The 115,343-nt window shown below is 68.3% G+C and carries 101 protein-coding genes, 1 tRNA gene and 5 pseudogenes (2 of these 107 cut by a window edge); 58 read left to right on the top strand and 49 right to left on the bottom strand.

The window, feature by feature from the left end; genetic code table 11:
• From W7U_RS10845 to W7U_RS10825, 5 genes and pseudogenes are all read left to right on the top strand, one after another.
• On the top strand, positions 1 to 457 hold the 3' portion of the coding sequence (locus tag W7U_RS10845; protein WP_008257844.1) for a lysophospholipid acyltransferase. Its footprint begins 1,448 nt before the window's first position; only the last 457 of its 1,905 coding nucleotides appear in the window; the start codon falls outside the window, past its left edge; its stop codon occupies positions 455 to 457.
• Positions 458 to 544: 87 nt separating this feature from the next.
• On the top strand, positions 545 to 1,330 hold the full coding sequence (locus tag W7U_RS10840; RefSeq protein WP_008257843.1) for a DUF6065 family protein: 786 nt from the start codon (positions 545 to 547) through the stop codon (positions 1,328 to 1,330).
• 614 nt (positions 1,331 to 1,944) lie between these two features.
• Positions 1,945 to 2,382 (top strand): annotated as a pseudogene (locus W7U_RS10835) (nitroreductase family deazaflavin-dependent oxidoreductase).
• A 38-nt stretch (positions 2,383 to 2,420) separates the two neighbouring features.
• The gene (gene ilvA / locus W7U_RS10830; protein ID WP_008257839.1) at positions 2,421 to 3,704 is read left to right on the top strand and encodes a threonine ammonia-lyase; all 1,284 of its coding nucleotides are present in this window, start codon (positions 2,421 to 2,423) and stop codon (positions 3,702 to 3,704) included.
• 17 nt (positions 3,705 to 3,721) lie between these two features.
• Complete coding sequence (locus tag W7U_RS10825; protein WP_043955017.1) at positions 3,722 to 4,627, top strand: phosphatase PAP2 family protein; 906 nt, start codon at positions 3,722 to 3,724, stop codon at positions 4,625 to 4,627.
• Between the two features lie 2 nt (positions 4,628 to 4,629).
• Here W7U_RS10825 and W7U_RS10820 read toward each other — a convergent pair whose 3' ends face one another.
• Entirely contained in the window at positions 4,630 to 5,313 is a 684-nt protein-coding gene (locus tag W7U_RS10820) for a pyridoxamine 5'-phosphate oxidase family protein (RefSeq protein WP_008257835.1), read from the bottom strand.
• Between the two features lie 28 nt (positions 5,314 to 5,341).
• Here W7U_RS10820 and W7U_RS10815 point away from each other — a divergent pair, with 28 nt between their 5' ends.
• Positions 5,342 to 6,670, top strand: a complete 1,329-nt coding sequence (locus W7U_RS10815; protein WP_008257834.1) for an aminotransferase class I/II-fold pyridoxal phosphate-dependent enzyme — start codon at positions 5,342 to 5,344, stop codon at positions 6,668 to 6,670.
• A 7-nt stretch (positions 6,671 to 6,677) separates the two neighbouring features.
• Here the strand turns inward: W7U_RS10815 and W7U_RS26455 are convergent, their stop codons facing one another.
• From W7U_RS26455 to W7U_RS10785, 7 genes and pseudogenes are all read right to left on the bottom strand, one after another.
• Complete coding sequence (locus tag W7U_RS26455) at positions 6,678 to 6,842, bottom strand: hypothetical protein (protein WP_008257832.1); 165 nt, start codon at positions 6,840 to 6,842, stop codon at positions 6,678 to 6,680.
• A gap of 37 nt (positions 6,843 to 6,879) precedes the next feature.
• Positions 6,880 to 8,622 carry a malto-oligosyltrehalose trehalohydrolase gene (gene treZ, locus W7U_RS10810; RefSeq protein WP_008257829.1) on the bottom strand — a complete coding sequence of 581 codons (1,743 nt, stop codon included), beginning with the start codon at positions 8,620 to 8,622 and terminating at the stop codon, positions 6,880 to 6,882.
• The gene (gene treY / locus W7U_RS10805; RefSeq protein ID WP_008257828.1) at positions 8,615 to 10,924 is read right to left on the bottom strand and encodes a malto-oligosyltrehalose synthase; all 2,310 of its coding nucleotides are present in this window, start codon (positions 10,922 to 10,924) and stop codon (positions 8,615 to 8,617) included. Before treY ends, treZ begins: the two co-directional genes overlap by 8 nt.
• Positions 10,925 to 10,927: 3 nt before the next feature.
• Positions 10,928 to 13,138 (bottom strand): glycogen debranching protein GlgX, encoded by a 2,211-nt coding sequence (gene glgX, locus W7U_RS10800; RefSeq protein WP_008257826.1) that lies wholly within the window; start codon positions 13,136 to 13,138, stop codon positions 10,928 to 10,930.
• A 59-nt stretch (positions 13,139 to 13,197) separates the two neighbouring features.
• Complete coding sequence (locus W7U_RS10795) at positions 13,198 to 15,384, bottom strand: acyltransferase family protein (protein WP_008257824.1); 2,187 nt, start codon at positions 15,382 to 15,384, stop codon at positions 13,198 to 13,200.
• Positions 15,385 to 15,707: 323 nt separating this feature from the next.
• Positions 15,708 to 16,367: pseudogene (ripD, locus tag W7U_RS10790) on the bottom strand (NlpC/P60 family peptidoglycan-binding protein RipD); the annotation flags it as partial.
• 332 nt (positions 16,368 to 16,699) lie between these two features.
• The gene (locus W7U_RS10785) at positions 16,700 to 17,137 is read right to left on the bottom strand and encodes a hypothetical protein (RefSeq protein ID WP_008257820.1); all 438 of its coding nucleotides are present in this window, start codon (positions 17,135 to 17,137) and stop codon (positions 16,700 to 16,702) included.
• A gap of 62 nt (positions 17,138 to 17,199) precedes the next feature.
• Here W7U_RS10785 and W7U_RS10780 point away from each other — a divergent pair, with 62 nt between their 5' ends.
• The 5 genes from W7U_RS10780 to W7U_RS10760 all read left to right on the top strand — a co-directional run bounded on the left by W7U_RS10780 (position 17,200) and on the right by W7U_RS10760 (position 21,786).
• Positions 17,200 to 18,504 carry an adenosylmethionine--8-amino-7-oxononanoate transaminase gene (locus W7U_RS10780; protein ID WP_008257819.1) on the top strand — a complete coding sequence of 435 codons (1,305 nt, stop codon included), beginning with the start codon at positions 17,200 to 17,202 and terminating at the stop codon, positions 18,502 to 18,504.
• Between the two features lie 144 nt (positions 18,505 to 18,648).
• Positions 18,649 to 19,806, top strand: a complete 1,158-nt coding sequence (locus tag W7U_RS10775) for an 8-amino-7-oxononanoate synthase (protein ID WP_008257817.1) — start codon at positions 18,649 to 18,651, stop codon at positions 19,804 to 19,806.
• Positions 19,807 to 19,815: 9 nt separating this feature from the next.
• The gene (gene bioD, locus W7U_RS10770) at positions 19,816 to 20,496 is read left to right on the top strand and encodes a dethiobiotin synthase (protein WP_008257815.1); all 681 of its coding nucleotides are present in this window, start codon (positions 19,816 to 19,818) and stop codon (positions 20,494 to 20,496) included.
• Complete coding sequence (locus W7U_RS10765) at positions 20,496 to 21,005, top strand: 2'-5' RNA ligase family protein (RefSeq protein WP_008257812.1); 510 nt, start codon at positions 20,496 to 20,498, stop codon at positions 21,003 to 21,005. The genes bioD and W7U_RS10765 overlap by 1 nt, the downstream gene beginning before the upstream one ends.
• A gap of 271 nt (positions 21,006 to 21,276) precedes the next feature.
• Positions 21,277 to 21,786 carry an isoprenylcysteine carboxylmethyltransferase family protein gene (locus tag W7U_RS10760; RefSeq protein ID WP_008257809.1) on the top strand — a complete coding sequence of 170 codons (510 nt, stop codon included), beginning with the start codon at positions 21,277 to 21,279 and terminating at the stop codon, positions 21,784 to 21,786.
• Between the two features lie 66 nt (positions 21,787 to 21,852).
• Here the strand turns inward: W7U_RS10760 and W7U_RS10755 are convergent, their stop codons facing one another.
• The 6 genes from W7U_RS10755 to W7U_RS10730 form a co-directional block, all read right to left on the bottom strand.
• On the bottom strand, positions 21,853 to 23,268 hold the full coding sequence (locus W7U_RS10755; RefSeq protein ID WP_008257807.1) for a mechanosensitive ion channel family protein: 1,416 nt from the start codon (positions 23,266 to 23,268) through the stop codon (positions 21,853 to 21,855).
• 10 nt (positions 23,269 to 23,278) lie between these two features.
• Positions 23,279 to 25,462, bottom strand: coding sequence for an adenylate/guanylate cyclase domain-containing protein (locus tag W7U_RS10750; protein ID WP_008257805.1), 2,184 nt, complete (start codon positions 25,460 to 25,462; stop codon positions 23,279 to 23,281).
• A gap of 51 nt (positions 25,463 to 25,513) precedes the next feature.
• Positions 25,514 to 26,878 carry a hypothetical protein gene (locus W7U_RS10745; RefSeq protein ID WP_008257803.1) on the bottom strand — a complete coding sequence of 455 codons (1,365 nt, stop codon included), beginning with the start codon at positions 26,876 to 26,878 and terminating at the stop codon, positions 25,514 to 25,516.
• Positions 26,875 to 27,237 carry a hypothetical protein gene (locus W7U_RS10740; RefSeq protein ID WP_008257802.1) on the bottom strand — a complete coding sequence of 121 codons (363 nt, stop codon included), beginning with the start codon at positions 27,235 to 27,237 and terminating at the stop codon, positions 26,875 to 26,877. The genes W7U_RS10745 and W7U_RS10740 overlap by 4 nt, the downstream gene beginning before the upstream one ends.
• A 4-nt stretch (positions 27,238 to 27,241) precedes the next feature.
• Positions 27,242 to 29,074, bottom strand: coding sequence for a hypothetical protein (locus W7U_RS10735; RefSeq protein WP_014382779.1), 1,833 nt, complete (start codon positions 29,072 to 29,074; stop codon positions 27,242 to 27,244).
• 113 nt (positions 29,075 to 29,187) lie between these two features.
• On the bottom strand, positions 29,188 to 29,388 hold the full coding sequence (locus tag W7U_RS10730) for a hypothetical protein (protein WP_008257797.1): 201 nt from the start codon (positions 29,386 to 29,388) through the stop codon (positions 29,188 to 29,190).
• A gap of 134 nt (positions 29,389 to 29,522) precedes the next feature.
• Between W7U_RS10730 and bioB the strand changes: the two genes are divergently transcribed.
• Genes bioB through W7U_RS10715 form a run of 3 tightly spaced genes read left to right on the top strand, consistent with a single transcriptional unit; the run spans position 29,523 to position 31,480 of the window.
• Complete coding sequence (gene bioB, locus W7U_RS10725; RefSeq protein WP_008257795.1) at positions 29,523 to 30,560, top strand: biotin synthase BioB; 1,038 nt, start codon at positions 29,523 to 29,525, stop codon at positions 30,558 to 30,560.
• 30 nt (positions 30,561 to 30,590) lie between these two features.
• Positions 30,591 to 30,818: a hypothetical protein gene (locus W7U_RS10720; protein ID WP_008257787.1), complete on the top strand. Its 228-nt coding sequence runs from the start codon at positions 30,591 to 30,593 to the stop codon at positions 30,816 to 30,818.
• A complete protein-coding gene (locus W7U_RS10715; RefSeq protein WP_008257786.1) occupies positions 30,815 to 31,480 on the top strand; it encodes a DUF2567 domain-containing protein in 666 nt (221 codons plus the stop codon). The genes W7U_RS10720 and W7U_RS10715 overlap by 4 nt, the downstream gene beginning before the upstream one ends.
• Here the strand turns inward: W7U_RS10715 and W7U_RS10710 are convergent.
• On the bottom strand, positions 31,475 to 32,815 hold the full coding sequence (locus W7U_RS10710) for a lipase family protein (protein ID WP_008257785.1): 1,341 nt from the start codon (positions 32,813 to 32,815) through the stop codon (positions 31,475 to 31,477). The two genes, W7U_RS10715 and W7U_RS10710, sit on opposite strands and share 6 nt — an antisense overlap.
• 163 nt (positions 32,816 to 32,978) lie before the next feature.
• Positions 32,979 to 33,704, bottom strand: a complete 726-nt coding sequence (locus W7U_RS10705; protein ID WP_008257784.1) for an NUDIX domain-containing protein — start codon at positions 33,702 to 33,704, stop codon at positions 32,979 to 32,981.
• Between the two features lie 45 nt (positions 33,705 to 33,749).
• Here W7U_RS10705 and nadA point away from each other — a divergent pair, with 45 nt between their 5' ends.
• From nadA to nadC, 3 genes are read left to right on the top strand one after another with little or no spacing between them, the layout of a single operon-like run.
• Entirely contained in the window at positions 33,750 to 34,799 is a 1,050-nt protein-coding gene (gene nadA, locus W7U_RS10700) for a quinolinate synthase NadA (RefSeq protein WP_008257783.1), read from the top strand.
• On the top strand, positions 34,796 to 36,385 hold the full coding sequence (locus W7U_RS10695; RefSeq protein WP_008257782.1) for an L-aspartate oxidase: 1,590 nt from the start codon (positions 34,796 to 34,798) through the stop codon (positions 36,383 to 36,385). Before nadA ends, W7U_RS10695 begins: the two co-directional genes overlap by 4 nt.
• A complete protein-coding gene (gene nadC / locus W7U_RS10690; protein ID WP_008257781.1) occupies positions 36,382 to 37,242 on the top strand; it encodes a carboxylating nicotinate-nucleotide diphosphorylase in 861 nt (286 codons plus the stop codon). The genes W7U_RS10695 and nadC overlap by 4 nt, the downstream gene beginning before the upstream one ends.
• Positions 37,243 to 37,369: 127 nt before the next feature.
• Here the strand turns inward: nadC and W7U_RS10685 are convergent, their stop codons facing one another.
• Entirely contained in the window at positions 37,370 to 37,792 is a 423-nt protein-coding gene (locus tag W7U_RS10685) for a nitroreductase family deazaflavin-dependent oxidoreductase (protein ID WP_008257780.1), read from the bottom strand.
• 108 nt (positions 37,793 to 37,900) lie between these two features.
• On the opposite strand from W7U_RS10685, the gene hisD reads away from it, so the two are divergent.
• The 9 genes from hisD (at position 37,901) to W7U_RS10640 (ending at position 45,616) form a co-directional block, all read left to right on the top strand.
• On the top strand, positions 37,901 to 39,304 hold the full coding sequence (hisD, locus tag W7U_RS10680; RefSeq protein ID WP_008257770.1) for a histidinol dehydrogenase: 1,404 nt from the start codon (positions 37,901 to 37,903) through the stop codon (positions 39,302 to 39,304).
• Entirely contained in the window at positions 39,301 to 40,434 is a 1,134-nt protein-coding gene (locus W7U_RS10675) for a histidinol-phosphate transaminase (RefSeq protein WP_008257769.1), read from the top strand. The genes hisD and W7U_RS10675 overlap by 4 nt, the downstream gene beginning before the upstream one ends.
• Positions 40,431 to 41,063 (top strand): imidazoleglycerol-phosphate dehydratase HisB, encoded by a 633-nt coding sequence (gene hisB, locus W7U_RS10670; RefSeq protein WP_008257768.1) that lies wholly within the window; start codon positions 40,431 to 40,433, stop codon positions 41,061 to 41,063. The genes W7U_RS10675 and hisB overlap by 4 nt, the downstream gene beginning before the upstream one ends.
• The gene (gene hisH, locus W7U_RS10665) at positions 41,060 to 41,680 is read left to right on the top strand and encodes an imidazole glycerol phosphate synthase subunit HisH (RefSeq protein ID WP_008257767.1); all 621 of its coding nucleotides are present in this window, start codon (positions 41,060 to 41,062) and stop codon (positions 41,678 to 41,680) included. Before hisB ends, hisH begins: the two co-directional genes overlap by 4 nt.
• A gap of 82 nt (positions 41,681 to 41,762) precedes the next feature.
• Complete coding sequence (priA, locus tag W7U_RS10660) at positions 41,763 to 42,506, top strand: bifunctional 1-(5-phosphoribosyl)-5-((5-phosphoribosylamino)methylideneamino)imidazole-4-carboxamide isomerase/phosphoribosylanthranilate isomerase PriA (protein WP_008257766.1); 744 nt, start codon at positions 41,763 to 41,765, stop codon at positions 42,504 to 42,506.
• 7 nt (positions 42,507 to 42,513) lie between these two features.
• On the top strand, positions 42,514 to 43,314 hold the full coding sequence (locus tag W7U_RS10655) for an inositol monophosphatase family protein (RefSeq protein ID WP_008257765.1): 801 nt from the start codon (positions 42,514 to 42,516) through the stop codon (positions 43,312 to 43,314).
• A 1-nt stretch (position 43,315) separates the two neighbouring features.
• Positions 43,316 to 44,104: an imidazole glycerol phosphate synthase subunit HisF gene (gene hisF / locus W7U_RS10650; protein WP_008257764.1), complete on the top strand. Its 789-nt coding sequence runs from the start codon at positions 43,316 to 43,318 to the stop codon at positions 44,102 to 44,104.
• Positions 44,101 to 44,448, top strand: a complete 348-nt coding sequence (hisI, locus tag W7U_RS10645) for a phosphoribosyl-AMP cyclohydrolase (RefSeq protein WP_008257763.1) — start codon at positions 44,101 to 44,103, stop codon at positions 44,446 to 44,448. The genes hisF and hisI overlap by 4 nt, the downstream gene beginning before the upstream one ends.
• Positions 44,449 to 44,509: 61 nt before the next feature.
• Entirely contained in the window at positions 44,510 to 45,616 is a 1,107-nt protein-coding gene (locus W7U_RS10640) for a calcium:proton antiporter (RefSeq protein ID WP_008257762.1), read from the top strand.
• 9 nt (positions 45,617 to 45,625) lie between these two features.
• Here W7U_RS10640 and W7U_RS10635 read toward each other — a convergent pair whose 3' ends face one another.
• Positions 45,626 to 46,084: a peroxiredoxin gene (locus tag W7U_RS10635; protein ID WP_008257761.1), complete on the bottom strand. Its 459-nt coding sequence runs from the start codon at positions 46,082 to 46,084 to the stop codon at positions 45,626 to 45,628.
• 53 nt (positions 46,085 to 46,137) lie between these two features.
• Here W7U_RS10635 and W7U_RS10630 point away from each other — a divergent pair, with 53 nt between their 5' ends.
• The 11 genes and pseudogenes from W7U_RS10630 (at position 46,138) to usfY (ending at position 57,934) form a co-directional block, all read left to right on the top strand.
• Complete coding sequence (locus W7U_RS10630; protein WP_008257760.1) at positions 46,138 to 47,676, top strand: anthranilate synthase component I; 1,539 nt, start codon at positions 46,138 to 46,140, stop codon at positions 47,674 to 47,676.
• Positions 47,669 to 48,349, top strand: a complete 681-nt coding sequence (locus W7U_RS10625; protein WP_008257759.1) for a TIGR02234 family membrane protein — start codon at positions 47,669 to 47,671, stop codon at positions 48,347 to 48,349. Before W7U_RS10630 ends, W7U_RS10625 begins: the two co-directional genes overlap by 8 nt.
• 113 nt (positions 48,350 to 48,462) lie before the next feature.
• Positions 48,463 to 49,281 (top strand): indole-3-glycerol phosphate synthase TrpC, encoded by an 819-nt coding sequence (trpC, locus tag W7U_RS10620; protein ID WP_008257758.1) that lies wholly within the window; start codon positions 48,463 to 48,465, stop codon positions 49,279 to 49,281.
• A gap of 70 nt (positions 49,282 to 49,351) precedes the next feature.
• A complete protein-coding gene (gene trpB / locus W7U_RS10615; protein ID WP_176476830.1) occupies positions 49,352 to 50,614 on the top strand; it encodes a tryptophan synthase subunit beta in 1,263 nt (420 codons plus the stop codon).
• A complete protein-coding gene (gene trpA, locus W7U_RS10610) occupies positions 50,611 to 51,426 on the top strand; it encodes a tryptophan synthase subunit alpha (RefSeq protein WP_008257755.1) in 816 nt (271 codons plus the stop codon). Before trpB ends, trpA begins: the two co-directional genes overlap by 4 nt.
• A complete protein-coding gene (locus W7U_RS10605; protein ID WP_008257752.1) occupies positions 51,423 to 53,054 on the top strand; it encodes a prolipoprotein diacylglyceryl transferase in 1,632 nt (543 codons plus the stop codon). The genes trpA and W7U_RS10605 overlap by 4 nt, the downstream gene beginning before the upstream one ends.
• 51 nt (positions 53,055 to 53,105) lie before the next feature.
• Positions 53,106 to 53,549, top strand: coding sequence for a DUF2752 domain-containing protein (locus tag W7U_RS10600; protein ID WP_008257750.1), 444 nt, complete (start codon positions 53,106 to 53,108; stop codon positions 53,547 to 53,549).
• A 66-nt stretch (positions 53,550 to 53,615) separates the two neighbouring features.
• A complete protein-coding gene (gene pyk, locus W7U_RS10595) occupies positions 53,616 to 55,034 on the top strand; it encodes a pyruvate kinase (protein ID WP_008257742.1) in 1,419 nt (472 codons plus the stop codon).
• 26 nt (positions 55,035 to 55,060) lie between these two features.
• Positions 55,061 to 55,936 carry an acyl-CoA thioesterase II gene (locus W7U_RS10590; protein ID WP_080587934.1) on the top strand — a complete coding sequence of 292 codons (876 nt, stop codon included), beginning with the start codon at positions 55,061 to 55,063 and terminating at the stop codon, positions 55,934 to 55,936.
• A gap of 143 nt (positions 55,937 to 56,079) precedes the next feature.
• Positions 56,080 to 57,477 (top strand): phosphatidylglycerol lysyltransferase domain-containing protein, encoded by a 1,398-nt coding sequence (locus W7U_RS10585; protein WP_014385115.1) that lies wholly within the window; start codon positions 56,080 to 56,082, stop codon positions 57,475 to 57,477.
• A gap of 144 nt (positions 57,478 to 57,621) precedes the next feature.
• A pseudogene (gene usfY, locus W7U_RS10580) lies at positions 57,622 to 57,934 on the top strand (protein UsfY).
• 26 nt (positions 57,935 to 57,960) lie between these two features.
• On the opposite strand, the gene cydC reads toward usfY, so the two are convergent.
• The 6 genes from cydC to W7U_RS10550 form a co-directional block, all read right to left on the bottom strand.
• The gene (cydC, locus tag W7U_RS10575; RefSeq protein WP_051070684.1) at positions 57,961 to 59,634 is read right to left on the bottom strand and encodes a thiol reductant ABC exporter subunit CydC; all 1,674 of its coding nucleotides are present in this window, start codon (positions 59,632 to 59,634) and stop codon (positions 57,961 to 57,963) included.
• Positions 59,621 to 61,234: a thiol reductant ABC exporter subunit CydD gene (cydD, locus tag W7U_RS10570; RefSeq protein WP_044059241.1), complete on the bottom strand. Its 1,614-nt coding sequence runs from the start codon at positions 61,232 to 61,234 to the stop codon at positions 59,621 to 59,623. Before cydD ends, cydC begins: the two co-directional genes overlap by 14 nt.
• Before the next feature lie 62 nt (positions 61,235 to 61,296).
• On the bottom strand, positions 61,297 to 62,337 hold the full coding sequence (cydB, locus tag W7U_RS10565) for a cytochrome d ubiquinol oxidase subunit II (protein ID WP_008257723.1): 1,041 nt from the start codon (positions 62,335 to 62,337) through the stop codon (positions 61,297 to 61,299).
• A gap of 42 nt (positions 62,338 to 62,379) precedes the next feature.
• Positions 62,380 to 63,852, bottom strand: coding sequence for a cytochrome ubiquinol oxidase subunit I (locus W7U_RS10560; protein WP_008257715.1), 1,473 nt, complete (start codon positions 63,850 to 63,852; stop codon positions 62,380 to 62,382).
• A gap of 86 nt (positions 63,853 to 63,938) precedes the next feature.
• Positions 63,939 to 64,526, bottom strand: a complete 588-nt coding sequence (locus tag W7U_RS10555) for an HdeD family acid-resistance protein (RefSeq protein WP_085976449.1) — start codon at positions 64,524 to 64,526, stop codon at positions 63,939 to 63,941.
• Positions 64,527 to 64,582: 56 nt separating this feature from the next.
• Positions 64,583 to 65,914, bottom strand: coding sequence for an adenylate/guanylate cyclase domain-containing protein (locus W7U_RS10550; RefSeq protein ID WP_008257712.1), 1,332 nt, complete (start codon positions 65,912 to 65,914; stop codon positions 64,583 to 64,585).
• Positions 65,915 to 66,831: 917 nt separating this feature from the next.
• Here W7U_RS10550 and W7U_RS10545 point away from each other — a divergent pair.
• The 3 genes from W7U_RS10545 (at position 66,832) to W7U_RS10535 (ending at position 68,225) form a co-directional block, all read left to right on the top strand.
• Positions 66,832 to 67,161, top strand: a complete 330-nt coding sequence (locus W7U_RS10545) for a hypothetical protein (protein ID WP_008257710.1) — start codon at positions 66,832 to 66,834, stop codon at positions 67,159 to 67,161.
• Positions 67,158 to 67,346 (top strand): hypothetical protein, encoded by a 189-nt coding sequence (locus W7U_RS10540; RefSeq protein WP_008257709.1) that lies wholly within the window; start codon positions 67,158 to 67,160, stop codon positions 67,344 to 67,346. The genes W7U_RS10545 and W7U_RS10540 overlap by 4 nt, the downstream gene beginning before the upstream one ends.
• Before the next feature lie 672 nt (positions 67,347 to 68,018).
• Positions 68,019 to 68,225, top strand: a complete 207-nt coding sequence (locus W7U_RS10535) for a hypothetical protein (protein WP_008257708.1) — start codon at positions 68,019 to 68,021, stop codon at positions 68,223 to 68,225.
• A 55-nt stretch (positions 68,226 to 68,280) separates the two neighbouring features.
• Here W7U_RS10535 and W7U_RS10530 read toward each other — a convergent pair whose 3' ends face one another.
• From W7U_RS10530 to W7U_RS10490, 9 genes are all read right to left on the bottom strand, one after another.
• On the bottom strand, positions 68,281 to 68,781 hold the full coding sequence (locus tag W7U_RS10530) for a hypothetical protein (protein WP_136244562.1): 501 nt from the start codon (positions 68,779 to 68,781) through the stop codon (positions 68,281 to 68,283).
• A gap of 1,272 nt (positions 68,782 to 70,053) precedes the next feature.
• Entirely contained in the window at positions 70,054 to 70,899 is an 846-nt protein-coding gene (locus tag W7U_RS10525) for a phage major capsid protein (RefSeq protein ID WP_008257706.1), read from the bottom strand.
• Between the two features lie 161 nt (positions 70,900 to 71,060).
• Positions 71,061 to 71,573: a hypothetical protein gene (locus W7U_RS10520; protein WP_008257705.1), complete on the bottom strand. Its 513-nt coding sequence runs from the start codon at positions 71,571 to 71,573 to the stop codon at positions 71,061 to 71,063.
• Positions 71,570 to 71,914: a hypothetical protein gene (locus tag W7U_RS10515; RefSeq protein WP_008257704.1), complete on the bottom strand. Its 345-nt coding sequence runs from the start codon at positions 71,912 to 71,914 to the stop codon at positions 71,570 to 71,572. Before W7U_RS10515 ends, W7U_RS10520 begins: the two co-directional genes overlap by 4 nt.
• Positions 71,907 to 72,218 carry a hypothetical protein gene (locus tag W7U_RS10510; protein ID WP_008257703.1) on the bottom strand — a complete coding sequence of 104 codons (312 nt, stop codon included), beginning with the start codon at positions 72,216 to 72,218 and terminating at the stop codon, positions 71,907 to 71,909. The genes W7U_RS10515 and W7U_RS10510 overlap by 8 nt, the downstream gene beginning before the upstream one ends.
• A 33-nt stretch (positions 72,219 to 72,251) precedes the next feature.
• Positions 72,252 to 72,434, bottom strand: coding sequence for an HNH endonuclease (locus W7U_RS10505; protein WP_008257702.1), 183 nt, complete (start codon positions 72,432 to 72,434; stop codon positions 72,252 to 72,254).
• Positions 72,431 to 72,718: a hypothetical protein gene (locus tag W7U_RS10500; RefSeq protein WP_008257701.1), complete on the bottom strand. Its 288-nt coding sequence runs from the start codon at positions 72,716 to 72,718 to the stop codon at positions 72,431 to 72,433. Before W7U_RS10500 ends, W7U_RS10505 begins: the two co-directional genes overlap by 4 nt.
• A gap of 197 nt (positions 72,719 to 72,915) precedes the next feature.
• Positions 72,916 to 74,016 (bottom strand): AAA family ATPase, encoded by a 1,101-nt coding sequence (locus W7U_RS10495; RefSeq protein ID WP_008257694.1) that lies wholly within the window; start codon positions 74,014 to 74,016, stop codon positions 72,916 to 72,918.
• A 314-nt stretch (positions 74,017 to 74,330) separates the two neighbouring features.
• Positions 74,331 to 74,549: a hypothetical protein gene (locus W7U_RS10490; RefSeq protein ID WP_008257692.1), complete on the bottom strand. Its 219-nt coding sequence runs from the start codon at positions 74,547 to 74,549 to the stop codon at positions 74,331 to 74,333.
• Positions 74,550 to 74,668: 119 nt separating this feature from the next.
• Between W7U_RS10490 and W7U_RS10485 the strand changes: the two genes are divergently transcribed.
• The gene (locus W7U_RS10485) at positions 74,669 to 75,382 is read left to right on the top strand and encodes a helix-turn-helix domain-containing protein (RefSeq protein WP_136244561.1); all 714 of its coding nucleotides are present in this window, start codon (positions 74,669 to 74,671) and stop codon (positions 75,380 to 75,382) included.
• Positions 75,369 to 76,490 carry a tyrosine-type recombinase/integrase gene (locus W7U_RS10480; protein ID WP_036428965.1) on the top strand — a complete coding sequence of 374 codons (1,122 nt, stop codon included), beginning with the start codon at positions 75,369 to 75,371 and terminating at the stop codon, positions 76,488 to 76,490. Before W7U_RS10485 ends, W7U_RS10480 begins: the two co-directional genes overlap by 14 nt.
• A 48-nt stretch (positions 76,491 to 76,538) precedes the next feature.
• On the opposite strand, the gene W7U_RS10475 is transcribed toward W7U_RS10480, so the two are convergent.
• Positions 76,539 to 76,612: transfer RNA gene (locus tag W7U_RS10475), tRNA-Leu, on the bottom strand.
• A 113-nt stretch (positions 76,613 to 76,725) separates the two neighbouring features.
• On the opposite strand from W7U_RS10475, the gene W7U_RS10470 reads away from it, so the two are divergent.
• The gene (locus W7U_RS10470) at positions 76,726 to 77,340 is read left to right on the top strand and encodes an ANTAR domain-containing response regulator (RefSeq protein WP_008257686.1); all 615 of its coding nucleotides are present in this window, start codon (positions 76,726 to 76,728) and stop codon (positions 77,338 to 77,340) included.
• Between the two features lie 171 nt (positions 77,341 to 77,511).
• On the opposite strand, the gene W7U_RS10465 is transcribed toward W7U_RS10470, so the two are convergent.
• Together W7U_RS10465 and W7U_RS10460 are read right to left on the bottom strand one after the other, a co-directional pair.
• Entirely contained in the window at positions 77,512 to 78,714 is a 1,203-nt protein-coding gene (locus W7U_RS10465; RefSeq protein WP_008257683.1) for a lipid-transfer protein, read from the bottom strand.
• Positions 78,715 to 78,719: 5 nt separating this feature from the next.
• Entirely contained in the window at positions 78,720 to 79,202 is a 483-nt protein-coding gene (locus W7U_RS10460) for a Zn-ribbon domain-containing OB-fold protein (RefSeq protein WP_008257680.1), read from the bottom strand.
• Between the two features lie 164 nt (positions 79,203 to 79,366).
• Between W7U_RS10460 and polA the strand changes: the two genes are divergently transcribed.
• From polA to coaE, 5 genes and pseudogenes are all read left to right on the top strand, one after another.
• On the top strand, positions 79,367 to 82,027 hold the full coding sequence (polA, locus tag W7U_RS10455) for a DNA polymerase I (protein ID WP_008257678.1): 2,661 nt from the start codon (positions 79,367 to 79,369) through the stop codon (positions 82,025 to 82,027).
• Positions 82,028 to 82,040: 13 nt separating this feature from the next.
• On the top strand, positions 82,041 to 82,670 hold the full coding sequence (locus tag W7U_RS10450; protein ID WP_029384787.1) for a TetR family transcriptional regulator: 630 nt from the start codon (positions 82,041 to 82,043) through the stop codon (positions 82,668 to 82,670).
• A gap of 17 nt (positions 82,671 to 82,687) precedes the next feature.
• A pseudogene (locus tag W7U_RS10445) lies at positions 82,688 to 84,223 on the top strand (carotenoid oxygenase family protein).
• Positions 84,224 to 84,326: 103 nt separating this feature from the next.
• A complete protein-coding gene (gene rpsA / locus W7U_RS10440) occupies positions 84,327 to 85,769 on the top strand; it encodes a 30S ribosomal protein S1 (RefSeq protein WP_008257673.1) in 1,443 nt (480 codons plus the stop codon).
• A gap of 18 nt (positions 85,770 to 85,787) precedes the next feature.
• A complete protein-coding gene (gene coaE, locus W7U_RS10435; RefSeq protein WP_008257672.1) occupies positions 85,788 to 87,002 on the top strand; it encodes a dephospho-CoA kinase in 1,215 nt (404 codons plus the stop codon).
• Between the two features lie 12 nt (positions 87,003 to 87,014).
• Here the strand turns inward: coaE and W7U_RS10430 are convergent, their stop codons facing one another.
• Genes W7U_RS10430 through W7U_RS10410 form a run of 5 tightly spaced genes read right to left on the bottom strand, consistent with a single transcriptional unit; the run spans position 87,015 to position 90,789 of the window.
• Positions 87,015 to 87,428 carry a hypothetical protein gene (locus W7U_RS10430; RefSeq protein WP_008257671.1) on the bottom strand — a complete coding sequence of 138 codons (414 nt, stop codon included), beginning with the start codon at positions 87,426 to 87,428 and terminating at the stop codon, positions 87,015 to 87,017.
• 47 nt (positions 87,429 to 87,475) lie between these two features.
• On the bottom strand, positions 87,476 to 88,261 hold the full coding sequence (locus W7U_RS10425) for a DNA-formamidopyrimidine glycosylase family protein (protein WP_008257669.1): 786 nt from the start codon (positions 88,259 to 88,261) through the stop codon (positions 87,476 to 87,478).
• A complete protein-coding gene (gene ligD / locus W7U_RS10420) occupies positions 88,254 to 89,144 on the bottom strand; it encodes a non-homologous end-joining DNA ligase (RefSeq protein ID WP_008257668.1) in 891 nt (296 codons plus the stop codon). The genes W7U_RS10425 and ligD (W7U_RS10420) overlap by 8 nt, the downstream gene beginning before the upstream one ends.
• Entirely contained in the window at positions 89,144 to 90,142 is a 999-nt protein-coding gene (gene ligD / locus W7U_RS10415) for a non-homologous end-joining DNA ligase (protein ID WP_008257667.1), read from the bottom strand. Before ligD (W7U_RS10415) ends, ligD (W7U_RS10420) begins: the two co-directional genes overlap by 1 nt.
• A gap of 5 nt (positions 90,143 to 90,147) precedes the next feature.
• Positions 90,148 to 90,789 carry a chemotaxis protein CheB gene (locus W7U_RS10410; RefSeq protein ID WP_008257666.1) on the bottom strand — a complete coding sequence of 214 codons (642 nt, stop codon included), beginning with the start codon at positions 90,787 to 90,789 and terminating at the stop codon, positions 90,148 to 90,150.
• A gap of 86 nt (positions 90,790 to 90,875) precedes the next feature.
• Between W7U_RS10410 and W7U_RS26450 the strand changes: the two genes are divergently transcribed.
• Positions 90,876 to 91,037: a hypothetical protein gene (locus W7U_RS26450; protein ID WP_008257665.1), complete on the top strand. Its 162-nt coding sequence runs from the start codon at positions 90,876 to 90,878 to the stop codon at positions 91,035 to 91,037.
• 11 nt (positions 91,038 to 91,048) lie between these two features.
• Here W7U_RS26450 and W7U_RS10405 read toward each other — a convergent pair whose 3' ends face one another.
• Together W7U_RS10405 and W7U_RS10400 are read right to left on the bottom strand one after the other, a co-directional pair.
• Positions 91,049 to 91,489: a DUF402 domain-containing protein gene (locus W7U_RS10405; protein WP_008257664.1), complete on the bottom strand. Its 441-nt coding sequence runs from the start codon at positions 91,487 to 91,489 to the stop codon at positions 91,049 to 91,051.
• A 94-nt stretch (positions 91,490 to 91,583) separates the two neighbouring features.
• Positions 91,584 to 94,178, bottom strand: coding sequence for an FHA domain-containing protein (locus W7U_RS10400; protein ID WP_231504782.1), 2,595 nt, complete (start codon positions 94,176 to 94,178; stop codon positions 91,584 to 91,586).
• 157 nt (positions 94,179 to 94,335) lie between these two features.
• Here W7U_RS10400 and W7U_RS10395 point away from each other — a divergent pair, with 157 nt between their 5' ends.
• From W7U_RS10395 to W7U_RS10385, 4 genes and pseudogenes are all read left to right on the top strand, one after another.
• Positions 94,336 to 96,375 (top strand): serine/threonine-protein kinase, encoded by a 2,040-nt coding sequence (locus W7U_RS10395; protein ID WP_008257662.1) that lies wholly within the window; start codon positions 94,336 to 94,338, stop codon positions 96,373 to 96,375.
• Positions 96,372 to 97,196 (top strand): annotated as a pseudogene (locus W7U_RS25540) (hypothetical protein); the annotation flags it as partial. The gene W7U_RS10395 and the pseudogene W7U_RS25540, both read left to right, overlap by 4 nt.
• 557 nt (positions 97,197 to 97,753) lie before the next feature.
• The gene (uvrB, locus tag W7U_RS10390) at positions 97,754 to 99,925 is read left to right on the top strand and encodes an excinuclease ABC subunit UvrB (RefSeq protein ID WP_008257660.1); all 2,172 of its coding nucleotides are present in this window, start codon (positions 97,754 to 97,756) and stop codon (positions 99,923 to 99,925) included.
• A 57-nt stretch (positions 99,926 to 99,982) separates the two neighbouring features.
• Complete coding sequence (locus tag W7U_RS10385) at positions 99,983 to 101,401, top strand: MFS transporter (RefSeq protein WP_008257658.1); 1,419 nt, start codon at positions 99,983 to 99,985, stop codon at positions 101,399 to 101,401.
• Between the two features lie 11 nt (positions 101,402 to 101,412).
• Here W7U_RS10385 and W7U_RS10380 read toward each other — a convergent pair whose 3' ends face one another.
• A complete protein-coding gene (locus W7U_RS10380; protein WP_008257656.1) occupies positions 101,413 to 102,996 on the bottom strand; it encodes a glycosyltransferase family 39 protein in 1,584 nt (527 codons plus the stop codon).
• A 297-nt stretch (positions 102,997 to 103,293) separates the two neighbouring features.
• Here W7U_RS10380 and W7U_RS10375 point away from each other — a divergent pair, with 297 nt between their 5' ends.
• Positions 103,294 to 103,737 (top strand): universal stress protein, encoded by a 444-nt coding sequence (locus tag W7U_RS10375; RefSeq protein WP_008257654.1) that lies wholly within the window; start codon positions 103,294 to 103,296, stop codon positions 103,735 to 103,737.
• A gap of 22 nt (positions 103,738 to 103,759) precedes the next feature.
• On the opposite strand, the gene W7U_RS10370 is transcribed toward W7U_RS10375, so the two are convergent.
• Entirely contained in the window at positions 103,760 to 104,458 is a 699-nt protein-coding gene (locus tag W7U_RS10370) for an MBL fold metallo-hydrolase (protein WP_008257650.1), read from the bottom strand.
• Between the two features lie 133 nt (positions 104,459 to 104,591).
• On the opposite strand from W7U_RS10370, the gene uvrA reads away from it, so the two are divergent.
• On the top strand, positions 104,592 to 107,510 hold the full coding sequence (gene uvrA / locus W7U_RS10365) for an excinuclease ABC subunit UvrA (protein ID WP_008257649.1): 2,919 nt from the start codon (positions 104,592 to 104,594) through the stop codon (positions 107,508 to 107,510).
• 82 nt (positions 107,511 to 107,592) lie between these two features.
• Here uvrA and W7U_RS10360 read toward each other — a convergent pair whose 3' ends face one another.
• Positions 107,593 to 107,838, bottom strand: coding sequence for a hypothetical protein (locus W7U_RS10360; protein WP_008257648.1), 246 nt, complete (start codon positions 107,836 to 107,838; stop codon positions 107,593 to 107,595).
• A 336-nt stretch (positions 107,839 to 108,174) separates the two neighbouring features.
• Here W7U_RS10360 and W7U_RS10355 point away from each other — a divergent pair, with 336 nt between their 5' ends.
• Entirely contained in the window at positions 108,175 to 108,909 is a 735-nt protein-coding gene (locus W7U_RS10355; protein WP_020822787.1) for a hypothetical protein, read from the top strand.
• 84 nt (positions 108,910 to 108,993) lie between these two features.
• Entirely contained in the window at positions 108,994 to 109,596 is a 603-nt protein-coding gene (locus tag W7U_RS10350) for a class I SAM-dependent methyltransferase (protein WP_008257646.1), read from the top strand.
• A 38-nt stretch (positions 109,597 to 109,634) separates the two neighbouring features.
• On the opposite strand, the gene W7U_RS10345 is transcribed toward W7U_RS10350, so the two are convergent.
• Entirely contained in the window at positions 109,635 to 111,500 is a 1,866-nt protein-coding gene (locus tag W7U_RS10345) for an EAL domain-containing protein (protein WP_008257645.1), read from the bottom strand.
• 139 nt (positions 111,501 to 111,639) lie between these two features.
• A complete protein-coding gene (locus W7U_RS10340; RefSeq protein ID WP_008257643.1) occupies positions 111,640 to 113,010 on the bottom strand; it encodes a cytochrome P450 in 1,371 nt (456 codons plus the stop codon).
• A gap of 272 nt (positions 113,011 to 113,282) precedes the next feature.
• On the opposite strand from W7U_RS10340, the gene W7U_RS10335 reads away from it, so the two are divergent.
• Positions 113,283 to 114,125 (top strand): class I SAM-dependent methyltransferase, encoded by an 843-nt coding sequence (locus W7U_RS10335; protein WP_231504781.1) that lies wholly within the window; start codon positions 113,283 to 113,285, stop codon positions 114,123 to 114,125.
• 40 nt (positions 114,126 to 114,165) lie between these two features.
• Here W7U_RS10335 and W7U_RS10330 read toward each other — a convergent pair whose 3' ends face one another.
• Positions 114,166 to 115,343, bottom strand: the 3' portion of a protein-coding gene (locus tag W7U_RS10330; RefSeq protein ID WP_008257641.1) for an Rv1355c family protein. 955 nt of this gene lie beyond the right edge of the window; the window shows 1,178 of its 2,133 coding nt (coding positions 956–2,133); its start codon lies off the right edge, out of view — the gene reads right to left on this strand; the stop codon is at positions 114,166 to 114,168.

Here is a 115,343-nt window from a genome sequence, read left to right as displayed (position 1 = left end):
GGCGCGCGCGCAGTTCGAGAAGGAGCTCGCCGACGAGGTGCGCCTGATCGGACGGGTGGACGACACCCGCAAGGCCGCCCACGCTGCCGACGTACGCGGCCTGCTGGAAAAGGCCGACGTGCTGCTGGCGCACCTGGTGCTGCGCCCGTTCCTCGACGCCTACCACATCGTGGCCGACCGGCTCGCCGCCTACGACGACGAATCGTTCGACGAGGACGCGTTTCTCACCGAGTGCCTCGAGGTGGGCAAGCAATGGGAGTTGCAGCGCAGGATCGCCAGCGCCGAGTCGCGGTCGATGGAGTTGTTCAAGACGGCGCTGCGACTGGCCCGGCATCGCGAGTTGGTCGACGGCGTCGACGGGCCGGACATCGCCCGACGCCGGCGCGAGTTCGCCGACGAGATCGCCACCGCGGTCCGGCGGGTCAACGCCATCGCGGAGCTGGCCAGGACCTGCTGATCACTCGTCCACCGGGCGCGTGGGTTCACGGACCATTAACGTTTGGTCGCGATAGTGCGTTGGCCCTATCGGTGAAGCGAGGATCTGATGAGTGACGAGTCGACCGGGCAGGCCCGCCCGCTGATCGGGTACATCACCCATGAGATCGCGCCGCAGATCACCCCCGCGCCGATCGGTCGCACGTGGATGTCGGAGATGCGTCAGGGCTGGCCCCACCGGTGCCTGCCGATGCTGATCGCCAATCAGAGCGGCTGGGAGGTGCGCAACCGCAACGCGTTCACGGCGACGTGGATGGGCGGGGACGACCGCACCAGCCTGATGATCGCGCCCGACACCCGCGAGAGTGGCCAGTTCCTGCCCTCCAGCCACTTCGGCTACGGCATCTTGACCTGGCATCTGCCGATGCTGTTTCGCACCCCGCCGGGCTACAACCTGTTGGTGCGGGGTCCGGCGAACCATCCCAAGGACGCCATCTCCGCGTTGGAAGGCGTCGTCGAAACCGATTGGTCCAGTTCGAGTTTCAGCATGAACTGGAAATTCACCCGCGAGTTCATGCCGGTGCGCTTCGAGGTCGACGAGCCGATCTGCATGATCGTGCCGCAGCGCCGCGCCGAACTGGAGGAGTTCGCCCCCGAACTTCGGCCCATCGAGTCCGACGAGGAACTGCATCGCAAGCACGAGTTCTTCCTGGGCTCACGCGGCGCGCTGGGACGCGAGCAGGAGACGGCCGACGGCGCCCCCGGCGAGCGGGTGCCGTGGCAGGGCGACTACACCCGGGGCCGCCACGCCGACGGCGAGTCCGGGGCCGACGACCACCAGACGAAGCGCCGCCTGCGTCCCTTCGCCGCGCACGAACCCGAGCACCGGGACTAGCGCGATTGCCCGCCTTCCAGCGACAGCGGTGTGGACGAGCCGTAACCAACCTGGGGGTCCTGGCCGGACCTACACTTTCTAGTTATGAACAAGGTTACGAGGGTCTTGTTTGCGCTGTTGCTCGCGTTCGCGGTCTCAACTACCTCGGTGAGCTGCGTACCTCCCTACTGCCCCCTCACCGGCGGCCCGGCCGTCATCTGCTAGTCACCCGCGGACGCTGAGGGGTGAAACCGCTCGCCGCACGGATAAGCCAACCGCGTGGCTGGCCTTCGGCAGCGCAGCCGTTGGAATCGTATTGGCGAATCAGGCTGGGCGGTCATAGATCTGGGACCTCGAGCGCGAAGCCCATGTTTTGAGTGTGGCTGGGCGCGCCGCGGTTCACAGCCTCGATGGTTTGCGTATTGGTGTGCTTGACCGCGTCGCGTGACGGCCGCAGCGCCACGAGGGGGAGCAAGGTAGAGATCGCCATGTGCCACGAACAATGAGAACCGGCCGTTGTCGCTCGGAGGTGGGCATTAGCACTATGTCCGTCGAGCCGTGACCCGTGGGGCCGGTGCGGCCCCTGTGGCGAACTCAGTCACCGCAGACCGGGCGCCGCGCTTAAAGTTGGTGGCATGCCGCTTTCTGGAGAGTACGAGCCGTCGCCCTGGGACTGGTCTCGCGAGCAAGCCGAAAAGTACGCCGCGTAGGGGGGCGCCGAGGCCGCCGACATGAAGGGCAAGCCGATCATCCTGCTGACCACGGTCGGCGCCAAGACCGGCAAACTCCGCAAGACGCCGCTGATGCGGGTCGAGCACGACGGCCAGTACGCCGTCGTCGCCTCGCTCGGCGGGGCGCCGAAAAACCCGGTCTGGTACCACAACATCAAGAAGAACCCCCGGGTGGAGTTGCAGGACGGCTCCGTCACCCGCGACTACGACGCCCGCGAGGTGTTCGGCGACGAGAAGGCCAGCTGGTGGGAGCGGGCCGTCGAGGCCTGGCCGGAGTACGCCGAGTATCAGACCAAGACCGACCGCCAGATCCCGGTGTTCGTGCTGACCCCGGTCGGCTGAATTCCGGAGTTGGCCAGCTGGCATGGCACCATTAATCAGTGTCCGCTGAATTGAGCCGTCCTCCGAGCGTCGCGCCGCTGACCGCGGCGGACATCGACACCGCGGCCAAGCGGATCGCGGCCGTCGTGACGCCGACCCCGTTGCAGTTCAGCGACCGGTTGTCGGCCATCACCGGCGCGCGGGTCTACCTCAAGCGCGAGGACCTGCAGATCGTGCGCTCCTACAAACTGCGGGGCGCCTACAACCTGCTGGTTCAGCTCTCCGAGACGGAGCTGGCCGCGGGCGTGGTGTGCTCGTCGGCGGGCAACCACGCCCAGGGCTTCGCCTACGCGTGCCGGATGTTGCAGGTGCACGGCCGCGTCTACGTGCCCGCCAAGACGCCCATGCAAAAGCGTGACCGCATCCGCTACCACGGCGGGGACTTCATCGAGCTGATCGTCGGTGGAACGACCTACGACCTTGCCGCCGAGGCCGCGCTGGCCGACGTGGAAAGCACCGGCGCCACCCTGGTCCCGCCCTACGACGACCCGCGCACCATGGCGGGCCAGGGCACCATCGCCGTCGAACTGCTCGACCAACTGGAGACCGAGCCGGACCTGGTGGTGGTCCCGGTGGGCGGCGGCGGCTGCATCGCCGGCATCACCAGCTACCTCGCCGAGCGGACCGAGAACACGTCGGTCCTCGGCGTCGAACCGGCCGGCGCCGCGGCGATGATGGCCGCCCTGTCCGCCGGCGAGCCGGTGACCCTGGATCACGTCGACCAGTTCGTCGACGGCGCCGCGGTGCGCCGCGCCGGCGACCTGACCTACGCCGCGCTGGCGGCCGCCGGCGACATGGTGTCGATCACCGCGGTCGACGAGGGAGCGGTGTGCACCACGATGCTCGACCTCTACCAGAACGAGGGCATCATCGCCGAACCCGCGGGCGCCCTGTCGGTGACGGGATTGCTGGATGCCGATATCGAGCCCGGCTCGACGGTGGTGTGCCTGATCTCGGGCGGCAACAACGACGTCTCGCGCTACGGCGAAGTGCTGGAGCGTTCGCTGGTCCACCTCGGCCTCAAGCACTACTTCCTGGTCGACTTCCCGCAGGAGCCCGGCGCCCTGCGCCGGTTCCTCGACGAGGTGCTCGGACCCAACGACGACATCACGCTCTTCGAGTACGTCAAGCGCAACAACCGGGAGACCGGCGAGGCGCTCGTGGGCATCCAGTTGGGATCCTCGGCCGACCTCGACGGCCTGCTGTCGAGGATGCGCGCGACGGAGCTGCACGTCGAAACCCTGAAACCCGGGTCGCCCGCCTACCGCTACCTGCTGCTCTAGTCGTCGGGCCGCATTACATGCACGAGCCGTATGGACCCGGGACTCCCGGTTTCGGGGTGGTCAGCGCCGCCACCATCGCCTTGCTCGTGCTGCTCGCGTGGGCGGCCATCTGGGTCGCCCGGCGCGGGCGCCTGCTGCGGGGCCTGCGGGAGAGGGTGTCGGGCGTCGCCGTGATCGGCGAGACGCTGGCGTGGGCGCGCGAGCGGATCAGCGACCGCTGGCGGGCGCTGGCCGGCCGGCTGCCGATCAGCGAGGTCGCCGCCGTGGCGCTGCTGCTCGGGCTGGCCGTGGTCGTGACGCTGGCGGTCGGCTTCACCGAAGTGCTCGACGACGTGCTCGAGGGCGACGGCATCGCCGTGATCGACCACCCGGTGACCCGGTGGCTTGCGACCCATCGTGACCTGTGGCTGACCACCGTCCTGCGGACGATCACCGTCGCGGGCGGCCCCCTGTTCCTGGCCGCGTTCGCCCTGCCGATTGCCATGGTGGCCGGTTGGCGGTGCGGGTCGTGGCGCCCGGTGGTGCTCGCCCTGGCGTGCGGCGCCGGGGTCCCGTTGATGCTCTTCACCGCCAAGGCCTTGGTGGGGCGGAATCGCCCGGCCCTGCCGTTCGCCCTCGTCGACGCGGACGGGTACTCGTTTCCCTCCGGACACGCCACCGGCACGGCGGCGATCATGGTCATCTCCGCGTGGATATTGACCCGCTGGCTGATCCGGGGGTGGACCGGGCGCGTGACGGTGTGGGCCGTCACGATCGGCGCGGGGTTCCTGATCGGGTTCTCGCGCGTCTACCTGGGCGTCCATTACCTCAGCGACGTGCTCGCGGGCTGGCTGCTGGGCATGGCCTGGGCGGGCGCGGTCATGGTCGTCGGAACCTGGTGGGACAACACCCGACGGGCCCGCGACCGGCAACCGGGGGCGTGAGCTCAGCCCCGGCGCCGGCCGAGGTATGGCGGCGCGGGAATGGCGGGATCGAGGTCGTCGGCCGGCACCGGCGTCCCGGCCGTCAGGGTCAGCGGCACCACGCCGGCCCAGTGGGGCAGCGGAAGGTCCTGCGGGTCGTCGGCCGGGGGACCGCCGCGCACCTTGGCCGACACCTCGACGAGGTCGAGCGCGAGCACCCCGGTCGCGGCGAGCTCGCGGGCGTCGGGGGCCCGGCAGTCGGCGGCGCGCCCGGGCGCGATGTGGTCGAGCAGGCAGCCCAGCGCCCGCGACTTCTCTCCCGGGTCGTCGACCACGCGCGCCTCACCCACCGCGACCACCGAGCGGAAGTTCACCGAGTGGTGCATCGCCGAGCGCGCCAGCACCAGCCCGTCGACCAGGGTGACGGTGACGCACACCGGCAGGCCCGAACCCGCTGCCTCGGCCGCCCGCGCCGCCAGGAGCGGGCCGCTGCCGGTCGAACCGTGCAAATAGAGCGTCTCGTCCAGCCGGGCGTGCGTGGTCGGCAGGACCACCGGGCGGCCGGCGCTCAGGTATCCCAGATGGCAGACCAGCGCCTCGTCGAGGATGTCGTGGACGGTGCGACGGTCGTAGCGGGCGCGTTCCCGGTAGCGGGTCGGGGTGGTGCGTGAGGTCGGCGGGTATGCGGTGTCCGCGGAATTGCCCATTGATTTGTCCTAGTACATAATGTAATGCGTGCCAGTACAAAACAGCATAACCGGAACCGGCGCGGATTCCATAGCCGCGAGCATCGAAGCGGCGATCTCGGCCGGCTCCCTGACCCCCGGCGACGCGCTGCCGCCCGTCCGCGAGCTGGCCACGCAGCTCGGCGTGAACGCCAACACCGCCGCCGCGGCCTACCGCCTGCTGCGCGATCGCGGCGCCGTCGAGACCGCCGGCCGCCGGGGCACCCGGGTGCGGCACCGGCCGGCGACCAGCCCGCGTTCGCTGCTCGGGCTCGAGGTGCCCGCGGGCGTGCGCGACCTGTCGACCGGCAACCCGAACCCGCACCTGCTGCCCATCGCGGGCACCGCCCCGCCCGCCCCGGCGCCCGCCGCGCCCGTGCTCTACGGTGGGCCGGCGATCTCGCCGGCGCTGGAGGAGTTCGCCCGCCACGCGCTGATCGCAGACGGGGTGCCCGCCGAACACCTGGCGGTGACCAGCGGCGCGCTGGACGGCATCGAGCGCGCGCTCACCGCGCATCTGCGCCCCGGCGATCGGGTCGCCATCGAGGATCCGGGGTGGGCGAACCTGCTCGATCTTCTTGCCGCCCTGGGGCTTTCGGCCGAGCCGGTGCGCGTGGACGACGACGGGCCGTTGACCGCCGACCTGGCCCGGGCCCTCGGGCGCGGGGTACGCGCGCTGGTCCTGACCAACCGCGCGCAGAACCCGACGGGTGCCGCGCTATCGGCGCAACGCGCCGAGGGCCTGCGTGAGGTGTTGGCCCGCCGCGCCGAGGACCTGCTGGTGGTCGAGGACGATCACTGCGCGGGCATCGCCGGCGTACCGCTGCGCACCCTGGCCGGCTGCACCGCCCACTGGGCGTTCGTCCGCTCGGCGTCCAAGGCCTACGGCCCGGACCTGCGCGTGGCCGTGCTGGCCGGTGACCACCGGACCGTCGAGCGCGTGCATGGCCGCCTGCGGCTCGGGCCGGGCTGGGTCAGCCACCTGTTGCAACGGCTGGCCGTCGGCCTGTGGTCCGACAGCGCGGCAGAAGAGCTGGTCGCCGACGCCGAGCGGCACTACGCCGACCGCCGGTCGCGGCTGTGCGACGCCCTGGCCGGCCGCGGTCTCGACGCGCACGGACGGTCCGGGCTCAACGTGTGGGTGCCGGTTCCCGACGAGGCGGTCGCGATCTCACGGCTGCTCGGCGCGGGCTGGGCGGCGGCGCCGGGCGCCCGATTCCGCATGCGGACTCCGGCGGGGATCCGGCTGACGATCTCGGACCTGGCGCCTGAGGAGATCGATCCACTCGCCGACGCGGTCGCCCAGGCGGTGCGCCCCGACGGCCGGCCCATCGTGTAGCCGCAGGTCAGGCGGTCTCGTCGTCACCCGGGCCGGGGCCGGTCCATAACAGCTCGATGGTGGGGCTGGGTGGCGCGTCGCGGCGCACGGTGCGCCGGGTGTTCAGGCCGCGGCGGGTCGGATTGTGCGAGCAGATCCGCCGCAGTTTGTGACCGAATTCAGAATGATTCATGGCCGCATCATCGGGGTCGATGCCCCGCGGCCGCCACTCAGTTATCCACAGCCCGCGCGGGTGCGGCGAGGATGGCGAACGAATGGCCTTGCAGCACAGCGCCGTCGGCGTCGACGGCCGGCTCCTCCCAGGCCAGCACGACCTCGCCGCCGACCGGCACCCGCACGGGCTCGGCGCCCAGGTTGCACACGATGCGCAGCCGCCCGCGCGACACGGCGATCCAGCCCTGGTCCTCGTCGTAGTCGACCGCGAGGTGCTCGAGCCAGGGGTCCGCGAGGTCGGGGTCGGTGCGCCGCAACGCGATCAGGTCGCGATACAGCCGGCGCAGGCGGGCGTGTTCGCCGGTGTCGACCTCGTCCCAGTTCAGCTTGGAGCGCGCGAACGTCTCGGGGTCCTGCGGGTCGGGGATCTCGTCGGCGTCCCAGCCGTGCTCGGCGAACTCGGCCTTGCGTCCCTCGGCGGTGGCCCTGGCCAGCTCCGGTTCGGGATGGGAGCTGAAGAACTGGAACGGCGTGGACGCCGCGTATTCCTCGCCCATGAAAAGCATTGCGGTGTAGGGGGATCCGAGCGCCAGGGCCGCCTTGATGGCCAGCTGGCCGCCGGTCAGGTTCTGTGAGGGGCGATCCCCCAGGGCGCGGTTGCCGACCTGATCGTGGGTGCAGGTGTAGGCGACCAGGCGGGTCGCCGGAATGGCTCCAGTGTCCAGCGGGCGGCCGTGGCGGCGACGCCGGAACGATGAATAGGTCGCGGCGTGAAAGAAGCCCTGGCGCAACGTGTGCGCGAGGGTGGCCACGCTGCCGAAGTCGCCGTAGTAGCCCTGGCGCTCGCCGGACACCGCGGTGTGGATGGCGTGATGAACGTCGTCGGCCCATTGCGCGGTCAGACCGTAGCCGCCGCGGTCGCGCGGGGTGATCAGCCGCGGGTCGTTCAGGTCGCTCTCGGCGATCAGCGACAGCGGGCGCCCCAACTGCTGTGCCAGCCAGTCGGTTTCGATGGCAAGTTCTTCGAGGATATGGATGGCGGTGGTGTCCACTAGCGCGTGGACGGCGTCCAGCCGCAGGCCGTCGGCATGAAAATCGCGCATCCAGCGCAACGCGCAGCCGATGATGTAGCGGCGGACCTCGTCGGAGTCGGCGTCGGCGATGTTGATGCCCTCGCCCCACGGGTTGCTCGCCGAGGACAGGTAGGGGCCGAACCGCGGCAGGTAGTTGCCCGACGGGCCCAGGTGGTTGAACACCGCGTCGATCAGCACGCCCAGACCCTTTGCGTGGCAGGTGTCGACGAAGCGCACCAGCGCGTCGGGGCCGCCATAGGGTTCGTGCACGCTGTACCACAACACCCCGTCGTATCCCCAACCGTGGCTGCCGGCAAAGGAATTCAGCGGCATCAGCTCGACGAAGTCCACGCCGAGATCCACCAGATAGTCCAGCTTGTCGATGGCGGCGTCGAGGGTCCCGGCGCTCGTGAACGTGCCCAGGTGCAGCTCGTAGATCACCGCCCCTTCGACCGACCGGCCGGCCCACCCGGTGTCGGTCCACGTCACGCCGGCCGGGTCCCACAGCTGCGAGCGGGCGTGCACGCCCTCGGGCTGGCGCGCGGAGCGCGGGTCGGGCAGCACGGTGGGATCGTCGTCGAGCAGGTACCCGTAGCGGGCGTCCGGCGCGGTGTCCACGCTCGCATGCCACCAGCCGTCCCGCGAGCGCGTCATGGGGTGCACCTCGCCCTCCACGTCGAGCCGGACCAGCTCGGGTTTGGGCGCCCACACCCGGAAGTCAGTCATGGTGGCGCTCCAGCAGCACGACCGGCAGGTCGGCGAACAATTGGGCCGCCGAGGTGGGTCCGTCCGCGACGGCCCCGGTGAGCGCGTCTTTCCAGGTGCCGTCGGGCAGCGGCAACACGGTGTTGCCCCAGCCGGTTTCGGCCAGCCGCACCGTCCAGCGGGTCACCGCGACCACGATGTCGCCGCCATTTGAGCCCCGGCGGAAGGCCACCACGTGGTCGGCCGCGTCGCCGTCGGCCAGCACCGGGACGTATTCCCCCCTCAGGAAGGTGTCCGGGTGGGCGCGGCGCACCCGCAGCGCGGTGGTGACCACCCGGATCTTCGGGTGCTGCAACTCGTGCAGGGCGGCGCGCCGGGCCGCGTAATCGACCGGGCGGCGATTGTCCGGATCGACCAGGCTGTCGTCCCACAGCTCGGTGCCCTGATAGACGTCCGGAATCCCAGGCACGGTCAGCGCCAGCAGCTTCTGCCCCAGCGCGTCACTGGCGGCGTGCGGATTGAGTTGCGCGACAAGCTCGGTCAGCTGCCCGGCCACCGGGCCGTCGAGCACCGTGTCCAGCCAGCGGTGGATCGCGTCCTCGAAGTCGGCGTCGGGGTCGTTCCACGAGGTGTGCCAGGCCGCTTCCCGGATGGCCTTCTCCGCGTAGCCGTGCAGGCGGTCGCGCAGCTCGCGGGTGACCTGCCCGTTGACCGGCCAGACGCCGAAGATGTTCTGCCACAGGAACTGTCCGGTCGCCGGGTCGGGGGAGGGGGCGCGGGTCTCCCAGCGGGCGACGAACTCGGCCCACAGCGACGGCACCTGCGACAGCACCCCGATCCGGGCGCGCACGTCCTCTCCGCGTTTGGTGTCGTGGGTGGTCAGCGTCGTCATGGTCTGCGGCCACAACCGGGCGCGGCTGGCGGCGCTGTGATGGAACTCGGCCGCGCCGACCCCGAAGCGGTGCGGCTCGCCGCCGACCTCGTTCAGCGATACCAACCGGGCGTCGCGATAGAACAGGCAGTCCTCGACGGACTTGGCGGTGACGGCCCCGCACAGCTGCTGTAGCCGGGTGGCCGGCTCGCAGTCGCGGGCCAGCGCCGCGGCCAGCACCTGCAGCGCCGGGCCCAATTCCGGTGCGGCCGCCTCGGTTTCGGCCAGTGCGGTGGGCAGCAGCGCGACCAGGCCGGGGTAGTCGCTGCGGTAGACCCCGAGGTGGGTGAGCAACGCCGCCACCGCCTCGGGCAGCTGCGGGTGGTCGGCGCCGGCGGCGGCCGCGATGCTGCGGCGCAGCCGGGACAGCTCGCTGCCCAACGTGTCGGTGGCCGAACGGATCTTGAGGTCGGCCAGCATGTCCGGCAACGCCCGGTAGTCCACGCCGGAAGACTCCACCAGCGCGGTCAGCGCCGGGGCGCCCTGCGGATCCACGAAGACGCCGCCGACCTCACGCAGCACGTCGTAACCGGTGGTGCCGCCGACCGGCAGGGTGGGCTCGAGGGCCTCGTCGACCGCCAGGATCTTCTCGATCACGATCCAGGCCGAGGGGCCGACCAATTCGCACAACCACGCCAGGTAGCCGCACGGATCGGACAGGCCGTCGGGATGATCGATGCGCACACCGTCGACGAGCCCCTCGGCGAACCACCGCCCGACTTCGGCGTGCGTGGCGTCGAAGACCGCGCGGTCTTCCTGGCGCAGCCCCGCCAGCGAGGTGATCGAGAAGAACCGGCGGTAGCCGCACACGCCGTTGCGCCAGCCCACCAGGCGGTAGTGCTGGCGATCGTGCACCTCGGGACCGGTGCCGCCGGCGGTGCCGGGCGCGATCGGCAGCGCCAGATCGCCCAGGCGCAGCACGTCCCCGTCGACGGTCAGGTCGGCGGCGTCCTCGTCGGAGCCCAGCACCGGCAGCACGATGCGGCCATCCTTGTCGAGGTCCCAGTCGATGTCGAAAAACGTTGCGTAGGGCGAAGAACGGCCGTTCCGCAGGACGTCCCACCACCAGGGGTTCTGCCGGGGCTGGTCGATGCCGACGTGGTTGGGCACGATGTCGACGACCAGGCCCAGGCCGCGCGCCCGGGCCGCTGCCGACAGCCGCGCCAGGCCGTCACGGCCGCCGAGCTCGGGGGACACCGTCGTGGGGTCGGTGACGTCGTAGCCGTGGCTCGACCCGGTGGTCGCGGTCATGATCGGGGACAGGTACAGGTGCGTCACCCCGAGCTCGTCCAGGTAGTCCAGCAGGTCTTCCGCGTCGGCGAAGGTGAACGCGGATCCGCTCGATTCACCACGCAGCTGCAGCCGATAGGTGGACAGGATGGGTAAATCCATGCGTCACAGAGTCTTACGCAAGATGAGCAACGATCGTGAGGGCAGCGACACCTTCTCCTCGGCGGTCACCACCTGGTCGGGGCCCTCTTTGCTGCCCGTCGGTTCGTTGGTGTCCAGTTCCACCGTCCACTCCTGCGCATAGTCGTCGGGCGGCATCGAGAACTCCACCGGATCGTCGCCGGCGTTGAAGCACAACAGGAATGAGTCGTCGACCACCTGCTCCCCGCGGGCGTTCGGCGCGGTGATGGCGTCACCGTTGAGGAAGACGGCCACGCACTTGTGAAAGCTCTCGCCCCAATCCTCGTGCGTCATCTCGCGGCTGCTCGGATTCAGCCAGGCGATGTCACGCACCTCGTCGCCGCTGCGGATCGGCTCGCCCTCGAAGAACCGGCGCCGGCGAAACACCGGGTGCTGCTTGCGCAGGGCGGTCACCTTGCGCGCGAATGCCAGCAGGTCGGAGTTCTTGTCGACCAAAGACCAGTCCATCCAAGACAATTCGGAGTCCTGGCAGTAAACGTTGTTGTTGCCGTTCTGGGTGCGCCCGAGCTCGTCACCGTGGGCGATCATCGGCGTGCCCTGGCTGACCATCAGCGTCGCCCAGAAGTTGCGCATCTGTCGGTAGCGCAGCTCGGTGATGTCGGGGTCGTCGGTGGGGCCCTCGACGCCACAGTTCCACGAGCGGTTGTGGCTTTCGCCGTCCCGGTTGTCCTCGCCGTTGGCCATGTTGTGCTTTTCGTTGTAGGACACCAGGTCATTGAGCGTGAAGCCGTCGTGCGCGGTGACGAAGTTGATGCTGGCGCTGGGGCGCCGGCCGGTCGCCTCGTACAGGTCCGACGACCCGGTCAGCCGGGAGGCGAACTCACCCAGGGTTGCGGGCTCACCCCGCCAGTAATCGCGCACAGTATCGCGATACTTCCCGTTCCACTCGGTCCACAAACCCGGGAAGTTTCCGACTTGATAGCCGCCCTCGCCGACGTCCCACGGCTCGGCGATCAGTTTGACCTGGCTGACGATCGGATCCTGCTGCACCAGATCGAAGAACGCGCTCAACCGGTCGACGTCGTGCAGTTCGCGGGCCAGCGTGGCGGCCAGGTCGAAGCGGAATCCGTCGACGTGCATCTCGGTCACCCAGTAGCGCAGCGAGTCCATGATCAGCTGCAGCACGTGCGGGTGGCGCGGGTTGAGGCTGTTACCGGTGCCGGTGTAGTCCTTGTACAACCGCAGGTCGCCGTCGACGAGCCGGTAGTACGCGGCGTTGTCGATGCCGCGGAAATTGATGGTCGGCCCCAGGTGATTGCCCTCGGCGGTGTGGTTGTAGACCACGTCGAGGATCACCTCGATGCCCGCCTCGTGGAAGCTGCGCACCATGGACTTGAACTCGGCGACGCTGGAGTTGCGGTTGGCGGCGTATTGGTTGTGCGGGGCGAAGAACCCGAACGTGTTGTAGCCCCAGTAGTTTCGCAATCCCAGGTCGAGCAGTCGCGAGTCGTGCATGAACTGGTGCACCGGCATCAGCTCGATGGCGGTGACGTTGAGCGACTTGAGATGGTCGATGATCGCCGGGTGGGCCAGGCCGGCGTAGGTGCCCCGCAGCTCCTCCGGGACACTGGGGTGGTTCTGGGTCATGCCCTTGACATGCGCCTCGTAGATGACGGTTTCGTGGTACGGGGTCAGCGGGGCTCGGTCGGATCCCCAGTCGAAGAACGGGTTGCTCACCACGCTGGTCATGGTGTGGCCCAGCGAGTCGACCAAGGGGGGAGTTCCCGGGTCGGCGCCGTCGGCGTTGGGTCCGTCGGGGTCCCTTTCCCGGTAGGCCTTCAGGTCGTAGGAGAACAGCGCCTGGCCGAACGTGAAATCGCCGTGAAAAGCCTTGCCGTACGGGTCGAGCAACAGCTTGCTGGGGTCGCACCGGTGACCCGCCGCCGGGTCGAACGGTCCGTAGACGCGAAACCCGTAGCGCTGGCCCGGGTTGATGTTGGGCAGATAGGCGTGCCAGACGTATCCGTCCACCTCCTCCAGGGGAATCCGCGATTCGCCGCCTCGGTGGTCGATCAGGCACAGCTCGACCTTTTCGGCGATTTCGGAGAACAGGGAGAAGTTGGTCCCGGCGCCGTCGTAGGACGCCCCGAGCGGATATGGGTTTCCCGGCCAGACGGTGGCGAGTTTGGGTTGTTGGTGACCGCCTGGTTCTGAAGCGGAATTGTTGGTGGACACCTTTCGACCTTATCCGCGGCGCGGGGTCCTCACGAACGTACGGCGGTCCGCGAGGCGGTTCACCACCAGCCGGTGTTCTCGGCGATCTGGCGGCCCAGTTCCGGCGCCATGGTCCGCATGTAGGTGGGGGACAGGTGGTGGGCGCCGTGGTAGACCAGGATGTTGCCCTCGACCGGGCGGCAGACGTCGGTGCGGCAGATCGCGTCGGACATGTCGAGCACCTTGAGCTGCGGGAATTGGCTGACGAAGTCGAGGGTCTGGTTGCGCTCGGAGAGCAGGTCGGACCGCTTGATCGCGCACGACTGCGCGGTCGCGCCCCGTTTGGCCAGGCAGTCCGCCGGGTCGAACGGCTGGCCGTTCTTCACCAGCCACGGGGTGTCTCGCATTCCGAGGATGGGAATGTTGTTGTCGGACAACGTTTGCCAAATCCCGATGTAGGTGGCGGGCATCACGTCGCCGGACTTGATGTTCCACGGCCGGGTGGTCGTGGTGAAGACGTAGTCGGGCCGGTCGGTGACCAGTTTGGTCATCGTCTGTTGCACCCACTCGCGGCACTGCGGGTAGGGGGCGTTGTTGCCCATGATCAGCGGGACCTGCTCGGTCGACAGCGGGCAGCCCATCTTGAGATACGTCACGACCTTGAAGTGATGCAGCTTGCCCAGGATGTCCAGCGCGGGCAGCCAGTGCTCGGCGTGCGACCCGCCCGCCAACGCGATCGTGCGCTCGGCGGCGGCATCGCCGTAGGTGCAGTTGACCACCGCGGGGTTGACGAAGTCGCTGATGCACCCGTCCTTGGTCGAGGCGGGCAGGTCCTGTTTCACCTCCAAGACCGTGGGCCGCATCGGCAGTTTCGGCACGCGCACGTGTTCGGTCAGGGCCCGTGCGCCGGGGTAGTCCTGCGGGTTGAGGACGCTGAGCTCCTTGCCGGCCGACCGCAAGACCGTGACGTGTTGACGCCACGTGAACGACGTCGCCGTCAGCGTCACGCCCAGCAGCACGACCGCCGATCCCAGTACCAGCGTCGGCCGCCGGAGGCGGGCCAGCCACCGGGTGGTCGGCGCGGCCGGCCGGGGTGCCGGCTTCGAGGCCGCCCGGTAGCGCAGCGGGTCCTCGACGAGCCGGTTGGTCAGGTACGCCAGCACACCCGACACCACCAGCAACACCGCGCCTTCGAGGAACGTGGCGTGTTTGTGACCGGTATAGGACAGCCAGAAGATGAGCAGCGGCCAATGCCAGAGGTAGAGCGAATACGCCATGGCGCCCAGCTCGACCAGCGGACGCGTCGCCAGCAGCCGATTGGGCAGCGGCAGCCGGCCCTCGGCGCCGCGCTGGTCCGTTGAGCCGGCTCCGACGAGGATCAGCAACATGGCGGCGCCGACGGGCACCAGGGCCCACGGGCCGGGGAACTCGCGCACGCCGTCGATGAGTGCCCCGCACGACAGCACCGCGCCCAGCGCGACCGTCGCCAGCGCGGTGCGCAACCACATGGGCCAGCGGATGCGGGTCACCACGGCTCCGACCAGCGCCCCCAGCAGCAACTCCCAGCCGCGGGCGAAGCTGTCGTAATAGGCGGCCGTCTGGTTGTCCTGGTGCGCGATGATCGCGTAGACGAACGAGGCCAGCGTGAGCGCGCTCAGCACCACCAGGAACACCGTCTTCAGCCGGGCGCCCGGCCGACGCCCGCACAGGTACGCCAGGCCGGCGATCAAGACGAGGAAGCTGACGTAGAACTGGCCCTGCACCGACATCGACCAGATGTGTTGCAGGGGGCTGACGGCCTCGCCGGCGCGCAGGTAGTCGGAGGCGGTGTTGGCCAACTCCCAGTTCTGGTAGTAGCCGAGGCTGGCGAGGCTTTGGTCGGCGAAGGCCTCCCAGCGTGTTTCCGGCTGAACCAGGATGGTGAGCACCGCGCATCCGGCCAGCACGACGACGAGGGCCGGAACGAGGCGACGGACGAGCCGGATCACCTCGGCCACCGGCGACAGCGTGACCGCCGGGTTCAACGCGGCGCGAATGATCTTGCCGCCGAAGAAGAATCCGGACAGCGCGAGGAAGACGTCGACGCCACCGGAGACGCGGCCGAACCAGATGTGGAACACGGCGACGAGCGCGATCGCGATGCCGCGCAAGCCGTCGAGGTCGTCGCGATAGAACCCCTGCGATCCCCAGGATTCCGCGGTGGGCGCCCCCGAGTCCCCCGGATCGGCGGCGGCGATCGGTGCGGAAGAACGTGTCGGGGTCTGCATGATCGACCGCTAATTTACCCAAAACCCGCCACCCGTTCCCGACCGCGCGCGGCGGGGGAGCGAGTGGCGGGCGTCGGAAGGCAGCGGACGACCCGTGGGACTTACCGGGTGAGACCGGCGCCCGCCGGCTGCAACGGGGCCTGCTGGGTGGGCAGCTGCTGCACGGGTGCCTGCTGTAACGGCGACTGTTGCGTCGGTGCCAGCTGCAACGGCGCACGCTGGGTCGGCACCTGCTGCGCCGGCGCCTGTTGCGTGGGGACCTGCTGCAGCGGCGCCTGTTGGGTCGGCACCTGCTGCAGCGGCGCCTGCTGGGTGGGCAGTTGCTGCTGCGGCGCTTGCGTGAACGGCGACTGTTGCACCGGCGCCTGCTGCAACGGTGCCTGTTGTGTCGGCGCCTGCTGAGCCGGTGCCTGCTGCAATGGCGCCTGCTGGGCCGGTGCCTGCTGCAGCGGCGCCTGCTGAGCCGGGGCCTGGGGCGTCGGCGCGGAAGCGCCGAGGATGCGGACCATGTAGGGCGTCATGCCGTTGGCGCGCACCGGCGAGACCTGCACGACGTCACCGACCTCGAGCATCTGGTTGTTGCCCAGGTACATCGCGACGCTCTGCGTGCCCTCGGGACCGTAGAAGATCAGGTCACCCTTGCGGGCCTGCTGCGGCAGGATCTTCTGGCCGACCCGGTAGATCGCTCCGGAGGAACGCGGCAGCTTCACGCCGGCACCGGCGTACGCGTACTGCATCAGCCCCGAAGCGTCGAAACCGACGGTGTTGGCGCCGGTACCGGTGCCGCGGGTGGGGCCGTTGATGCCGCCCCCGGCCCAGGAGAACGGCACGCCGCGCTGCGACAGACCGCGGGCGATCACCACGTCGGTGGCCTGCTGATAGTCCATCGACCTGGCGCCCGGGTCGGCGGTCGCGACGGTGGGAACCACCATCGGCGCCCCGAGCAGGGCCAAACCGATCGCGAGGGCGTAGATGCGTTTCATGTTTCTGGCCTCTCAGGCGCTCGTGGGGCCTCGACGCGGTGACCTCGCGCGTCCGCCCCCGGTTCATGGATCGGGTGACGGCCCCCACGCTGGGGCCGCGCCGTCCATGGCACTTGCGTAGTGAACCGGCCGGTCAGACGGCCGTATTCACATCAGTCACAACCGCCACTTTGACAACAGATGGTGTTAGCCGCCAGGGCCCCGGGGGATTATTTGTCGTACCGTGACCGGACGGTGACTGGCGCGGCCCAATCCCGTATCCGCAGTTGTGATTTCGGTCTCAGCCGGCTACGACGTCGCCATCCCGTCACGGGGCGGAGACGCCGGCCCGATCAGAGCCAATAGCGTTCGCTGAACAGGGTCAGCATCGTTCCCGCCGCGGAGCTCACCATGACCAGCGCCAGAGCCAGAACCGGCCAGAAGGACATGTACCAGCCCTTCAGGATGGACACCACCGGGCCGATGACGGCGGCGGTGAGGGCCGCCCCGATCCCGCCCCACACCACCGGGTGGATGTACAGATCCAGCCCGAAGGGAACCGGCCCGCAGGTCTCGTCCGCGCAGACATGCGCCAGGAAGCCGAAAAGCCGCGAGGGCCAGGTCGTCGCCGTGGCCAGCACGGCGAGCAGGACCAGCAGGGTGACGGTGCAGACGACGTCCCACACCGCCAGCCGCACCCGGATCACCCGCGGCGCCCCGGGGGCCTCGGCGTCGTAATCCACCAGGTCGGGTGCGGGCCCTGCGCTGTCGGGCTGCTGCGGCGTGGCCATGATGTCCCATGCTTCCCGACGGCCCGGGTTTGCGCGAATCGGCTGCTTTACCCTCGATCACTATGCCCGCGGCGAAGGCCGGGCTGACGCCCGAGCAGATCAGCGCGATCGACGCCGCGCACCTGTGGCATCCGTACAGCACGATCGGCGCCGAATCCATCGCACCCGTCGTCGCGGTCGCGGCGCACGGCGCCCGGTTGACCCTGATCCGCGGCGGCGAACCCGTCGAGGCGCTCGACGCCATGAGCTCCTGGTGGACCGCGATCCACGGGCACGGCCACCCGGTCCTGGACGCCGCCCTGTCCGCCCAGCTCGGCGCGATGAACCACGTCATGTTCGGCGGACTGACCCACGAGCCCGCGGCCCGGCTGGCCCAGCTGCTGGTCGAGATCACCCCGGCCGGCCTGGAGACGGTGTTCTTCAGCGACTCCGGATCCGTGTCGGTGGAGGTGGCGGTGAAGATGGCGCTGCAGTACTGGCGCAGCCTCGACCGGCCCGGCAAGCACCGGCTGATGACCTGGCGCGGCGGCTACCACGGCGACACCTTCACCCCGATGAGCGTCTGCGACCCCGACGGCGGCATGCATTCGCTGTGGACCGACATCCTCGCCCGGCAGGTCTTCGCCCCGCAGGTGCCGCGGGACTACGACGCCGCCTACAGCGCGGCGTTCGAGGCGCAACTGGCCCGGCATGCCGACGAACTGGCCGCGGTCATCGTCGAGCCCGTCGTGCAGGGCGCCGGCGGCATGCGCTTCCACGACCCGCGGTACCTGCGCGACCTGCGCGAGATCTGCCGCCGACACGACGTGCTGCTGATCTTCGACGAGATCGCCACCGGCTTCGGCCGCACCGGCGAGCTCTTCGCCGCCGACCACGCCGGCGTCAGCCCCGACATCATGTGCGTCGGCAAGGCGCTGACCGGCGGCTACCTGAGCCTGGCCGCCACCCTGTGCACCACCGAGATCGCCCACACCATCAGCGGCGGCGAGGCCGGCGCGCTGATGCACGGGCCCACGTTCATGGCCAACGCGCTGGCCTGCGCGGTCTCGGTGGCCAGCGTCGAGCTGCTGCTCGGGCAGGACTGGCGGTCGCGGGTCACCGAGATCGGCGCCGGGCTGGCGGCCGGGCTCGAACCCGCCCGCGCGTTGCCCGGCGTGACCGACGTCCGGGTGCGCGGGGCCATCGGCGTCATCGAATGCGCGCGCCCCGTCGACCTCGCCGTCGCCACGCCGGCCGCGCTGGACCACGGCGTCTGGCTGCGCCCGTTTCGCAACCTGGTCTACGCGATGCCGCCCTACATCTGCACGCCCGACGAGATCTCCCGGATCGCCTCGGCGATGGTGCAGGTCGCCCGCCTCGTCGGCTAGCAGTGGCGACCCGCTGCGCCCGGCGTGGACTATGCGGCGACCCGCTACGCCCGGCGTGGACTATGCGGCGACCCGCTGCGCCCGACTACGCCGCGCTGGCGGTCGCCGCGGCCGGGCTGGCGGTCGCCACTAGGCTGAGCCCCTATGAACGCCTCCCCGCGGGCACCGATCGACGTCTCCCCGCTGGCCTGGCTGGAGGCGGTGGAACGGCAGCGCCGCGAGGCCGGGCTGCGCCGCTCGCTGCGGCCGCGCCCCGCCGTGGCCACCGAGCTGGACCTGGCATCCAACGACTACCTGGGGTTGTCCCAACACCCCGACGTGATCGACGGTGGGGTCGCCGCGCTGCGCATGTGGGGCGCCGGGGCGACCGGGTCCCGCCTGGTCACCGGCGACACCGAGCTGCACGAGGAATTCGAGACCGAGCTCGCCGACTACGCCGGGGCGGCCGCGGGGTTGCTGTTCTCCTCGGGCTACGCGGCCAACCTGGGCGCCGTCGTCGGGCTGTCCGGCCGGGGTTCGCTGGTGGTGTCCGACGAGCTTTCGCACGCCTCGCTCGTCGACGCCTGCCGGCTGTCGCGGGCCCGGGTGGCGGTGACGCCGCATCGCGACGTCGGCGCCGTGGAGGCGGCGCTGCGGGCGCGCGACGAGGAACGCGCGGTCGTCCTCACTGAATCGGTGTTTTCCACCGACGGCGCCCTGGCGCCGCTTCGCGAACTGCACGACGTGTGCCGTCGGCATCGCGCCCTGCTCATCGTCGACGAGGCGCACGGCCTCGGGGTGCGCGGCGGCGGGCGCGGGCTGCTGCACGAGGTCGGGCTGGCCGGTGCGCCGGACGTGGTCATGACCACCACGCTGTCCAAGGCGCTGGGCAGCCAGGGCGGCGCGGTGCTCGGGCCGGCGTCGGTGCGCGCCCATCTGATCGATTCGGCGCGCACGTTCATCTTCGACACCGGCCTGGCCCCGGCGGCGGTGGGTGCCGCGCGCGCCGCGCTGCGGGTGCTGCGGGCCGAACCGTGGCGCCCGGACGCCGTGCTGCGCCATGCCGGCATCCTCGCGGAGGCCTGCGGGGTACGCGAGCTACCGCAGTCGGCGGTGGTGTCGGTGATCCTCGGCGACCCCGACGTGGCGGTGACCGCCGCGAGCGCCTGCCTGGACGCCGGTGTGCGGGTCGGATGCTTCCGGCCGCCGACCGTGCCCGCCGGCACCTCGCGGCTGCGGCTGACCGCGCGCGCGTCGCTGGACGACGCCGAGCTGGACCTCGCACGCCGGGTGCTCACCGACGTGCTCGCCGGGCTTGGCTAGGGCACCCCGGTGACGGTCCTGGTTGTTACCGGCACCGACACGGGGGTCGGCAAGACGGTCGTCACCGCGGCGCTGGCCTGCCACGCCCGCCGGGCCGGGATCGATGTGGCGGTGTGCAAACCGGTCCAGACCGGCACCGATGACGGTGACGACGACCTCGCGGAGGTGGGCCGGCTGTCCGGGGTGACCGAACTGGCCGGCTTCGCCCGGTATCCGCAGCCGCTGGCGCCGGTGGCCGCGGCCGAGCAGGCCGGGATGCCGCTGCCCACCCGCGAGCAGCTGCTGGGGCTCATCGGGGAGTTGGACCGGCCGGGGCGGCTGACGCTGGTCGAGGGCGCCGGGGGCCTACTGGTCGAACTCGGCGAAAACGGTGTCACCGCACGCGATCTCGCCGTCGCGCTCGCCGCCCCGGCGCTGGTGGTGGTCAGCCCGTCGCTGGGCACCCTCAACCACACCGCGCTCACGCTGGAATCACTTGCCGCGCACAATGTTTCGTGCGCCGGGCTGGTGATCGGGGCCTGGCCCCGGTGCCCCGGGGTGGTGGAGGCGTCCAACCGGTCCGCGCTGGCCCGGTTGGCCGCGGTGCGCGCCGCGCTGCCGGCGGGGGCGGCGTCGCTGGACGCGGCCGACTTCGCGGCGCTGTGCGCAGGCGCATTCGACCGCGACTGGGTCGCCACGCTGGCCGGCTGATGGTCCACTCCATCGAGCTGGTCTTCGACCGCGACACCGAGGCCGCGATCCGAAACATCTGGGAAGCGTTGGCGGCGGCGGGAATTCCCAGCCAAGCGCCGGCCAGCCGGCCGCACGTGACGCTGGCGGTGGCCGAGGGCATCGCCGCCGACGTCGACCCGTTGCTGGCCCCGCTGCGCAACCGGCTGCCGCTGGGCTGCCTCGTCGGCGCGCCGGTGTTGTTCGGCCGCAGCAGCGCAGTTTTCGCGCGGCTCGTGGTGCCGACCGGCGAGCTGCTGGCCCTGCACGCCCGGGTGCACGAGCTGTGCGCCCCGCATCTGGTGCCCGGCCCGATGCCCAACAGCCTGCCCGGTCAATGGACCGCGCATGTCACGATCGCCCGCCGGGTCGGCGGCGCCCAACTCGGCCGCGCGTTGCGCATCGCGGGCCGGCCCGCCCAGATCGACGGCAGCTTCGCGGGTTTGCGCCGCTGGGACGGCGACAAGAAGGTCGAGCACCTGATCGGTTAGTCGCGACCGCAAACGGCGGTGTGGCGGGGGGCGGGGGCCACCCGTCGGTGCATCGCACAGAAATTCTACGGTCGTTGACTTATCTCCGTCGATGTCGTTAGCTTGAGTGCGGAGAAACTCCGCAGTTGGGGAGTTATGCGGTGCCAGGTTTCACGACGGGTCGCGCGCCGGGGCATCAAGGCGCCCGACTTCCTGCGGCGGGACGCCGTCGCCGTATCTGGCGTGAAAACCATTGGGAACGTGCGAGTTACAGGCTCTGAGCGAAGGGAGCATGATGCGTACAACGACTGCGGCGCTAGGCAGCGCGGCGTTTTTTCTCGTCGCCCCGGGGACCGTCGCCGGACTGATCCCCTGGCTGATCACCGGCTGGCATTGCCGTCAACCGCTACCACACTGGGTGATTGCCCAGATCGTCGGGGTGCTGCTGATCTGTGTGGGCCTGGTGCCGGTGGTGTCGGCGTTTGCGGAGTTCGCCAAGGCGGGCGGCACCCCAGCACCAGTCGCGGCGCCCCGACGACTCGTCGTCAGTGCATTCAACCGGTATGTCCGCAATCCGATGTACGTCGGCCTGCTGGTGGTCATCGTCGGCCAGGCCCTGCTGTTCGGCAGCCTCGGCACGGCCGTCTACGCCGCGGTGATGTGGGCGGTGACGGCCTCGTTCGTGCGCTGGTACGAAGAACCCACCTTGCAGCGCCAATTCGGGACCGACTACGAGGCCTATCGGCAGGCGGTGCCCGCGTGGTTCCCGCGACTGCGCCCATGGACGCCCGGCCCGACATGACATCGCCCGCCGGGCGCGGCGCCCCGGCCGCACATCAGCGTTCGTCGCGCTGCGGCGCCGCGCGGCTCACGGGGTGGCCGACAGTGCGTACTCCTGCCCCATGGCCTCGTGCACCCTGGCGCGTCGCTCGTCGATGGCGCGGCCCAGGTCTTGCAGCAGCAGCGGCTTACTGGTCACCAATTCGACAAGATGATCGCGATCGATCTCCAGCGCGGTGATTTCGTCGACCGCCTGCGCGTCGGACAGGTTGGGCTGCCGGGTCAGCGCGGTCACCCCCAGGAACGAGCCCTCGTCCAGCCCGCCGACCGCAACCGCAGTTCCATCCCTGGCGGTGGCGGTCAACCGCACGCCGCCCGCGAGCAGAAACGTCATCTTGTCGGGAACCCGGCCGGCGTGCTCGACGATCTCGTTCGCCCCGTAGCGAACGATTTTGGCTTGCGATACCAGGGCCTGCTGGTCCGGTGGACTCAGGCGCAACGCGGGAGCCACCACGGTCCTGATGGCCCTCTCGATGCGCTCGGTCGTCGAGATGTCGTCCTCGGCGCCGTCGAGGCGCAGGCCTTCGCGCCGCGCGGCGTACCAGAGCCAACGCAGGAACGTCGCCTGCGCGGCGGAATCGTCGGCGGGCGACCGCAATCCGACGGTGAGGTGATACTCGGCGCCGCCTGCGGGCGTCGCGGCGGCCATTGCGTTGGGCCTGCGCTGCGGCAGCGCGTTGGCCACCCGTTCCAGCAGCGCGCAGACCCGGTCGGGTGGGTCGACCTCGGAAAACGTTGTGGTAAGTGCCAATTGGTGGCCGCCGGGCGGGCGGCTGAGGTTGGTGAACGAGGTCGTGGCCAGCACCGAGTTCGGGGTGATCTGTAGCCCGCGGCCGGTCTGGATGTGGACGGAGCGCCAGTTCGCCTCCACGATCCGTCCCCGGGCCGCGGGGGTGTCCAGCCAGTCGCCGATCCGGAATGGCTGTTCGAACAACATGAACAGCCCCGACACGATCTGGCCGACGGAATTCTGCAGCATCAGCCCGATCACCACCGAGGTGACACCCAGCGCGGTGAAAAGGCCGCCGACGCGCACGCCCCACACGTAGGAGAAGATGACCGCCAGCCCGATCCCGATAAGCACGAAGCGGGTCACGTCGAGGAAGATGCCCGGAATCCGTTGGCGCCACGTCCCTTGCGGTGCGCCCTCGAACATGGTCGCGTTGAGTCCGGACAGCAGCAGCACCAACACCACGAAGCCGAACACCGTCGCGAGAACCCGCACCGACGTGAACTGCGCCGGCATCCGCGCCACGTTGACCAGCAGCACCAACAGGGCGCCCAGGGGGATCACGTAGGTGCGCAACAGGAACGCGGGCCGGGCCAGCGGGCTGTTCTTGCGGGCCAGGCTCTGATGCCATTCGGTGAGGGCGATCAGCAGCAGCGGCAGGCCGACGACCACACCGGCGGCCCAGTACAGCGATGGCGAATCCAAGGATGTCACGGCCCTGCCCTTATCCTTCCGACAACTTCCAGATCTGTTGCTCGACGCCGGCGACGGTCACTGTGCCCGCCGGCGTGAATTGGCGGATGTCGCGCAGCGCCTCGTACACCGTGGAGGTGACAAAGATCCCCGTTTGCGTTGTGCTGCTGCGTGTTTGATGAGCAAGGTTGACCGCCGCGCCCCACATGTCGTAGACGATGCTGGATCGTCCGACCAGTCCGCTGATCACGTTTCCGGTGTTGATGCCGGCCCGCAGGTCCAGGTGGTAGCCCGTCCTGCCGTTGAAGCGCGCGATGATGTCCTTCATCTCGACGGCGAACTCGACGGTGCGGTGGACGCTGTCCAGGCGGGGGAAGTTCAGGCCGCAGCTGGCGAGGTAGCCGTTGTGCAGTGTGCGAATCGGCTCGATGCCAAGGGATTCGGCCGCCGAGTCGAGTTCCCGCACCAGCTCGTCGACGATGCCCACCAGTTCGCGTCCGGAAAGCTTGCCCGAGATCTCGTCGAGGCCCACGAGGTCGGCGAAGAGGACGGTGACGTCCTGGTGCTCTTCGGCGATCGTCTGTTCACCCTCGCGGTAACGCCTTGCGACCGGCTCGGGCATCAACGACCCGAGCAGCCGGTCGTTTTCCTTGCGTTGCTCGCCCAGCAGCTCTTCCTTGATCCGCAGGTTTCGGCTCATCTCGTTGAAAGCGGCCGTGAGTTCCCCGATTTCGTCGCGGGACGTGACCGGGATCGCGACGTCGTAATTGCCGGCGCCGATCTCCTGGGCGCCGGCCTGCAACCTGCGGATGGGTCGCACGAAGATCTGCGCGACCAGCAGCGCCGCCACACAGATCACGAAAACCATTGCGGTGGTGGTGATCACGAGGGTCTGGGTGAGCGACATGATCCGGGCGTTGGCCTCGGCGGTTTCCCTGGTCGCGACGATCGACCAGTGCAGGTCGGAATTGGGCACGGACAGCGGGGCGTAGGCGGCGAGTTCGCGCCGGCCCAGATAGCTGGTGTCGGTGAGGGTTCCCGTCTCTCCGCGGTCGGCGGCACGCACCGCCGCGGTGGCCACGGGCTGAACCAGCGTGGTGCCGCCCCACCTGATCGCCGTGTCGACGGCGGCCGGCCGGGTTCCGGCCGCGACCGCATCCCGTTTGTATCGCTGGGGGTCCTCGAGGAACAGCCGCGAATCCGAGCGCATCAGGTGGTCCGGACCGGCGAGATACGTTTCGGCGGTGTCGCCCATGCCCGCGGCCTTCCACTGCTTGTCGGCGGTCATGATCCGATTCACCTTGGCGATCGGCAGGGGCAGCGCCAGCACCCCGGCCGCGTTGCCGGGTGGACCGATCGGTGCCGTCAACCACGCGATGGGCTGACCGAGTTGAGCCTGATAGGGCGCGAAGTCGGTGATCCACACGAAATCCACCGAGTTGGCGGCCATCGCCTTCTCGTAGGCGTCGCGCAGGTTGGATTGGCGATACGGGCCGGTGCGGACGTTGGTACCCAGCGACGCGGATTTCTTCACGCTGTAGACGACGTTGCCGCGGGTGTCGAGCAGCAGCGCGTCCCGGTATTCGAATCGGGTTGCGATCTCGCGAAAGTAGTCGTTGAAGCGCGCGTTGGCGGCCGACCAGGCGCTGCCGTCGCCGGCGTCGTCGGGCGTGGGTGCCGACTTATCCGAGGACCGATTCGCCGCCACGGTGTAGTGCGCCTGCAGGTACTTCTGTGCGTTGTTGCTCGGCAGCACGGCGTCGAGTGCCAGCTTCTTGCCGGTGTCGCGCTCGATCGGTTCGATCAGCTTTTTGGTGTAGAAGTCCACCAGCGCGCGTTGCTGCCCGGGGTCGACGGGAGCGTTGGCCAGTTGGTCGAAGCCGGCGGTGAACTCGCGCACCGCGTCCAACGCGGTGGTTCCGTGGCTGTAGACGACCAGCGAATCCGACAGATCCGAGAACAGGGTCTCGATGGCCCGTTTCTGCGCCGCGCGCATCTGGGTCATCCGCTCGGAGGCCGCGGGCAACAGCGCGTTGCGCGCCGCGACGTATTCGACTGTTCCGATCACTCCCAGCGACGCCAGGCTGGCCACCAGCAGCATCAGCATCACCTTGGACTGAATGCTGAATCGGGACAGCGCTCGTAGGCGACGCCACGTCGTCCGGGCCGGGTTCTGCTCGTCCGGGGGGACCGGCTCGGTCGAGCGCCCCGCCATCAATCGAGTTCGGTCAGGGTTCGCGTTACGGAGGAGCGCACGCCGCAACGCCTACCCACCGAAGAGCAGATACAAACCGGTGAAGGTGTAGCCGACCATCAACAGCATCATGGTCAGCTGTCCGGTGAGCTGATGCCCGGCGGGCAGCAGTCGCAGGGCTTTGTCGTGGGCGGCGATCACCGCGACGATGTGCCCGGTGACCACGCAAATCACCTTGATCGCCGCCAGCAGCGGCGGATGCATGGACAACACGTAGGCCACGTGTAAGTGCGCCAGGCCGAACAGGTTCCAGCCGCGGCCGAACGGGTCGGCCAGCGCGAACACCGCCTGCTGTCCGCGCTCCACCAGATACGACAGGTAGTGCGCGAAGATGTAGCCCACCACGATCGGGATCAGCGAATGCGCCATCTGGCCGGGCAGCGCGCGGCGCCGCTCGCGGTCCACGCCGCCGGTGGCCCGCGCGGCCAACGAAAACGTCACCGCCACAACGGAAATGAAGACGATCAGCCCGGCGGTGCGTAGCGCCGACGACGCTAAAGTGGGGGACACGCCGACGTCTCGCGTGAGCCGATCGGCGAAGCCGCGCCAGGTCGGCGACGACGAGAAGCTGTCGAAGGCGGTGGACCCGAGCAGCACCGCCAGCAGCACGACGACGCCCGGACGCACCGGCAGCGACGGCAGATGGTCGAGCGGGTTGCCGACGACGATCCGCCCGGTCTCCCGATTGCGGCGAAACGGTGAGAGCCGGGAGACGGCCATGCTGTACACGCCGAACGGGTCGGCGCGCGCCAGCCAGCGCTGCCCGCACAGCCAGGCCCCGGCGAGCATCAGCACGGCGTAGGCGGCGATCCACGTCCTGATCCAGGGCAGCGACGCCGAGTTCGGGCTGGCCAGTTCCATCCAGACGAACGCGAACAGGCCGACCGCGGCGGGACGGTAGCCCCAGCCTTCCGGGTAGGACCGCCGCGGCCGGCCGATCCGCCGCGGCGTGACGCGGCGCAGCAGCAGGTACACCGTGCGCATGGGCGAAATCACCCGCCACACCGGCCCGAAGGCCAGCGACAGGGCCACCAGCCCGACCCACAGCAGCACGTAGAACGCGCCGAGCAGCGCGTTGGTCTCCGACTGGGGGCCCCAGATCCCGGCCGACACCGCCCACAGCGCGAACACCAGCGCCAGCGCCGCGGCCGCCCAGCGGCTCGCCCGGGCGTCGACGAAGACCGTCAGCGCCGCCGGCAAGGGCCTGCCCGGCTTCAGCGGATCGAACCGCGGTTGTCGCCAGGCGAAAGCGACCAGGGCGAAGGTGAACGTCAGCGCCCATGCCGCCCCGACCATCGCGTAGGCGTACGGCACCGGAAGGTCGCCCGACCCGCCGAGCCCATGCGCGAGCACCACCGCCGCGTGGGCGGAGGTCACGGCTGCACTTGGATGGTGGCGATGGTCCGGTCGAGGTGGTGCAGTTCCACCGCGACGTTGCCGGGCACCTCGACGGCGAAGTCAAACGTCTGGTGGGGCGCCGCCGCGACCTGGAACTTGTGATCGGGCGTCGAGTGCACGTGCAGCTCGTCGGTGGCGTCGCTGGTCACGTGCAGGGTGATCTGCTGGCGCACCTTGGCCTGCAGTGTGGCGTTGGTCGGGGTCACCTGATCGTGGGCGATGGTCACGTCGATCACCAGGGGAGCCGCCGGCGACTTGTCGGTGGAACCGCCGCAGGCGACCAGCCCGCAGACCAGCGCCGTCACCCACGCCGCGAGGAGAGTGCCGCGAATCGTCATCGCCCTACGCCGCCCGGGGAGCGGGCTGCTTGTCCTCGACGGGCTCCGGCTCGGTGACGGCGTTGCCGAGCCGCCCCGCACCCCACGTCAGGCCGGCGATGACCATCAGCGTCATGAAGAGCACCACGATCGAGCCGGCGGTGAACAGCCACACCGGCGCGTTCTGGTCGCGTTCGCGCTGCAGGATCGTGATCTCCTGCACGAACGGGCGGTTCATCGCCGGCAACGCCGGAACCTCGGGCGCCGGGATCGCCTCGTCGGCCGGTTCGTAGATCGGCACCGCGGTCATCGTGTAGCCGTCCTGAACCCGCAACAGCGTCTTCCACGTGCCCCACACCGGAAGCGGGCGCGTCGACCGGTAGTGCCCGGGACCCACCTGCTCGAGCTCGTCGATCTGTAGACCGCGATTGTTCTCCATCCGGCCTTGCCAGGACAGGATCGTCACCCACTCCGGATGCCGGCCGACCATGTCGGACGGTTGCAGTTGGACGTCGGCCGAGACCATGCGCTGCCCGGGCGCCGCGGGCAGATCGGTCAGCGTGATGGCGGCGTTGTTCTGGCGCGGCACGACGATGTGCAGGCCGTTGGCCACCGCGCCGCCGATCACCAGCACCGTGACCACCACCACCGAGATGCCGGCGGCGCGGCCGGGGAGCCGCTGGCCGGTGAGCACCATGCCGAACAGCGCGCCGCACATGCCCATCAGCACCGCGACCGGCACCGCCATGGCCAGCGCCTCGCCCCACATGCCGACCGGCCACGGGTAGTGGTAGACCGCCGCGATCCACAGCGACTCCAGCCACAGCCCGACGGTCCCCACACCGAGGCCCGCGACGGCGCCAAATGCGATGGGGCGCTTGATCAGCGGAGTCAGCGCGATCAACTCGACCGCGAGCGCGGGGCCGAGATACAGGGGGAACCAGTTGATCGGGGCCCCCAGGATCGGCCCGACCAGTAATGCCACACCACCGCGCAGCGCGATGGCGAAGACGGCCGCGATCAGGGCCGCACCCCGTCCCATGGTGATGCGGGCGGCCACCGCCGCCAGCGCCGCCGCGGCGGCGATCATCATGGGCTGCAGGACGAGGCGGAATTGCTCGACGCCGAAGTCGTATTCGATCTGATAGACCGACAAGCCGATGAACATGCCGCCGAACGACAGGTAGCGCAGGAACGTGATGAACGCGCCGTGCAGGACGTCGGCGCCCAGTTGGGCCTCACCCTCGCGCTCGAGCATCAGCACCGCGAACAGCGAGAAGCAGGCGCCGCCGATCATCATCAAATGCGTTGGGCCCCAAAGTGTTACGTCCTGGCCGAAGATGCGGTGCCAGATGTCGTCGAGCGGGAACCCGATCAGTGCGTACAGGCCGCAGCCGGCCATCAGCACACCGCCGACGGGGGCCTGCCAGTTCCGGGTGATGCGCACCGCCGCCGGGCCGGGCTGCTCGAAAGGCAGCACGACCGCCGTCATCCCGCCGAGGAAGATGCCGAACAGCCCGATGATGATGAAGTAGTGCGCCGGGTTGGCCAGCGGGCCGGGGTCGCGGCCGTTGCCGATATGCCAGCTGACGTCCCAGATGAAGCCGAACAGCGCGCAGATGATCGATGTGGTGAACACCAGCACCGGCAGGGCGACCCAGCTCGGTCGGTGGAATTTTTCGCCCACCTTGTCCGCGAGGCGGGCCAACCAGGTGATGCGGTGCGTGCGGTGGGCGTGGCCCACCCACAGCATCAGCAACGTGATCACCACCGCGGCGATCGAGAGCCCGATCACCTGGTCCAACCCCGCACCGCGCGCCGGTGCCTCAGCAACAATCGTCAGTTCATTCGGCCGCATCGTCGTGCCTCCCACTCGCGCCGGGCTGCCCCGGAAGATCCGATTGAAGTCAACCGCTTATTACTGTCAAGTAGGTTCGTGATTGTTTGTTTAATGCCCAGATCCGGCGCCCGTCAATCACGCTCTTGATCGGGCGTGTCGGGTTTCGACGCGTCGGAGGTGGCCTTGGTGGCGCTCGTGACGTTGCGGCCTTCGCGGCGGTCGCGCAGCGCGATGTACAGGATGACGGCGACGACGATCACCGCAGGCAGGAATGCCGGCGCCGCCAACAGCAGGTAGTGGTGCGCCAGGTATTCGACGTGCGGGGTCACCATGGTCGTATACCCAGGGATAGGCGGAGTTCTTCGGCCGTTACCCTACTTTGAACACCTTTTCATTCCGGCTGCCGCCACCACGGGGCAGATGTGTCCCCACGCGCGGACACGAGAAAGAGGCAAGGGAGTACCTGGTGACCCAAGCGGCAACCCGACCGACGGCCGAAACCGGCAACGGCGAGGACATCCTGGCGGTGGCCCGGCAGCAGGTGCTGGAGGACGGCCAGGGCCTGAGCCGCGACCAGGTCCTGCAGGTGTTGCGGCTGCCCGACGACCGGCTCGACGAACTGCTGGCGCTGGCCCACGAGGTGCGGATGCGCTGGTGTGGCCCCGAGGTCGAGGTCGAGGGCATCATCAGCCTCAAGACCGGCGGCTGCCCCGAAGACTGTCACTTCTGCGCGCAGTCCGGCCTGTTCGAATCGCCGGTGCGCAGCGCCCGGCTCGACATCCCCAGCCTGGTCGAGGCGGCCAAGCAGACCGCGAAGTCCGGCGCCACCGAGTTCTGCATCGTGGCCGCGGTTCGCGGTCCCGACGAGCGGTTGATGGCCCAGGTCGCGGCGGGCATCGAGGCGATCCGCAACGAGGTCGAGATCAACATCGCCTGCTCGCTGGGCATGCTGACCGCCGAGCAGGTGGAGCAGCTGGCGGCCATGGGTGTGCACCGCTACAACCACAACCTCGAGACCGCGCGCTCGTACTTCACCAACGTCGTGACCACCCACCTCTGGGAGGAGCGCTGGGAGACGCTGTCGATGGTGCGCGACGCCGGCATGGAGGTGTGCTGCGGCGGGATCCTGGGCATGGGCGAATCCCTTGAGCAGCGCGCCGAATTCGCCGCCGAACTCGCCGAACTCGGCCCCGACGAGGTCCCGCTGAACTTCTTCAACCCCCGGCCGGGCACGCCGTTCGGCGACCTGGAGGTGCTGCCGGCCAGCGAGGCGTTGAAGTCCGTCGGCGCGTTCCGGCTGGCGCTGCCGCGCGTCATGCTGCGCTTCGCCGGCGGCCGCGAGATCACCCTGGGCGACCTCGGCGCCAAGAAGGGCATGCTGGGCGGCATCAACGCCGTGATCGTCGGCAACTACCTGACCACGCTGGGCCGCCCGGCCGAATCCGACCTGGAATTGCTCGGCGACCTGCAGATGCCCCTCAAGGGGCTCAACGCCAGTTTGTAAGCGACTCGCCGCGGCTAGGGTTGGACACTTGTGGTTGGCGATCTGGGTGCTGCGGTCAGCGCCGGCGTCTACAACGTCTACACCGGCGAGTTAGGGGGCACCGCCGTGCCGACAGCGGCTCAGCTGGGCCTCGAGCCGCCCCGGTTCTGCGCGGCGTGCGGGCGCCGGATGGTGGTGCAGGTCCGCCCCGACGGGTGGCGGGCGCGCTGCTCGCGCCACGGTGAGGTCGACTCCGCCGACCTGGAGGCGCAACGGTGAGCGAGCAGGCCACCCCGGACGTCCCGGCCCCGCCCGTCGCCGTAACCCGCCGGGCGCGGGTGCGCGCGCTCGTGCTCGTCGCGGCTGGCTCGGCGGTGACCGGTCTGCTGATCGGCGCGCTGTGGGCGTGGATCGCGCCGCCGATCCGCGCCGTGGTGGCGCTCACCCGCTCCGGCGAGCGGGTGCATGACTATCTGGGCAACGAGTCCGAGCATTTCTTCGTCGCCCCCGCCCTGATGCTGGGCCTGTTGACCGTGCTGGCGGTGGTCGCGTCCGTGTGGGCGTGGCAATGGCAACAGCACCGCGGCCCGGGAATGGTCGTCGCCCTGTCGGTCGGCATGCTGACCGCCGCCGCCGCGGCCGCCGCGGTCGGGGCGGGGCTGGTGCGGGTCGCCTACGGCGCCTTGGACTTCGACGCGGTGCCGCTGAGCAAGAGCCCGTCCGTCGCCTACGTCACCCAGGCGCCGCCGGTGTTCTTCTCCGACCGTCCCCTGCAGATCGCGGTCAGCCTGATGTGGCCGGTGGGCGTCGCCGCGCTGGTGTACGCCGTGCGGGTGGCTGCGGACGCCCGTGACGACCTGGGGGCGCTGCCCCCGGAGCGCCGGGCCTCCGCCGCGCTGCCCGTGGGACGGGGCGGCGCGGCGGAAGCGGCCGTGTCATAGCGGACGGCGGCGAATCCTGCGGCCCGTGACCACCTTGGCCGCGATTTTGAACAGCCGGGCCATGCCGATGTAGGTCATCGGGTTGAACATCGTCGGCCAGGTGGTTCGCACCAGGTGCTCGGTCAGCGGGCGACCCTCGAAGCGGTCCGTCAGCCAGCGCAAGGTCATCGGCGCCGACAGCGGGTGCAGCATCATGTGTTCGTTGAACGCGTCGCGGTGGTAGGTGACCCGCGCACCGCCCGCCGAATAGGCGTCGGCCAGCACGTCGATGTCGTGGACGTCGATCAGGTAGTCGTGCACGGCCTGCACGATCAGCACCGGTGGCGTCGGGACCGCGGCGCCCAGCTTGATGTGGTCGAAGACGTACGAGACTTCCGGGGTGGACAGGATCTTCTCGAGCGGCTCGTCGAGATAGTCGCCCATGTTCTTGCCGGCCATGCGGACGACGGCCCCGACGGTCGTCATCTTCTCCAGCGAGTCGAGCAGGGCGCGCCCCTCCTCGTTGGCGTGCTCCTTGATCACCCGGTCCAGATCGGGATAGATGTGCGCGAGCGCGGCCACCACCAGCGCGGGCAAGCCCGACAGGAAGCTGCCGTTGAGCCGCCGGAAGGTGTTGCCCAGGTCCCCGACGGGCGAGCCGAGCACCGCGCCCACGATGTCGAGTTCCGGCGCGTATTCGGCGCACACCTCGGCGGCCCATGCGCTGGCCAGGCCGCCCCCGGAGTACCCCCACAGCCCGATCGGGGCCGACTTGGACAGCCCGAGCCGCTCGGAGCCCAGCGCGGCCCGGATGCCGTCCAGGACCCGGTAGCCGGGCTCATACGGCGCCCCCCACAAGCCGCGCAGGCCTTCGTGGTCGGGCACGGAGACGGCCCAGCCCTCGGCGACGGCGGCGGCGATCAGGAAGAGCTCGAACTGGCCGATCGCCCCGAACGCCTTCGCCCGGCGGCGCAGCGCATAGGACGGGAAGCAGCGCGACGACACGGCGTCGATCGCGCACTGGTACGACAGCACCGGGCAGGGACGCCCCGGGGCGAGGTCGGTCGGGACGATCACCGTCGTCGCGGTCGCCTCCGGCTGGCCGTGCATGTCCATGGTCCGGTAGAGCAGCTGGACGGCCTTGATGGGCTGCGGGATCAGGCCGAGGAATGCCAACTCGACGTCGCGCGAGCGCAGCACCGTCCCGGGCTCGGCGTGCTGGAATCCCAGCGGCGGCTGGTAGAACGGGTCGTCCGAGGGCAGCAGCGGACGCACCTTGGGCTGCAGTTCCTCGTGGGGCGGCCGGGCGATCCATTCCGCGCCATGCGTGCCTGCCAGGTTGCCGAGCTCAGCCATTGAGGCTCCCTTCGTGGCCACCCGGCATTCTCGCGTACGAACGGCAGGTAACCAAAACGTCATCGCCGCGCTGTGAGCGACTTCTCGTCACCTGCGGGCGGGCCAGACACGTCACGGGTGCCGACCGGATGGCGCGTCGCTGCAACGACGCGTTCGGGTAAGCCTAGCCGGGGACCCCGGGCGGCCTGAGCGCGGCGAATTCGTCGGTGACCCGCAACGCGGCGTCGGTGAACCGGTACAGCGCGGCCGGGCGCCCGCCGCTGCGGCCGGATTGCGCGATGGTGCCGGTCGCGGTGATGACGCCGCGCCGCGCCAGCACCCGCTGCAGGTTCGTCGCGTCGACCTGATACCCCAGCGCCGCTCCGTAGATGTCGCGCAGCGTGGAGAGCGCGAATTCCCTTGGCGCCAAAGCGAACCCGATGTTGGTGTAGGACAGTTTGGCGTTCAGCCGGGTGCGGGCGTGATCCACCATCGGGGCGTGGTCGAAGGCCATCGGTGGCAGGCGGTTCACCGGGTGCCAGCGGGTGTCCGGCGGGAGCTCGGGGCTGGCGGGGGAGGGCACCAGGCCCAGGAAGGTGGACGCGATCACCCGGGCGCCCGGCACCCGGTGCGGGTCGGAGAACACCGCGAGCTGTTCCAGATGGGCCAGCTCCTTGAGGTCGACCTTCTCGGCGAGCTGGCGGCGCACCGAGGTGATCATGTCCTCGTCGTTGCGGACCTGCCCGCCCGGCAGCGACCACGCGCCGCGTTGCGGGTCCTTGGCGCGCTGCCATAACAGCACGTTCAGCTGCGGTTTCGCCGTCGGTCGCCCCTTGGCAACCTCGTCGGTGACTTCGCGAACCTGGAACACGACCGCGAGCACTTCGTGGGCGGTGCTACGATGGGCCATGTTTTCGATTATAAGTCGAAAACCTCCTGGCTGAAAGGAGCCCCCATGACGGTGATCAATCGCATGGACACGCTCGCCGAAGACATGGTTGCCGACATCACGAATTCGCCCACCGGCTACGCCGGCGTGGTCGCCGATGCGCAGTGGGCCGCCGAGATTCGCCGACTGGCGAAGTTGCGCGGCGCCACCGTGCTCGCGCACAACTACCAGCTGCCCGAGATCCAGGACGTCGCCGACCACGTGGGCGACTCGCTGGCGCTGTCGCGGATCGCCGCCGAGGCGGCCGAGGACACCATCGTGTTCTGCGGCGTGCACTTCATGGCCGAGACGGCCAAGATGCTCAGCCCCGACAAGACGGTGCTCATCCCGGATCAGCGCGCCGGCTGCTCGCTGGCCGATTCGATCACCGCCGACGAGTTACGCGCGTGGAAGGACGAGCACCCCGGCGCGGTCGTCGTCTCCTACGTCAACACGACGGCGGCGGTCAAGGCGCTCACCGACATCTGCTGCACGTCGTCCAACGCGGTCGACGTCGTCGAGTCCATCGACCCGGACCGCGAGGTGCTGTTCTGCCCGGATCAGTTCCTCGGCGCCCACGTGCGCCGGGTCACCGGCCGCAAGAATTTGCACGTGTGGGCCGGCGAATGCCACGTGCACGCGGGGATCAACGGCGACGAACTGGGCGACCAGGCCCGCGCGAATCCCGACGCCGAGCTGTTCGTGCACCCCGAATGTGGTTGCGCCACATCGGCCCTCTACCTCGCCGGCGAAGGCGCGTTCCCCCCGGACCGGGTGAAGATCTTGTCCACCGGCGGCATGCTCGACGCCGCGACCCAGACCAACGCGCGAAAAGTGTTGGTGGCCACCGAGGTCGGCATGCTCTATCAGCTGCGGCGGGCCGCGCCGCAGGTCGACTTCCGCGCCGTCAACGACCGCGCCTCCTGCAAGTTCATGAAGATGATCACCCCGGCGGCCCTGCTGCGCTGCCTCGTCGAGGGGGCCGACGAAGTCGACGTCGACCCCGACATCGCGGCCGCCGGCCGGCGCAGCGTGCAGCGCATGATCGAGATCGGCCAGCCGGGCGGTGGCGAATGACCGCCCGTCCCCAGTGGACTGACAGCGCCGACGTCGTCGTGATCGGCACCGGTGTCGCGGGATTGGCCGCCGCGCTGGCCGCCCACCGGGCCGGGCGCCGCGTCGTCGTGCTGAGCAAGGCCGATCAGGCGCGCGGCGCGACGGCGACCCACTACGCGCAGGGCGGCATCGCAGTCGTCCTGCCCGACAACGACGACTCGGTCGAGGCGCACGTCGCCGACACCGTGGTCGCCGGGGCGGGCCTGTGCGATCCGCAGGCGGTCTACTCGATCGTCGCCGACGGGTACGCGGCCGTGACCGAATTGGTCGGCGACGGAGCACGATTCGACGAATCCGCGCCCGGCCAGTGGGCGCTGACGCGCGAAGGCGGTCACTCGCGGCGGCGCATCGTGCACGCCGGGGGTGACGCCACCGGCGCCGAGGTGCAGCGCGCACTCGACCACGCCGCGCGCACGCTGGACATCCGCACCGGGCACGTGGCCCTGCGCGTGCTGCACGACGGCGCGGCCGTGACCGGCGTCCTGGTGGGCAACCCGCAGGGATACGGAATCATCGGCGCGCCCTCGGTGATCATTGCCAGCGGGGGGCTCGGGCACCTGTACGGCGCGACCACCAACCCGGAGGGATCCACCGGCGACGGAATCGCGTTGGGCCTGTGGGCCGGCGTCGCGGTCAGCGATCTCGAGTTCATCCAGTTCCACCCCACGATGCTCTTCGCGCCCGGGGCCGCCGGCGGGCGGCGCCCGCTGGTCACCGAGGCCATCCGCGGAGAGGGCGCCAGACTGATTGACCGGCAAGGGGATTCGGTAACCGCCGGTGTTCATCCGATGGGCGACCTGGCCCCCCGCGATGTCGTCGCCGCGGCCATCGACGCGCGGATGAAGGCCACCGGTGACCCGTGCGTCTTCCTCGACGCCCGCCACATCGGGGACTTCGCCAACCGGTTCCCGACGGTGACGGCCGCCTGCCGGGCCGCTGGCGTCGACCCCGTCCGTCAACCCATTCCCGTTGTGCCCGGGGCGCATTACAGCTGCGGGGGCATCGTCACCGACGTGTGCGGCCAAACCGAGCTGCCCGGGTTGTTCGCCGCCGGTGAGGTCGCCCGTACCGGCCTGCACGGCGCCAACCGGTTGGCGTCCAACAGCCTGTTGGAAGGTTTGGTGGTCGGTGGCCGCGCCGGCAGGGCGGCGGCCGCGCACGCCGCGGCGGCCGGGCCCGCCCGGGCGGTCGCACCCGAGCCCGCTGAGCCGCTTGCGCACACCGCGCCCGAGCGCACCGAGCTGCAGCGCGCGATGAGCCGCGACGCGTCGGTGGTGCGCGACGCCGCCGGGCTGACCCGGCTGTCCACCACGCTGTCGCGGGCCAAGGCGCGCGCCGTGGCGGGTCGTCGCGACTTCGAGGACGTCGCGCTGGCCGTCGCCGCCCGCGCGGTGACGGCCGCGGCCCTGGCCCGCACCGAAAGCCGGGGCTGCCACCACCGCGAGGAACACCCGCAGACCGTGGCCGAACAGGCGCGCAGCAACGTGCTGCGACTGGCCGACGACCAGAACTCGGTGCTGGTGGAGGCCTTGGCGGCGGTCGTATGACCTCGATGTCCGACTGCGAACTCACCGCCGCGCGCGAAACCATCCGGCGCGGCCTGGTCGAGGACCTGCGCTACGGCCCCGACGTCACCACGCTGGCGACGGTGCCCGCCGACGCGGTGGCCACCGCGTCCATGGTGCCCCGGCAGCCCGGCGTGATCGCCGGCATCGACATCGCGCTGCTGGTGCTCGACGAGGTGCTCGGCGCGCGCGGCTACCAGGTCATCGACCGCGTCGAGGACGGCGCCCGGCTGCAGGCGGGGCAGCCCGTGCTGACGGTGCGGGCCGAAACCCGCGGCCTGCTGACCGCCGAGCGGACCATGCTGAACCTCATCTGCCACCTGTCGGGGATCGCCACCACCACCGCGCACTGGGCGGCCGCCGTGGACGGCACCAAGGCCAAGGTGCGCGACACCCGCAAAACCCTGCCGGGCCTGCGGGTGTTGCAGAAATATGCGGTGCGCGTCGGCGGGGGCGTCAACCACCGCCTCGGGCTCGGCGATGCCGCGCTGATCAAAGACAACCACGTGGTGGCGGCGGGCTCGGTGGTCGAGGCGTTGCGCGCGGTCCGCGACGCGGCGCCGGACCTGCCGTGTGAGGTGGAAGTGGATTCACTCGAGCAGCTCGACGAGGTGCTGCCCGAAAAGCCCGAGCTGATCTTGCTGGACAACTTCCCGGTGTGGCAGACGCAGATGGCGGTGCAACGCCGGGATGCGCGCGCGCCGGCCGTCCTGCTCGAGTCCTCCGGCGGCCTCAGCCTGGAAAACGCCGCCGCCTACGCCGCGACCGGGGTGGACTACCTGGCCGTCGGCGCGCTGACACATTCGGTGGGGGTGCTCGACATCGGCCTGGATATGTAGCGCGGCCGCATCGGGTGTGAAACCTGGGCGTTGAGTGTGAATCGTCGGCGCGATTCTTCGGCGTGTCGCCGCCGTGGCCGCACACTGAAAGCCACTGGCGCACACTCAAACTCGGCGCGCCCCGGTCTCAGGCGATGTCGGCGACGAAAACCCCGATCCGGCGCAGCTGCATGCGCGCCAACGCCGGCAGCCCTTGGACGTCGGGGCCGTCGGAGCCGGCGGGCAGGATCCGCGGGTTGATGAGGTGGAGCACGCGGTTGCGGCTCAACTCCACGTCCGCCTCGCCCGCGGCCAGCACGTTCTTCACCCAGTTCGTCTTGCCGTGGCCCAGCGCGATCGCCAGGGTGTTGCCCTTGCGGTACGTGGTCACGATGGTCTCGTAGGGCTTGCCGGAGGTACGGCCACGGTGCTTGATCGTCGCGGTGCCGGGCAGGTAGCGCACGATCGGCTTGACCGCCGGGTTGAAGTACTTGATCTGGAAGCGCTCGAACCAGGGCGGGAAGACCATCGGGACGCCGGGGGCGTTGTTGGGGTGATCCTTGGCGGACATGGCGGCTCCCTGGGTCGGCTCTATCGTCTCAGCGTCATTTCAGCGCGGGGCATGGCCTCTTCACCGGCACACTACCGGTCGGATATCGATTTGAGTTCCTCTGGGACAATGGACACCGTGAGCACCATCCGACCGTCGCCGATGGCCCGTATCGACCTGCGGGGCGCGGAATTGACGGCTGCCCGTTTGCGGGCGGCGCTGCCGCGTGGCGGTGCCGACGTGGAGGCGGTGCTGCCCAAGGTGCGCCCGATCGTGCAGGCCGTCGCGGAGCGCGGCGCCGAGGCCGCCCTCGAATTCGGGGAGTCCTTCGACGGGGTGCGGCCCCCGGCCGTCCGGGTGCCCGCGGAGGCGCTCGAGAAGGCCCTGGCCGAACTGGACGCGGCGGTCGCCGAGGCCCTGCGCGTGATGATCGAGCGCACCCGCGCGGTGCACGCCGACCAGCGCCGCACCGACGTGACGACGACGCTCGGCCCGGGCGCGACGGTCACCGAGCGGTGGGTACCGGTCGAGCGGGTGGGCCTCTACGTGCCCGGCGGCAACGCCGTCTACCCGTCCAGCGTCGTGATGAACGTGGTGCCGGCGCAGGCCGCCGGCGTCGCCTCGCTGGTGGTGGCCAGCCCGCCGCAGGCCCAGTTCGGCGGCCTGCCGCACCCGACCATCCTGGCAGCGGCCCGGCTGCTGGGCGTCGACGAGGTGTGGGCCGTCGGCGGCGCGCAGGCGGTGGCGCTGCTGGCCTACGGCGGCACCGATACCGGGGCCGAATGGCCCGGCTTCTCCTCGGATCGCGCACGATCCGCATCGTCGCCGGGGGCAGACGCCGAGTTGGCGCCTGTCGACATGATCACCGGGCCGGGCAACATCTACGTCACCGCCGCCAAGCGGCTGTGCCGTTCGCGGGTCGGCATCGACGCCGAGGCCGGGCCGACGGAGATCGCGATCCTGGCCGATAACACCGCCGACCCCGCACACGTGGCCGCCGACATGATTAGCCAGGCCGAACACGACGAGATGGCCGGCAGCGTGCTGGTGACCCCCAGCGAAGACCTGGCCGCGGCCACCGACAAGGAACTGGCCGCCCAGTTGCGGACGACCGTGCACCGCGAGCGGGTGACCGCCGCCCTGGGCGGGCGTCAGTCGGCGATCATCCTGGTCGACGACGTGGACGCCGGCGTCAAGGTCGTCAACGCCTACGCCGCCGAACACCTGGAGATCCAGACCGCCGACGCGGCGAGCGTGGCCGGGCGAATACGCGCGGCGGGAGCCATTTTCGTCGGCCCGTATGCGCCGGTGAGCCTCGGGGACTACTGCGCCGGATCCAATCACGTCCTGCCGACCGCCGGCTGCGCGCGGCATTCCAGCGGCCTGTCCGTGCAGACCTTCCTGCGCGGCATCCACGTCGTCGACTACACCGAGGCGGCGCTCAAAGACGTGTCCGGGCACGTGATCACGCTCGCCGAGGCCGAGGACCTGCCGGCGCACGGCGAGGCGGTACGGCGGAGGTTCGAGCGATGACCGGGCCGCGGCAACCGACACTGGACGACCTGCCGCTGCGCGACGACCTGCGTGGCAAGTCGCCCTATGGCGCACCGCAATTGGCGGTCCCGGTGCGGCTGAACACCAACGAGAACCCGCACCCGCCCAGCAAGGCGCTGGTGGACGACGTGGTGCGCTCGGTCGCCGACGCCGCCGCCGACCTGCACCGCTACCCCGACCGCGACGCGGTCGCCCTGCGGACCGATCTGGCCGAATACCTCAGCGCCCAGACCGGCGTTGCACTCGGGGTCGAAAACCTCTGGGCGGCAAACGGTTCCAACGAGATCCTGCAGCAACTGCTGCAGGCGTTCGGCGGCCCGGGGCGCACGGCGATCGGGTTCGTTCCCTCCTACTCGATGCACCCGATCATCTCCGACGGCACCCGCACCGAATGGTTGCAGGCCGCCCGGGCCGACGACTTCAGCCTGGACGTCGAGGCCGCCGTCGCCGCCATCACCGACCGCCAACCCGACGTGGTGTTCGTCGCCAGCCCGAACAACCCGTCCGGGCAGAGTGTTTCGCTGCCGGATCTGCGGCGGCTGCTCGACGTGGTGCCCGGCATCCTGATCGTCGACGAGGCCTACGGCGAATTCTCGTCGGAGCCCAGCGCGGTGGCGCTGGTGGGGGAGTATCCGACCAAGCTCATCGTCTCGCGCACCATGAGCAAGGCGTTCGCCTTCGCCGGGGGACGGCTCGGCTATCTGATCGCCACGCCGGCGGTGATCGACGCGATGCTGCTGGTGCGGCTGCCGTATCACCTGTCGTCGGTCACCCAAGCCGCCGCGCGCGCCGCGCTGCGGCACGCCGACGACACGCTGGGCAGCGTCGCGGCGCTCATCGCCGAGCGCGAACGCGTGGGGGCGGCGTTGACCCGCCTGGGTTTTCGGGTGATCCCCAGCGACGCCAACTTCGTGCTGTTCGGGGAGTTCGCCGACGCGCCGGCCACCTGGCAGCGCTATCTGGATGCCGGCGTCCTGATCCGCGATGTCGGAATCCCCGGCTATCTACGGGTCACCACCGGCCTGGTCGAGGAGAACGACGCCTTCCTGCGGGCCAGCGCCCAGATCGCCGCCACCGAGCCGGCCCCCGTCAACGTAGGAGCGCCATGACCGCCGTCAACACCGACAAAGCCGCCCGCCGTGCGCGCGTCGAGCGCCGCACCAAGGAATCCGACATCGTCATCGACCTCGACCTCGACGGCACCGGCCAGGTCGACGTCGACACCGGGGTGCCGTTCTACGACCACATGCTTACCGCGCTGGGCAGTCACGCCAGCTTCGACCTGACGGTGCGCACCAAGGGTGACGTCGAGATCGAGGGCCATCACACCATCGAGGACACCGCCATCGCGCTGGGGCAGGCGCTCGGCCAGGCCCTGGGCGACAAGCGGGGCATCCGCCGGTTCGGGGACGCCTTCATCCCGATGGACGAGACGCTGGCCCACGCGGCGGTCGACGTGTCCGGCCGGCCCTACTGTGTGCACAGCGGGGAGCCGGATCACCTGCAGCACACCACGATCGCCGGCAATTCGGTGCCCTATCACACCGTCATCAACCGGCACGTGTTCGAGTCGCTCGCCATGAACGCGCGCATCGCGCTGCACGTCCGCGTTCTGTATGGGCGCGACCCGCACCACATCACCGAGGCCGAGTACAAGGCCGTGGCCCGCGCGCTGCGCCAGGCGGTGGAGCCCGACCCCCGGGTGTCGGGCGTGCCGTCCACCAAAGGTGTTCTGTGACAAAGAAATCGGTTGTTGTCCTCGATTACGGCTCGGGCAACCTGCGGTCGGCTCAGCGCGCCCTCGAGCGGGTCGGTGCGTCGGTCGAGGTGACCGCCGACGCCGGAGCCGCGGCCGCGGCCGACGGCCTGGTGGTGCCCGGCGTCGGCGCGTACGAGGCCTGCATGACGGGGCTGCGCACGATCAACGGGGACCGCATCATCGCCGATCGGGTCGCGGCCGGGCGTCCGGTGCTGGGCGTGTGCGTCGGGATGCAGATCCTGTTCGCCCGCGGCGTCGAGTTCAGCGTGGAGACCGAAGGGTGCGGGCAGTGGCCGGGATACGTGACGCGGCTGCAGGCGCCGGTGATCCCGCACATGGGTTGGAACGTCGTCGATTCCGGGCCCGGCAGCGTCCTGTTCAAGGGGCTCGACGCGGACACCCGGTTCTACTTCGTGCACTCCTACGCCGCCCAGCAGTGGGAGGGATCGCCCGATGCGGTGCTGACCTGGGCCACCCACGAGGGGCCTTTCCTGGCCGCGGTCGAGGAAGGGCCGTTGTCGGCCACCCAGTTTCACCCGGAGAAAAGCGGAGATGCCGGCGCGGCCGTCTTGAGCAATTGGGTCCAGGCACTGTGATGGCTTCCGCGAAACTGTATTCCACGACACAAACGCCGAGGGGACCCGCAGCCAGTTGCAGTCTCGGCGTGAAGGAGAAAGCGTGTTGATCTTGTTGCCCGCGGTCGACGTGGTCGACGGCCGCGCCGTGCGTCTGGTGCAGGGCAAGGCGGGCAGTGAAACCGAATACGGCTCGGCGCTCGACGCCGCTCTGACTTGGCAACGCGACGGCGCCGAATGGATCCATCTGGTCGATCTGGACGCGGCGTTCGGGCGCGGCTCCAACCGTGAACTGCTCGCCGAGGTGGTCGGCAAGCTCGACGTGCAGGTGGAGCTCTCCGGGGGGATCCGCGACGACGACTCGCTGGCGGCGGCGTTGGCCACCGGCTGCGCCCGGGTCAACCTGGGCACGGCGGCGCTGGAGAACCCGCAGTGGTGCGCGCGGGCGATCGGCGAGCACGGGGACAAGGTCGCCGTGGGGCTCGACGTCCAGATCGACAAAACCCATCCGGGCGGCACCCACCGGCTGCGGGGACGCGGCTGGGAGACCGATGGCGGTGACCTGTGGGAGGTGCTGGAACGCCTTGACCGCGAAGGGTGTTCGCGGTTCGTGGTCACCGACGTCACCAAGGACGGCACGCTGGGCGGCCCCAACCTGGAGCTGCTGGCGGCCGTCGCCGACCGCACCGACGTCCCGGTGATCGCGTCGGGCGGGGTGTCCAGCCTGGACGACCTGCGCGCCATCGCCACCCTGACCGGCCGCGGCGTCGAGGGCGCCATCGTCGGCAAGGCCCTCTACGCCGGGCGATTCACGCTGCCGCAGGCGCTGGCCGCGGTCGGAGAGTAACAGCGGCATGGACTTGGACGCGTTGGTCGAGACGGCATCGGCAATCCTCGACGACGCCACCGAACCCTTCCTCGCCGGTCACCGAGCCGACTCCGCGGTGCGCAAGAAGGGCAACGACTTCGCCACCGACGTGGACCTCGCGATCGAGCGTCAGGTGGTCGCCGCGCTGACCGAAGCGACCGGAATCGGCGTCCACGGCGAGGAATTCGGCGGCTCGGCCGTCGATTCACCCTGGGTATGGGTGCTCGACCCCGTCGACGGCACCTTCAACTATGCGGCCGGGTCACCGATGGCCGGGATCCTGCTCGGGCTGCTGCACCACGGCGACCCGGTGGCCGGGCTGACCTGGTTGCCGTTCATGGACCAGCGCTACACCGCGGTGTCGGGTGGACCGTTGCGCAAGAACGGGATCCCGCAGCCGCCACTGGCGGCCATCGACCTGTCCGACGCCCTCGTCGGCGCGGGATCGTTCAGCGCGGACGCCCGGGGCCGGTTCCCGGGCCGCTACCGGATCGCGGTGCTGGAGAATCTCAGCCGGGTCTCGTCGCGGTTGCGCATGCACGGTTCCACCGGCCTCGACCTCGCCTACGTTGCCGACGGAATCCTGGGCGCGGCAATCAGTTTCGGCGGCCACGTGTGGGACCACGCCGCCGGGGTCGCGTTGGTGCGGGCCGCCGGCGGTGTCGTCACCGACCTGGCCGGCGAGCCCTGGAGCCCCGCGTCGGATTCCGCGCTGGCGGCGGGCCCCGCCGCGCACGCCGAGATCCTCGACCTTTTGCGCAGCACCGGCCGACCGGAGGACTACTGACATGCACGCCAACCACAGCGGCCTCGCGGTCCGGGTGATCCCGTGCCTGGACGTCGACGGCGGGCGCGTGGTCAAGGGGGTCAACTTCGAAAACCTCCGGGACGCAGGCGATCCCGTGGAACTCGCGGCCGCCTATGACGCCGAGGGCGCCGACGAGCTCACCTTTCTCGACGTGACCGCGTCGTCGTCGGGACGAACCACGATGCTGGACGTGGTACGGCGCACGGCCGAGCAGGTCTTCATCCCGCTGACCGTCGGCGGCGGGGTGCGCACCGTGGCCGACGTCGACGTGTTGTTGCGCGCCGGGGCGGACAAGGTCTCGATCAACACCGCCGCGATCGCCCGGCCCGAGCTGCTGGCCGAGATGGCGCGGCAGTTCGGATCCCAATGCATCGTGCTCTCCGTCGATGCGCGCACGGTGCCGCCGGGCTCGGTGCCCACCCCGTCGGGCTGGGAGGTCACCACCCACGGCGGGCGCCGCGGTACCGGGCTCGACGCCGTCGAATGGGCTTCCCGCGGAGCCGATTTGGGGGTGGGGGAGATCCTGCTGAACTCGATGGACGCCGACGGCACCAAGGCGGGGTTCGACCTCGAGATGCTGCAGGCGGTGCGCTCGGCGGTCACCGTGCCCGTCATCGCCAGCGGCGGAGCCGGGGCGGCCGAGCACTTCGCACCCGCGATCGCGGCCGGCGCCGATGCGGTGTTGGCGGCCAGCGTGTTCCACTTCCGGGAGCTGACCATCGGGCAGGTGAAGGCGGCCATGGCCAAAGAGGGGATCACCGTTCGATGACGCTCGACCCGCGGATCGCCGCGCGCCTGAAGCGCAACGCCGACGGCCTGATCGCCGCCGTCGTGCAGGAGCGCGGGAGCGGCGACGTGCTGATGGTCGCGTGGATGGACGACGCGGCCCTGGCCCGCACCCTGGAAACCCGTGAGGCGACGTACTATTCGCGGTCGCGGCGCGAACAGTGGGTGAAGGGCGCGACCTCCGGCCACACCCAATACGTCCACTCGGTGCGATTGGACTGCGACGGGGACACCGTGCTGCTGACCGTCGACCAGGTCGGCGGCGCCTGCCACACCGGCGATCACAGCTGCTTCGACGCCGACGCGCTGCTGCAACCGGAGCGCTAGCGCGTGGCCCGCGTCACTTTCGGCGGGCGCGGGCGCGTGACTTCGACAAGAATGGCGGGCAATGTCGAAATGGGTGTCCCGGGACGTCTTGTCCTGGAACGTGGTGGTTCCGGTGCTTGCCGTCGTCGTGCTGGCAGTGATCTGGGGCGAGAAGCTGGGACCGGTGCTGGTCGCGGTGGCCGCGCTGTTTCTCGTCGGTGCCGTGGTCGCCGCGGTGCATCACGCGGAGGTGGTCGCGCACCGGGTCGGCGAGCCGTTCGGGTCGCTGATCCTCGCGGCCGCGGTCACCATCATCGAAGTGGCCCTCATCGTCGCCCTGATGACCTCCGGCGGCAACGAGGCCGCGACGCTGGCCAGGGACACCGCGTTCGCCGCGCTGATGATCACCACCAACGGGATCGCCGGTTTGTCGCTGCTGCTCGGGTCGCGGCGCTACGGCGTGACGCTGTTCAACGCCGAGGGCGCCGGGGCCGCGCTGGCCACAGTCACCACGGTGGCCACGCTGAGCCTGGTCCTGCCGGCCTTCACCACCGGGCATCCGGGCAAGGAGTTCACCTCGAGCCAGCTCGCCTTCGCCGCGATCGCCACGCTCTTGGTGTACCTGCTGTTCGTGTTCACCCAGACCGTGCGGCACCGCGACTTCTTCCTGCCGATCGCGCAGCGGGGCCAAAAGCGCGTGTTCGAGGACGAGAGCCACGCGGATCCGCCCAGCAGGCGGCAGGCGCTGAGCAGCCTGGTGCTGCTGCTCTGCGCCCTGGTGGCGGTGGTCGGCCTGGCCGAGGAGGAGTCGCCGGCCGTGGAACACGCTGTCATGGTGGCGGGTCTGCCGCAGTCGTTCGTGGGTGTGATCATCGCGGCGCTGGTGCTGCTGCCCGAGACGCTCGCGGCCGCCCGGTCGGCGCGAAAGGGCCGCATCCAGATCAGCCTGAACCTGGCGTACGGCTCGGCGATGGCCAGCATCGGGCTCACCATCCCGACGATCGCGCTGGCGTCGATCTGGCTCAAAGGGCCGCTGGTGCTCGGCCTCGGCCCCATCCAGCTGGTGCTGCTCGCGCTGACCGTGGTGATCAGCATGCTGACCGTGGTACCCGGGCGGGCCACCCGGCTGCAGGGCGAGGTGCATCTGGTGCTGCTGGCCGCCTACGTCTTCCTGGCGATCAGCCCCTGAGGGCCGCCGCTAGGACCGGGCGCGCAGCGTCGCCAGCGCCTTGTCGGCGTGGGTGTCCATGTTGAACTCGCTGGAGATCACGTCGAGCACCGTGCGGTCGGTGTCGATGACGAACGTGGTGCGCTTGACCGGCATCAGCTTGCCCAGCAGGCCGCGCTTGACGCCGAATTGGGCGGCGACGGTGCCGTCGGTGTCCGACAGCAGCGGGTAGTCGAACTTCCGCAGGTCGGCGAACTTGGCCTGCTTGTCCACCGGGTCGGCGCTGATCCCCACCCGGTTGGCCCCGACCGCGGCGAATTCGGCGGCCAGGTCGCGGAAATGGCACGCTTCCTTGGTGCAGCCGGGCGTCATCGCCGCGGGGTAGAAGAACAGCACGACGGGCCCGCTGGACAGCAATTCGCTGAGCTTGCGCGGCGTGCCCGTCTGGTCGGGCAGTTCGAAGTCGGCGACGGTCTCACCAGGTTTCATGGCGGACACGCTACGCGCGCGAGCCGTCCGCCCGCGTCTGGGAGGATGGGTCGGTGCACGCCCACCTCGCCGCGACGACCTCACGAGAGGATTTCCGCCAGCTGGCCGCCGAGCACCGCGTGGTCCCGGTGACCCGCAAGGTGTTGGCCGACAGCGAGACGCCGCTGTCGGCCTACCGCAAACTCGCCGCCAACCGCCCGGGCACCTTTCTGCTGGAGTCGGCCGAGCACGGCCGCTCCTGGTCGCGGTGGTCGTTCATCGGCGCCGGAGCGCCCTCGGCGCTGACCGTGCGCGACGGCGAGGCGATCTGGCTCGGCGTGGTGCCGCAGGACGCGCCCACCGGAGGCGACCCGCTGCGGGCCCTGCGGGCCACCCTCGAGCTGCTGGCCACCGGGCCGCTGGCGGGTCTGCCGCCGCTGTCGGGCGGCATGGTCGGGTTCTTCGCCTACGACCTGGTGCGGCGCCTGGAGCGGCTGCCCGAGCTGGCCGTCGACGACCTGGGCCTGCCGGACATGTTGTTGCTGCTGGCCACCGATGTGGCGGCGGTGGATCACCACGAGGGCACCATCACGCTGATCGCCAACGCCGTGAACTGGAACGGGACCGACGAGCGGGTCGACGAGGCCTACGACGACGCGGTCGCCCGGCTGGACGTGATGACCGCGGCGCTGGGCCAGCCGCTGTCGTCGACCGTCGCCACGTTCGACCGGCCCGAGCCGCGCTACCGCGCGCAGCGCAGCGTCGAGGAGTACGGGAAGATCGTCGACTACCTCGTCGAGCAGATCGCCGCGGGTGAGGCCTTTCAGGTGGTGCCCTCGCAGCGGTTCGAAATGGACACCGCCGTCGACCCGATCGACGTGTACCGGATGCTGCGGGTGACCAACCCGAGCCCCTACATGTACCTGCTGCACGTGCCGAATGACGCTGGGGGAACGGACTTTTCGATCGTCGGGTCGAGCCCGGAGGCGCTGGTCACCGTCGCCGACGGCGTCGCGACCACCCATCCGATCGCCGGAACCCGCTGGCGCGGGGACACCGACGAAGAGGATCAGCTGCTGGAAAAGGAGCTGCTGGCCGACGAGAAGGAACGCGCCGAGCATTTGATGCTGGTCGATCTGGGCCGCAACGATCTCGGCCGGGTGTGCGCGCCGGGCACCGTCCGCGTCGAGGACTACAGCCACATCGAACGCTATAGCCACGTCATGCATTTGGTGTCGACGGTGACCGGGCTGCTCGGCGAGGGCCGGACCGCCCTGGACGCGGTCACGGCCTGCTTCCCGGCCGGCACGCTGTCGGGCGCGCCGAAGGTGCGGGCCATGGAGCTGATCGAGGAGGTGGAGAAGACGCGCCGCGGCCTGTACGGCGGCGTGGTCGGCTACCTGGACTTCGCCGGCAACGCCGACTTCGCGATCGCCATCCGCACCGCCCTGATGCGCGCCGGCACCGCCTACGTGCAGTCCGGGGGCGGGGTGGTCGCCGACTCCAACGGCCCCTACGAATACACCGAGGCGACCAACAAGGCGCGCGCGGTGCTCAGCGCGATCGCAGCGGCCGAGACGCTGACCGAGCCGGGGGCCGGCCGCGATGGCTGACGCCTCGGGGCGCCCCCTGAACAGTCCCTGGTTGATCCGCATCGCCCAGGCGACGCTGGTGGTGGCCGCGGGCGCGCTGTGGGCGGCCTCGCGCCTGCCCTGGGTGGTGATCCGGTCGTTCGACGGGCTGGGGCCACCCAAGGAGGTGACGTTGTCCGGCGGGGCGTGGTCGACGGCGCTGCTGCCGTTGGCGATGCTGCTGCTGGCCGCGGCCGTCGCCGCCATCGCCGTGCGGGGCTGGCCGCTGCGCGCGCTGGCGGGGTTGCTGGCGCTGGCCAGCCTGGCGGTCGGTTACCTGGGCGTCAGCCTGTGGGTGCTGCCCGACGTGGCGGTCCGCGGCGCCGAGCTGGCGCACGTCTCGGTGATGTCGCTGGTAGGGAGCGAGCGACGGTACTGGGGCGCCGGGGTCACGGTGGCCGCCGCCGCGTGCGCCCTGATCGCGGCCGTCCTGCTGATGCGGTCCGCGTCGGACTCCGGGTCGGCCCGATCCAGCGCCATCAAGTACACGACGCCGGCGACGCGCCGCTCGATTGCCCGACGCGACGACGCCTCCGGGGCGATGCTGGAGGGGCGACAGACGCCGGAAATGTCGGAGCGGATGATCTGGGACGCGCTTGACGAGGGGCGTGACCCAACCGATGCGCCGAGCGAGTCTGACACCGAGGGTCGGTGACGGGCCGCAAGCCGCGGGCCGCTACCCTTCATTGACGTCGTCGCAATCGGCCGGGGACAACCGAGTGGCCGTGGGATGACAGCGGGGCGACAGGGCGAAGGGAAACGACAGGCATGAGTCCGGCAACCGTGCTTGACTCCATCCTCGAGGGAGTCCGGGCCGACGTTGCCGCGCGCGAAGCCCTCATCAGCCTGTCCGAGATCAAGGCCGCCGCGGCGGCCGCGCCGCCGCCCCGCGACGTGATGGCCGCCCTGCGCGAGCCCGGAATCGGCGTCATCGCCGAAGTCAAGCGCGCCAGCCCGTCGGCGGGTTCCCTGGCGACCATTGCCGATCCGGCCAAACTGGCCAGGGCGTACGAGGACGGCGGCGCGCGCATCATCAGCGTCTTGACCGAGGAGCGCCGCTTTCACGGTTCGCTCGACGATCTCGACGCGGTTCGGGCGGCGGTCTCGATACCGATTTTGCGCAAAGACTTTGTGGTGCAGCCCTATCAGATCCACGAAGCGCGTGCGCACGGCGCCGACATGTTGTTGCTCATCGTCGCCGCGCTGGAGCAGTCGGCGTTGGTGTCGATGCTGGACCGCACCGAATCGCTGGGCATGACGGCACTCGTCGAGGTGCACACCGAAGAGGAGGCCGACCGCGCGCTCAAGGCCGGGGCCAACGTAATCGGCGTCAACGCCCGCGATCTGGCCACGCTGGCGGTGGACCGGGATTGCTTCGCGCGCATCGCTCCCGGGCTGCCCAGCAACGTGATCAGGATCGCCGAATCCGGTGTGCGCGGTACCGCAGACCTGCTGGCGTACGCCGGTGCGGGTGCCGACGCCGTGTTGGTGGGCGAAGGTCTGGTCAAAAGTGGTGACCCGCGCGCCGCGGTCGCCGATCTGGTCACCGCGGGCACCCATCCGTCCTGTCCGAAACCTTCTCGCTAGTCGCTGCGTCACTGAAGAGCCCCTTCGCTGTAACGTTGAACCCCATGAGCCATCCCCGCGTAGAGCCTTGGTGATGGTGGATCTGTCCCGCCCGGACCTTCCGCTTCCGAGCGCAGCCATCGCCGAACCCACCCGCCACGAACCCGATGCGGGTGGCCATTTCGGTGTGTACGGCGGCCGCTACGTCGCCGAGGCGTTGATGGCCGTGATCGAAGAGGTCACCGCGGCCTACGAGAAGGAGCGCGTCAACCAGGATTTCCTGGACACGCTGGACTATCTGCAGGCGCATTACGCGGGGCGGCCGTCACCGCTGTATGAGGCGCCGCGGCTGTCCGAGCAGGCCGGCGCCCGCATCTTCCTCAAGCGAGAAGACCTGAACCACACCGGTTCTCACAAGATCAACAACGTGCTCGGCCAGGCGCTGCTCGCTCAGCGGATGGGCAAGAAGCGGGTGATCGCCGAGACCGGGGCCGGTCAGCACGGCGTGGCGACCGCCACCGCGTGCGCCCTGCTCGGCCTGGAGTGTGTGATCTACATGGGCGCCGTCGACACCGAACGCCAGGCGCTCAACGTGGCCCGGATGCGCTTGCTGGGAGCCACGGTCGTCTCGGTCCAGAGCGGTTCGAGGACGCTCAAGGACGCCATCAATGAAGCGTTCCGGGATTGGGTTACCAATGCCGACAACACCTTCTACTGCTTCGGCACGGCGGCGGGGCCCCATCCCTTTCCCGCCATGGTGCGCGACTTTCAGCGCATCATCGGCCTCGAGGCGCGCGCCCAGATCCAGGCGCAGGCGGGCCGGCTGCCCGACGCGGTGCTGGCCTGCATCGGTGGCGGATCGAACGCCATCGGCATCTTCCACCCGTTCATCGACGATCCCGGCGTGCGGCTGATCGGCTTCGAGGCGGCCGGCGACGGCGTCGAAACCGGAAGGCACGCCGCGACCTTCAGCGGCGGTTCCCCCGGGGCGTTCCAGGGATCGTTCTCCTACCTGCTGCAGGACTCCGACGGGCAGACCATCGAATCCCATTCCATCTCAGCGGGTCTCGACTACCCGGGGGTGGGTCCGGAACACGCGTGGCTGCGCGAGAGCGGACGCGCCGAGTACCGGCCCATCACCGACTCCGAAGCGATGGAGGCATTCCGCACCCTGTGCCGCACCGAGGGGATCATCCCCGCCATCGAATCCGCGCACGCGGTGGCCGGGGCCCTGAAGGTGGCCCCCGAATTGGGGAAGGCCGCGATCATCGTGGTGAACCTGTCCGGCCGCGGGGACAAGGACGTCGAGACGGCCGCGCAGTGGTTCGGGCTGTTGGGATCCAGCGACCGATGACCGTGAAGCAGAGCGAGGCCAGCAGGCTCGGGCCGATCTTCGACGTGTGCCGCGACGACGGTCGCGCCGCGCTGATCGGCTATCTGCCCACCGGGTACCCGGATGTGACGACGTCCGTGCACGCGATGGTCGCCCTGGTCGAATCCGGTTGCGACATCGTCGAGGTCGGGGTGCCCTATTCGGATCCCGGCATGGACGGCCCGACCATCGCCAAGGCCACCGAGGCCGCGCTGCACGGGGGAGTGCGCGTCCGCGACACCCTGGCCGCGGTCGAGGCGATCAGCGCCGCCGGGGGCCACGCCGTGGTGATGACCTACTGGAACCCCGTGTTGCGCTACGGAATTGACGCCTTCGCCCGCGACCTGGCATCGGCCGGCGGGTACGGCCTGATCACTCCGGACCTCATCCCCGACGAAGCCGGGCAGTGGTTGGCGGCGTCCGAGGAGCATCGGTTGGACCGGATATTTCTGGTGGCGCCCTCCTCGACGCCGCAGCGCTTGGCGATGACGGTCGAGGCGTCCCGCGGATTTGTCTACGCGGCGTCGACGATGGGCGTCACGGGAGCACGCGACGTGGTGTCCAATGCCGCGCCCGAATTGGTGGGCAGGGTCAAGGAGATATCGGACATCCCCGTCGGTGTCGGGCTGGGGGTGCGGTCGGGTGAGCAAGCCGCCCAGATCGGCGGCTACGCCGACGGTGTCATTGTCGGTTCCGCGCTGGTGTCGGCGCTGGGGGACGGGGGTTTGACCGCATTGCGCGCACTCACTGAGGAACTCGCCGCCGGTGTACGTCAAAGGGCGGCCGCGTCGTGACGAAGTTGCTCGCCTATTTTCCGAGTCCGGCGCAGGGCGTCTGGCACGTCGGGCCGCTGCCCATCCGGGCCTATGCCCTGTTCATCATCGCCGGCATCGTGGCCGCCCTGCTGATCGGCGACCGGCGCTGGGAGGCGCGCGGCGGTGAACGTGGGGTGATCTACGACATCGCGCTGTGGACCGTGCCGTTCGGGTTGATCGGTGGTCGGCTCTACCACCTGGCCACCGACTGGCGAACCTATTGGGGCCCGGGCGGAGCCGGGCTCGGGGCGGCGATCCGGATCTGGGACGGCGGACTGGGCATCTGGGGTGCGGTGGCGCTCGGGGGTGTGGGCGCCTGGATCGGCTGCCGCCGGCACGGCATTCCGCTGCCGGCCTTCGCCGACGCGATCGCCCCGGGAATCATTCTGGCGCAGGCCATCGGTCGGCTCGGGAACTACTTCAACCAGGAACTCTATGGCCGCGAGACCACGCTGCCGTGGGGGCTGGAGATCTTCTACCGCCGGGACCCCTCGGGATACATCGACCCGCATTCGCTGGACGGGATCTCCACCGGGCAGGTGGCACTCGTCGTGCAACCGACGTTCCTCTACGAATTGCTGTGGAACCTGCTGATTTTCGCCGTGCTGATCTATGCGGACCGGCGATTCACGCTGGGACATGGCCGGCTGTTCGCGCTCTATGTGGCCGGCTATTGCGTGGGCCGCTTCTGTGTCGAGCTGCTGCGCGACGACACCGCCACCCACATCGCCGGCATCCGGATCAATTCGTTCACATCGACTTTCGTGTTCATCGGGGCCGTGGTGTACATCATGGCGGCGCCCAGGGGCCGCGAAGATCCCGAGAGCCTGCGCGGAAACCAATACGTTGAGGAATCCGCCGAACTGGAGCCGGCGACCGTTGCGGCGACGGCGGGTGCGGCGGGTGCGACGGCCGCGGCGGGTGGCGGTGACGACGACGTGCCGACCGAATCCGCGGTGGGGACCGCGGCCGTCGCCGACGCGGCACAAGCCGAAGAGCCGGAGGCCGAGGCGGTGGCCGATGAGGCCGAGGCGGAGGAATCCGAGGCCGAGGCGGAGGAATCCGAGGCCGAGGAGGTCGAGCTCGACGAGGCGGAGGCCGCCGCGGAAGCTGAAGCGCCGCAAGGGGAAGCGGCCGACGAGGCGGAAGCCGACGAGGTGGTAGCCGAAGAATCCGCAGGCGACGCGGGAGAGCCGGAGGCCGAGGCGGAGCAATCCGAGGCCGAGGCGGAGGAATCCGAGGCCGAAGAGCTCGAGCTTGACGAGCCGGAGGTCGCGACGGAAGTCGAAGCGCCGCAAGCGGAAGCCGACGAGGCGGTAGCCGAAGGATCCGAGGGCGACGCGGACGAGCCGGAGGCCGAGGCGGTGGCCGATGAGGCCGAGGCGGAGGAATCCGAGGCCGAAGAGCTCGAGCTCGACGAGCCGGAATCCGAGGCGGAAGCCGAAGCGCCGCAACCGGAACCCGCCGACGAGGCGGAAGACGAGGAACCGGAAGCCGAAAGCGCAGAAGCCACTACGGAAGAGCCCGTCGCCGAAAAGATTTCGGATCAACCGGAAACCCGGCGGCGATGGGGCTCGCGTCTGCGGAACCGACTGTCGGGCCGCTGACCACCCGCTCATGACGTCGGGGCGCGGTGCATCTGGCATGCTGGAAGCACTGTGACCAACGCGAGGACCGCCCTGCCACCCACGCATGCCGATGCGCACGGTCTGCGTCATCATCTCGGCTACGTCGGGGCCGCGACCGGCCTCGCGCTGGGCGGCGCGCTCGGCTACGTCGCGCTGGCCGACCCGCACAATCCCGCGTCGATCTATCCGCCGTGTCCCTTCAGGTGGCTCACCGGCTGGAACTGCCCGTTTTGCGGCGGGCTGCGGATGACGTATGACGTGGTGCACGGTGACCTGGCGGCCGCGCTCCACGACAACGTTTTCGTCCTGGTCGCAATCCCGATGCTGGCCGCGTGGCTGGTGGTTCGCCGCGCGCGCGGCGCATCGCCGCTGTCACGGCCGGTGCTGCTGACCGTCGTGGTCGCGACGGCCGTTTGGACGGTTGCGCGTAACTTGCCCGCCTTCCCGTTGATTCCGACCGTTCTTGGTGGGTAAAAGCACACTGTCCCGGCGGCGTTATGTGCACGCCCCGGGGGTCACACGCGACTATGCTGGGTCGGCGTGAGTAGACGCGGGAAGATCGTCTGCACCCTTGGGCCTGCGACCAATTCGGACGAGTTGATCTTGGCGCTGGTTGAGGCGGGAATGGACGTCGCCCGGTTGAACTTCAGCCACGGTGATTACGCCGATCACAAAGCGGCCTACGAACGGGTCCGGGTGGCCTCCGACGCCACCGGCCGTGCCGTCGGCGTGCTCGCCGATTTGCAGGGCCCCAAGATCAGGCTGGGACGCTTCGCGACCGGCCCAACCTACTGGGCCGACGGTGAGACCGTCCGGATCACCGTCGCCGACTGCGAGGGCAGCCACGACCGGGTGTCGACCACCTACAAGAAACTGGCCGAGGACGCCGCCGTCGGTGACCGGGTTCTGGTCGACGACGGCAAGGTCTGCCTGGTGGTCGATGGCATCGAGGGCGACGACGTCATCTGCACGGTCGTCGAGGGCGGCCCGGTCAGCAACAACAAGGGAATCTCGTTGCCGGGCATGAACGTGTCGGCACCGGCCTTGTCGGAGAAGGACATCGAGGACCTCACCTTCGCCCTGGACCTCGGCGTCGACCTGGTCGCCCTGTCCTTCGTGCGCTCGCCGGCCGACGTCGAGCTGGTGCACGAGGTGATGGACCGGGTCGGGCGACGGGTTCCGGTGATCGCCAAGCTGGAAAAGCCCGAAGCCGTCGACAATCTGGAAGCCATCGTGCTGGCCTTCGACGCCATCATGGTGGCCCGCGGCGACCTCGGCGTCGAGCTGCCACTGGAAGAGGTTCCGCTGGTGCAGAAGCGGGCCATCCAGATGGCCCGGGAGAACGCGAAACCGGTCATCGTGGCCACCCAGATGCTCGATTCCATGATCGAGAACTCACGCCCGACCCGCGCCGAGGCCTCCGACGTCGCCAACGCCGTCCTCGACGGCGCCGACGCGGTGATGCTGTCCGGGGAGACGTCGGTGGGCAAGTATCCGATGGCTGCCGTGCGGACCATGTCGCGCATCATCTGCGCGGTCGAGGACAATTCCACGGCCGCCCCGCCGCTGACCCACGTGCCGCGCACCAAACGCGGCGTGATCTCCTATGCGGCCCGCGACATCGGCGAGCGGCTCGACGCCAAAGCCCTGGTCGCCTTCACCCAATCCGGCGACACGGTCAAGCGGCTCGCGCGCCTGCACACCCCGCTGCCGCTGCTGGCCTTCACCGCCTGGCCCGAGGTGCGCAGCCAGCTCGCCATGACCTGGGGCACCGAAACGTTCATCGTCCCGATGATGACCTCCACGGACGGCATGATCCGCCAGGTCGACAAGTCGCTGCTCGAACTCGGTCGCTACAAGCGCGGCGACCTGGTGGTCATCGTCGCCGGCGCGCCACCTGGCACAGTAGGGTCGACCAACCTGATCCACGTGCACCGGATCGGGGAGGACGACGTCTAACGCCCGGACCCGAAGGAGAGGCCGCCATCAGCACCGATTCTGATTTCCAGGAACTGCTGGCGACACTCGACCTCGATCGTCTCGATGATGACCTGTTCATCGGCTCGCATCCCAGCAAGAACCCGATGCGGACGTTCGGTGGTCAGCTCATGTCGCAAGCGTTCGTCGCGGCCAGCCGGAGCCTGGTTCGCGGCGACCTGCCGCCGAGCGCGCTCTCGGTGCACTTCATCAACGGTGGCGACACCGGCAAGGACATCGAATACCGCGTGACCCGGCTGCGCGACGAGCGGCGGTTCGCCAACCGGCGCGTCGACGCGACGCAAGACGGCACGTTGCTGTGCTCGGCCATGGTCTCCTACATGGCCGGCGGCCGGGGCCTCGAGCACGGCATCGAGCCGCCGCAGGTCGCCGAACCGCACACGCAACCCACGATCGGCGAGCTGTTGCGCGGGTACGAGGAGACGGTCCCGCACTTCGTCAACGCCCTGCAGCCCATCGAGTGGCGCTACACCAATGACCCGGCGTGGGTGATGCGGACGAAGGGGGACCGGCTGCCCCACAACCGGGTTTGGGTCAAGGCACTGGGCGAGGTTCCCGAGGACCCGGTATTGCACACGGCGACAATGGTGTACTCCTCGGACACCACGGTGCTGGACTCGGTCATCACCACGCACGGCCTCTCCTGGGGCTTCGACCGCATCTTCGCCGCGTCTGCCAACCATTCCATCTGGTTTCACCGGCAGGTCAACTTCAACGACTGGGTGTTGTACTCGACGTCGTCGCCCGTGGCCGCGGATTCGCGTGGCCTGGGCACCGGGCACTTCTTCGACCGGTCCGGGCAGACGCTCGCCACGGTGGTGCAGGAGGGCGTGCTGAAGTACTTTCCGTCTTCTCCCCGATAAACCGTTACCCAATAGCTGCAGGATATCCGCACGAATCTCTCCCGAATGGGCCGTGATCGGGCGTAGCTTTGACGTAGCCGGGTATTCGGTGCAGAGGCGGCAGACATGCCGCCCAGCTGTTGTCAGCGCATCGGGAGGTGAGTGTGAACGGGCCGGTGGTGGACGTCACAGCACGACCTCGCGTGCGCGAACGTGTTGTCGTTTCGGCCGATTCGCGGGCGGCCCGGCTGATCGGCGCCCTGGCGCTGCTGTGCGCGGCGTGCTGGCTCATCGAGATACTCGCCCGCCACCACAGCCAACCCAACTGGCATTTCGCCGACCGGTTGGCGTGGTCGTTGACGGTCCTGGTCGCGGTGGCGTGGATCGCGCGCGGCGTCTTCCTGGGCCGCCCGGTGACGACGATGCACGCCATTGCGGCCGCGTTTTTCGTGCTGGCGGGGCTGGGCATGCACGTGCTGTCCTTCGATCTGCTCGGTGACGTCGTGATCGCCAGCTCGGGCCTGGTGTTGATGTGGCCGATGACCTCACACCCGCGGCCCGCCGACCTGCCGCGCGTGTGGGAATTGATCAAGGTGACCCGCGATGACGCGTTGGCGCCGTTCACCATGCAGACCGGCAAGAGCTACCACTTCACCGCCGACGGCTCCGCGGCGCTGGCCTACCGGACGCGGATGGGAATCGCCGTGGTGAGCGGCGATCCCATCGGCGACGAGAAGCGTTTCGGCGAACTGGTGGCCGATTTCGCCGCCACCTGTCATGCCCACGGATGGCGCATCGCGGTCGTGGGGTGCGGCGAGCGGCGGCGTGAACTGTGGACCGACCCGGCCACCCTGGGACAAACGTTGCGGGCCATACCGATTGGGCGCGACGTCGTTGTCGACGTGTCGGGCTTCGACATGGTGGGCCGCAGGTTCCGCAACCTGCGTCAGGCGGTTAAGCGCACCCATAACTGCGGTGTCACAACCGAAATCGTCGCCGAGCAGGAGCTCGACCACACGTTGCTGGCCGAGCTGACCGAGGTGGTGCGGGAATCGTCCAAGGGGGCGCGCGCCGACCGCGGATTCCACATGAATCTCGACGGCGTCCTGGAAGGCCGTTTCCCGGGGATACAGCTGATCATCGCCAGGGACGCCACCGGCAAGGTGCAGGCCTTTCACCGATACGCCACGGCCGGCGGCGGCAGCGACATCACCCTCGACGTCCCGTGGCGACGCCGCGGCGCCCCCAACGGGCTCGACGAGCGACTCAGCGTCGACATGATCATGGCCGGCAAAGACAATGGGGCACAGCGGGTTTCGCTCGCCTTCGCCGCTTTCCCCGAGATATTCGACGACAAGAACCGCGGCTGGACCCAGCGCGTGTTCTACCGGCTGATCCACATCCTCGACCCGCTGATCGCGCTCGAGTCGTTATACCGATACGTGCGCAAGTGGCACGCGCTCGACGCGCGGCGCTACGCGCTGATCTCCATGACACAGATCGTCCCGCTACTGTTCGTGCTGCTGTCGCTGGAGTTCATGCCGCGCCGCCGACACCTCTGAGCGTGCCGCCGGCCATGGGGGACAGCCTGATTGGCAGCGGCCGTCCAGTTACCCGACAGCACATTCTCACCCTTCGTCGCTACCGTTGAAGAGGTAGGCACCCCCCGGATACCGCGGTGGACACACGGGGAAAGGCACTTTGTCATGGGTGACACGTTTCGCGACCCCATCGACCATGCGAGGACGACCAGGCCGCATGCGGGTGAGTCGCTGATCGACGTGATGAGCTGGCCGGGCTACCTGTTCATGCTGGTGGGCGTGATCGCCGTCTTTCGGTGCCTCGTCGCCCTCGGCACCGGCCACGAGACCCGCAGCCTGATCGGCGGCGCGATCGCGATCGCGGCGATCACGGTCGGGTTTGGTGTGGCTCAAGGTCGAACGCGGGCGGGTCCGCAAGCTCGAGAACCGCTGGTATGACGAGCACCCGGACGCCCATCGGCAGCGCCCGGCCAGCTGACCGCTGCCCGTCGGACACGCGGTAGTTCAGGCTCTGTGATCGACGCGCAGCTCGTCGCAGCCAATTCCCTTGGGCAGGTGGTGAGTGGCCACCACCACGGTGCGCTCGCGGGACAGCAGCCGGGAATCCTGGGCCAACAGGTCGCGCAGGACCTGGTCGGCGTCGGTGACGTCGAGGTGTTCGGTGGGTTCGTCGAGCAGCACGATCCGCGCGGGCGATAGGACCGCCCTGGCCAGCAACAGCCGCCGGCGCTGGCCCGCCGAAAGGGATTGCGCGCCACCGATCAACACCGTGGCCAAGCCCTCGGGCAAGCCGGCGAGCCACCCGCCCAGCCCGACGGCGCCCAGGGCCGCGGTGAGTTCGTCGTCGCGGCAGTCGCCGCGGGCGACCAGCAGGTTGTCCCGGATCGTGGTGGCGAAAATGTGCGCGTCCTCCGCGAAAAAGCCGATGGCGCAGCGCAAATCGGCTTCGTCGAACCGAGTCACGGCGACGCCGTCGAGCAGCACCTGCCCTTCGCGCGGCGGCAGCAACCCGGCGAGCGTCATCAGCAGCGTCGTCTTCCCCGAGCCGCTGGCGCCGGTCACCGCCAACCGCGCGCCCGGGGGCAGGTCCAGCGCGACGCGGATCGAGCCTGCCGCGCTGTGACCCGAACGCACGTCCGCGGACAACCGGCAGGTGCCGACCGGCCTCGGTGTCGTCTGCGTGGCGTCGACGGTCTCGCGCGGGCCCTCGGCCGCCAACTCGAGCAACCGCCGCGCGGCGATCCGCGACCGGGTCAGCTGCACGGCCGCCGCCGGCAGCGGCGTCATCGCCTCGAACGCGGACAGCGGCAGCAACATCAGCACGGCGAGCGTGGTGGGCGCGACCGCGGATGCCAACCCGATCCCGGCCACCACCGCACCCAGCACGCTGGCCCCGACGGCCGCCGTGGGCATCGCCTCGGCAATGGCGGCCGGTTTGGCCGCGGTGTCCAGGGCGTCACCCCAGGCGCGGTGCCGGCGTTGCGATTCGGCGATGACGCCGGGGAGCAGGCCGGCGACGCGAAGCTCGGGCGCGTGTTCGAGCGCGACGAGCGCCGAGGTGTCGCGCTCGGAATGCTGCTGCCGCGCGATCTCCTCCTGGGTCGCGGCGGCCCGCCCGGCGAGGCGAGGGGCGACGAAACCGGCGATGAGCAGGCAGATGGCGAGCACGACGGCCGCCGCCGGCGAAATGGCGGCGACGACCGCGGTGGCCGCGAGCGCCAGCACCGCCGCGACGCCGATCGGAACCAGGGCGCGCACCAAGACGTTGGCCAGCTCGTCGACGTCGGCCCCCACCCGGGACACCAGCTCACCGCTGTGCAGCCGGACGGCGGCCGCCGCGGGCCCACGCGCCAGCCGCTGATAGACCTGCACCCGGGCGGTGCCGGCGGCGCGCAGGGCCGTGTCGTGGGTGACCAGGCGCTCGCAGTAATGCAGCACGGCCCGCGAGATCGCGAACAGGCGCACCGCGACCGCGGCGACCGAGAGGTCGAGCACGGGCGGCATCTGCCAGGCGCGGGTGATCAGCCACGCCGCAACACCGGCCAGCGCCAGCGCGCTGCCCAGCGAGAGCACCCCGAGCGTGATCGCGGCCAGCACGCGCGGCAACCGGGGCCGCAGCAGCACCGCGGCGGCAAGTAGGGGTTCAGGGCGAGTCGACGCAGAATCAGACCGGGGCATAGTGCACCCCACGGTCGGCGATCACCTCGACGACCCGATCGCCGATGGCCAGCACCGGCTCGCGGTGCCCGACCACGATCACGGTCGCACCGGCGCGCGCCCGCGCCGCGATGGCCCGCAAGACCCGTTCCTCGGTGCGCGCGTCCAGGTGCGCGGTCGGCTCGTCGAGCAACAGCACGTCGGCCGTCGATCCGAGGGCCCGCGCGAGACCCAGCCGTTGCCGCTGTCCCAAAGAAAGCCCGACGCCGCCGCGCCCCAGCACGGTGTCGCCCCCTTCGGGAAGTTCGGCCAACACGGCGTCGAATCCGGATACCGCACAGGCGGTTTCGCGGTCCTCGAGCTCTCCGAGCAGCGCCAGGTTGTCATCGACGGTGCCGGGAACGAGCACCGGGCGTTGGGGCAGCCAGGACAGCTGAGCCCACCACCGGGCCGGCTCGAGATCCGCGACATCGACCCCGGCGACGGTGACCCGGCCCGACGAGGCCTCGGTGATGCCGGCGATCGCCTGCAGCGTGGTGCTTTTCCCGGCACCGTTGCGCCCGGTCAGCACGGTCACGGCGCCGGGCTCGATCACCGCGTCCAGATCCCACGGTGCCCGACCGTCGCGGCCGGCGACGGTGAGACGTTCGAGGCGGATCGGCGCGCCGCGCGCGGTCACCGCCCGGGTGCGGCCCTTGGCCGGGGCGTGCTCGCCGATGAGGGCGAACGCCGCATCGGCCGCGGCCCTTCCGTCTTGAGCGGCATGGAACTCCACGCCGATGCGGCGCAGCGGCCAGTACACGTCCGGCGCCAGCAACAGCACCGTCAAACCCGTGGTGAGGGTCATCTCGCCGAACACCAGGCGGAGCCCGATTCCGACGGCGATCAGCGCCACCCCCAGGGTGGCCAGCAATTCCAGCACCAGAGCCGACAGGAAGGCGATCCGCAGCGTCGCCATGGCCGAACGCCGGTGCGCGGCAGCGAGTTCGGCGATGCGCTGTTCGGGGCCCGCGCCGCGTCCCAACGCCCGCAGGGTGGGGATCCCGGCGATCAGGTCCAGCAGCCGCGCCTGCAGGGTGGTCATCGCGGCCAGGGCGGCCGCCGAGCGGTCCCGGGTCGCCAGCCCGATCAGCACCATGAAGACCGGTATCAGCGGCAGCGTGATCGCCACGATCGCCGTCGATTTCAGGTCGTAGGCCGCGATCACGGCGACGGTGGCCGGCGTCAGGATCGCGGCGAGCAGCAACGTCGGCAGGTATCCGGTGAGGTAGGGCCGCAGGCCGTCGAGTCCGCGGGTGACCACCACCGCGGCGGCGTCGCGTTGCGCCGCGAGCTCGCCGGGCTGCCTGGCGGTCACCGCATCGAGCACCCGGCCGGACAGGTCCGCGATGACGGCGCTGGCCCCCCGCTGCCCCAACCGGCCCTGAAACCAATGCGCTATCGCGCGAATCACCCACAGCGCCAACAGGAGTGACAGCGGACCCCACCAGGCGTGCAGGCCGCGCGCGGGGGGATCGGCGACGACGCGTGCGACGATGCGCGCCAACACGATCGCCGAGCCGATCGCGCAGCCGGAGATCAAAACCCCGCAACCCACCGCGGCGACCAGATAGCGGCGCAGCGCCGCCGATGCCCGCCACAGTCTCGGGTCCAGTGGCGCCCGGCTCGCGCGGTCGTTACCGCTCAGGACGGGCGCCTTGCCAGACCGATGGGTGCGGGTATCCGCTCGGCCGAGATCCGTTGCCGGAACACCCAGTACGTCCATGCCTGGTACACCACCGTCAACGGCGCCATGAAGGCGGTCACCCACGTCATGACCTTGAGCGTGTAGTGCGTCGACGACGCGTTGTAGATGGTGAGACTCCACTGCCTGTTCAAGGTCGAGGGCACCAGGTTCGGATACAGCGAGCCGAACAACAGGATCACCACGGCCGCCACGACCAGCGCGACGCACGTGAACGCCCAGCCGTCGGAGGCCCGCCGCCACACCAGCAGCACCGCGGCCAGTTGCGCGACCACCGCGGCGGCCAGCACCGCCCAGGTCCAGTCTTTGCCGTACGCCAGTTGCGTCCAAAGTCCAAAGCCCGCAACCAGTCCGGTCACCGGAAGCGAGAGCCACACGGCGAACCGGTGGGCGTCCTCACGGATGGCGCCGGACGTCTTCAACGCGACGAACACCGCTCCGTACAGCAAGAACAGACCGGCGGTCGCCAAGCCGCCCAACACCGTATAGGGGTTCAGCACGTCGGCGACCGACAGGTGAATGTGGCCCGCGGCGTCCACCGGAAGCCCGCGGACCAGGACGGCGAACGCGACACCCCACAAGACTGCCGGCAGCCACGAACCGGCGGCGATGCCGAAATCCGCCCAGCCGCGCCACTTTGTGTCGTCGATCTTGCCGCGCCACTCGATCGCCACGGCACGCACGATCATGCCGAACAGGATCGCCAGCAACGGCAGGTACAGCGTCGAGAACACGGTGGCGTACCACCCGGGAAAGGCGGCGAACATCGCCGCGCCGCCGACGATCAGCCACACCTCGTTGCCATCCCAGACCGGGCCGATGGTGTTGAGCGCCGTGCGCCGCAACGGTTCGGCTTCACCGATGCCCACGCGCGCGAACGGCTCCATCAACATGCCCACGCCGAAGTCGAAGCCCTCGAGGATGAAGAACCCCAGGAACAGCATCCCGATGATGCCGAACCACACTTCTTGCAGTCCCACTGCGATCAGCTCCTTTCGGCGTCGATAAGCCCCATCACGCCCTTAGTAGGCGAACGACAGGGGCGCCACCTCGTCAGCGTCGGGCGCCTGCGGGGGAGCGGGTTCCGCGTCGTGTTCCAGCGGCCCTTCGACGGTGTAGCGCTTGAGCAGAAAGAACCACACGACCGCCAGCACCGCGTAGACGACGGTGAAGGTCACCAGCGACGTGATGACCATGCCCGGCACGTGGTTCGACACGCCTTCGCGGACGGTCATCCGGACCAGCGGGTCACCGGTCGGGTTCGGCGCCACCACCCATGGCTGCCGACCCATCTCGGTGAACACCCAACCCGAGATGTTGGCCAGAAACGGCGTGGGGATGGTGAGCAGCGCGAACCAGGAAACCCAGCGGCCCTTGGGGGTTCGCCCGGCGCGGGTCAACCACAGCACGGCCAGGGCGAACGCCACGGGGAACACCAGGAACCCGATCATCAATCGGAACGACCAGTAGGTGACGAACAGGTTCGGCCGGTAGTCGTCGGGTCCGAAGCGGTGCTGGTACTGCTGCTGCAGCTCGTTCACTCCCTGCAGCGTCACGCCGCTGAGCTTGCCCTCGGCCAGGAACGGCAGCACGTAGTGCACCTTGATCACTTCCGTGACGCTGCCGCAGTTGTTGTGGGTGCCGATGGTCAGCACCGAGAAGTCGGGGTCGGTTTGTGTGCGGCACAACGCTTCTGCCGACGCCATCTTCATCGGCTGCTGAACGAACATCAGCTTGCCCTGGCGATCGCCGGTGAAGAACAGGCCGACCGCGGCGAGCAGCACTACGCCGCAGCCCAGGATTGCCGCGGGGCGAAACATGGTGCGGGCCTCGGTTTCCGCTGTGGGGGCGGTGGATTCGGTCCTGCGTGAGCGCACCATCCACCACGTGCTGACGGCGGCGACGAAGGTGCCGGCGGTCAGCAGCGCTCCCGCCACGGTGTGTGAAAACGCCGCTTGCGCAGTGTTATTGGACAGCAGGGCGAAAATGCTGTCCAGCTCGGCGCGCCGTGTCGCCGGGTTGTAGTGCGCGCCGACCGGGTGCTGCATGAACGAGTTCGCCGCGATGATGAAGAACGCCGAGGCGTTGACACCGATCGCGACGATCCAGATGCAGGCCAGGTGGAGCAGCTTCGGCAGCCGGCTCCAGCCGAAGATCCACAAGCCGATGAACGTGGATTCGAAGAAGAAGGCGAACAGCCCTTCCATCGCCAGCGGTGCACCGAAGATGTCGCCGACGAACCGCGAGTACTCGCTCCAGTTCATCCCGAACTGAAATTCCTGGACGATGCCGGTCGCCACACCGATGGCGAAGTTGATCAAAAACAGCTTGCCGAAGAACTTGGTCAGCCGGTACCACGCGGTGTTCCCGGTAGCCACCCACACCGTCTGCATGATGGCGATCAGTGGGGCCAAACCGATCGTGAGCGGCACAAAGATGAAGTGGTAGACGGTAACAATACCGAACTGCCACCGCGAAATATCGACGACATTCATCTGTCATCTCCCGACTGCGGAGGCCCGATCAACGGCTACGACAGAGTGTAGTAGATGGGTCGGCGCCTGCGCCACCGGCGCCCGCGTCAGCTGCCGAGGGAGTTGGACGCCTTGCGGATGCCGAAGGCCGAAATGACCTCGAAGATCCCGATGACCACGAACCACGCGCCGACCACGATCGCCAGGGTGACAATCGATTCGAACGGCGACGCCACGACCACGATGCCGGCGAGGAGGCTGAGCACGCCGAGGAAGATGTTCCAGCCCCGGCCCGGCAGGTGCGGGTCGCTGACGGCCGAAATCGTCGTGGCGACACCACGGAAGATGAAGCCGATGCCAATCCAGATGGCCAGCAGCAGAATTGCGTAGCCCTGACCGAAGTGGCGGAACGCGAGCAACGCCAGAATCAGCGACGCGGCCCCGCTGATGAACAACAGAACTCGGCTCCCCGCCGAGACGTGCAGTGAGAACGCGAACACGACCTGCGCGATACCGGTGATGAGCAGGTACACGCCGAAGGCGACGGCGGCCACCAGGATGGAAATTCCCGGCCACGCCAATACCAGGACACCGAGGACGATCGACAGAATTCCCGACAGCAGAGCGGATTTCCACAGATGCGGCAGCAAGCTTGGAACGGGGTGGGTTCCAGGAGAGCCAGGGGAGATAGTCATGGCCGCAGTCTGACACAAACGCGGGCCCTGGTACAGGGACCGTACAGGGGCTTTGATCAGACGTGGACGGTGTGTGGTCGCCCGGTGAGCAGGTCGGCGGGCTCTTCGTCCGCCTTACGGCCGATGAGGTACCAGGTGCGCATAACGCCCTTGCCCTTGACTTCGATGCGGCCGCGCTCCTGCAGGACGAACTCGTTCTTGAGTCGCTCGTACATCGCCTCGGGCACCTGGATTCGGCCCACCGAATCGGTGGATTCCATCCGCGACGCGACATTGACCGCGTCGCCCCAGACGTCATAGAAGAAGCGGCGCGAGCCAACGACGCCCGCGACCACGGGCCCGCAGGCCATGCCCATCCGCAGCGCGACCGGATCGCCGTGCGGATCCTTCAGTGCGGCAGCGACATTGGCCATGTCGAGCGCGAAATCGGCAAGAGCGAAGGCGTGATCCGGCCGAGCCCGCGGGACCCCGCTGACCACCATGTAGGAGTCGCCGCTGACCTTGATCTTCTCGAGGCCGTGTTTGTCGACCAGTTCGTCGAAGGCGCCGTACAGCCGGTTCAAGAACCGCACCAGGTCGGCCGGGGTGGTGGTGCTGGCGCGTTCGGTGAACCCGACGATGTCGGCGAACAGGACGGAGACCTCGTCGTACTTGTCGGCGATGACGCTGCGCGACGAGCTCTTGAGACGCTCGGCGATGCTGCCCGGCAACATGTTGGCCAGCAGCGCTTCCGAGCGCTCGTACTCGGCCTCCATCACCGCCTCGGCGCGCTGCGTGTCGCGCAGCGCGAACCACACCGCCACGAACACCATCACGCAGGCCGAGACGATGGTGACCACGAAGGTCATGGATTGCGCCCACGCCGGCTGTAATCCGGTATCGCGGGGGACCAGGAACTCCAGGGCGATCACCAGCCCGGCCCCGACCGCCGTCAGGCCGGCCGCCAGCACGGTGTGTTCGATGCCCAGCAACAGCACCACCAGGCACGCCCCGACCAAAAAGAAGAACTGCGCGCCCGTACCCGTGCCGGCGTCCCAGGTGCTGACGAAGACCGTGACGTAGGCGGCGCCGATGAAGGTGAGCGGCGCGATGAGGTCACCGAAACGGTGCAGCCACGGCACCGCGGCGAAGATCATCGCGGCGAGGGCGTTGAGCGAGATGATCTGCCACGTCCAGACTCCGGTGATCAACTGCAAAGCGACGAAGTCGACGCAGACCAGCACGGCCAGCCACGCGGCGATCGCGAGCACCCGGTATTGGCGCGCGGCGCTGTCGGCGTAGTGCTGGTTGCGTGCGCGCGACTGGGCCCGCGCCGCGGCTACACAGTCCGGGCGCTTCGACGAGCCGTCTGGCCATCGCGGTGGGCCACCACAATCCTTGGCCGCCACGCAGCAAGCCTAACCGCTGAGCAGGGTATTTGTCGGCTGTCTAATGAATATCACCGTTTTCGCCCCCGTAAGTTTCCGGATCTGATAACCATCTAGTTATCGGGTTTTTGTCGGGTTTACGAGTCATTTGGTTCGGTTATTCAACACGTGTTGGACGCTCTGCGTGACGCGTGTTCGCCTCGACTAAGGGGTGCCTGATGGCGGTTCTCAGAAGAATCGTTCTTGCGTCGCTCATTGCCCTTACCGCCATGCTGATGGACGGCTGCAGCGTCGCCTGTAGTGATCCGAGTTGGCTGCTACGGGTGGCCGGCGATTCCATCGGCAATTACACCGCGGGGCCGGAGGTTTCGGCATCCGGCCAGGTGTGTGTCACGCGATCATTCGGCGACTGACGGTTCCGAGCCCGCCCGGGGTTCCCGCGGATCGCCGGGACCGCTAGCGGGGCCGACGGTGGACGTCACCGATTCGATTCGGGATCGTCGCCACCGAAATCGCGATCGGCCGCGTCCTGCCCGCGCCGAATTATGAATTCAAGTGATCTTTTGCGCGCCATATTCTTGCCTGCAATACGAAGAGCTATAAATGCGCAGAGTTTATAAATGCGGCCGAATTCATACCATTGGAAGGTATTGGACTCGATATGGAAACTTGTGAACCGGTTGCGTCGGCCGGAACCGCTACTTCGGTACCGAAGAAAGCCGGCCGAGCCGATGGCGCCACCGACCGCGGTCGCTGGTGCCCTCGGTGAGATTCGAACTCTATTTCGGGCACCGGTCAGCGCCCTGATGTCGTATCTACCTGGTAAAAGACATCACTGTAGTTCACGAGAGTTATCTGTAACTGTGGGCAAAGTGTGGGCACGGCGTGGGCAAGATGTACCTCCAAACCAAACCAACACCTCAAAGGAGACGTCCGAAATGACAAGCACCACCACAACCATCCCCAACGTTCCGATTCCGGCCGGCGCGGCCAGCGTCGGTGACTGGGACGGCGGCGGCCGACTGTTCTACGGTTCCGTCTCGGCAACCATCGACAAGCTAGGAGGATGGCTGCCCGAGGATGTGCGCGTCTGCACGGGCGGTTTCCAAACTGAAGACGGCGCTTACGCGTGGGAGGTTGTCGCTGGCCCGGTGCACCCGGACTACCCGCTGACCGCCGCCCAAGCGCGGCAGATCGGCGAGGCACTCATCGCCGCGGCCGACGAACTCGCGCAGCTGGGCGTCCTCCCGGACGGGTGCGTTCGATGAGCGTCGCGATACCGGTCGAAGAAGCCGAATTGCGTGAGCGTATTCGGTTGGCCGGCGAGGCGATACCGGATTGGACGTGGACAGTAGAGGAACTGCGTCCGTTTGCCGCGCTGCTGGAATCGATTGTTGCCGCGCGCCGACAGGACGAGCTCGGCAACGTTGTCTATCTCGCCGGTCGACGCTAGGGCCTGGAAGGCGCGAATCGGTGCCCTGAAAGTGGACAGATCAGGGCACCGGTGCGGGCCCGCTAGGGATTGCCCCAAACCGGCGATGGCCGTCGGTAACCGGCCGTATCGTCAACGGTGAGAGAAGGAAACCAAGATGAGTCGACACACCTGCACACGCTGCGGCTACGAGGTCGGCTGCTCGCACCGGAATTGGGTAGATCGGCACCCGGCCGCCGCTGTGACCGCCGGCCTATTCACGTTGGTATGGACGTCGATGATGTTGTCGGTGTATCCGGCCGCGGCGCTGGCGATGATCGCGGTCGCCGCTGTCGGTGGGGCGGCGTATAAGGCGTCTCGGGATCGTCGGCGCCGCGAAGCACTTGTGGCCCGCGCCGATTACGAGTACCGGGCACTGACCGCCGCGCCGATACAACCTGTACGGCCGCTGGCTGTGCGCCAAACGCACTCGCTGCCATGGCGACTCGTACACCTATTGCGGACCGAGCCGCTTCGCGCTCAGCGGAGCTGATTCACCCCCCCCGGGCAGTCAAGGAGAAATGATGTATCGCAACATTGCCACCAGAATCGTCGTCGCCGCGATCCTCGGCCTAACCGCTGCCACAACCAGCGGCTGCGCGCCGGTAACGACAACGTGTGGAACGTACGGCACCTTCTGCTAACAGTGCCGATATGGACATCATGCGGACCAGCAATTTCAGTGCCCCTGACCCCCGACACCCGTTCGACGCACCAAGACCCGATGATGACTTGCCGATCTCGGCTCAGGCTTGGGATGCAGCCAAGGACACAGGCGGCGACGCGCGGTTCCTGTTACCGATTCTTTTCGAAGCCATCAAGGTACTTGAGGCTGAGCTCACCGCGTCCCGCATGAAGTAAATCGCTCAGATGGGGCGGGGTCTGATCTAACCCATCCACGAGACCGGGCTAGACGCTAGGTCAGTTCCGCACCAACCTTCGCGAGCACGCTCTTAATCAACGCGATGGCTGCATCCCTTGCCCGGTGGTCGCCCGAAAATGTGCCGTCGACGCGGACCGGGGCACCGCCATCCCGCCAGTTCAACGTCGCGTCAAGGCGAACGTCGAGGTCGCTGACCACAATCCGGTCCCGCTGGACGTCCACTCGCAGATCGACGCGAGATATCTCAGAGATGGGGCGCACCCACCCTTCGGTTGTCGGCGGCCCAGAGTAGTCGGGGTCAATGTTCATCACGTTGAGGACGCCGTAAACGGAGCCTGCGGTCCAATGAATCGCATACAACACGTCTTCGCCCAACTCGTGAACGAACAGAGCGTCAGGGCTCCGGCCGCTGGTGGCTGCGGCGACAGCATGCGGGATTACGCCCTGCTGGGCCTGGGTCAGTGGTCCGCGGTCGAAGCTTGTCTGATTGGCGATGATCCGGTGAAGGTCGGGTATCAGTCTGTCAGCATTCACAGCCAGGAACCGTAGACGAGCTATCCACACGAGGAGTCCGATTCGGAGCAAATTGGGGCCCATCCACATACACGGGGGCAACTCCGTATAGTTGCCGCAGCCGCTCGCCCAGCTGGGGATCTGACGAGCCGGCCAGCACGCACAGCTCCACGATCCGAGCGTTTGCCGCTCGCAACTCATCATCACCGATCCGGATCGACCCCGCGGGAGGCACGAAGGGCACCGCATCCGTGAGCTCGACGCCACCGATGATGTACGCAGGCAGCGATTGCGGCGGCCGAGACAAGCCCGCGGCTGCGAGATTGAACCGGACCACCCGCCGGTGCCGCCGCGCCCGCTCACGAGCGTCCTCGAACGTTCTCTCGGCATAGACCCCACAGTCGCAATCGTCTGCGGGCGGGCAGTGATCGGGGTTCGTTGAGCACGTTGCGGTCATCTGCGCGGTAGGCCACGCGGGCCCGTGATCGTACGGCGAAAGCAACAAGTCGGTCCCCGGCCGCACAAGCCAGAACCGCCAGCCGATCATCCGCCGCTCTCCCTCCGATAAGCCTGCAGTCGGCACGCATCCGAGCACCACTTCCGGCGCCCCGCCAGCGGGGTGAGGCAATTCCGGCACACCCGCGAACCCGTACGGGTTGACGGCGAGACCGTACGGGTTCGTGCGGGTTCGGGCGCCGACCGTACGGGTTCCGTACGGGTTCGTACGGGTAAATCAGCCCGCAGAGACACCCCCGAACCATCAGCACCGAGCCTCTGAACTGTGGAAATACCTGATTCCGGCATCCCACCCCCAAAACTCTGGGATGCGTACAGACCCAAATGATCAGACCGACCCGGCGAGTGGGGATTGGTGGGCGGGAGGCTCCCACCCATGGGTTCGACGTCATCTGTCCCGCTGACCTGTGGTGATGCGGGGCCAGTTGGTTCGTTGGCGTCGTGGTCGTGTGATTCGTCGGTGTGGTCTTGGTTGGCCGGGCCGGCGTCGCGCAGCTCGTCGCTCTCGCGTAAAGGAGCGGTCGTGGCGGCGGCTTGCGCCTTCGATGCGGTTCGGTCGGCGGTTGACGCGTTGTCGACCCGGCCAAGATTGAGTGGTTCGGCGACGGAGAGCACGAACCGTTGTTTGAGCCATTGCATTGCAAGGTGTTTGGGTACGCCGTGGACTACGCCGCCGCGTTGTTGGCCGTCGTGGTACACCAGTGTGCCGGGCGCGACGACGACGGCGCACGGCTGAGTGTCCAACCGTGGCCGTCGTCGCCTACGCACTGTCACGGGCTAGGCGGCGCTGGTGTTGATCTTGACGATTGCCAGCGGCGCCGGGAAGCCGTAGCCGACGCGCACGATTGCCCGCACTGCGACACGATCGCTGGTGAAGTAGACGCTGGCGTCGCTGGTGACTTCGGCGGCCTGGCGGATCACCATGTACGTCAACGCCTTCGGGATGCCCCACACCACGTCGTCGGTGGTGGTGACGTACGGCGATGTGAGCAGCGGGATACCGAGGATCTGGCGTTGGCCGGGTCGGGTGGCGTCGGGCTGCAGCAATGGCGTGTTGTAGTCGGTGGCCGTTTTGAGCTTGGCGAGTTTCATCGCGGTCGCCGGGTTTGTAACCCATGCGCTGATGACGCCGTTGTGCTGTGCGCTGGTGTAGACAGCGTCGCTGAATGCGTCGACGTTGGCGAACGCGTCGCCGGCGTCGATGGCGGATACTCCGCTGACGCCGGGGATGCCGCCGGGGCCGTTGGTTGTGGTCGCGGTGAACAGCGCCTGGTCGGCCTTGCGAGTGAGGTCGCGGACGATGCCTTGTCCGATTGCTTCGACCGCAGCAGGGTTTGAGTCCTGGGCCAGCTCGCGGGTGATGATGCTCAGGGCAGTGAGCTTCGACGGGGTGACGTTGAGTTCGTCAACGGTCGCGTCGGATGCGGTTAACTCGGCGCCTTCGGCGGTCCATCCAGCGGAGGGGTCTGCCGTGACGATGGGAATGCGATATTCGTGGCGGTCCGTGCTCACGCTGGTGAGAACCTGCCCCGCGACGGATTGCTGGATAAGCGGCTGGATGACCAGGTCGCCTACCTGTTCGGGCGCGATTATCGGCCCGAAAGCGGATGTGGTGGAAGCCATTTCATACTCCAAATGGTGAGTGCGCTTGTAGCGCAAACGGATTAGGGGGAATCATCCGCGTCTCACCGGGAGAACTGCGGCGGGGCCGCTGGCCCTGCGTACTGTCCTCGGCCCGGTCCCGCCGGATTTCCGAGGCAGTACAGGGGATTCTACCGCAATTGTCAGCGGGGGTTGATGATGTCGCCCCAGCTCGGCCCGCCGGAACCTGGGGGTGCGTGCCCGGCGCTGACCTGTCCCCAATTCGGGGAGCGTGACGGCTCGGTCTGTTTGGCGAGGCGGGGCCGTTGGTCGACGATGGCGCCGGCTGCGGCGCGGAGTTCAGCGTCGTTGAGTGTGCCGTCGTCGCTGTAGAACAGTGCGGGGTCGGCCTGCCCCACATCCCAGATATCAGTGGGTACGTCGAGCAGATCCGCAACGGCCGCTTCGCATTCGCTGCGTTGGTATCCGGCGAGGCGTTCGGCCAGGCCGTCGCGTTCGGCTTCGACCTCGCGCAGTCGTTTGCGGTAGCGGGCTGCCTCTGTGTTGGGGCCGTGATCCTCATCGGCGTCGCTATCGTCGCCGCTGGCGGCCGTGACGTCGGTGGTAGCGGCATCATCGACAGGCTGATCGGTTGCGTCCTGGTCGGTTTGGTCGTCAGCGTCTGGCTGTACGGTCGCGGTGTCGGTTTCCGTCATGATTGGTTCTCCTGTTCGGTGGGTGTTTCGAGTGCGGGCCACGAGCGGTGGCGCAGCGTCTCCGTCCGGTAGCTCACGCGAGTCTGTAGCGGGTAACCGTCGTCGCCTTCGGCGGGCAGGGTGTAGCCCAGATGCTCGAGGAGCTGTTTTTCGGCGTCGGTGGCGTCCCGGTCCGCATACCATGCGCCCAGCTTGGAATCCCAGTTCTGGGCGTGTGGCGCACAGTAGAAGTCGTGGTGCTGGGTTGAATCTTCTTGGCGCTGAAGGTCGTCGGGCAGATACTCGAATACCAGCCATCCGCGCCAAGGGTCGACGACTTGTGGTCCGATAGTGTCAGGCATTTGCTTCCTCCTTCACCATCACGTAGATATCGTCGATGACTTCGAGTCGTGCGTTGTGATCCTTTCTCGCCCAATACCACAGGGCGGCGACCATTTCGTTTTTGCCGGTGTGAGATGCCGCTTCTCCGCGCCGCCGGCGTCCGGCTTTGAGCCATTCGGCCGGTAGGTGGGTGGTGCCGTTGGCCTGACGGTGGGCGGTGATTTCATCTACCGGTACGCCGAGCAACAAGCTCAGGCCGGTCGCGGAAATCATCGGCTCGCCATCGACGATGACAGCTATCTCGGTCGCGGTGTTATCGGTCATCGGTCGGTTATCTCCTTTGTTGATGTTGGGGGCTCATTGGATGTGTCGCCATCGAGTGCGGCGAACAATGCCGCCGATAAGGCTGTGCTGCACCCCGTACTGGCGGGCCAGCTCGCGGTGAGTGAAGCGGCCCGTGGCGTACTTTTTGCGGATTGCGACCACAGCGGTCGCGGTGAGTTTCGCGTTGGCGTGATCTTCGCCGACCACGCTGATCACTGCGGGTTCCTGTCCCGTTGGGTCGCGGTGTCGTAGGCGTTGACGGCTTCGCGGAGCCGGTCGATGTCGGCGCGGTCGAAGTCGTATGGCCCGCATTCGAGGTGCATTCCGGCGGCTTGGTCAACGACCAACCGAAGCGGCAGGGACACCCAGCCGTCGGCCTCTTCGAGATATGGCTCGACGTGGCCGAAGCTGTCGACGATGCAACGCCCCAAGCCGGTGTTCCCGTGCTCGCGGGGTGCGTCGAGGACGTCGTAGTTGGGCTCAGTCGTGAAATCGGTCATTGGCGTTCCTTTCGGTTGCGGTAGGCAGGACAGGTGTCGTCGTGGCGGACCTCGATGTGCCATATGCCCAGCCAGTCCTGTACGGGCTGAGGCGTTTCGCTGAGGCAGTCGGGGCAGCGGTAGGCGGCTGCGAACGCCTGGACCTTGGGCGGCGCTTGGTGGTTACGGCGACTGCGGCGTTGTGCGCGGTTCACGATTCAGCTCCGGCCGCCGGCCATGTAGCACTCCATGCAAGCGCCGCAGTCGCACGGAGAACCTGTGTCCGAAGTGTCCGTTGTGTCCGAAAGGCCGTTATTCGGACATTCGGACACTTCGGACAGGGTTGTGTAGAGGCCGCGTCCGACGCGCTTGACTGTGTCGTTTTCTGCAAGTCTTCGCAGGTAGCGGCCGGCGGTGTCGTTGTCGATGCCCAGCTTTTCGGACACCTCAGACGGTGACACCGGTGTCGGGCTCGCTGCGACAACGGAGGCGATCTCCACGCTTCTGTCCGAACGAGTGTCCGAAAGGCGACGCCGTTCGGCTGTTTCGGAGGCGGCAGCAAGGTTTGCCCCGTCGAGCTCCCAGATGCCGTTGGTGATCCGCAATGCGTATTCGGCTTCGGCGACGTCGCGGCCAGTGACCGCCAACAGTGCCTCGTCGCTGTGGCGTTTACGCGACAAGACGAGGACAAAGTCTGCGGAGCCTGCGACGCCGGCACTGCCTGAGACGGAGTCGACGAAATCGGCGCTTTCCTGCTTCCTGGTGTGGTGCACGATGAGAAGCGTTGCGCCTGGAACCGTGTCGATCACGTTCTTCAGCTGGCTGCCGATCGCGTAATCCCATGCATACATGTCGGTGCCAGGCGGCCGCGGTGGTCGGGCTTTCCCCAGCGTGTCGATGATGATGAGCGGTTTTTCGTCGCGGTGTCGTTGCAGGAACTCGGAGATCATCGGAATGACCTCAGCTGGTTTTGCTTTCGTGATGAAGTGGATGCCGCGCGGTAGCGGCTGATCGCACATGAGGCGCCGGGACCGAGATTGGAGGCGGCGCTGTCCGTCCTCTAATGCCAGGTACAGTACGGGCCGCGGCTCGACGGTGATGTGGCCGAGGGCTGTACCTCCTGTGGCGCAGGCCAATCCGATCCCGCATACCATCCAGCTTTTGCCGGCCTTGGGCGGTGACACGAGCAATCCGAAGCCCTCGGGGATGATGCCCGGGATGGCGTACTCAAGGGGTGGGAAGCGTTGGGCGTCAAGCCACTCGCCGTTGAACATGGCGGCCAGGACGTCAACGTCATTGTTTCCGTCCGCGTTGCTCATGCGACCACTCCGCCGCAAGCGTCGTGCAACAGTTCGGCAATTTCGCGGTCACGCCCGCCACGGCGCCAGAGCGAACGCCGAACTTCCAGCGGTAACAAAGGAATCTGACCGGCGCTGAGAACGTGCTCGGCGGCATCGCGCCAGCCATCGAGCGCGGCCGTCGACAGTGGCGGGTTGGTACACAGGCAACTGATCGGATCGGAATGCCGACCTTGGGGGCATCCGCAGTCCAACGGGACCAGCCGCTGCGATGTGGCACGGCGGCGCTGACGCTGTCGGACGCTGGCGCGGCACGGTCCGTCTCGGTTGGTCATTTACGCCGCACCTCGCGGGTCATCGGTGCGCTGGCAGGTGTTGGCTTCCAGGTATGCCCTGATGTCTGACCAGCGGTAGAGGACCTTGCGGCTGCCCACGCGTGTGAATCGTGGCCCGGTGCCGCGGTAGCGCATCTGCGCGAGTCCGGCGACTGTGGTGCCCAGCGCGTCTGCGACTTGGGCGGGCGTCGCAGTGTCGATATCAGTCGGTATGCCCATGGTGCTGCGATCCCCTTCTCGGATTCTCATGCGTCGCGCTTTCGCGTGACTTGTGGCTTGATAATCACACGGTGGTAGTTACTTGTCAAGACATCCGATTCCGCGTTATGGTGCGTGACATGAGCGAGTCGCTGGCGTGGGTAGTCGGTGCGAACTGCCGCCGCATCCGAACTCGCATCGGCGTCACTCAGGAGGATCTGGCCCGATATGCGAAATCCCTTGGCCTGAAATGGACCGCTAGCAAGGTCGGGGACTTCGAGGCAGGCCGCTACGCGCCGACCTTCGCCACAGTGCTCGTCGTCCTCCTGGCGTTGAATCTCATCGCCTCCGACTCAGGCGAAGGCGATGAGACGGACGCTTCGGGCTTCACGCTGGCCGACCTTTTCGGCGGCAACGGGCTCGTAGCCCTTACGGACCGCTTGGATGTGCCGGGAGAACACCTGGCCGATGTCTGCCGCGGCAAGAACTTCACGGAGATCGGTCAGCGGAAAACGTACGGGTTTACGCGCCTACGCAATCAAGGGCCGCTTCGCCATGACGAAATACGCGCTGCGGCAGAGGGTCTAGTCAAGTTGGCGAAAGACATGCAGCCGGTTGTGGACGGCGTCGCCGATGTCTTGCAGCGTTCGGGACTGACTGAGCGTCGGTTGGCGAAGCAACTCGATATGAGCGATCAGGATCTCGCAGCGCATTCGTTCGGTCTGTGGCAAAGCACTTTTAGCGATGAGCGAGACAAGCGCGCTGGCCCCGATGCCAATCGGCAGAAGAAGGGGCGCATCACACGGGAGCTCCGCGTGGAGCTTGAGAGAGAGCTGGCCGATGGCAACGATTAGTAAGTACCAAACAGCAAGCGGTGCAACACTTTACCGCGTCCGCTACCGTACCCCTGACCGCGGCCAGACTGACAAGCGCGGCTTCAAGACCAAGCGCGATGCAGAAGCATTCGCGAACAGCGTCGAAGTCACGAAAGCCAAGGGCGAATACGTCGCGCCGTCGCTGGGGCGAGTCACGATAGGGGAGTTGGGCCTCGCGTGGCTTGCTCGTAAAGAAGGGCATATGAAGCCCAGCGGCTACCGATCCTACGAAAGCGCGTGGCGTGTGCACGTTGAGCCGCGCTGGCGAGTGGCCAAAGTGGCTGACATTCGCTACACCAACGTGCAGGCATGGATTAGCGAGCTGTCAAAGACGAAGAAGCTGAGCGCGTCTCGGGTCATCACCGTCTACTCAGTGTTCGCAGGCATCCTCGATGACGCTGTACATGATCGGATGCTCGCGGCCAATCCCGCGCGCGGGATCACACTGCCTCGGAGGACCAAGCGTCGGAACGTGTACCTCACGGCCGACCAGCTGCGCCGCCTCTCCATAGAGTCGGGGCGCTACGGGTCTCTGGTGCTGCTACTGGGAACCGCCGGCTTGCGCTGGGGCGAGGCCGCGGCGCTGCGGGTGCGCGACGTCAACTTTCTACGCCGCCAGGTGGTGCTGCATGAGAACGCGGTGGCTGTCGGCGGCCGTACACACGTGGGCACGCTCAAAACCGGACTCAGCCGGTCGGTGGCGCTGCCAGGGTTTGTGGTCGACGAGCTCGCAGCCACCTGCGCGGGTAAGGATCGCGATGAGTTGATCTGGCCGGCGGCCGATGGCGGCCATCTGGCGCCCCCGACAAACAAGTCGTGGCTTTCCGGCGCAGTCGAGCGTTGCCAGAAAGTCGACAAGACATTTCCGAGAATCACAGCGCATGCGCTGAGGCACACTGCGGCGTCCCTGGCGGTCTCGTCAGGCGCGAATGTCAAGGTCGTGCAACGGATGCTGGGCCACGCCTCGGCCGCGATGACCCTCGACGTTTACGCGGATTTGTTCGACGACGACTTCACTGCAGTTGCCGACAAGTTATCTGAAACTGTGGGCAAAATGTGGGCACGAGGGGGTGATGCGGCGATCTAGCAAACATGAAAACGCCGTCTAACAGCCACGTTATGTGTCAAGTTACAGTGCCCTCGGTGAGATTCGAACTCACACTGGACGGGTTTTGAATCCGTTTCCTCTGCCAGTTGGGATACGAGGGCGTGCCGGCCTCTTACCTTAGAGGCAGCCTCCCACCATAGAGGATTTGGTGTCCTCACCTGCCACACCGCCCCCGCGCACGCTGGTCTGAGGCGTTCGCGACACAATATTCGTCATGACAGGCCCCACGACCGACACCGACGCCGCTGTGCCGCGCCGGGTCCTGATCGCTGAAGACGAAGCGCTCATCCGACTGGATCTCGCCGAGATGCTCCGAGAGGAGGGTTACGAGATCGTCGGCGAGGCCGGCGACGGGCAGGAAGCCGTCGAGCTGGCCGAGCGCCATCGGCCGGACCTGGTGATCATGGATGTGAAGATGCCGCGCCGTGATGGCATCGACGCGGCCTCGGAGATCGCCAGCAAGCGCATCGCACCGATCGTCGTGTTGACCGCGTTCAGTCAGCGCGACCTGGTCGAGCGGGCCCGGGATGCGGGGGCGATGGCCTACCTGGTGAAGCCGTTCACCATCAGCGACCTGATCCCGGCCATCGAATTGGCCGTCAGCCGATTCGGTGAGATCGCCGAGCTGGAACGCGAGGTGGCGTCACTGTCCGATCGGCTGGAGACCCGCAAGCTCGTGGAGCGCGCCAAGGGGCTGCTGCAGACCGAACAGGGGATGACCGAGCCCGAGGCGTTCAAGTGGATTCAGCGGGCAGCCATGGACCGGCGAACCACGATGAAGAGGGTGGCCGAGGTCGTCTTGGAGACCCTGGACCCGCCCAAGGAATAGCTCTCGGAGTACCCCGAGGAGCACCCGATCCGTCGAGTGTGAATCGTTGGCTTTGGATGTGAACCCCCGGCGGCGACACGCCGACAATCCGCGCCCACGCTTCACACTGAAAGCCGTGGCTTCACACTCAAAACCGTGGCCGCACAACGCAAGCCAACGCGGCGGCAATCCCTAGCGGGCGACGATCACCGACGAACCGTGCCCGAACAGCCCCTGGTTGGCGGTGATGCCGACCGTGGCGTTTTCCACCTGCCGGCCCGTGGCCCGACCGCGCAGCTGCCACGTCAGCTCGCAGACCTGAGCGATCGCCTGCGCGGGGATGGCCTCGCCGAAGCAGGCCAGCCCGCCGGACGCGTTGACGGGCACCCGGCCGCCGATCGTGGTGGCGCCGCTGCGCAGCAGCGCCTCGGCCTCGCCCTTGGGGCACAGGCCCAGGTGTTCGTACCAGTCGAGCTCGAGCGCGGTGGACAGGTCGTAGACCTCGGCCAGGCTCACGTCCTCGGGCCCGATGCCCGCCTCGGCATAGGCCGCGTCGAGGATATGGTCCTTGAACGCCCGATCGGGTGCGGGCACCGCGGCGGTGGAATCCGTTGCGATGTCCGGCAATTCGGGCAGATGCTGCGGATAGTTCGGGGTGACCGTGCTGACCGCCCGCACCGACGGCACACCGGCCAGCGAGCCGAGGTGTTCGCGGGCGAACTTCGCGCTGGCCACGATCAGCGCGGCCGCGCCGTCGGAGGTGGCGCAGATGTCCAGCAGCCGCAACGGGTCGGCCACCACCGCGCTGGCCAGCACGTCCTCGACCGACACCTCCTTGCGGTACCGGGCGTTCGGGTTCTGCAGGCCATGCCGCGAGTTCTTGACCTTGACCTGGGCGAAATCCTCGAGCGTGGCGCCGTAGAGGTCCATCCGCCGCCGCGCCAACAGCGCGAAGTACACCGGGTTGGTGGCGCCGATCAGGTGGAACCGCTGCCAGTCGGGATCGTTCTTGCGCTCACCGCCGACCGGGGCGAAAAAGCCCTTCGGCGTGGTGTCGGCGCCGATGACGAGGGCGACGTCGCAAAAGCCGGCCAGGATCTGGGCGCGGGCGCTCTGCAGCGCCTGCGAACCGCTGGCGCACGCGGCGTAGCTCGAGCTGACCGGCACGCCGTTCCACCCGAGCTTCTGGGCGAACGTCGCGCCCGCGACGAACCCGGGGTAGCCGTTGCGGATGGTGTCCGCGCCGGCCACCAACTGGATCTGTCGCCAGTCCAGGCCCGCTTCGTTCAGCGCGGCCCGGGCCGCGGCCACCCCGTATTCGGTGAAGTCGTTGCCCCACTTGCCCCAGGGGTGCATCCCGGCGCCCAGGATGTACAGCGGTTCGGGAGCGCTCATGGTCGTCATTTGCGCCGCTCCTTCTCATCGCTTCGCTCTGCATCGTCGCCGGCGCGCTTCCACGCGTGCACGATGCGCTGCACGCCGTCGTCGTCGGTGTAGAGCGGCATGGTGGTCAGTTCCATCTCCGTGCCGACCTTCAGGTCGGCGGCCAGCGTGCCCTCGACCACCTTGCCCAGCACGATCAGGCCCTCCTCGGCCAGCTCCACGGCGGCGACGGCGAACGGCTCAAAGGGGTCCGGCGACGGGTAGGGCGGCGGTGGCGCGTACCGGTTCTCGGTGTAGCTCCACAACTTTCCCCGCGTCGACAGCGCGACCGATTCCAGCGTGTCGCTGGCGCAACCCGGATTGGGGCAGTTGTTCGCCCGCGGCGGGAAGACGTAGGTGCCGCACTCGGGGCACTTGCTGCCGATCAGATGCGGGACACCGGCGTCGTCGGTGGCGAACCATCCATCGACCGCCGGTTCTTGTCGGATGACTTCTGGCACCGGGCCAGCGTACCCAGCCCGCGCACAAAACTGAAACGTGTTGCAGTTCTGCGGACGGCGCGGTCGGGGCGCGCAACTCGTCACACCGGGTGCCTAAAGTGAAAGCCGTGCCCGCCACGAAAACCGCTACGAAGGCCAGCGAGGAACAGACCAGGCCGACGCTCATGCTGCTGGACGGCAACTCCCTGGCGTTCCGGGCGTTCTATGCGCTGCCCGCCGAGAACTTCAAGACCCGCGGGGGGCTGACCACCAACGCGGTCTACGGCTTCACCGCCATGCTGATCAACCTCCTGCGCGACGAAGCCCCCACCCACATCGCCGCGGCCTTCGACGTGTCGCGGCAGACCTTCCGCTCCGAGCGCTATCCGGAGTACAAGGCCAATCGGTCGGCGACGCCCGACGAGTTCCACGGCCAGATCGACATCACCAAGGAGGTCCTGGCCGCCCTGGGCATCACGGTGCTCGCCGAGCCGGGCTTCGAGGCCGACGACCTGATCGCCACCCTGGCCACCCAGGCCGAAAACGAGGGCTACCGCGTGCTGGTGGTCACCGGCGACCGCGATTCGTTGCAGTTGGTCAGCGAGAACGTGACGGTCCTCTACCCCCGCAAGGGGGTGAGCGAATTGACCCGCTTCACCCCGGACGCGGTCGTCGAGAAGTACGGACTGACGCCCACGCAGTACCCCGACTTCGCCGCGCTGCGCGGCGACCCCAGCGACAACCTGCCCGGCATCCCCGGTGTGGGGGAGAAGACCGCCTCCAAGTGGATCGGCGAGTACGGGTCGCTGCAGGCGCTGGTCGACAACGTCGATTCGGTGCGCGGCAAGGTGGGCGACGCGCTGCGCGAACATCTGGCCAGCGTGATCCGCAACCGCGAGCTCACCGATCTGGTCAAAGACGTGCCGCTGGCCCAGACTCCCGACACGCTGCGGCTGCAACCGTGGGACCGCGACCAGATCCACCGGCTCTTCGACGACCTGGAGTTCCGGGTGCTGCGCGACCGGCTGTTCGAAACCCTGGCCGCGGTGGAGCCCGAGGTCGACGAGGGCTTCGACGTGCGCGGCGGCGCGCTGGAAGCCGGCGAGCTGGCGGTGTGGCTGGCCGAGCACAGCTCGGGGAAGCGCTTCGGGCTGGCCGTCGTCGGCACCCACCTGGCCTACGACGCCGACGCCACCGCGCTGGCCATCGTCTCCGCCGACGGCGAGGGCCGCTACATCGACACCGCGACGCTGGATCCCGAAGACGAGGCGGCGCTGGCGTCCTGGCTGGCCGACCCCGGGCCGCCCAAGGCGCTGCACGAAGCCAAGCTGGCCATGCACGACCTGGCCGGGCGGGGCTGGACGCTGGCCGGCGTCACCTCCGACACCGCGCTGGCGGCCTACCTGGTGCGCCCCGGGCAGCGCAGCTTCTCCCTCGACGACCTGTCGCTGCGCTACCTGCGTCGCGAGTTGCGGGCCGAAAACCCTGAGCAGCAACAGCTTTCGCTGCTCGACGACACCGACGGCACCGACGACCAGGCGGTGCAGACGCTGCTTTTGCGTGCCGTGGCGGTGCTGGATCTGGCCGACGCGCTCGACGAGGAGCTGGCCCGCATCAACTCCACCTCGTTGCTCAGCGGCATGGAGCTGCCGGTGCAGCGGGTGCTGGCGGGGATGGAAAACGCCGGCATCGCCGTCGATTTGGAGTTGCTGACCGAACTGCAGAGCGACTTCGCCCACCTGATCCGCGACGCGGCCGAAGCGGCGTACGCGGTGATCGGCAAGCAGATCAACCTGGGCTCGCCGAAACAGTTGCAGGCGGTGCTCTTCGACGAGCTGGAGATGCCGAAGACCAAGCGCACCAAGACCGGATACACCACCGACGCGGACGCGCTGCAGTCGCTGTTCGACAAGACCGGTCACCCGTTCCTGCAACATCTGCTGGCCCACCGCGACGCCACCAGGCTCAAGGTCACCGTCGACGGGCTGCTGAATTCGGTGGCCTCCGACGGGCGCATCCACACCACGTTCAACCAGACCATCGCGGCCACCGGCAGGTTGTCCTCGACCGAGCCGAACCTGCAGAACATTCCGATCCGCACCGAGGCCGGCCGGCGGATCCGCGACGCGTTCGTGGTCGGCGACGGCTACAGCGAGCTGATGACCGCCGACTACAGCCAGATCGAGATGCGGATCATGGCCCACCTGTCCAAGGACGAGGGACTCATCGAGGCGTTCAACACCGGGGAGGACCTGCACTCGTTCGTCGCCTCCCGCGCCTTCGGCGTGCCGATCGAGGAGGTCACCGCCGAACTGCGCCGCCGGGTCAAGGCCATGTCCTACGGGCTGGCCTATGGATTGAGCGCCTACGGGCTGTCCGCCCAGCTCAAGATCTCCACCGAAGAGGCCAAAGACCAGATGGAGCAGTACTTCGCCCGGTTCGGCGGAGTCCGCGACTACCTGATGGCCGTGGTGGAACAGGCCCGCAAGGACGGCTACACGTCGACGGTGTTCGGCCGCCGCCGCTATCTGCCCGAACTCGACAGCAGTAACCGCCAGGTGCGCGAGGCCGCCGAGCGGGCGGCGCTCAACGCGCCCATTCAGGGCAGCGCCGCCGACATCATCAAGGTGGCGATGATCGAAACCGACAAGGCGATCAAGGACGCCGGGCTGTCCTCCCGGATCCTGCTGCAGGTGCACGACGAGCTGCTGTTCGAGGTCGCGGCGGGGGAGCGCGAGCAGCTCGAAGCGTTGGCCCGCGACAAGATGGGCGGCGCCTACCCGTTGGACGTCCCGCTCGAGGTTTCGGTGGGCTACGGCCGCAGCTGGGACGCTGCGGCGCACTGACAGGCCACCGTCGATGCCCCCGGCAAAGCGCAGTCGTGGTCGCCCGGCGGGCTCGCGGGTGGATCCCGGCGCGCGGCGCTCGGAGCTTCTCGACGCCGCCGAGCGGGTGATCCGCGCCAAGGGGCCGTCCGCCGGACTGGTCGACATCGCGGGCGAGGCCGGCTTCGTCCGCTCGGCGGTCTATGCCATGTACCCCGGCCGTGACGCGCTGCTGGCCGAGCTGAGCAAACGCACCTCGCAGCGGCTGCTCGCCGAAATCACCACTCGGGCAGCCGGTTCCACCGACCTCAGGGAGCGGATGGCGTTGTTCTTCGACGTGATCAGCGCGTGGATGGAAGCCGAGCCGAATCTCTACCGGGCCCTCACCGGTGACCCGTCGACCAGTGTCTTCGAGCAGCTGGCCGGCGCGGTCGAATGGATGCTGGCGTCGTCGTCGGGCTCCGAGGCCGCGCGCATGGCGGCGGCCCCCTGGTCGCGGGCCATCGTCGGGTCGGCGGTGGCGGCCGCGGAATGGTGGTGCCGGACGGGAACCATGCCGCGGGAGGCGCTCGTCGAACACCTCACCGCGCTGTGCTGGGACGGCGGGGCGGCCCTGCCGTTCAACGCCGACGACATCAAGACCATTGACAACGCCCAGCGATAATAGACACACTGTCTTTTATGGCTCTGGCAGACGTTCAAGCTCCGTCGCGGTACTGGGAAAACATCGTCGGCGAAACCGACGTAGACGTCACCGAAATCACCGGGACGATCCCCGACGGGCTCCTCGGCACCCTGTACCGGAACGGGTCGGGCCGCTGGAATCTCGGATCGACGCAGGTCGAGGGCATTTTTGATGCCGACGGGATGGTCAGCGCGTTCGTGCTCGACGGGTCGGGGGTGCGTTTCCGCAACCGCTTCGTCCGCACCAAGCACTACCTGAGGTCGACGGCGGCCGGACGGCTGGTGGACCGCGGCTTCGCCTACCAGCGCGACGGCGGCGCGCTGGCGAACGCGCTGCGGCTGCCGGCCAACACCGCCAACACCAGCGTCATGGTCAACCGCAACCAGCTGCTGGCGCTCTGGGAGGGCGGACCGCCGCACGAACTCGATCTCGACACCCTGGACACCATGGGGCCGTCAAACCTCGGCGGGGCGCTCAAGGGTGCGGTCCGGGCCTATTCGGCGCACTACACCTACGACCCGGCCACCAACACCAAAATCAACTTCGGGTTCGACCCGTACTTCCCGCGGATCGACCTGCGCCACGCGCTGCGCGGGGCCCGCGGTCGCGAGCGGTGGCGCCGGCTGCGGGAGCTGGCGGGCGAGGCGGTGCCGCGGATGCGCCTGCGGCTCTACGAGACCGGCGCCAACGGTGTGACCCGCTACCTGCGGGCGGTGCCGCTGCCGGGGATGGGCGTGGTGCACGACATGGCGTTGACCCGGCGCTACGCGATCTTCGTGGTGTCGCCGCTGCGGATCAACCCGTGGGCGCTCGTCGGCCACCAATCCTATTGAGACTCCATATTTTTCAAGCGGGATGCGCCGTCGTACTTCGTTCTCGCGCCGCGCGACGGGGGCCGGGTGCGGGTGGCCGAGACCGATCCGTTCTATCACTGGCATTTCACCAACGCATATGACGACGGCGACGATGTCGTCGTCGAGCTGCCACGGTTCGTGCCGCAGACCTACGCGGGCATGAAGAAATACACCGCCCACATCCGGTCCGACATCGCCCAGGTCGACGACTACGGGGCCATCGACGACGCCGTGGTGCTGACGCGGTTCCGGATCGCCCCGTCGGGGCGCGTGTCCCGCGAGCCGTTGGCCGATTTCGGGTGCGAGTTCCCCCAGATCGACGAGCGGCGTTCCACGACCCGGCACGACGTGTCCTACGTGACGGTCCAGGACCCGGCCAGGTTTGCAGGCCAGGGAATCGCCCGCATCGATCACCGCACCGGCGCGGTCCAGACCTATTGCCCGCCCGGGGACGTGCTGGTGGAGCCGACGTTTGTGCCGCGACCCGGCGGAACGGCCGAGGACGACGGCTGGCTACTCACCGTCGGATACCAGGAATCGCAGCATCGCAGCAGGTTAATGGTGGTCGACGCGGCCCACGTGGCCGACGGCCCGATCGCGGAGGCGTGGCTGCCGTTCCACGTGCCGATGAGCTACCACGGCGCCTTCACCAACCGGGTGGCCCATCGAACCGGGTGAGCCGCCGGGACTGGGTTTGGCCAGCGTGTGCACAGTCGAGTAGCCTCGATGGGTAAATCCCAATTGTCCCTACGACCAAACCTGTCCGGAGCACCCCAACAATATGCCGAGTCCCGCCGTCACCTCGCCCCAAGTAGCCGTCAACGACATTGGCTCCAGCGAGGACTTTCTCGCCGCAATAGACAAAACGATCAAGTACTTCAACGATGGCGACATCGTCGAGGGCACGATCGTCAAAGTGGACCGGGACGAGGTGCTCCTCGACATCGGCTACAAGACCGAGGGGGTCATCCCCGCCCGCGAGCTCTCGATCAAGCACGACGTCGACCCCAACGAGGTCGTTTCCGTGGGCGACGAGGTCGAGGCCCTGGTTCTCACCAAGGAGGACAAAGAGGGCCGCCTGATCCTGTCCAAGAAGCGCGCGCAGTACGAGCGCGCCTGGGGCACCATCGAGGCGCTCAAGGAGAAGGACGAGGCCGTCAAGGGCACCGTCATCGAGGTGGTCAAGGGTGGCCTGATCCTCGACATCGGGTTGCGCGGCTTCCTGCCCGCCTCGCTGGTCGAGATGCGCCGGGTGCGCGATCTGCAGCCGTACATCGGCAAGGAGATCGAGGCCAAGATCATCGAGCTGGACAAGAACCGCAACAACGTGGTGCTGTCGCGCCGGGCGTGGCTGGAGCAGACGCAGTCCGAGGTGCGCAGCGAGTTCCTCAACCAGCTGCAGAAGGGCGCCATCCGCAAGGGTGTCGTCTCCTCCATCGTCAACTTCGGTGCGTTCGTCGACCTCGGCGGCGTCGACGGTCTGGTGCACGTCTCCGAGCTGAGCTGGAAGCACATCGACCACCCGTCCGAGGTGGTCCAGGTCGGCGACGAGGTCACCGTCGAGGTGCTCGACGTCGACATGGACCGCGAGCGGGTTTCGTTGTCGCTCAAGGCGACTCAGGAAGACCCGTGGCGCCACTTCGCCCGCACCCACGCCATCGGCCAGATCGTGCCCGGCAAGGTCACCAAGCTGGTTCCGTTCGGCGCGTTCGTCCGCGTCGAGGAGGGCATCGAGGGCCTGGTGCACATCTCCGAGCTGGCCGAGCGCCACGTCGAGGTCCCCGACCAGGTGGTTGCCGTCGGCGACGACGCGATGGTCAAGGTCATCGACATCGACCTGGAGCGCCGCCGGATCTCGTTGTCGCTCAAGCAGGCCAACGAGGACTACACCGACGAGTTCGACCCGGCGAAGTACGGCATGGCTGACAGCTACGACGAGCAGGGCAACTACATCTTCCCCGAGGGCTTCGACTCCGAGACCAACGAATGGCTCGAGGGATTCGACAAGCAGCGCACCGAGTGGGAGGCCCGCTACGCCGAGGCCGAGCGCCGGCACAAGATGCACACCGCGCAGATGGAGAAGTTCGCGGCGGCCGAGGCGGCCGGCCACACGGCCGGCGAGCAGTCGCCGGGCAACGGTGCGCCCGCCGAGAAGGCGGGCGGATCGCTGGCCAGCGATGCCCAATTGGCCGCGCTGCGGGAGAAACTCGCCGGCAACGCGTGATCCTGACCTGAGGACGCCATGCTGCGTATCGGGTTGACCGGTGGCATCGGCGCCGGCAAGTCGGCGCTGTCGTCCACGTTCGAGCGATGCGGCGCCGTCATCGTCGACGGGGACGTCATCGCGCGTGAGGTGGTCCAGCCGGGCACCGAAGGGCTGGCGGCGCTGGTCGAGGCGTTCGGTGCCGACATCCTGCTGCCGGATGGATCGCTGGATCGACCGGCGTTGGCCGCCAAGGCCTTTCGCGACGACCAGGCCCGCCAGACGCTGAACGGAATCGTCCACCCGCTGGTGGGCCGGCGCCGCGCGGAGATCATCGCCTCGGTGCCCGAGGATTCGGTTGTGGTCGAGGACATTCCGCTGCTGGTGGAGTCCGGGATGGCGCCGCTGTTCCCGCTCGTGGTCATCGTGTACGCCGACGTCGAGGTGCGGCTGCGGCGACTGGTCGACCAGCGCGGCATGGCCGAAGACGACGCCCGCGCCAGGATCGCCGCGCAGGCCAGCGACGAGCAGCGCCGCGCGGTCGCCGACATCTGGGTGGACAACTCGGGCAGCCCGGAAGACCTGGTGCAACGCGCCCAACAGGTGTGGGACAACCGCATCGTGCCGTTTGCTCACAACCTGAGCACGCGTCAGATCGCCCCGGCGCCGGTCCAATTGGCGCCGCCCGACCCGACCTGGCCGGACCAGGCGCAGCGAATCCTCAACCGCCTGAGGACGACCTGCGGGCAGCGGGCGTTGCGCGTCGACCACATCGGGTCGACGGCCGTGCCGGATTTCCCCGCCAAGGACCTCATCGACATCCAGATCACCGTCGAATCCCTGGCCGTCGCCGACGAACTCGCCGAACCCTTGTTGTCCGCCGGGTACCCGCGCATCGAGCGCATCGTCGGCGATGTCGCCAAGAGCGACGCGCGCAGCACCGTCGGCCGCTACGACCGCGATGACGATCCGGCGTTGTGGTCCAAGCGGATTCACGCCTCGGCGGATCCCGGCCGGCCCACCAATGTGCACATCCGGGTGGAGGGGTGGCCCAATCAGCAGTTCGCCCTGCTGTTCCCCGACTGGCTGACCGCCGATCCCGATGCGCGGGCGGAGTACCTGAGCGTCAAGCGCACCGCCGAAACCGACGGCGGGGGAGACATTGCGGCCTATGTTGCCGTCAAGGAGCCGTGGTTTCTCGACGCCTACCGGCGGGCCTGGGAGTGGGCCGACGCGACGGGCTGGCGTCCCTAGCCACTACGCCACTCACGGCAGGGGCGCCCCGCACTGCAGCGCGCCGTTGTTGGGATCGGCGTTCCCCGCCACCGGCCGGACCATTTGGTCGGCCTGGACGAAAACGTTGTCGTCCACGTCGATCTCGCAGTGCACGTTCGCCGAGTACGGGAAGTGCAGCACGATGCGCATGCCGGCCTGCTGCGGATCGGACAATACGGTGTCGGCCTCGAATGCGTTGCCGGGCATCGAGCTCAGCCCGGCCGTGTTCGTCTGGCCGCCGTTGATGACGAACGTGGCCTGACTGCCGGTCGTGACGCCGTCGATCCTGGCCCGATAGGTGATGTTGTGCAGGTCCGCGCTCGCCGTCGCCGGATACAACTGGGCCCCGGCGGCGATCACCGTCACCGCGGCGACCGGCAGGAACCTGTGGCCTTTGCAGCTCATAGCCGGTGACATTACAACCCGCGTGATTTCCGAGCCAGATCGTTTGGCTACGGCTGGCAGCGCGGACACCACAGCGTCGCCCGTCCGCCCACCCGGGCGCGCTCGAGCCGCGTCCCACAGCGGGGGCAGCGCGGGTCGGGCTCGTCACGCACCCTGGTGAGCCAGCGCGGCAGGCCGGGCACCCGGCCGTGGCGCACCGCGGTGCGCAGCACCCGGGTCATCGCGGCGTGCAAGGCCTTTACGTCGTCGTCGCCCAAGTCCGCGACCGCCACGGTCGGTCGGGTTTTGGCCCGCCAACAGATCTCGTCGACCAGCAGGTTGCCGAGGCCGGCGAGCACCGACTGGTCCATCAGCGTGGGTTTGAGCTGCCGCGAGCGGGCCGACCGCGAGGCCAGCACCGCGCGGAACTCGCGCAGGCCGAGACCCAACGCGTCGGGTCCCTGCGGGCCGGTGATGTGCCCGATGTCGTCGGCATCGTCGGCCAGCCACACCCCGCGCAATTTGCGGAGGTCGGCGTAGCGCAGCTCGCCCCCGTCCAGCGACACCACCAGCCGCTCGTAGGGGTCGTGGGCGGCCCCGTCGGGGGCATAGTAGGGCCGGCCGGTCATGCCGCTGTGGATCAGCAGCGCCGGGCCGTCGGTGGGGAGCACCAACCACTTGCCGTGCCGGCGTGGGTCCGCGAAGCGGTGACCGGTCAACCGGCGCGCCAGCGCTTGTCCGGTGGTGTTGCGCAGGATCCCGGGATCGTGCACCTGCACGTGCCGGATTCGCCGCCGCGGCAGGGACGCGGCCAGTTGCCGCCGAAACCCTTCCACGTCGGGCAGCTCAGGCACGTAGCCTCGCCAATCGGCGCAGCGGGCCGGCCAGTGAGCGGGCGTGCCGCGACATGTGCGCCCACGGATCCGGTTGTCCGGCAAGCCGTTTGGGTACGTCGCGGATGGTGAACCGGTCGGCCCGCAACCGCCCGGCGTCCAGCTCGTCCCATTCCAGCGGTGTGGCTACCGGTGCGCCGTTGCGGGCCCGAACCGAATACGGCGCAACCGCCGTCTGCGCGTAGGCGTTTCGCATGATGTCGAGGTATACCCGCCCGTCGCGCTTGTCCTTGCGAGCCTCGACGGTGCGATGCGCGGGATCGTCCGCGGCGACCACTTCGCTGACGTCACGGGCGAACTGCCGGGCGGTGTCGAAATCGGTGTCGGCGCGCAAGGGGGCGACCACGTGCAGCCCCCGCGAGCCGGTGGTCTGGACGTAGCACGCCAGGCCCAGGTCCCCGAGCACCCCGGCGGTGGCGCGTGCGGTCGCTCGCACCACGGCGAAGTCGCCGTCGGACGGGTCGAGATCGAAGACGAGTCGGTCCGGGTGGTCCAGCCGGGCCCGGCGCGACTGCCACATGTGCAGGGTGATGCAGCTTTGATTGGCCAGCCAGCGCAGCGCCTCCGGCCGTTCGACGACCGGATGCTCTACGGTGCCGCCCTCCTTGGCCACCCGGACACTGCTCATCCAGTCTGGTAGCGAATCGGCGAAATCCTGCTGGATGAACCCTGTTTCGGCGATGCCGCGGGGATAGCGCTGCACGTTGAGGGCCCGGCCCCGCAGGTGCGTCAACATGGTGTCGGCCACCTGGTCGTAATAGGCGGCGAGATCGCGTTTCGTGATCCCGTCGGCGGGAAACAGGACGCGGTCCGGGTGGGTGATCTCGACGTCGACGCGGGCCATCAGTGCGTCTCCCGCACCACTTCGCCGGGCTCCTTGTCGGTGCGCATGCCGAGGTAGCGCGGATGGCGCAACTTGCCATCACGCGTCCACTCGCTGAATCCGATCTGAACCACCATCTCGGGGGATACCCAGTTCGCGCCGGCCTCGCGCACCAAACCGCGGGCGAACGGCGGCCTGTCCCGGGTGATCGGCGACAGGCGCGCGTGCAGCCGGCGCAGCGTGGCGTCGTCGAAACCGGTGCCGACCTTGCCCGCGTAGACCAGGTCCCCGCCGTCGTAGTAGCCGAGCATCAGGGCGCCCAACTCGACTCGACTGCCCTTGGGACTGGTGTAGCCCCCCACCACGAACTCCTGATCGCGCACGCATTTGAACTTCAGCCAGTTTTTCGAGCGACCGCCCTGGTAGGTGGAGTCGGCCCGCTTGGCGATCACTCCCTCGTCCCCGCGCTCACATGCGCGCCGGTAGGCGGCGATCCCGTCCCCGACGCGGTGCGGTGCACAGCGCAGCGGGTCGGCAAAGTCGATCGCTTTGCGCAGCAACCTCTTTCGCCAGAGGAGCGGCACCTCGACGGTGGACATGCCGTCGAGATGCAGCAGATCGAATACGTAGTAGAAGACACGCACCGGCGACGCCCGGGCCACGTCGGGGTCGGTGAGGCCCAGCCGACCCTGCAGCCGGGCGAAGCTGGTCCGCCGGCCGTCGAAGGCCACCACCTCTCCGTCCACGACGAACCGCGTGACCGGTTGCGCGGCAAGCGCATCCACCAATTCGGGATAGGTTCCATTGAGCGGCTGACGATTACGCGACAACAGCCGGACCCGATCGCCGTCGCGGAACGCCAGGCAGCGCATGCCGTCGAACTTGCGCTCGAAGATCCAGCCCGGATCGGAGAACCGGTCGTCGGTGAGGGTTGCCAGGGTGGGCGAGCGCCAGTCGGGCACGGGTTCGTCGTACAGCGCTTCGCGCACCGCACCGGGCAGGCTCGCGAAGTCCGTCATGCCGACTAGTTAAGACATGCCCACGGCGGCACGGGAACCGTCAGCAGTTCGGCGCCCCCGGGTGCGGTGGTCAGGGCGAGCACCGCCGCCGCGAGGCGATCGGGCGGCAGCACGAAATCCACGCAGCCGGTGGCGATCGCGTGCGCCGGCATGCTCGACGCCTCGGCGGTCGCCGGGTCTTGGACGAGCACGCGCCCGCCGTTGCGCTTGACCGCGCGACATCCGTTGGCGCCGTCGGCCAGCCGCCCGGTCAGGATCACGGCGACCGTCGGCACCAGCGCGGCGGAGCTGGTCAGGACGGCGTCCCCGACGCTGGCCTTGGCCGCTTCCTCGGCGAGCATCCAGGCGCCGTCCGCATCGATGGTTGCCGTCTTTCCGGCGGGCACGATGGTGATGCCCGGTTTGTCCGCCGGCGCCCCCGGCTCGGCGACTCGAATCGGCAGAGAGCTCGCGCGGGACAAAATCTGGGCCAGCGGATCGTCGCCGCTGAGCGTGGGGCGGCGATGCTGGGCGACGACGACGGGTACCGCAAAATCACCCGGCAGACCCGCGAGCACGGTGCCCAGGGCTTTCATGCCGCCCAGCGACGCCACCAGCACCACTCGCCCAAACGCCGCCTGGACGGGCTTGTGTTGGGTCGCGGACATAGCGCCAGGGTAATCCTTGTGTCGGGGCGCCGACATAGTTCCTGGAACCGTGGGTCGCCGTCGAACGTGCCGCATCCCGAGCCACCGTGTCCCAGACGGCACAACGCATCCAGGCCCAGAACCTGACCCGCTACAGCCGCGGCATCGTGACCATCACCGACCGTCAGGGGCTGGAACGACTAGCCTGCGGCTGCTACCGCATCGTCAGAGACGAGTTCGACAGCATCACCAACCACCGGCCAAGGTAGTGCGGCCGCGCTCAACGGCCGCGCCAGGTGAGCTCCATGCCGCCGGCGGCCAGCCACCGCGACAGGTCATAGCCGTTGCGGGCCAACCCATCCACGGCGGCCACGGCGCGTCGCACCGCGAGCTCCGCGACCTCGGGGGTCAGCAGGCCGTGGCGGACCGCATCGAGCAACTCGTCGACGTCGGTCAGTTCCGCGCGGGCGCCGGTGCGGACCTCGATGTCGAGGTAATGATCCTCGGAGCGCCAGACTTCGGGGCCAGGCGTGTATTCGCCCACATCCAGGTAGTAGTCGTGGCCGCGTTCGTGGCCGGGGTTGAAGTGAAAGACCGTGGCGCGCAGGCCCAACGACGGCAGCAGCCACGATTCGAGGTAATGAAACTGGGCGCGGCCCGGGGTGGGGCGGGCGACGTAGAGACCCCACGGGTGCACCGCATACTCGTCCACGGCCCGCACGATTCCCTTGGGATCGGTGTTGGTGCGGCCCACTAGGTCGAACGTCTCGTGTTTCGGTGGGTGAATCTCGCTGTTCCTCCTGAATGATCACACCCTACCGGCGCAACCGGATCTTCCACCGCACAAACCCGCCGTACAACAGCGACAGCGCGGCCAGCATGGCCATGTCCAGCAGCCAGGTCTTCGGCGCGTGCTGCCAGAACCGGTCCTGGGACAGCAGCGAATCGGGCACCAGGTGCCGCAGGTCCACCGTCGACGAGGCGGCGGCGTAGCCCCAGCGCGCCGGCATCGCCCACGACAACTGGTTCAGGCCGAGCCGGCCGGTCACGGGCACCATGCCGCCGCACAGCACCAGCTGCGCCATCACCGTCACCACGAACAACGGCATGATTTGCTCGCTCGAGCGCACCTGCGACGAGATGGCCAGGCCCAGGATGGCCGAGGCGACGCACGTCGCGGCCACGGTCGCGAACAGCTCGACCGTGGCCCCAATCGTGGAGTGGCCGAACAGATTTGCGCCGCGCGTCGGTGCGCCCTTGCCGGCCACCACGATCGCCGTGACGATCGCCGACTGCAAAATGGCGAACGCGCAGAACACCGCGCTCTTGGCGAGCAGGTAGGCGGTGGTCGACAGGCCGACCGCCTGCTCGCGCTGGAAGATGGCCCGTTCGCCGACCAGATCGCGAATTGTCAAGGCGGTGCCCATGAATGCCGCGGCCGGCATCAGCAGGGCCAGTATCTGTGCGGCCTCGTCGGGCGTTCCCGCATTGGGCCCCGGCGCATGAAATCCGTTGCTGCCCGGGACGGTCAGGGACAGCGAACCCAATATGAAGGGCAGTAGCGCCAGGAAGACGAAGTAGGCGCGGTCGGCGACGACGAGGCGAAACTGCCGCCGGGCGATGGTCGAGATCTGGCGTCGCACGCTGGTGTGCACCGGCTCACCCAGGCCGCTCGGCTCATCGGCCTTGTCCGGCATGCGCTTTTGGGCCTCGCTGCGTTCCACGAAGCGGCGATTGGCTTCGTCCGGGTCTGCGCCCACCTGGGTGAAGATCTTGGCCCAGTTGGTGGTACCCATCGCGTCGCCGATCTGCTCGGGCGAGCCGCGGTAGGCCGTCTTGCCGCCGGGGGCCATCAGCAACACCTGGTCGCAGACGTCCAGGTAGGACAGCGAGTGCGTCACCACCAGCACCACACGACCGGCATCGGCCAACTGGCGCAGCATGGTCATGACCTGCAGGTCGAGCGCGGGGTCCAGGCCGGAGGTGGGCTCGTCGAGGATCAGCAATGACGGGCCGGTCAGCAGTTCCAGCGCCACCGACGCGCGTTTGCGCTGCCCGCCGGACAGCTTGTCGACGCGGGTGTCGGCATGTTTGGTCAGGTCGAGCTCCTCGAGCACCTGGGCGACGACCCCGGCACGGTCGGCCTTGCCGGTGTCGGGCGGCAGCCGCAGCTCGGCGGCGTAGCCCAGCGCCTGGTTGACGGTCAGCTGGCGATGCACCACGTCGTCTTGGGGGACCATGCCGATCCTGCTGCGCAGCGACGCGTACTCGGCGTGAATGTTGTGTCCCTCGAACGTAACTGAGCCCGAGCTGGGTGTGGTGTAGCCGGCGATGAGCCTGGCCAGGGTGCTCTTTCCGGCGCCCGACCCGCCGATCACGGCGGTGAGCGTTCCGGGACGTGCGACCAGCGAGATGTCGTCGAGCAGTTGTTTGCCGTTGTCGACGACGTACTTGACGTTGCGCACCTCGAGCCCGCCGCTGCGCGACGCGGCTTCGCTGCGCTTGGTGAGCGTGCCGTCACGGAACACCAGGTCGACGTTGCCGATGGTGACGACGTCGTCCTCGGACAGGATCGCCGACCCGACCCGGGTGCCGTTGACGAAGGTGCCGTTGACGCTGTTGTCCCGGATCTCGGTGCCCAGCGGTGTGGGCACCAAGGTCGCGTGCCGTCGCGACGCCAATACGTCGGGGACGACGATGTCGTTTTCGGGGGCGCGCCCGATGGTCAGGGCGCCGGTCGTGCCCGCGGCGGACGACGCGCGCGGCGAGAGCAATCTCACAAAGCGCGTCGCCAGGTTCGACACGTCGGCCGTCTTGGCGTCGATCACCGTGAATTCCGTTGCCGGCGCCGCCCGCAACCTGGCGGGCGAGCCGGGATCGATGACGGTCAGCTCCTGCGGTGGTGCGCCGCGCACTGGCGACGGCGCCGCGAGCGGCGGCGGGGGCGCGGGGCGAGGCAGCGGACCTCGGGGACCGCCGCGGCGCGGCGGGGGCCGATGATGCGTCGGATTCGTTTGCTCGCCAACCACGGACCACGTCAGGGTCGGTGGCCCGGAATCGTGGCTGGGCCGGGTGCGGGCCGGGCGGGTCGCCTGGCCCTGCCGGGGCCCGATCGCGAAGGTCAGGTGCGGGCCGCGCGGGTTGCCGACGTGAATGCTCTGGCCGTCGTGGATATCGATGACCGGCATCCGGTAACCGTTGAGATAGGTCCCGTTCAGCGAACCGTTATCGATTGCCAGCCAGCGGCCTTGATCGAAACGCAGGATCAGATGCGCGCGCGAGATGCGCGGATCGGCGATCTGCACGTCGGCCTGCGCGTCGCGTCCGACGACCACTTCGTGTCCGGCCGCGAAGGATCGTTGGGACCCGTCGTGCCGAATGGTCAGCAGAGGCGGGGCGGGTCGAGTCACCACTCAAGTATCGGGTCGCGCCGGCCGTGCTTCTATGGGATCCGGCTGTGACTTCCCTTTGTTTCGGCACGGCTATTCATAGCTGTTTCATAGTCGGCGGAGTCGAATCGCCTACGGCCGTGCGGCATTATTCGATCGGAGGGGGACCAACGCATTGATGGATGAGCACAAGCGAACGACCCGGCGCATCGGCACCGGGCGACGACTGCTGACCAACCCGCGCCAGGCACGCGACGCCCTGCGCGCGGGTTTTCACTCGTTACCCGCGATGCCGATCGGGCAGCTGTTTCGCCGGATACCACCGGTGAGTTCCGCGCCGAACGCGGAACCCCAAGCGCCGCAACCACACAACGCTTCCGTGCCAGTGGATAATGGTGCGTCGTTCGCCGGCTACACGATCTTGCGGCAACTGGGCGCCGGTGGCATGGCCGAGGTCTACCTGGCATTGCATCCCCGGCTGCCGCGCCGCGACGTGATCAAAGTCCTCGCCGAGGCGGTGACGGCCGATCCCGAGTTTCGCGAAAGGTTCAATCGGGAGGCCGATCTCGCGGCGACGCTGTGGCATCCCCACATCGTCGGCGTCCACGACCGCGGCGCCTTCAACGGGCATCTGTGGATCTCGATGGACTATGTCGAGGGCACCGATGCGTCGCGGTTGGTCAAGCAGAGCCACCCCGAGGGCATGCCGATCCACGAGGTGTGTGCCATCGTGCAAGCGGTCGCGGGTGCGCTGGACTACGCGCACGACCGTGGCCTGCTGCACCGCGACGTCAAGCCCGCCAACATCCTGCTCACCCACCCGGAAGACGGGGAACGCCGAATCCTGTTGGCGGACTTCGGTGTCGCGCGCCACCTGGGCGACGTGAGCGGCATCACCGAAACGAATGTCGCGGTGGGAACCGTGGCCTACGCCGCGCCCGAGCAGCTCGCCGGTGCTCCGATCGACGGGCGGGCCGACCAATACGCTTTGGCCGCAACGGCTTTCCATCTGCTGACCGGTGCGCCACCGTTTCGGCATTCCAACCCGATCGCGGTGATCAGTCAGCACCTGCACGAGGCGCCTCCCCGGCTCAGCGACTTTCGGCCGGAGCTGGCGGAGCTCGACGACGTGTTCTCGACGGCGCTCGCCAAACGGCCCGAGGACAGGTTCGCGCGGTGCCGGGAGTTCGCCACCGCCGTCAGGGAGCGGGTTTCCGAAGCCCGTCCCCGGGCGCCGCGCACCGCCCTGTTGACGCCGCACCGCCGGCGCGGGCTCGCGGCCTTGAACCACCGGTTCTCGTCGAGAACCCGGTGGGCCGCAGCGCTGGTGTGCGCGGTGCTCGTCGCCGTCGCGGCGACCTGGTCGATCCTGTACTCGTTCGAGCCCACCACGCCGCCGCCCAGCCCCGCGCTCGCCTCCAAACCGTCCCTGCCCGCTCCCAGCGCCGCACCCACCGCGGGGGGACCGGCGCTGAACGGGACGTATCGCCTGGACTATGACCAGACCAAGCGGACCACCAACGGCATCGGCATCCGGCACGGCGGAGCCACCACCGACTGGTGGGCGTTCCGGTCGGCCTGCACGACCAACGGATGCGCGGCCACCGGGACCCAGCTGGACGATGCCACCCACCAACTGGCCAGCACCACCGGCGGCGGCCAGGCCGACACGTTGCGCTACGTGGGTGGCTACTGGCAAGGGGCTCCCGAGCAGTTGCGAGTGGGCTGCGTCCAGCCGAACGGGCACGCCCCGGCCACCCAGCAGGAAACCGTCGCGTGGTCGCTGGCGCCGCAGGCCGACGGCACGCTGCGGGGCACGCAGACCGAGACCGTGCTCAGCAACGAGTGCGGCGCTCAGGGGGCGGTGGTCCGGGTGCCCGTGGTGGCCGCCCGGGCCGGCGCCGCGCCGGCCGGCGTGGCGTTGGGCGACCCCACCCAGGTCATCAACGCCTCGACCACCGCGTCCGCCCCGCCGCCGCCCGTGCTGGGCGGGTTGTGCGCCGATGTCGGCAAGGTCGCCTACGACCCGACCAACAACGAGCAGATCGTCTGCGAGGGCAGCAGCTGGGCCAAGGCCCCGATCACGATGGGCGTGCACGCGGCCGGTAGCTCGTGCGACCGGCCGGGCACCTCGGTGTTCGCCATGAGCACCTCCAGCGACGGCTACCTGCTGCAATGCGACCCGGTCACCCGGACGTGGACGCGTCCCGCGGGTTAGCCGAGGACGGGGCCTCTGACTTGTCCGCGGCACGCTCGCGAGTTCGATATGTCGTCGAGGACGCCTTTAGGGCGGGTTTCGATGTGCGCGAGGACATGTCGGTTACCGATCGTTCGACTGCCGGTTCGATCGCGCAGCGCGCCATTCGGCAATCCCAGGCGCAGACCTATGCCGATGATATTCGTCAGCGCGCGGCGCAAGTGGTCGCTCTTGATCAACAGGTCGCGGGCAAAGTCACTGCGGCCGTGGCCGGAATCCGCGATACCTTCCCGCCGGAACCGAATCCTGATGAGCCACGGCCCAAACCCAAAGTCCAAGCCGTTGACAATCACACATTCAAGCAGGAGCCTCCGCCCGCAGGGTCATACCCGACCAACGAGGTAGTAGCCGAGGCGACCGACCTAGATGGCAACCATGTTGTTCTTCGACGCGGCTACTACGACGAGCGCACGCAACAGGGCTTCGGATGGGATAAGGCGTTCTGGAGACACCACGTAACAAACCCCAACGTATTCAAAGATCTGATCTCACACAGTCGACCGATCAGTAGCAAAGACGGAACTCTGGTCTACGAAGTGCCGATTAATCGTGTTCACTGCACGCAAGGATCGTTTGGAATCGCTGACTGCGAGGACACTGGTGAGAGCCTGACGATGAGAATAGTGGTGAACGTCAATGAAGGACGCGCCGGCATCCCTGACGGAGGTCAGAAGGGAGTGATCTCTATGTACCCGCTCGCGGGCGGTAGTGGCGTCGTAGAAGTCGAACCGGGATGGACACTGTGTCCGCCGTGGGTGAACAAAAATGTGCCCATCAACTGAACTTAACGACGCTCATGTCAAGTTTGCCGCCGACGTGCTGCGGAACCTCTTGCGCCACATCGACGACGAGAACGTCAAGCGGCACAATCCATTTCTGGTCTCTCACGCGTGGACCGACGGCCCACTGATGTTCTTGGTATACACGGCACCGCCGTCGGACAGGACCTGGGGCCTGGTCCGCGACACCAGGGAGTCGATTATCGACCGTGGCCCATGGCCAAACTTGGATGAGGCCGTCCTGTACTACTTTCTGGTCGACTTCGAGGAAAACCAGCCGTCCTGGTCCTCCCGCCAACCGGGAGAGCCAGACACTATTTGGTGGTTCGGCTATCCGCGCGAGAACCTCCCTGACCGGACGTCGAGCATCTCTGAGGCGTATCGGTATACGCCGTCGACCGGAGCGCCCCCGTCTAGCGCCAGCCAAAACCAAGCTCGACCAAAGACGCAGCCTCGTCTTTACCAAGATCCTCCATGAGCGAATCCCTCAACCGTCAGGACGACGACCTGCAAAGACCAGCTCCAACGCACTTGTCGGTGATCGCCTCTACCCTGGTGGCATGGCATTCGCCACGGAACATCCGGTAGTCGCCCATTCGGAATATCGCCCGGCCGAAGAGGCCGTGGCGGGGTTGGTACGCGCCGGCGGCCGCTTCGAGGTCGTCAGCCCGCACGACCCCGCCGGGGACCAACCGGCGGCCATCGACGAGCTGGAACGCAGGATCAGGGCGGGGGAGCGCGATGTGGTGCTGCTCGGCGCCACCGGCACCGGGAAGTCGGCCACCACCGCCTGGCTCATCGAGCGCCTGCAGCGGCCCACCCTGGTGATGGCACCCAACAAGACGCTGGCCGCCCAGCTGGCCAACGAGCTGCGGGAGATGTTGCCGCACAACGCCGTTGAGTACTTCGTGTCGTACTACGACTACTACCAGCCCGAGGCCTACATCGCGCAGACCGACACCTACATCGAAAAGGACAGCTCGATCAACGACGACGTCGAGCGCTTGCGGCACTCCGCGACGTCGTCGCTGCTGTCGCGGCGCGACGTGGTCGTGGTGGCGTCGGTGTCGTGCATCTACGGCCTGGGCACCCCGCAGTCGTACCTGGATCGTTCGGTGGAACTGCGGGTCGGCAACGAGGTGCCTCGGGACGGGTTGCTGCGGCTACTGGTCGACGTCCAGTACACCCGCAACGACCTGTCCTTCACCCGCGGCTCGTTCCGGGTGCGCGGCGACACGGTGGAGATCATCCCGTCCTACGAAGAACTGGCGGTGCGCATCGAGTTCTTCGGCGACGAGATCGAGGCGCTGTACTACCTGCACCCGCTGACGGGCGACGTGATCCGCCAGGTCGACTCGCTGCGCATCTTCCCGGCCACCCACTACGTGGCCGGCCCCGAGCGGATGGCCCACGCCATCTCGACGATCGAAGAGGAACTGGCCGCCCGGCTGGCCGAACTCGAGGGCCAGGGCAAGCTGCTCGAGGCGCAGCGCCTGAGGATGCGCACGAACTACGACATCGAGATGATGCGGCAGGTCGGATTCTGTTCGGGCATCGAGAACTACTCCCGCCACATCGACGCCCGGGGGCCGGGCTCGCCGCCGGCGACCCTGCTTGACTACTTCCCGGAAGACTTCTTGATGGTCATCGACGAGTCGCACGTCACCGTGCCGCAGATCGGCGGCATGTACGAGGGCGACATGTCGCGCAAGCGCAACCTGGTCGAATACGGGTTCCGGTTGCCGTCGGCGTGCGATAACCGCCCGCTGACGTGGGAGGAGTTCGCCGACCGGGTCGGGCAGACGGTGTATCTGTCGGCCACCCCGGGCCCCTACGAGCTCAGTCAGTCCGGCGGCGAGTTCGTCGAGCAGGTCATCCGGCCCACCGGCCTGGTGGACCCGAAGGTGGTGGTCAAACCGACCAAGGGGCAGATCGACGACCTGATCGGCGAGATCCGCAAGCGCACCGACGCCGACCAGCGGGTGCTGGTCACCACGCTCACCAAGAAGATGGCCGAGGACCTCACCGACTACCTGCTCGAGATGGGCATCCGGGTGCGCTATCTGCACTCGGAGGTCGACACGCTGCGCCGGGTGGAATTGCTGCGCCAGCTGCGGCTCGGCGAGTACGACGTGCTGGTCGGCATCAACCTGCTGCGCGAGGGCCTGGACCTGCCGGAGGTGTCGCTCGTCGCCATCCTGGATGCCGACAAAGAGGGCTTCCTGCGCTCCTCGCGCAGCCTGATCCAAACCATCGGCCGCGCCGCCCGCAACGTCTCCGGCGAAGTGCACATGTACGCCGACACGATCACCGACTCGATGAAGGAAGCCATCGACGAGACCGAACGGCGCCGGGCGAAGCAGATCGCCTACAACGAGGCCCACGGGATCGACCCGCAACCGCTGCGCAAAAAGATCGCCGACATCCTCGACCAGGTCTATCGCGAGGCGGACGACACCGAAACGGTGGAGATCGGCGGGTCAGGGCGGAATGCGTCCCGCGGTCGGCGCGCGCAGGGCGAGCCGGGCCGCGCCGTCAGCGCCGGGGTGTTCGAGGGCCGCGACACGACCAGCATGCCCCGCGCCGAACTGGCCGACCTGATCAAGGACCTCACCGCGCAGATGATGGCCGCCGCCCGGGACTTGCAGTTCGAGCTGGCCGCCCGGTTCCGGGACGAGATCGCCGACCTGAAGAAGGAACTGCGCGGGATGGACGCCGCCGGCCTGAAATGAGTTTGCTGGCAACCGATCTGCGCCGGGTAACCCCGCGGCACCCCATACGGTAGAGGGGTGACCGACGCGGCGACTATCACCGGCGGCTGGCGAGAGCTGCTGGGCGCCCGGTATCTGAGGACGTCAATCCTGCTAGCCGGTGGGGTAGCGCTTTACGCCACCAACGAGTTCCTGACCACCAGCTTGTTGCCCAACACCATCGCCGAGATCGGCGGAAGCCGGCTCTACGCGTGGGTGACGACGCTGTACCTGGTCGGGTCGGTGGTCGCGGCGACGATGGTCAATCCGATGCTGCTGCGCGTCGGGGCGCGGTCGTCGTATCTGTTCGGACTCGCCGTATTCGGCATCGCCAGCATGGTTTGCGCGGCCGCCCCCACCATGCATGTTTTGATTGCTGGCCGGGCGATGCAGGGGGTGGCCGGGGGCTTGCTGGCCGGCCTGGGCTACGCGGTGATCAACTCCGCGCTGCCCCGCTGGCTGTGGACGCGGGGGTCGGCGCTGGTGTCGGCGATGTGGGGTGTCGCGACGGTGGTCGGGCCCACGACGGGCGGGTTGTTCGCGCAGCTCGGGATCTGGCGGTGGGCGTTCGTCACGATGGCCGTCCTCACCGTTTTGATGGCCCTGCTGGTGCCGGTCGCGCTGGCCCGCGTCGACCCGACCAACGGCATCCCGCGGATGAAGGTGCCGGTGTGGTCGCTGCTGATCATCGGTGTGGCCGCGCTGGCCGTGAGCGTCGCGCAGATTCCCCGCAACACCGCCGCGACGTACGGGCTGCTCGCGGCCGGCATCCTGCTGGTCGGCCTGTTCGTGATCGTCGACTGGCGCATGCACGCGGCCATCCTGCCGCCCAGCGTGTTCTCTCCCGGGCCGTTGAAGTGGATTTACCTCACCATGGGTGTCCTGATGGGCGCGGCGATGGTGAACACCTATGTGCCGCTGTTCGGGCAGCGGTTGGCCCACCTCACGCCGATCGCGGCCGGCTTCCTGGGCGCGGCTCTCGCCCTCGGCTGGACCGTCAGCGAAATCGTCAGCGCCTCGCTGGAAAACCCGCGCACGATCGGGCGGGTGGTCATGGTGGCGCCGCTGGTTGCCGCGTCCGGCCTGGCGCTGGGCGCGGTCGCCCGGCACGGCGACGGGTCCAACTGGACCGCCGCCCTGTGGGCGGTGGCCCTGCTGGTCGCCGGCATCGGCATCGGGATGGCCTGGCCGCACCTCTCGGCCCGCGCGATGGCCTGCGTCAACGATCCGGCCGAGGGCGGCGCCGCCTCCGCGGCGATCAACACCGTCCAGCTGACCTCCGCGGCGATCGGCGCCGGACTGGCCGGGGTCGTCGTCAACACCGCCACCGGTGGCGAGGCGGTCGCGGCCCATTTGTTGTTCACGGTCTTCACCGCGGTGAGCGCCGCCGGTGTGGCGGTGTCGTACGCCGCGACCCGGGCCACGCGCCAGGCGCGGCCGGTCGCCAACGTGGGCTGACCCGTCGCCGATCACCGGGTGGACTTGACCACCTGCGAGTAATGGAATTGCCAACGCTCGACGATGTGGAAACCGAGGTAGCCCGGGAATCGGTATGCCGGGGCGCGCCCGAATGCGCTTCCGGGCGGGAGCGCTTGTCCCGCTTGGTGGTCCGGCAGCGAGGCGTCTTTATTGGTAATGGTCCAGATGGTGGGGCATTTGTTGATTTTGGCCGTGGTCAGCCAGACGGCCACATGGCCGTCCCACAGCGAGCCGACCTTCGGGCCGTACACGCCGCGCTCGACGTCGATCAGCGACCGGAAGGCCGCCGGCCGGGTGGCCAGCAGCGCCCGGATCGGGCCGGGCCGCCACGGCACGGTGTTGTCCACCATCAGGCAGTCGCCGGGGGCGGCGTGTGCGGCGATCAGGTCGGCGACCTGGCTGTAGTCCCAGCCTTCCTTGGCGTACGGCCAACGCTGGACGAACAGGTAATTGGGCACCGCGGCGATGACGAACAGCAGCACCGCGCCAACCATCGGCCAGGGCCGGCGGGCCAGCGTGACGATGCAGACGGCCAGGACGATGGCCATCGCGGGCGCGGTGAAGATCAGGTAGCGCGGGTAGTAGATCGGCTCGCTGACGGCCGAATAGATGACGACCAGCGCGGTCGGAATGACCATCCACACCACACAGAAGGTCAACAACCGGCGCAGGTCGCCGGCCGGGGCCGGCGCGCCGGCCAACCGGGCCAGCGCCGCCGCGACGATCACGACCGCGCTCAGCACCGCGAAGGCGACGCTGTGGTCGAAATACTGCCGCAGGATGATGTCGAACGCGTAATGCCAGCTCACCGGGTAGATCCAGCCGACCTGCCACACCTGGCCATGGGCGAACAGCGCGAACGGGATCATCGCCCCGACCGCGACGGCGGAGCTGGCGGCCCACCACACGGCCGGGGATCTGCGGGACCCCGCAGGAAGCAACAGCGGCAGGATCGCGCCGTACACCGGCACCAGCAGCACCAGGTTGACGTTGAGCAGGATCGACAGCGCCAATGCCAGCGCGTAGCAAATCCACCAGCGGGGCCGATTGCGCCGGACGGCGGCCACGAACAACACGGTCAGCCATACGGACGCGGCCGCGACGAAGCCATAGGAACGCGCCTCCATGCCGGCCCACGTCGTGCGGGGCAGGATGGCGAAGACGACGCCCGCGCACACCGCCGTCGGGCGCGTCGCGAACTTCTTGGTGAACACCGTGACCCCGGCGGCCGCGGCGCCCACGGCAAGGGCGCTGGGCAGGCGCGAGAAGAACTCGGTGGGCGGAAACACGGCGAACCAACCGTGCATCACCAGGTAGTACGCACCGTGGACGGCGTCGATGTGGCCCAGCAGCCGCCACAGCTCGGGCAGGGTCCGGCTCGCCGCGGCCGAAATCGTGGCCCCCTCGTCGAACCACAGCGAAGGCCGGCAGGCCCAGGCGGCGCTGACGGCGGTGGCGAACAGGGCGATCGCCCACGGGTCGAGCAACCTGCCGCGGGGGCGCGCTGCGACGGGTTTATCGACGGCATCCCCGGCGCGCGGCTCGAAAATCGGCTCGAGGGTGGGCTCGAGCATGGGACCAGACATGATGCTTGTTACTGTAGGGCGCGGCCGGTCGAACCGGTCACCAACAGCGCCCCCCCGCATTTGCAGTTCGCTCCCGTATTCACGAAAAGCGGCGTCATGCAATGCTTTCCGTCGCCGAATCGCGCATTCGATTGTTTTGTCATTATCGATATTGTCCGTTGGCCCAGCCAGGCGCCGCAAATTGCGGGTGCGCCTCGCCACACTGTGTCGTTCATCTATCTCCTCTGCATCGAGCAAACGCGATACTGTCTTGGGTTGGCTGACCAACCGAAACTGGGAGGGTAAATGGGCGCCTATCGGACTGTGGTGGTAGGAACCGATGGCTCGGACTCGTCGATGCGTGCGGTGGAGAAGGCGGCGCAGATCGCCGGGCCGGACGCCAAGCTGATCGTCGCCTCGGCGTACTTGCCCCAACATGAGGACGCCCGGGCCGCCGACGCCCTCCGGGACGAAAGCTACAAGGTTTCGGGCACCGCGCCGATTTACGCGATTCTGCGCGACGCCAAGGACCGCGCGCACGCGGCGGGCGCGCAGAACATCGACGAGCGCCCGATCGTGGGGGCGCCGGTCGATGCGCTGGTGCACCTCGCCGAGGAAGAGCAGGCGGACCTGCTCGTGGTCGGCAACGTCGGTCTGAGCACCATCGCCGGCCGGCTGCTGGGATCGGTGCCGGCCAACGTCTCGCGGCGGGCCAAGACCGACGTCCTGATCGTGCACACCACGACGTAACCGCCTGCCGCCGGGCCCGGCGCTACCAGCCCCGCGCGCGCCATTCGATCAGATGGGGTCGTTCGGCGCCCAACACCGTGTCGTCGCCGTGGCCGGGGTAGATGACCGTCGCGTCGTCATACACGTCGAACACCCGGGTGGTGACGTCGTCGAGCAGCTGGTCGAAATCGCCGGGCTGCCAGGTCTTGCCGACGCCGCCGGGGAAAAGGCAGTCGCCGGTGAACAGCTGCGTGACCCCGCCGGTCGCGGGTCCGTCCAGGGCCAGCGCGATCGATCCGGGGGTGTGCCCCCGCAGGTGGATGACGTCGAAGTTCAGCTCGCCGATCTGCACGGTGTCGCCGCCCGCCAGCAAACGGTCCGGTTTGACCGGCAGCGCCTCGGCGTCGATTTCGTTGGCGGCGGTCGGCGCGCCGGTCGCCTTCGCCACGGCGTCGAGCGCCTGCCAGTGATCGAAGTGCTGATGGCTGGTCACGATCAGCGACACCTTTGGTGCGTGCTGCCGGATCAGGCCGATCAGGTCGTCGGCGTCGTTGGCGGCGTCGATGAGCAGGGTTTCGCCCGTGGCGGAACACGTCACCAGATACGCGTTGTTGTCCATGGGGCCCACCGACGCCTTTATGATCGTGGCGCCGGGTAGGGTCCGGCGGGCCGCGGTACCAGGGTCGACGTGTCCCGTGTAGGTGTCGACAAGCTTGTCAGTGGGGCCGTCCTGGGCAGTCATAGCGGCCACGTTACTGGTCACAGACTGCTTGTCGGTATGGGCACATAGCATGGAATGCGCCGTGCGCAACTCCGATCCGGGATCGGCATTGTGGCTGCGGAAAAGTAGCAGATAGTTCCTGAGAGGGGCGGCGTTGGCTGACCGTCTGATCATCAAGGGCGCCCGCGAGCACAACCTGCGCGGCGTCGACCTCGACCTGCCCCGCGACGCGCTGATCGTCTTCACCGGGCTGTCGGGTTCGGGCAAATCGTCGCTGGCCTTCGACACGATCTTCGCCGAGGGGCAGCGGCGTTACGTGGAGTCGCTGTCGGCCTACGCCCGCCAGTTCCTCGGGCAGATGGACAAGCCGGACGTCGACTTCATCGAGGGCCTGTCCCCGGCGGTGTCGATCGACCAGAAGTCCACCAACCGCAACCCGCGATCGACGGTCGGCACCATCACCGAGGTGTACGACTACCTGCGGCTGCTGTACGCCCGCGCCGGCACCCCGCACTGCCCGGTGTGTGGCGAGCGCATCGCCCGCCAGACGCCACAGCAAATCGTCGATCAGGTGCTGGCGATGCCGGAGGGCACCCGCTTTCAGGTGCTGGCGCCGGTGGTGCGCACCCGCAAGGGCGAGTTCGCCGACCTCTTCGAAAAGCTCAACGCCCAGGGCTACAGCCGGGTCCGGGTCGACGGCGTCGTGCATCCGCTGACCGATCCGCCGAAGCTGAAGAAGCAGGAGAAGCACGACATCGAGGTCGTGGTGGACCGCCTCACCGTGAAAGCCAGCGCCAAGCAGCGGCTCACCGACTCGGTGGAAACCGCGCTGAGCCTGGCCGACGGCATCGTGGTGCTGGAGTTCGTCGATCACGAGCACGACGCCCACAACCGCGAGCAGCGGTTCTCCGAGAAGCTGGCCTGCCCGAACGGGCACGCGCTGGCCGTCGACGACCTGGAGCCGCGGTCGTTCTCCTTCAACTCGCCGTACGGCGCCTGCCCGGAATGCAGCGGCCTGGGCATCCGCAAGGAGGTCGACCCGGACCTGGTGGTGCCCGACCCCGAGCGCACCCTGGCCGAGGGTGCGGTGGCGCCGTGGTCGACGGGCCACACCGCGGAGTACTTCACCCGGATGATGGCCGGGCTGGGGGACGAGCTGGGCTTCGACGTCGACACCCCGTGGCGCAAACTGCCCGCCAAGGCCCGCAAGGCGATCCTCGAGGGATCCGACCACCAGGTGCACGTGCGGTACCGCAACCGGTATGGCCGGACCCGCTCGTACTACGCCGATTTCGAGGGCGTGCTGGCGTTTTTGCAGCGCAAGATGGCGCAGACCGAATCCGAGCAGATGAAGGAGCGCTACGAGGGCTTCATGCGTGACGTGCCCTGCCCGGTCTGCGAGGGGACCCGGCTCAAGCCGGAGATCCTGGCGGTGTCGCTGAGCGCGGGCAATCGCGGCAAGAAGTCCATCGCCGAGGTCTGTGAGCTGTCGATCTCCGATTGCGCCGACTTCCTCAACACCCTCACCCTGGGGCCGCGCGAGCAGGCGATCGCCGGGCAGGTGCTCAAGGAAATTCAGTCGCGGCTGGGATTTTTGCTCGACGTCGGTCTTGAATACCTGTCGCTGTCCCGCGCGGCCGCCACGCTGTCCGGTGGTGAGGCGCAACGCATTCGGCTGGCCACCCAGATCGGGTCCGGGCTGGTGGGCGTGCTCTACGTGCTCGACGAGCCGTCCATCGGGCTGCATCAGCGCGATAACCGTCGCCTCATCGAAACCCTCACTCGGCTAAGGGGTTTGGGCAACACGCTGATCGTCGTCGAGCATGACGAGGACACCATCGCGCACGCCGACTGGATCGTCGACATCGGCCCGTGGGCCGGTGAGCACGGCGGTCAGATCGTGCACAGCGGCACCTACAGCGAGCTGCTGGCCAACAAGGAGTCGATCACGGGCGCCTACCTGTCGGGCAAGGAAAGCATCGAGATGCCGGCGATCCGGCGTCCCGTCGACCGGCGCCGTCAGCTCACCGTCGTCGGCGCGCGCGAGCACAACTTGCGCGGCATCGACGTCTCGTTCCCGCTCGGCGTGCTCACGTCGGTGACCGGTGTGTCCGGTTCCGGCAAGTCGACTCTGGTCAACGACATCCTCGCGGCGGTGCTGGCCAACCGGCTCAACGGCGCAAGGCTGGTCCCCGGCCGCCACACCCGGGTCACCGGGCTGGACCACCTGGACAAGCTGGTGCGGGTTGATCAGTCGCCGATCGGGCGCACGCCGCGGTCGAACCCGGCCACCTACACCGGCGTGTTCGACAAGATCCGGACCCTGTTCGCGGCGACCACCGAGGCCAAAGTCCGTGGCTACCAACCGGGCCGGTTCTCGTTCAACGTCAAGGGCGGCCGCTGCGAGGCGTGCACGGGCGACGGCACCATCAAGATCGAGATGAACTTCCTGCCCGACGTGTATGTGCCGTGCGAGGTGTGTCAGGGCGCGCGCTACAACCGGGAAACCCTCGAGGTGCACTACAAGGGCAAGACCATCTCCGAGGTGCTGGACATGTCCATCGAGGAGGCGGCGGAGTTCTTCGAGCCGATCACCGGCATCCACCGCTACCTGCGCACCCTGGTCGACGTCGGGCTGGGTTACGTGCGGCTCGGCCAGCCGGCGCCGACGCTGTCCGGCGGCGAGGCCCAGCGCGTCAAGCTGGCCGCCGAACTGCAGAAGCGCTCCACCGGACGCACCGTCTACATCCTCGACGAGCCGACCACGGGTCTGCATTTCGACGACATCCGCAAGTTGCTCAAGGTCATCAACGGCCTTGTCGACAAAGGCAATACGGTCATCGTCATCGAACATAACCTGGACGTCATCAAGACCTCGGACTGGATCGTCGACATGGGGCCGGAAGGCGGCGCCGAGGGCGGAACCGTTGTCGCGGAAGGCACTCCGGAGGACGTCGCGGCGGTGCCGGAGAGCTACACCGGGAAGTTCCTCGCCGAGGTCATCGGTCGCAGCGCGCCGCCGGCCAGCGCTCCCGCGCGCCGGCCGGCCCGCCGCCGTAAAGCCACCGCCTGAGCCCGCCTTCGCGACAAGGCCCGAATGACATTGTCGGGCAAGGCATCTGGCGAGCACTGAGGGGACACACGCCCGGCGTCGCTCACGGCTGGTCGCCTGGCCGCATCGACTCGCGGATCTGGGCCAGCCGCTCGGCCGCCGCGCGACGGCGCTCGTCGTAGTCGGCCTCGACCGATCGTCCCTCGCGTGACTCCGCGTCGAGTTCGGCCGAGCCCTGTGCCGTCGCGTACCGGGCCTCGATCTTGTCGCACACGGACTCGAACGTCGGCGTACCGGCGTCGTCGTATCCGGCGTCGGCGGAACCTTCAGTGCTGGATTCGTCGGGCATGCCGCCACGGTACTGCGCGCCCGGTCGAAATCGGCAACATCCGTTGTCAGTTCTTGGGGTCGCTGCGGTTCGCATTTCCCGTGCTCTAGCCCCGACCGGCGTTAACCATAATTCGGCCGCGGTCGCGTGTTACTGAACAGTAGCTGACGTTTTCGCCAAATCCCGTGCGGCGCCTAACAAGCCCGCGTTGATATTTTCCGCCCGCGCTGCACAGCCGCCATTAGCTTGTTATGTCACAATCTCCTTGGTTATTTGTCGCGAGTCGAATTGAGAAACGATTCAAGACGTGTTCACGAAATAGTTCGGTTCGCACGGTTAATAGGTGGAGGCAAACCCATGGAAGCGGCTCAGCTCGAAGCAAGAGTGTTTGATGCCCCGCGGTCGGACGTTCGGTCCGGCTGGCGCGATCACGCGACGGGATGTTGGGTCGTCGCGTCCACGCCGAGGGCGGAGCCCGATCTGTGGAATCAATACCTGGAAGGCGCAGCGCACAGCTATCGCAGGCACGGGTTGGATTGGGTGCTCGACGTGGACGCGATTTCGGACGGCGCGGACACGGCGCTGTTCTTCGCGGCCCTTGACCCGGAGGGGCGCGTGGTCGGGGGCACGCGCGTCGTGGGGCCGTTGCGCTCGCCCGAGGACTCCCACGCGCTGGTGGAGTGGAAAGGCAATCCCGGCCTTTCCCTGCTGCGTCATATGATCGCCAACCGGCTTCCGTTCGGCGTCGTGGAGGTGAAAAGCGCCTGGGCCAATTCCCGCGAATATGGCAATCAGTCGCTTTCCCGAGTATTGGCCCGCACGGCCCTGCCGACGATGACGTTGCTGGGTGCTCAATTTGTGATGGCTACCGCGGCGGCCCATGTGCTGGAGCAGTGGCAATCCTCCGGGGGCGTCGTGGCCGCACGCGTTCCGGCGGCCGCCTATCCGAATGAAAACTATCGAACCAAAGTGATGTGGTGGGACCGTCGCACCCTTTCCGCTCATGCCGAGCCGGCGCAATTCAAGCTGATGTGCGCCGAGAACGCCGAAATCCTCAGCCGCTTTTCGGCATTGGAAGAAATCACGTGTTGATGGCACGGTCCTGGTTGGCCGCCAAAGCGGTAAAACCGGGAAGGTGGTGTCGGGCCGGTTGCCGCGGATGCCATCATTGCGGCTATGGCATCTCGACACACGCGATTTCGGTTCTTCTACCGGGTCGGCTTCACGCCGTGGGAGGGACACCCGATCGGGCAGGGTCTGCGGGATCTGGTCGAGGGGACTGCTTCCACGCCGGCGCTGCCCAAGGGGCAGGCTCTCGACGTGGGATGCGGCACCGGGGACTGCGCCATCTATCTCGCCCAGCAGGGCTGGCAGGTCACCGGGGTCGATTACGTCGCGAAACCGCTTGAAAAGGCGCGGGCGAAAGCGGGCAAAGCCGATGTCTCGATCAATTTTGTTCGTGCCGATGTGACGCAGCTGAGTCAGTCCGGGATCGGGACTGGCTTCCAGTTGATCGTCGACAACGGTTGCATCCACAACATGAGTGGCGGCGACCGTGAGGCGTACGTCCGGGAAGTCAGCGCCGTGGCGGCGCCCGACGCGCGGCTGTTCATCGCCGCGTTCCCTCCCGGCGGCCGGTTCGGCGTGCCGGGGATCGATCACGCCGAGATCGAACGACGTTTTACTCCCGGCTGGACGCTGTTATTCACCGGCGACGAGCAGGAACTCGACGATAGGAAGACCCCGGCGTATTACTACCTGTTCCAACGTCGCCCCTGAGTGCCCGACCGTCTCCCGTGCTGCACTTTCTGGCGGATCTAAACCGCGTTTCCCGTTCCAGGAAACCGCGTGCTGGAGAAGTTCATCGGGATGACGCGTTTGGCCAGGAGTGATTCCATCGCCGCGCTGTCGATGGGGCGGGACAGCAAAAAGCCTTGCGCGCGATGGCAGCCCAGGCTGAGCAGCCTTTCGGCCGCGGCCACGGTTTCCACCCCTTCGGCCACGACATCGAGCCCGAAGGCGTCGGCCAGGGCCATCGTCGAGCGCACGATCGCCAGATCTCCGGCGTTGGTGTCGAGACTCTGGACGAAACCCTTGTCGATCTTGAGTGAATCGACGGGAAGAGATTTCAGATATGTCAACACACTGTAGCCGGTGCCGAAGTCATCGATCGCGATCTGTACGCCAACGTCCTTCAACCCGAACAACGTCTGACGCGTCGCGTCGATGTCTTGGACCACAACGCTTTCGGTGATCTCCAGACATACGGTGCTGGGATCAAGACCGAACTCGTCAAGGGTGGCGGCGACGGTGTCAACGATACCGGCCGTGACGAGCTGCACGGGAGATACGTTGATTCGCAGCACCGTGCCCTTCCCGACACCGTGCGAGCGCCATAGTCCGAATTGCGCACACGCGGAGCGCATGACGAGGCGGCCGAGCTTGGCGCCGAGGTTGATCGATTCCACGACCTGGATGAACGAATCAGGCATCAACAGGCCCAGAGTTGGGTGTTGCCAACGGATTAGCGCCTCGGTGCCGAGAATCTCGCCGGTACGCATGTCGAATTCCGGAAGGTAGTGGAGGACCAGCGCGCCGCCACCGCCCTCGATCATCCCTTCCAGGTGCAGCTCGATGTCGTTGCGGATCATGTCCGTTGTGGACATCTCCGGGCGGAAGGTTGCGACCTTGTTGCCGCCCGAGGCCTTGGCCGACCGGGTGGCCTGATCGACCCGCCGTAGCAGGTCTGACGTGGTCTCGTCCCCGGGTAGGCCTGCCGCGACGCCGATACTTACGGTGCGACTGAGCATTTCGCCGTCGATGGGGATCTGTTGGTGAACCCGACCGTGCAATGAGTGTGCGAACGCTTCGGCGGCCTCGACATCCATGGCCGCGGACGGCACGACGCCGAACTCGTCGCCGCCGAAGCGGGCGATGACGGAGGGAACCCGGGTGGCCTCACGTAGTAGCGCGGCGAAGGACTCGATGAATCGGTCGCCGGCGTCTTGGCCGAGGCGACTGTTGATGACCTTGAAGCGGTCGATGGCGAGGAACACGACCGACACCGGGCCGGGCTGTCCCTTCGCCAGCCGGTCGTCGAGGTGTGCGATGAGCGCCCTTCGGTTCAGCAGCCCGGTGAGTTCATCGTGCTCGGCGAGGTAGTGAATTTGCTGTTCGGCGACGACGCGGGCTTGCAGCTGCGCAAAAAGCGCGGCGATCGCCTGTAGCGCATTGAGTTCTTCGGGTAGCCATTCGCGGTCTCCGAGTTTGCCGAAGGCGAGTGTGCCGGTGGTGACGTCGCCGGACAGCAGCGGAACGGCGGCCAGCGAGACGGCGGGAACCCCGGTGCCCGCTTCGATTCGGTTCTGATAGTCGGCGTTCTCCGGCTCGGGGCGGACCACCTCGGGCACCTTGAGGTGTTCGGTGCGCGCGAAGATGGAGTCGGCGTCGGCGAAATACACCAACCCGATCGGGTCGGGGTCGGCGTTACGCGGCGGGAATTCGGCGATGAGGATGGTCGCGCGGATGGTGTGATCGTTGTGGCGCAGGAAGCTGAAGTCCACCCCCAGGTCGCGAACCAGGTTGCCGAGCACGCGTTCGCTGATGGTGGCAGAGTCCGCCGCGGTGGCCGCCATCAACTCGGCGGCGGCAGCGGTGACCAGGTGGTCCAGTGTGCCCGACATTGCCTTAACGGTAGCGGTAACCGGTGCGCCGCGTTTGGCATTGCCTAGTGCGTCTAGCAATGATTCGCTCACGTTGACGCCCGAGTGTGATCGGGGTCGCGTGGACTCGGTGGCTACGGGGAAGGTGCGGCGGGCCGGGTTAGCGGCGCGGTCGGACGCGCGCGCGGATAGGACCGCCGGCGATCATGGTGAAGTGCAACGCGAGCGGAAATTCGTCGTCGAGTGAGCGAATTTCGACTCCCCGGATGAGTGTTGCCAAGGCGAGTGTGACTTCGAGCATGGCGAAATGGTCGCCGATGCACGAGCGGGGGCCGCCGCCGAAGGGCACGTATTGCCACCGATCGAGAGCCTTGAAGTTCTCCGGGCTGAATCGTTCCGGGTCGAATCGAAGCGGGTCGTCCCAAAGCTGCGGGTCGCGTTGTACGGCCATTCGCCCCACGATGAGCATCGTGCCCTTGGGCACCCGGTAGCCGCCGACTTGGACGTCGCGGGATGCCATGCGTGTCCCCGTAGGCGCCGGGGGGCACAGGCGCAACGATTCCCGTATGACCTGCACCGTGTAACCGAGCTGTGGAATGTCGTCGGACGTCAGCGGCCGATCCGGCAGGGCCGCGACTTCCGCGGCCACGCGGTTCTGGCAATCGGTGTGGTGTCCCAGAGACCACAGCGCATACGTCAACGCGGTCGTCGTGGTGTCGTGGCCGGCGAAGAGGAACATGACGAGCTCGTCGCAAATCTCGTCATCGGACAACCGTTTTCCGGTTTCTGGATCCTCGGCGGCGAGCAGGGCATGGACCAGGGGCGCGACTCGTGTCGGATCGGCGCGACAGTCCCGCAGGATCTCCTGTGTCAGCGCGTGAAGTTTGGCGCTCGCCGCTCGCGCGCGATGACGCGCGGGTGTGGGCAACCAGCGCGGCGCGCGGAGCGGGCGCGTCGCGCGCCTGACCGCGTAGGCCAACGCGATTCGCAGTGGCTCGACGACCTCGTCGGCCCGTTGTTCCAGGTCGAGCCCGAGCACCGATCGGCCCAGCGCGCGCAACGTGATCGTGCGGCATTCGGCGTCCAAATCGATCAGGGCGTCCTCGTGCCAGCTTTCGCTCACCGATTGCGCCGCCTGCTCCATGTGGCCGCCGAACTCGCTCACCCGCTGCTTGGTGAACACCGGCTGTAGGGTGCGCCGGCGTGGCTTCCATTGCTCGAAGGGAAGATCGGTGAGGCTGGCGCCGATGACGCGGCGCACTTGGTCGAAGACCGGAGTGGTCTTGTCCACGGAATCGTCTTTGGTGCTGAGGATGTCGCGGATGGCCTCCGGAGACGTCGCCAACACCATCGGGGGCATCAGCCATCGCGGCCCTAACTTGAACGACGTCACCCGCCCGCCGGCGTCACGCAGCCGTTCGGTTCCCGTGCTGAACTCCCGTACCGCCGCGAGGCGCTGACGGTAAGGCATCGGATTCACCGGCGGCAGGGGCAGGCATTCGATGCCGTCACTTGCAAGGGCCTGAACCACGCCTACCTCCTGCGGAAATGCTGTTGCCTACGCCGGTCGAACGACCGCGCAGGCCGAAAGCTTGCCGGCCCCCGCTGACCGGACAAGTATTCCAGGACGTCCGTTTCGACGCAGCGAAATTCAACGGGACGCCGGTGCAGACTGCGCGGACAGGTTAATAATCATTTGCGACACTTCGGCCGGGTACCTGACTGCCGCCAGAGCTGACGAGAAATCGATCATGCGGACCCCATGAAAGGTTGAGGGTGAAGAGAATTCGGCCGCTGTGGCGAATGCCTGGGATCGTTTTGCGTGAGCGGTCGCATCCGCCGGGGCGGGAGCGCATTCCTGAGCCGATGGTGGTGGACGATCCGGAGTCTGTCGCACAGTTCCACACCGGTGGCGCATCCAACCCCGGCATGTGCGCGGTGTACGACTTGTGCGCTCGCGCGCTTGATGCGCTGCTGCCTCCAGGCGGCCGCCTGCTGGATCTCGGCGTCGGCTCCGGTCGTGCGTTGAGCGCCGTCCTGCGCCGACGACCCGACGTTCGGGCCACAGCCGTCGATCTCGCCCCCAACATGCTGTCCACGGCGCGGGCGCTGTTCGACGCCGAAGGGATCGGAGAACGTGTCGAACTGCGCCGGGAGGACATCACCGCGTTGCCGGAGCGGGTTTCAACGGCCCCGTGGGACGCCGTCTCGTGCATGTGGACCTTACATCAGCTACCCGATTTCGACACCTTGCGCGGCGCCCTTCGACAGATCGAAGCGATCCAACGCCGCAGTGGGGCCGCAGTGTGGATTTCCGATTTTCAGCGACTCCGGGACCCTGCGGCCGCCCCCAGCATGCTGGCGATAGCCGACCCCGACTCGCCGGCCGTCCTGCGCCAAGACGCCATTGCGAGCGAGGCGGCGGCGTTCACCATCGCGGAACTGTCGAATGAGCTTGCCGCAGCGGGTCTGCAAGCAATGCACCGCGGTCATTCGACACCGGTGCCCTACCTGCAGGCGTACTGGATGTACGGGGCGCGCGGCGGACCGAGCGCGGTGACCGGCGCGCGGGACCCTCGGCTGAGTCGTCAAGCCCGCCGCGAGTCGGCTTTGTTGCGATGGGGATTCACGGCGAAACCGTTCTGAGGTCCGATGGCCCCGGCTCGCTCGTCACACGACGGGCGCATCACGGGCGCCCAGAACGGACCCGGCTCGGGCTGCGGCGACTGGACACCGACGGTGGCGGTGCGGAGGTCAAGCGCAAGACCAGCACGATCGATTCCTCGGGATCGGTCGCGATCAGGCGCGCAAATCCGTCTTGTAGTCGGGCCAATTCGTCGCCGAAGGCGGCCGATAACTCATTGAGATCGGCAGCATTCCGCGCATGCAGAAAGACCGGCGACAGCGGCCTGACGGCGAGGCCTTCGCGCTGGGCAACGATCCATACCGCCTCGACCGCCGACCCGCCGCGGGCGTAGTCACGGAGGCGCCCCCCGGTCACGGTGAGCACGGCCAGGGCGGAGCTGGCGAGGACTTCGTCGCGCATCCCGTCGCCCAGCGCGCTACCGGCGTCCCATTCCGCAAGATAAGCCATGACGTCGGCCCGGCGCACGATATCCATCAGCGCCAAGTCGCTGGCGTCGAGTTCGAGCGAGCGCACGTCGATACCGGTGTCGGGGTCGGGGTCTCCGGGCCAGCGCAGTTCCGACACCATCTCCGCGTGCAGATGCGGCGTCAAGTACCGGATGCGGTCGGCCGCGCCGAAAATCGTTGCGGCCCGCGAAAGCTCGTCTCGCCCGGTGAGCAGGTGCAGGCGTGCGCCCTCCCGCTCGGCCGTGACGGTGAGTAACTTGGTCGTCTGATCGTCGAGCGGTTGAGGTGTGCCGCGATGCCGGTTGGTCTCCCGCACGAGCATCGGTTCATAGAGATCGGCCAGGGCCGGGTCGCTGCCGGTTCCGAAGTGCATGGTGGCCCGCAGCGGCGACCCGGCGCCGTCTTCGGATACGGTCACCGGGCCGAGCACCCCGCGGGCGGCGGCGGCGATTCTGACGTTGTACAGCGCCGCGCCCACCGCGACGGCGCTGCCGCGGAAGCCCACGTCCATCGTCGAAGTATGTTCTGTGGCAATGCTTATGGTGAGCTCGGTCGGTTGCGCGTCGATGCGCCACGGCTGACTGTTTCCGCCCGAGGGGGCGCGCATGGCGGCGGCGACAATCGTGTCGTCGACCGCGGGGGCCGCCGGGTCGTCTCCCTTGTCGTTGTCACGCGCAGGGCGATGCTGGGCCGTGTCGACCTCGCGCAGCTGGTCGAGCGCCCAGCCTGTGTCGATGCGGCACCGGCCGGATCGAAGGTGTTCGCCCAGTC

The organism is Mycobacterium sp. H4Y (assembly GCF_000364405.1).
Classification (GTDB): domain Bacteria; phylum Actinomycetota; class Actinomycetes; order Mycobacteriales; family Mycobacteriaceae; genus Mycobacterium; species Mycobacterium intracellulare.
This window is presented reverse-complemented; position numbering and strand designations above follow the sequence as displayed.

What these genes read in the sequence shown, in the direction of transcription:
- W7U_RS10840 (WP_008257843.1), top strand. Translation starts at nt 545, where the DNA reads ATGAGTGACGAGTCGACCGGGCAGGCCCGCCCGCTGATCGGGTACATC.
- W7U_RS10825 (WP_043955017.1), top strand. Translation starts at nt 3,722, where the DNA reads ATGCACGAGCCGTATGGACCCGGGACTCCCGGTTTCGGGGTGGTCAGC.
- W7U_RS10820 (WP_008257835.1), bottom strand. Translation starts at nt 5,313, where the DNA reads ATGGGCAATTCCGCGGACACCGCATACCCGCCGACCTCACGCACCACC.
- W7U_RS26455 (WP_008257832.1), bottom strand. Translation starts at nt 6,842, where the DNA reads ATGAATCATTCTGAATTCGGTCACAAACTGCGGCGGATCTGCTCGCAC.
- treZ (WP_008257829.1), bottom strand. Translation starts at nt 8,622, where the DNA reads ATGACTGACTTCCGGGTGTGGGCGCCCAAACCCGAGCTGGTCCGGCTC.
- treY (WP_008257828.1), bottom strand. Translation starts at nt 10,924, where the DNA reads ATGGATTTACCCATCCTGTCCACCTATCGGCTGCAGCTGCGTGGTGAA.
- W7U_RS10795 (WP_008257824.1), bottom strand. Translation starts at nt 15,384, where the DNA reads ATGCAGACCCCGACACGTTCTTCCGCACCGATCGCCGCCGCCGATCCG.
- W7U_RS10785 (WP_008257820.1), bottom strand. Translation starts at nt 17,137, where the DNA reads ATGGCCACGCCGCAGCAGCCCGACAGCGCAGGGCCCGCACCCGACCTG.
- W7U_RS10780 (WP_008257819.1), top strand. Translation starts at nt 17,200, where the DNA reads ATGCCCGCGGCGAAGGCCGGGCTGACGCCCGAGCAGATCAGCGCGATC.
- W7U_RS10775 (WP_008257817.1), top strand. Translation starts at nt 18,649, where the DNA reads ATGAACGCCTCCCCGCGGGCACCGATCGACGTCTCCCCGCTGGCCTGG.
- W7U_RS10765 (WP_008257812.1), top strand. Translation starts at nt 20,496, where the DNA reads ATGGTCCACTCCATCGAGCTGGTCTTCGACCGCGACACCGAGGCCGCG.
- W7U_RS10760 (WP_008257809.1), top strand. Translation starts at nt 21,277, where the DNA reads ATGATGCGTACAACGACTGCGGCGCTAGGCAGCGCGGCGTTTTTTCTC.
- W7U_RS10750 (WP_008257805.1), bottom strand. Translation starts at nt 25,462, where the DNA reads ATGGCGGGGCGCTCGACCGAGCCGGTCCCCCCGGACGAGCAGAACCCG.
- W7U_RS10740 (WP_008257802.1), bottom strand. Translation starts at nt 27,237, where the DNA reads ATGACGATTCGCGGCACTCTCCTCGCGGCGTGGGTGACGGCGCTGGTC.
- W7U_RS10735 (WP_014382779.1), bottom strand. Translation starts at nt 29,074, where the DNA reads ATGCGGCCGAATGAACTGACGATTGTTGCTGAGGCACCGGCGCGCGGT.
- W7U_RS10730 (WP_008257797.1), bottom strand. Translation starts at nt 29,388, where the DNA reads ATGGTGACCCCGCACGTCGAATACCTGGCGCACCACTACCTGCTGTTG.
- W7U_RS10710 (WP_008257785.1), bottom strand. Translation starts at nt 32,815, where the DNA reads ATGGCTGAGCTCGGCAACCTGGCAGGCACGCATGGCGCGGAATGGATC.
- W7U_RS10705 (WP_008257784.1), bottom strand. Translation starts at nt 33,704, where the DNA reads ATGGCCCATCGTAGCACCGCCCACGAAGTGCTCGCGGTCGTGTTCCAG.
- nadA (WP_008257783.1), top strand. Translation starts at nt 33,750, where the DNA reads ATGACGGTGATCAATCGCATGGACACGCTCGCCGAAGACATGGTTGCC.
- W7U_RS10695 (WP_008257782.1), top strand. Translation starts at nt 34,796, where the DNA reads ATGACCGCCCGTCCCCAGTGGACTGACAGCGCCGACGTCGTCGTGATC.
- nadC (WP_008257781.1), top strand. Translation starts at nt 36,382, where the DNA reads ATGACCTCGATGTCCGACTGCGAACTCACCGCCGCGCGCGAAACCATC.
- W7U_RS10685 (WP_008257780.1), bottom strand. Translation starts at nt 37,792, where the DNA reads ATGTCCGCCAAGGATCACCCCAACAACGCCCCCGGCGTCCCGATGGTC.
- hisD (WP_008257770.1), top strand. Translation starts at nt 37,901, where the DNA reads ATGGACACCGTGAGCACCATCCGACCGTCGCCGATGGCCCGTATCGAC.
- W7U_RS10675 (WP_008257769.1), top strand. Translation starts at nt 39,301, where the DNA reads ATGACCGGGCCGCGGCAACCGACACTGGACGACCTGCCGCTGCGCGAC.
- hisB (WP_008257768.1), top strand. Translation starts at nt 40,431, where the DNA reads ATGACCGCCGTCAACACCGACAAAGCCGCCCGCCGTGCGCGCGTCGAG.
- W7U_RS10655 (WP_008257765.1), top strand. Translation starts at nt 42,514, where the DNA reads ATGGACTTGGACGCGTTGGTCGAGACGGCATCGGCAATCCTCGACGAC.
- hisF (WP_008257764.1), top strand. Translation starts at nt 43,316, where the DNA reads ATGCACGCCAACCACAGCGGCCTCGCGGTCCGGGTGATCCCGTGCCTG.
- hisI (WP_008257763.1), top strand. Translation starts at nt 44,101, where the DNA reads ATGACGCTCGACCCGCGGATCGCCGCGCGCCTGAAGCGCAACGCCGAC.
- W7U_RS10640 (WP_008257762.1), top strand. Translation starts at nt 44,510, where the DNA reads ATGTCGAAATGGGTGTCCCGGGACGTCTTGTCCTGGAACGTGGTGGTT.
- W7U_RS10635 (WP_008257761.1), bottom strand. Translation starts at nt 46,084, where the DNA reads ATGAAACCTGGTGAGACCGTCGCCGACTTCGAACTGCCCGACCAGACG.
- W7U_RS10625 (WP_008257759.1), top strand. Translation starts at nt 47,669, where the DNA reads ATGGCTGACGCCTCGGGGCGCCCCCTGAACAGTCCCTGGTTGATCCGC.
- trpC (WP_008257758.1), top strand. Translation starts at nt 48,463, where the DNA reads ATGAGTCCGGCAACCGTGCTTGACTCCATCCTCGAGGGAGTCCGGGCC.
- trpA (WP_008257755.1), top strand. Translation starts at nt 50,611, where the DNA reads ATGACCGTGAAGCAGAGCGAGGCCAGCAGGCTCGGGCCGATCTTCGAC.
- cydC (WP_051070684.1), bottom strand. Translation starts at nt 59,634, where the DNA reads ATGCCCCGGTCTGATTCTGCGTCGACTCGCCCTGAACCCCTACTTGCC.
- W7U_RS10560 (WP_008257715.1), bottom strand. Translation starts at nt 63,852, where the DNA reads ATGAATGTCGTCGATATTTCGCGGTGGCAGTTCGGTATTGTTACCGTC.
- W7U_RS10555 (WP_085976449.1), bottom strand. Translation starts at nt 64,526, where the DNA reads ATGACTATCTCCCCTGGCTCTCCTGGAACCCACCCCGTTCCAAGCTTG.
- W7U_RS10545 (WP_008257710.1), top strand. Translation starts at nt 66,832, where the DNA reads ATGACAAGCACCACCACAACCATCCCCAACGTTCCGATTCCGGCCGGC.
- W7U_RS10540 (WP_008257709.1), top strand. Translation starts at nt 67,158, where the DNA reads ATGAGCGTCGCGATACCGGTCGAAGAAGCCGAATTGCGTGAGCGTATT.
- W7U_RS10535 (WP_008257708.1), top strand. Translation starts at nt 68,019, where the DNA reads ATGGACATCATGCGGACCAGCAATTTCAGTGCCCCTGACCCCCGACAC.
- W7U_RS10525 (WP_008257706.1), bottom strand. Translation starts at nt 70,899, where the DNA reads ATGGCTTCCACCACATCCGCTTTCGGGCCGATAATCGCGCCCGAACAG.
- W7U_RS10520 (WP_008257705.1), bottom strand. Translation starts at nt 71,573, where the DNA reads ATGACGGAAACCGACACCGCGACCGTACAGCCAGACGCTGACGACCAA.
- W7U_RS10515 (WP_008257704.1), bottom strand. Translation starts at nt 71,914, where the DNA reads ATGCCTGACACTATCGGACCACAAGTCGTCGACCCTTGGCGCGGATGG.
- W7U_RS10510 (WP_008257703.1), bottom strand. Translation starts at nt 72,218, where the DNA reads ATGACCGATAACACCGCGACCGAGATAGCTGTCATCGTCGATGGCGAG.
- W7U_RS10500 (WP_008257701.1), bottom strand. Translation starts at nt 72,718, where the DNA reads ATGACCGATTTCACGACTGAGCCCAACTACGACGTCCTCGACGCACCC.
- W7U_RS10495 (WP_008257694.1), bottom strand. Translation starts at nt 74,016, where the DNA reads ATGAGCAACGCGGACGGAAACAATGACGTTGACGTCCTGGCCGCCATG.
- W7U_RS10490 (WP_008257692.1), bottom strand. Translation starts at nt 74,549, where the DNA reads ATGGGCATACCGACTGATATCGACACTGCGACGCCCGCCCAAGTCGCA.
- W7U_RS10485 (WP_136244561.1), top strand. Translation starts at nt 74,669, where the DNA reads ATGAGCGAGTCGCTGGCGTGGGTAGTCGGTGCGAACTGCCGCCGCATC.
- W7U_RS10480 (WP_036428965.1), top strand. Translation starts at nt 75,369, where the DNA reads ATGGCAACGATTAGTAAGTACCAAACAGCAAGCGGTGCAACACTTTAC.
- W7U_RS10470 (WP_008257686.1), top strand. Translation starts at nt 76,726, where the DNA reads ATGACAGGCCCCACGACCGACACCGACGCCGCTGTGCCGCGCCGGGTC.
- W7U_RS10465 (WP_008257683.1), bottom strand. Translation starts at nt 78,714, where the DNA reads ATGAGCGCTCCCGAACCGCTGTACATCCTGGGCGCCGGGATGCACCCC.
- polA (WP_008257678.1), top strand. Translation starts at nt 79,367, where the DNA reads ATGCTGCTGGACGGCAACTCCCTGGCGTTCCGGGCGTTCTATGCGCTG.
- W7U_RS10450 (WP_029384787.1), top strand. Translation starts at nt 82,041, where the DNA reads ATGCCCCCGGCAAAGCGCAGTCGTGGTCGCCCGGCGGGCTCGCGGGTG.
- rpsA (WP_008257673.1), top strand. Translation starts at nt 84,327, where the DNA reads ATGCCGAGTCCCGCCGTCACCTCGCCCCAAGTAGCCGTCAACGACATT.
- coaE (WP_008257672.1), top strand. Translation starts at nt 85,788, where the DNA reads ATGCTGCGTATCGGGTTGACCGGTGGCATCGGCGCCGGCAAGTCGGCG.
- W7U_RS10430 (WP_008257671.1), bottom strand. Translation starts at nt 87,428, where the DNA reads ATGAGCTGCAAAGGCCACAGGTTCCTGCCGGTCGCCGCGGTGACGGTG.
- ligD (WP_008257668.1), bottom strand. Translation starts at nt 89,144, where the DNA reads ATGGCCCGCGTCGACGTCGAGATCACCCACCCGGACCGCGTCCTGTTT.
- ligD (WP_008257667.1), bottom strand. Translation starts at nt 90,142, where the DNA reads ATGACGGACTTCGCGAGCCTGCCCGGTGCGGTGCGCGAAGCGCTGTAC.
- W7U_RS10410 (WP_008257666.1), bottom strand. Translation starts at nt 90,789, where the DNA reads ATGTCCGCGACCCAACACAAGCCCGTCCAGGCGGCGTTTGGGCGAGTG.
- W7U_RS10395 (WP_008257662.1), top strand. Translation starts at nt 94,336, where the DNA reads ATGGATGAGCACAAGCGAACGACCCGGCGCATCGGCACCGGGCGACGA.
- uvrB (WP_008257660.1), top strand. Translation starts at nt 97,754, where the DNA reads ATGGCATTCGCCACGGAACATCCGGTAGTCGCCCATTCGGAATATCGC.
- W7U_RS10380 (WP_008257656.1), bottom strand. Translation starts at nt 102,996, where the DNA reads ATGCTCGAGCCCACCCTCGAGCCGATTTTCGAGCCGCGCGCCGGGGAT.
- W7U_RS10375 (WP_008257654.1), top strand. Translation starts at nt 103,294, where the DNA reads ATGGGCGCCTATCGGACTGTGGTGGTAGGAACCGATGGCTCGGACTCG.
- W7U_RS10370 (WP_008257650.1), bottom strand. Translation starts at nt 104,458, where the DNA reads ATGACTGCCCAGGACGGCCCCACTGACAAGCTTGTCGACACCTACACG.
- W7U_RS10360 (WP_008257648.1), bottom strand. Translation starts at nt 107,838, where the DNA reads ATGCCCGACGAATCCAGCACTGAAGGTTCCGCCGACGCCGGATACGAC.
- W7U_RS10355 (WP_020822787.1), top strand. Translation starts at nt 108,175, where the DNA reads ATGGAAGCGGCTCAGCTCGAAGCAAGAGTGTTTGATGCCCCGCGGTCG.
- W7U_RS10350 (WP_008257646.1), top strand. Translation starts at nt 108,994, where the DNA reads ATGGCATCTCGACACACGCGATTTCGGTTCTTCTACCGGGTCGGCTTC.
- W7U_RS10345 (WP_008257645.1), bottom strand. Translation starts at nt 111,500, where the DNA reads ATGTCGGGCACACTGGACCACCTGGTCACCGCTGCCGCCGCCGAGTTG.
- W7U_RS10335 (WP_231504781.1), top strand. Translation starts at nt 113,283, where the DNA reads ATGCCTGGGATCGTTTTGCGTGAGCGGTCGCATCCGCCGGGGCGGGAG.